Origin of the sequence: Pseudoalteromonas sp. SM9913, from assembly GCF_000184065.1 — a bacterium.
GTDB classification, from domain to species: Bacteria; Pseudomonadota; Gammaproteobacteria; order Enterobacterales; family Alteromonadaceae; genus Pseudoalteromonas; species Pseudoalteromonas tetraodonis.
In genome coordinates this window covers 1,903,259-2,018,601 of record NC_014803.1, presented here as the reverse complement: position 1 = coordinate 2,018,601, position 115,343 = coordinate 1,903,259, and the positions used below count along the sequence as shown (strand labels likewise).

96 protein-coding genes, 1 tRNA gene and 2 pseudogenes (1 of these 99 cut by a window edge) are annotated in these 115,343 nt (G+C 40.3%); 55 read left to right on the top strand and 44 right to left on the bottom strand.

Annotation, left to right across the window (positions count from 1 at the left end):
- The first annotated feature begins 218 nt into the window (after positions 1 to 218).
- From PSM_RS09170 to PSM_RS09150, 5 genes are all read left to right on the top strand, one after another.
- Entirely contained in the window at positions 219 to 923 is a 705-nt protein-coding gene (locus PSM_RS09170) for a SapC family protein (protein WP_013465241.1), read from the top strand.
- 124 nt (positions 924 to 1,047) lie between these two features.
- Positions 1,048 to 2,082 carry an isoaspartyl peptidase/L-asparaginase family protein gene (locus PSM_RS09165; RefSeq protein ID WP_013465240.1) on the top strand — a complete coding sequence of 345 codons (1,035 nt, stop codon included), beginning with the start codon at positions 1,048 to 1,050 and terminating at the stop codon, positions 2,080 to 2,082.
- Between the two features lie 128 nt (positions 2,083 to 2,210).
- Positions 2,211 to 6,098, top strand: a complete 3,888-nt coding sequence (hrpA, locus tag PSM_RS09160) for an ATP-dependent RNA helicase HrpA (RefSeq protein WP_029610014.1) — start codon at positions 2,211 to 2,213, stop codon at positions 6,096 to 6,098.
- A gap of 226 nt (positions 6,099 to 6,324) precedes the next feature.
- Positions 6,325 to 6,705, top strand: a complete 381-nt coding sequence (locus PSM_RS09155; protein WP_013465238.1) for a response regulator — start codon at positions 6,325 to 6,327, stop codon at positions 6,703 to 6,705.
- A gap of 8 nt (positions 6,706 to 6,713) precedes the next feature.
- Complete coding sequence (locus PSM_RS09150; protein WP_013465237.1) at positions 6,714 to 7,010, top strand: PilZ domain-containing protein; 297 nt, start codon at positions 6,714 to 6,716, stop codon at positions 7,008 to 7,010.
- 9 nt (positions 7,011 to 7,019) lie between these two features.
- Here PSM_RS09150 and PSM_RS09145 read toward each other — a convergent pair whose 3' ends face one another.
- Positions 7,020 to 8,210, bottom strand: a complete 1,191-nt coding sequence (locus PSM_RS09145) for a class I SAM-dependent methyltransferase (RefSeq protein ID WP_013465236.1) — start codon at positions 8,208 to 8,210, stop codon at positions 7,020 to 7,022.
- A gap of 139 nt (positions 8,211 to 8,349) precedes the next feature.
- On the opposite strand from PSM_RS09145, the gene PSM_RS09140 reads away from it, so the two are divergent.
- Together PSM_RS09140 and PSM_RS09135 are read left to right on the top strand one after the other, a co-directional pair.
- A complete protein-coding gene (locus tag PSM_RS09140) occupies positions 8,350 to 9,006 on the top strand; it encodes an HD domain-containing protein (RefSeq protein ID WP_013465235.1) in 657 nt (218 codons plus the stop codon).
- Between the two features lie 4 nt (positions 9,007 to 9,010).
- Positions 9,011 to 9,439 carry a VOC family protein gene (locus tag PSM_RS09135; protein ID WP_016900414.1) on the top strand — a complete coding sequence of 143 codons (429 nt, stop codon included), beginning with the start codon at positions 9,011 to 9,013 and terminating at the stop codon, positions 9,437 to 9,439.
- A gap of 47 nt (positions 9,440 to 9,486) precedes the next feature.
- Here PSM_RS09135 and PSM_RS09130 read toward each other — a convergent pair whose 3' ends face one another.
- Both PSM_RS09130 and PSM_RS09125 read right to left on the bottom strand, forming a co-directional pair.
- A complete protein-coding gene (locus PSM_RS09130) occupies positions 9,487 to 10,482 on the bottom strand; it encodes a response regulator (protein WP_013465233.1) in 996 nt (331 codons plus the stop codon).
- Between the two features lie 17 nt (positions 10,483 to 10,499).
- Positions 10,500 to 13,811, bottom strand: coding sequence for a PAS domain S-box protein (locus PSM_RS09125; protein WP_013465232.1), 3,312 nt, complete (start codon positions 13,809 to 13,811; stop codon positions 10,500 to 10,502).
- A gap of 245 nt (positions 13,812 to 14,056) precedes the next feature.
- On the opposite strand from PSM_RS09125, the gene PSM_RS09120 reads away from it, so the two are divergent.
- Positions 14,057 to 14,749 carry a M48 family metallopeptidase gene (locus PSM_RS09120; protein WP_013465231.1) on the top strand — a complete coding sequence of 231 codons (693 nt, stop codon included), beginning with the start codon at positions 14,057 to 14,059 and terminating at the stop codon, positions 14,747 to 14,749.
- A gap of 25 nt (positions 14,750 to 14,774) precedes the next feature.
- Here the strand turns inward: PSM_RS09120 and PSM_RS09115 are convergent.
- Positions 14,775 to 14,859 (bottom strand) — tRNA-Tyr (locus tag PSM_RS09115).
- A 112-nt stretch (positions 14,860 to 14,971) separates the two neighbouring features.
- On the opposite strand from PSM_RS09115, the gene PSM_RS09110 reads away from it, so the two are divergent.
- Both PSM_RS09110 and PSM_RS09105 read left to right on the top strand, forming a co-directional pair.
- The gene (locus tag PSM_RS09110) at positions 14,972 to 15,499 is read left to right on the top strand and encodes a VC2046/SO_2500 family protein (protein ID WP_013465230.1); all 528 of its coding nucleotides are present in this window, start codon (positions 14,972 to 14,974) and stop codon (positions 15,497 to 15,499) included.
- Positions 15,500 to 15,710: 211 nt separating this feature from the next.
- The gene (locus tag PSM_RS09105; RefSeq protein ID WP_008113037.1) at positions 15,711 to 16,013 is read left to right on the top strand and encodes a DUF6172 family protein; all 303 of its coding nucleotides are present in this window, start codon (positions 15,711 to 15,713) and stop codon (positions 16,011 to 16,013) included.
- A 67-nt stretch (positions 16,014 to 16,080) separates the two neighbouring features.
- On the opposite strand, the gene PSM_RS09100 is transcribed toward PSM_RS09105, so the two are convergent.
- The 3 genes from PSM_RS09100 to PSM_RS09090 all read right to left on the bottom strand — a co-directional run bounded on the left by PSM_RS09100 (position 16,081) and on the right by PSM_RS09090 (position 17,815).
- Positions 16,081 to 16,557, bottom strand: a complete 477-nt coding sequence (locus PSM_RS09100) for a YchJ family protein (protein ID WP_013465229.1) — start codon at positions 16,555 to 16,557, stop codon at positions 16,081 to 16,083.
- Between the two features lie 39 nt (positions 16,558 to 16,596).
- Positions 16,597 to 17,031 (bottom strand): SulA-like leucine-rich domain-containing protein, encoded by a 435-nt coding sequence (locus PSM_RS09095; protein ID WP_013465228.1) that lies wholly within the window; start codon positions 17,029 to 17,031, stop codon positions 16,597 to 16,599.
- A 322-nt stretch (positions 17,032 to 17,353) separates the two neighbouring features.
- Positions 17,354 to 17,815, bottom strand: coding sequence for a tetratricopeptide repeat protein (locus PSM_RS09090; protein ID WP_013465227.1), 462 nt, complete (start codon positions 17,813 to 17,815; stop codon positions 17,354 to 17,356).
- Between the two features lie 118 nt (positions 17,816 to 17,933).
- On the opposite strand from PSM_RS09090, the gene PSM_RS09085 reads away from it, so the two are divergent.
- On the top strand, positions 17,934 to 19,226 hold the full coding sequence (locus tag PSM_RS09085; RefSeq protein ID WP_008113045.1) for an NCS2 family permease: 1,293 nt from the start codon (positions 17,934 to 17,936) through the stop codon (positions 19,224 to 19,226).
- Between the two features lie 115 nt (positions 19,227 to 19,341).
- On the opposite strand, the gene PSM_RS09080 is transcribed toward PSM_RS09085, so the two are convergent.
- On the bottom strand, positions 19,342 to 20,097 hold the full coding sequence (locus PSM_RS09080) for a hypothetical protein (protein ID WP_013465225.1): 756 nt from the start codon (positions 20,095 to 20,097) through the stop codon (positions 19,342 to 19,344).
- A gap of 295 nt (positions 20,098 to 20,392) precedes the next feature.
- Here PSM_RS09080 and cysB point away from each other — a divergent pair, with 295 nt between their 5' ends.
- Positions 20,393 to 21,370 carry an HTH-type transcriptional regulator CysB gene (gene cysB / locus PSM_RS09075; protein ID WP_008466190.1) on the top strand — a complete coding sequence of 326 codons (978 nt, stop codon included), beginning with the start codon at positions 20,393 to 20,395 and terminating at the stop codon, positions 21,368 to 21,370.
- A 264-nt stretch (positions 21,371 to 21,634) separates the two neighbouring features.
- On the opposite strand, the gene PSM_RS09070 is transcribed toward cysB, so the two are convergent.
- The 3 genes from PSM_RS09070 to pabB all read right to left on the bottom strand — a co-directional run bounded on the left by PSM_RS09070 (position 21,635) and on the right by pabB (position 25,039).
- Positions 21,635 to 23,011 carry an L-serine ammonia-lyase gene (locus tag PSM_RS09070; protein ID WP_008112780.1) on the bottom strand — a complete coding sequence of 459 codons (1,377 nt, stop codon included), beginning with the start codon at positions 23,009 to 23,011 and terminating at the stop codon, positions 21,635 to 21,637.
- Between the two features lie 101 nt (positions 23,012 to 23,112).
- Positions 23,113 to 23,688, bottom strand: coding sequence for an NUDIX hydrolase (locus PSM_RS09065; RefSeq protein ID WP_013465224.1), 576 nt, complete (start codon positions 23,686 to 23,688; stop codon positions 23,113 to 23,115).
- Positions 23,681 to 25,039, bottom strand: a complete 1,359-nt coding sequence (gene pabB / locus PSM_RS09060; RefSeq protein ID WP_013465223.1) for an aminodeoxychorismate synthase component I — start codon at positions 25,037 to 25,039, stop codon at positions 23,681 to 23,683. Before pabB ends, PSM_RS09065 begins: the two co-directional genes overlap by 8 nt.
- Positions 25,040 to 25,205: 166 nt before the next feature.
- Here pabB and PSM_RS09055 point away from each other — a divergent pair, with 166 nt between their 5' ends.
- From PSM_RS09055 to PSM_RS09030, 6 genes are all read left to right on the top strand, one after another.
- The gene (locus PSM_RS09055; RefSeq protein WP_008112774.1) at positions 25,206 to 26,732 is read left to right on the top strand and encodes a fumarate hydratase; all 1,527 of its coding nucleotides are present in this window, start codon (positions 25,206 to 25,208) and stop codon (positions 26,730 to 26,732) included.
- 433 nt (positions 26,733 to 27,165) lie between these two features.
- A complete protein-coding gene (locus tag PSM_RS09050) occupies positions 27,166 to 28,206 on the top strand; it encodes a Leu/Phe/Val dehydrogenase (RefSeq protein WP_016900411.1) in 1,041 nt (346 codons plus the stop codon).
- A gap of 151 nt (positions 28,207 to 28,357) precedes the next feature.
- Positions 28,358 to 29,020, top strand: coding sequence for a CatA-like O-acetyltransferase (locus PSM_RS09045; protein WP_013465220.1), 663 nt, complete (start codon positions 28,358 to 28,360; stop codon positions 29,018 to 29,020).
- Positions 29,021 to 29,130: 110 nt separating this feature from the next.
- Positions 29,131 to 32,013: a ligand-binding sensor domain-containing diguanylate cyclase gene (locus PSM_RS09040; RefSeq protein WP_013465219.1), complete on the top strand. Its 2,883-nt coding sequence runs from the start codon at positions 29,131 to 29,133 to the stop codon at positions 32,011 to 32,013.
- A gap of 94 nt (positions 32,014 to 32,107) precedes the next feature.
- Positions 32,108 to 32,932 carry a M90 family metallopeptidase gene (locus tag PSM_RS09035; protein WP_013465218.1) on the top strand — a complete coding sequence of 275 codons (825 nt, stop codon included), beginning with the start codon at positions 32,108 to 32,110 and terminating at the stop codon, positions 32,930 to 32,932.
- A 99-nt stretch (positions 32,933 to 33,031) separates the two neighbouring features.
- A complete protein-coding gene (locus PSM_RS09030) occupies positions 33,032 to 36,205 on the top strand; it encodes an amidohydrolase family protein (protein WP_013465217.1) in 3,174 nt (1,057 codons plus the stop codon).
- Positions 36,206 to 36,268: 63 nt separating this feature from the next.
- Here the strand turns inward: PSM_RS09030 and PSM_RS09025 are convergent, their stop codons facing one another.
- Positions 36,269 to 36,844, bottom strand: coding sequence for a TetR/AcrR family transcriptional regulator (locus tag PSM_RS09025; protein WP_013465216.1), 576 nt, complete (start codon positions 36,842 to 36,844; stop codon positions 36,269 to 36,271).
- A 101-nt stretch (positions 36,845 to 36,945) separates the two neighbouring features.
- On the opposite strand from PSM_RS09025, the gene PSM_RS09020 reads away from it, so the two are divergent.
- Positions 36,946 to 37,422: an HPP family protein gene (locus tag PSM_RS09020; RefSeq protein WP_013465215.1), complete on the top strand. Its 477-nt coding sequence runs from the start codon at positions 36,946 to 36,948 to the stop codon at positions 37,420 to 37,422.
- A 32-nt stretch (positions 37,423 to 37,454) separates the two neighbouring features.
- Here PSM_RS09020 and PSM_RS09015 read toward each other — a convergent pair whose 3' ends face one another.
- Positions 37,455 to 37,817, bottom strand: coding sequence for a hypothetical protein (locus tag PSM_RS09015; protein WP_013465213.1), 363 nt, complete (start codon positions 37,815 to 37,817; stop codon positions 37,455 to 37,457).
- Positions 37,818 to 37,967: 150 nt separating this feature from the next.
- On the opposite strand from PSM_RS09015, the gene PSM_RS09010 reads away from it, so the two are divergent.
- Both PSM_RS09010 and PSM_RS09005 read left to right on the top strand, forming a co-directional pair.
- Entirely contained in the window at positions 37,968 to 38,720 is a 753-nt protein-coding gene (locus PSM_RS09010; RefSeq protein WP_013465212.1) for a Nif3-like dinuclear metal center hexameric protein, read from the top strand.
- Between the two features lie 336 nt (positions 38,721 to 39,056).
- The gene (locus PSM_RS09005; RefSeq protein WP_013465211.1) at positions 39,057 to 39,626 is read left to right on the top strand and encodes a DedA family protein; all 570 of its coding nucleotides are present in this window, start codon (positions 39,057 to 39,059) and stop codon (positions 39,624 to 39,626) included.
- Positions 39,627 to 39,756: 130 nt separating this feature from the next.
- On the opposite strand, the gene PSM_RS09000 is transcribed toward PSM_RS09005, so the two are convergent.
- The 3 genes from PSM_RS09000 to PSM_RS08990 all read right to left on the bottom strand — a co-directional run bounded on the left by PSM_RS09000 (position 39,757) and on the right by PSM_RS08990 (position 44,592).
- Positions 39,757 to 40,521 carry a YdcF family protein gene (locus PSM_RS09000; RefSeq protein ID WP_029610013.1) on the bottom strand — a complete coding sequence of 255 codons (765 nt, stop codon included), beginning with the start codon at positions 40,519 to 40,521 and terminating at the stop codon, positions 39,757 to 39,759.
- Positions 40,522 to 40,575: 54 nt separating this feature from the next.
- A complete protein-coding gene (locus PSM_RS08995; protein ID WP_008114241.1) occupies positions 40,576 to 41,463 on the bottom strand; it encodes a LysR family transcriptional regulator in 888 nt (295 codons plus the stop codon).
- A 759-nt stretch (positions 41,464 to 42,222) separates the two neighbouring features.
- On the bottom strand, positions 42,223 to 44,592 hold the full coding sequence (locus PSM_RS08990) for a bifunctional diguanylate cyclase/phosphodiesterase (protein WP_016900410.1): 2,370 nt from the start codon (positions 44,590 to 44,592) through the stop codon (positions 42,223 to 42,225).
- A gap of 207 nt (positions 44,593 to 44,799) precedes the next feature.
- Here PSM_RS08990 and pyrC point away from each other — a divergent pair, with 207 nt between their 5' ends.
- From pyrC to PSM_RS08945, 9 genes are all read left to right on the top strand, one after another.
- Positions 44,800 to 45,840, top strand: coding sequence for a dihydroorotase (pyrC, locus tag PSM_RS08985; RefSeq protein ID WP_013465206.1), 1,041 nt, complete (start codon positions 44,800 to 44,802; stop codon positions 45,838 to 45,840).
- 421 nt (positions 45,841 to 46,261) lie between these two features.
- Positions 46,262 to 46,465 carry a cold-shock protein gene (locus PSM_RS08980; RefSeq protein ID WP_004588138.1) on the top strand — a complete coding sequence of 68 codons (204 nt, stop codon included), beginning with the start codon at positions 46,262 to 46,264 and terminating at the stop codon, positions 46,463 to 46,465.
- An 855-nt stretch (positions 46,466 to 47,320) separates the two neighbouring features.
- Positions 47,321 to 48,091, top strand: a complete 771-nt coding sequence (locus tag PSM_RS08975; protein ID WP_013465204.1) for a DUF3450 domain-containing protein — start codon at positions 47,321 to 47,323, stop codon at positions 48,089 to 48,091.
- Between the two features lie 6 nt (positions 48,092 to 48,097).
- Positions 48,098 to 49,462, top strand: a complete 1,365-nt coding sequence (locus tag PSM_RS08970) for a MotA/TolQ/ExbB proton channel family protein (RefSeq protein ID WP_013465203.1) — start codon at positions 48,098 to 48,100, stop codon at positions 49,460 to 49,462.
- Positions 49,462 to 49,986, top strand: a complete 525-nt coding sequence (locus tag PSM_RS08965; protein ID WP_008109346.1) for a MotA/TolQ/ExbB proton channel family protein — start codon at positions 49,462 to 49,464, stop codon at positions 49,984 to 49,986. Before PSM_RS08970 ends, PSM_RS08965 begins: the two co-directional genes overlap by 1 nt.
- A 14-nt stretch (positions 49,987 to 50,000) precedes the next feature.
- Complete coding sequence (locus PSM_RS08960; RefSeq protein WP_006792384.1) at positions 50,001 to 50,405, top strand: ExbD/TolR family protein; 405 nt, start codon at positions 50,001 to 50,003, stop codon at positions 50,403 to 50,405.
- Positions 50,405 to 51,022: an energy transducer TonB gene (locus tag PSM_RS08955; RefSeq protein ID WP_013465201.1), complete on the top strand. Its 618-nt coding sequence runs from the start codon at positions 50,405 to 50,407 to the stop codon at positions 51,020 to 51,022. The genes PSM_RS08960 and PSM_RS08955 overlap by 1 nt, the downstream gene beginning before the upstream one ends.
- Positions 51,023 to 51,033: 11 nt before the next feature.
- Positions 51,034 to 52,293 carry a tetratricopeptide repeat protein gene (locus tag PSM_RS08950; RefSeq protein WP_013465200.1) on the top strand — a complete coding sequence of 420 codons (1,260 nt, stop codon included), beginning with the start codon at positions 51,034 to 51,036 and terminating at the stop codon, positions 52,291 to 52,293.
- 61 nt (positions 52,294 to 52,354) lie between these two features.
- On the top strand, positions 52,355 to 53,398 hold the full coding sequence (locus PSM_RS08945) for a hypothetical protein (RefSeq protein ID WP_013465199.1): 1,044 nt from the start codon (positions 52,355 to 52,357) through the stop codon (positions 53,396 to 53,398).
- A 14-nt stretch (positions 53,399 to 53,412) separates the two neighbouring features.
- On the opposite strand, the gene PSM_RS08940 is transcribed toward PSM_RS08945, so the two are convergent.
- Together PSM_RS08940 and PSM_RS08935 are read right to left on the bottom strand one after the other, a co-directional pair.
- The gene (locus PSM_RS08940; RefSeq protein ID WP_013465198.1) at positions 53,413 to 53,739 is read right to left on the bottom strand and encodes a TraR/DksA family transcriptional regulator; all 327 of its coding nucleotides are present in this window, start codon (positions 53,737 to 53,739) and stop codon (positions 53,413 to 53,415) included.
- A 59-nt stretch (positions 53,740 to 53,798) separates the two neighbouring features.
- On the bottom strand, positions 53,799 to 54,779 hold the full coding sequence (locus tag PSM_RS08935; protein ID WP_008466224.1) for a tRNA-dihydrouridine synthase: 981 nt from the start codon (positions 54,777 to 54,779) through the stop codon (positions 53,799 to 53,801).
- A gap of 188 nt (positions 54,780 to 54,967) precedes the next feature.
- On the opposite strand from PSM_RS08935, the pseudogene PSM_RS08930 reads away from it, so the two are divergent.
- From PSM_RS08930 to adk, 11 genes and pseudogenes are all read left to right on the top strand, one after another.
- Positions 54,968 to 55,237 (top strand): annotated as a pseudogene (locus PSM_RS08930) (HvfA family oxazolone/thioamide-modified RiPP metallophore); the annotation flags it as partial.
- Positions 55,238 to 55,311: 74 nt separating this feature from the next.
- Positions 55,312 to 56,169 (top strand): HvfB family MNIO-type RiPP peptide maturase, encoded by an 858-nt coding sequence (locus PSM_RS08925; RefSeq protein ID WP_013465196.1) that lies wholly within the window; start codon positions 55,312 to 55,314, stop codon positions 56,167 to 56,169.
- 54 nt (positions 56,170 to 56,223) lie between these two features.
- Positions 56,224 to 56,970: an HvfC family RiPP maturation protein gene (locus PSM_RS08920; RefSeq protein ID WP_013465195.1), complete on the top strand. Its 747-nt coding sequence runs from the start codon at positions 56,224 to 56,226 to the stop codon at positions 56,968 to 56,970.
- A gap of 78 nt (positions 56,971 to 57,048) precedes the next feature.
- Positions 57,049 to 57,171, top strand: a complete 123-nt coding sequence (locus PSM_RS18825; protein WP_013465194.1) for a hypothetical protein — start codon at positions 57,049 to 57,051, stop codon at positions 57,169 to 57,171.
- 161 nt (positions 57,172 to 57,332) lie between these two features.
- Positions 57,333 to 57,878 carry an adenine phosphoribosyltransferase gene (gene apt, locus PSM_RS08915; RefSeq protein WP_013465193.1) on the top strand — a complete coding sequence of 182 codons (546 nt, stop codon included), beginning with the start codon at positions 57,333 to 57,335 and terminating at the stop codon, positions 57,876 to 57,878.
- Between the two features lie 3 nt (positions 57,879 to 57,881).
- The gene (gene dnaX / locus PSM_RS08910) at positions 57,882 to 60,215 is read left to right on the top strand and encodes a DNA polymerase III subunit gamma/tau (protein WP_013465192.1); all 2,334 of its coding nucleotides are present in this window, start codon (positions 57,882 to 57,884) and stop codon (positions 60,213 to 60,215) included.
- A gap of 60 nt (positions 60,216 to 60,275) precedes the next feature.
- The gene (locus PSM_RS08905) at positions 60,276 to 60,602 is read left to right on the top strand and encodes a YbaB/EbfC family nucleoid-associated protein (protein WP_013465191.1); all 327 of its coding nucleotides are present in this window, start codon (positions 60,276 to 60,278) and stop codon (positions 60,600 to 60,602) included.
- Between the two features lie 6 nt (positions 60,603 to 60,608).
- Complete coding sequence (recR, locus tag PSM_RS08900; protein WP_013465190.1) at positions 60,609 to 61,217, top strand: recombination mediator RecR; 609 nt, start codon at positions 60,609 to 60,611, stop codon at positions 61,215 to 61,217.
- 105 nt (positions 61,218 to 61,322) lie between these two features.
- Positions 61,323 to 62,036, top strand: a complete 714-nt coding sequence (locus PSM_RS08895; RefSeq protein WP_013465189.1) for an RluA family pseudouridine synthase — start codon at positions 61,323 to 61,325, stop codon at positions 62,034 to 62,036.
- Between the two features lie 130 nt (positions 62,037 to 62,166).
- Entirely contained in the window at positions 62,167 to 64,080 is a 1,914-nt protein-coding gene (gene htpG, locus PSM_RS08890; protein ID WP_013465188.1) for a molecular chaperone HtpG, read from the top strand.
- Positions 64,081 to 64,441: 361 nt separating this feature from the next.
- Positions 64,442 to 65,086 carry an adenylate kinase gene (gene adk, locus PSM_RS08885; RefSeq protein WP_013465187.1) on the top strand — a complete coding sequence of 215 codons (645 nt, stop codon included), beginning with the start codon at positions 64,442 to 64,444 and terminating at the stop codon, positions 65,084 to 65,086.
- Positions 65,087 to 65,161: 75 nt separating this feature from the next.
- Here adk and tpx read toward each other — a convergent pair whose 3' ends face one another.
- A complete protein-coding gene (tpx, locus tag PSM_RS08880; protein WP_013465186.1) occupies positions 65,162 to 65,743 on the bottom strand; it encodes a thiol peroxidase in 582 nt (193 codons plus the stop codon).
- A gap of 221 nt (positions 65,744 to 65,964) precedes the next feature.
- Here tpx and PSM_RS08875 point away from each other — a divergent pair, with 221 nt between their 5' ends.
- Positions 65,965 to 66,969 carry a response regulator gene (locus PSM_RS08875; RefSeq protein ID WP_013465185.1) on the top strand — a complete coding sequence of 335 codons (1,005 nt, stop codon included), beginning with the start codon at positions 65,965 to 65,967 and terminating at the stop codon, positions 66,967 to 66,969.
- Positions 66,970 to 66,975: 6 nt separating this feature from the next.
- Complete coding sequence (locus PSM_RS08870) at positions 66,976 to 67,947, top strand: sensor domain-containing diguanylate cyclase (protein WP_013465184.1); 972 nt, start codon at positions 66,976 to 66,978, stop codon at positions 67,945 to 67,947.
- A gap of 10 nt (positions 67,948 to 67,957) precedes the next feature.
- Here the strand turns inward: PSM_RS08870 and PSM_RS08865 are convergent, their stop codons facing one another.
- From PSM_RS08865 to PSM_RS08845, 5 genes are all read right to left on the bottom strand, one after another.
- Positions 67,958 to 68,839, bottom strand: coding sequence for a universal stress protein (locus tag PSM_RS08865; RefSeq protein WP_013465183.1), 882 nt, complete (start codon positions 68,837 to 68,839; stop codon positions 67,958 to 67,960).
- Between the two features lie 5 nt (positions 68,840 to 68,844).
- Complete coding sequence (locus PSM_RS08860; protein WP_013465182.1) at positions 68,845 to 70,359, bottom strand: SpoVR family protein; 1,515 nt, start codon at positions 70,357 to 70,359, stop codon at positions 68,845 to 68,847.
- A gap of 18 nt (positions 70,360 to 70,377) precedes the next feature.
- Entirely contained in the window at positions 70,378 to 71,661 is a 1,284-nt protein-coding gene (locus PSM_RS08855) for a YeaH/YhbH family protein (protein WP_013465181.1), read from the bottom strand.
- A 31-nt stretch (positions 71,662 to 71,692) separates the two neighbouring features.
- Positions 71,693 to 73,615 carry a PrkA family serine protein kinase gene (locus tag PSM_RS08850; RefSeq protein WP_013465180.1) on the bottom strand — a complete coding sequence of 641 codons (1,923 nt, stop codon included), beginning with the start codon at positions 73,613 to 73,615 and terminating at the stop codon, positions 71,693 to 71,695.
- Positions 73,616 to 73,824: 209 nt separating this feature from the next.
- On the bottom strand, positions 73,825 to 74,406 hold the full coding sequence (locus tag PSM_RS08845) for a superoxide dismutase (RefSeq protein ID WP_010388603.1): 582 nt from the start codon (positions 74,404 to 74,406) through the stop codon (positions 73,825 to 73,827).
- Positions 74,407 to 74,670: 264 nt separating this feature from the next.
- Between PSM_RS08845 and PSM_RS08840 the strand changes: the two genes are divergently transcribed.
- Positions 74,671 to 75,009, top strand: coding sequence for a Grx4 family monothiol glutaredoxin (locus tag PSM_RS08840; protein WP_008113155.1), 339 nt, complete (start codon positions 74,671 to 74,673; stop codon positions 75,007 to 75,009).
- Positions 75,010 to 75,210: 201 nt separating this feature from the next.
- Here the strand turns inward: PSM_RS08840 and PSM_RS08835 are convergent, their stop codons facing one another.
- From PSM_RS08835 to PSM_RS08810, 6 genes and pseudogenes are all read right to left on the bottom strand, one after another.
- Positions 75,211 to 76,515, bottom strand: a complete 1,305-nt coding sequence (locus tag PSM_RS08835) for a sensor histidine kinase (RefSeq protein WP_013465179.1) — start codon at positions 76,513 to 76,515, stop codon at positions 75,211 to 75,213.
- Positions 76,515 to 77,843: a sigma-54-dependent transcriptional regulator gene (locus PSM_RS08830; protein ID WP_013465178.1), complete on the bottom strand. Its 1,329-nt coding sequence runs from the start codon at positions 77,841 to 77,843 to the stop codon at positions 76,515 to 76,517. Before PSM_RS08830 ends, PSM_RS08835 begins: the two co-directional genes overlap by 1 nt.
- A gap of 85 nt (positions 77,844 to 77,928) precedes the next feature.
- The gene (locus PSM_RS08825) at positions 77,929 to 79,134 is read right to left on the bottom strand and encodes an ABC transporter permease (RefSeq protein ID WP_013465177.1); all 1,206 of its coding nucleotides are present in this window, start codon (positions 79,132 to 79,134) and stop codon (positions 77,929 to 77,931) included.
- A 14-nt stretch (positions 79,135 to 79,148) separates the two neighbouring features.
- The gene (locus PSM_RS08820) at positions 79,149 to 80,462 is read right to left on the bottom strand and encodes an ABC transporter permease (RefSeq protein ID WP_013465176.1); all 1,314 of its coding nucleotides are present in this window, start codon (positions 80,460 to 80,462) and stop codon (positions 79,149 to 79,151) included.
- 3 nt (positions 80,463 to 80,465) lie between these two features.
- Positions 80,466 to 81,176, bottom strand: a complete 711-nt coding sequence (locus PSM_RS08815) for an ABC transporter ATP-binding protein (protein ID WP_013465175.1) — start codon at positions 81,174 to 81,176, stop codon at positions 80,466 to 80,468.
- A gap of 35 nt (positions 81,177 to 81,211) precedes the next feature.
- Positions 81,212 to 82,467 (bottom strand): annotated as a pseudogene (locus tag PSM_RS08810) (efflux RND transporter periplasmic adaptor subunit).
- Positions 82,468 to 83,193: 726 nt separating this feature from the next.
- On the opposite strand from PSM_RS08810, the gene gltB reads away from it, so the two are divergent.
- Positions 83,194 to 87,651, top strand: a complete 4,458-nt coding sequence (gltB, locus tag PSM_RS08805) for a glutamate synthase large subunit (protein WP_013465172.1) — start codon at positions 83,194 to 83,196, stop codon at positions 87,649 to 87,651.
- A gap of 9 nt (positions 87,652 to 87,660) precedes the next feature.
- On the top strand, positions 87,661 to 89,076 hold the full coding sequence (locus PSM_RS08800; RefSeq protein WP_013465171.1) for an FAD-dependent oxidoreductase: 1,416 nt from the start codon (positions 87,661 to 87,663) through the stop codon (positions 89,074 to 89,076).
- A 222-nt stretch (positions 89,077 to 89,298) separates the two neighbouring features.
- Here PSM_RS08800 and PSM_RS08795 read toward each other — a convergent pair whose 3' ends face one another.
- The 4 genes from PSM_RS08795 to nadK form a co-directional block, all read right to left on the bottom strand.
- Entirely contained in the window at positions 89,299 to 89,616 is a 318-nt protein-coding gene (locus tag PSM_RS08795) for a hypothetical protein (protein WP_013465170.1), read from the bottom strand.
- A 48-nt stretch (positions 89,617 to 89,664) separates the two neighbouring features.
- On the bottom strand, positions 89,665 to 91,338 hold the full coding sequence (recN, locus tag PSM_RS08790; protein WP_013465169.1) for a DNA repair protein RecN: 1,674 nt from the start codon (positions 91,336 to 91,338) through the stop codon (positions 89,665 to 89,667).
- A 75-nt stretch (positions 91,339 to 91,413) separates the two neighbouring features.
- A complete protein-coding gene (locus PSM_RS08785) occupies positions 91,414 to 91,971 on the bottom strand; it encodes a hypothetical protein (protein ID WP_013465168.1) in 558 nt (185 codons plus the stop codon).
- 275 nt (positions 91,972 to 92,246) lie between these two features.
- Positions 92,247 to 93,131 carry an NAD(+) kinase gene (gene nadK / locus PSM_RS08780; protein ID WP_013465167.1) on the bottom strand — a complete coding sequence of 295 codons (885 nt, stop codon included), beginning with the start codon at positions 93,129 to 93,131 and terminating at the stop codon, positions 92,247 to 92,249.
- Between the two features lie 338 nt (positions 93,132 to 93,469).
- Between nadK and PSM_RS08775 the strand changes: the two genes are divergently transcribed.
- On the top strand, positions 93,470 to 94,435 hold the full coding sequence (locus tag PSM_RS08775; RefSeq protein ID WP_016900402.1) for an HrcA family transcriptional regulator: 966 nt from the start codon (positions 93,470 to 93,472) through the stop codon (positions 94,433 to 94,435).
- Between the two features lie 58 nt (positions 94,436 to 94,493).
- Positions 94,494 to 95,105 (top strand): nucleotide exchange factor GrpE, encoded by a 612-nt coding sequence (gene grpE / locus PSM_RS08770; RefSeq protein ID WP_013465165.1) that lies wholly within the window; start codon positions 94,494 to 94,496, stop codon positions 95,103 to 95,105.
- A 27-nt stretch (positions 95,106 to 95,132) separates the two neighbouring features.
- Here grpE and PSM_RS08765 read toward each other — a convergent pair whose 3' ends face one another.
- Positions 95,133 to 96,332, bottom strand: a complete 1,200-nt coding sequence (locus tag PSM_RS08765; protein ID WP_013465163.1) for a Bcr/CflA family efflux MFS transporter — start codon at positions 96,330 to 96,332, stop codon at positions 95,133 to 95,135.
- Positions 96,333 to 96,502: 170 nt separating this feature from the next.
- On the opposite strand from PSM_RS08765, the gene PSM_RS08760 reads away from it, so the two are divergent.
- On the top strand, positions 96,503 to 97,300 hold the full coding sequence (locus PSM_RS08760) for a M48 family metallopeptidase (protein ID WP_013465162.1): 798 nt from the start codon (positions 96,503 to 96,505) through the stop codon (positions 97,298 to 97,300).
- A gap of 66 nt (positions 97,301 to 97,366) precedes the next feature.
- Here the strand turns inward: PSM_RS08760 and PSM_RS08755 are convergent, their stop codons facing one another.
- Positions 97,367 to 98,155 (bottom strand): nucleoside-binding outer membrane protein, encoded by a 789-nt coding sequence (locus PSM_RS08755; RefSeq protein ID WP_024602952.1) that lies wholly within the window; start codon positions 98,153 to 98,155, stop codon positions 97,367 to 97,369.
- Positions 98,156 to 98,273: 118 nt separating this feature from the next.
- Positions 98,274 to 99,587, bottom strand: a complete 1,314-nt coding sequence (locus PSM_RS08750; protein ID WP_013465160.1) for a Na+/H+ antiporter NhaC family protein — start codon at positions 99,585 to 99,587, stop codon at positions 98,274 to 98,276.
- 571 nt (positions 99,588 to 100,158) lie between these two features.
- On the opposite strand from PSM_RS08750, the gene dapB reads away from it, so the two are divergent.
- The 5 genes from dapB to PSM_RS08725 all read left to right on the top strand — a co-directional run bounded on the left by dapB (position 100,159) and on the right by PSM_RS08725 (position 107,447).
- Positions 100,159 to 100,956 carry a 4-hydroxy-tetrahydrodipicolinate reductase gene (dapB, locus tag PSM_RS08745; protein ID WP_008463955.1) on the top strand — a complete coding sequence of 266 codons (798 nt, stop codon included), beginning with the start codon at positions 100,159 to 100,161 and terminating at the stop codon, positions 100,954 to 100,956.
- Positions 100,957 to 101,319: 363 nt separating this feature from the next.
- Positions 101,320 to 102,456: a glutamine-hydrolyzing carbamoyl-phosphate synthase small subunit gene (gene carA / locus PSM_RS08740; protein ID WP_016900401.1), complete on the top strand. Its 1,137-nt coding sequence runs from the start codon at positions 101,320 to 101,322 to the stop codon at positions 102,454 to 102,456.
- Positions 102,457 to 102,472: 16 nt separating this feature from the next.
- A complete protein-coding gene (carB, locus tag PSM_RS08735) occupies positions 102,473 to 105,691 on the top strand; it encodes a carbamoyl-phosphate synthase large subunit (RefSeq protein ID WP_013465158.1) in 3,219 nt (1,072 codons plus the stop codon).
- Positions 105,692 to 105,741: 50 nt separating this feature from the next.
- Positions 105,742 to 106,218: a transcription elongation factor GreA gene (greA, locus tag PSM_RS08730; RefSeq protein ID WP_010388635.1), complete on the top strand. Its 477-nt coding sequence runs from the start codon at positions 105,742 to 105,744 to the stop codon at positions 106,216 to 106,218.
- Between the two features lie 170 nt (positions 106,219 to 106,388).
- Positions 106,389 to 107,447, top strand: a complete 1,059-nt coding sequence (locus PSM_RS08725) for a S66 family peptidase (RefSeq protein ID WP_013465157.1) — start codon at positions 106,389 to 106,391, stop codon at positions 107,445 to 107,447.
- A 44-nt stretch (positions 107,448 to 107,491) separates the two neighbouring features.
- On the opposite strand, the gene PSM_RS08720 is transcribed toward PSM_RS08725, so the two are convergent.
- Positions 107,492 to 108,148 carry a nitroreductase family protein gene (locus tag PSM_RS08720; protein ID WP_013465156.1) on the bottom strand — a complete coding sequence of 219 codons (657 nt, stop codon included), beginning with the start codon at positions 108,146 to 108,148 and terminating at the stop codon, positions 107,492 to 107,494.
- A gap of 127 nt (positions 108,149 to 108,275) precedes the next feature.
- Between PSM_RS08720 and PSM_RS08715 the strand changes: the two genes are divergently transcribed.
- Positions 108,276 to 109,217, top strand: a complete 942-nt coding sequence (locus PSM_RS08715; protein WP_029610011.1) for a LysR family transcriptional regulator — start codon at positions 108,276 to 108,278, stop codon at positions 109,215 to 109,217.
- Between the two features lie 20 nt (positions 109,218 to 109,237).
- Here PSM_RS08715 and PSM_RS08710 read toward each other — a convergent pair whose 3' ends face one another.
- The 6 genes from PSM_RS08710 to PSM_RS08690 form a co-directional block, all read right to left on the bottom strand.
- The gene (locus PSM_RS08710) at positions 109,238 to 110,128 is read right to left on the bottom strand and encodes a dienelactone hydrolase family protein (protein ID WP_013465154.1); all 891 of its coding nucleotides are present in this window, start codon (positions 110,126 to 110,128) and stop codon (positions 109,238 to 109,240) included.
- A 94-nt stretch (positions 110,129 to 110,222) separates the two neighbouring features.
- Positions 110,223 to 111,176: a hypothetical protein gene (locus PSM_RS08705; protein ID WP_013465153.1), complete on the bottom strand. Its 954-nt coding sequence runs from the start codon at positions 111,174 to 111,176 to the stop codon at positions 110,223 to 110,225.
- Positions 111,177 to 111,452: 276 nt separating this feature from the next.
- Complete coding sequence (locus PSM_RS08700; protein ID WP_013465152.1) at positions 111,453 to 111,740, bottom strand: hypothetical protein; 288 nt, start codon at positions 111,738 to 111,740, stop codon at positions 111,453 to 111,455.
- Entirely contained in the window at positions 111,733 to 111,909 is a 177-nt protein-coding gene (locus PSM_RS18610) for a hypothetical protein (protein WP_013465151.1), read from the bottom strand. The genes PSM_RS08700 and PSM_RS18610 overlap by 8 nt, the downstream gene beginning before the upstream one ends.
- Positions 111,910 to 112,051: 142 nt before the next feature.
- Positions 112,052 to 115,201 carry an efflux RND transporter permease subunit gene (locus tag PSM_RS08695; protein ID WP_013465150.1) on the bottom strand — a complete coding sequence of 1,050 codons (3,150 nt, stop codon included), beginning with the start codon at positions 115,199 to 115,201 and terminating at the stop codon, positions 112,052 to 112,054.
- A gap of 3 nt (positions 115,202 to 115,204) precedes the next feature.
- Positions 115,205 to 115,343, bottom strand: the end of a protein-coding gene (locus tag PSM_RS08690) for an efflux RND transporter periplasmic adaptor subunit (RefSeq protein WP_013465149.1). Its footprint extends 1,037 nt past the window's final position; the window shows 139 of its 1,176 coding nt (coding positions 1,038-1,176); its start codon lies beyond the right edge, outside the window — the gene reads right to left on this strand; its stop codon occupies positions 115,205 to 115,207.

Here is a 115,343-nt window from a genome sequence, read left to right as displayed (position 1 = left end):
CAGCGTTGTCAAAGAGCGCTTTTTGAGCTATTTAAGCGTGCGAATTTCACCTTTGGTTATGTTTACTCGTTATTTGTTGAAATAATCAGCGATAATGTTTTTGTTAATTAATAACGTACAAAATGACACAAAATTTTCACTTCCTTTTTGTCACCAAAACCATTAGCCTTAGGCCACTAATAGTAATAAATCAAATTAATAAATAACGGAGCAGTAACATGGCGGAGCAACAAGTACAGCCTTTACACAACGAAAAACATGCCAACACTAAAATTAAAAATGGCATCAATATCGAATTTATGAAAACTCAACACTTAGTGCCAGTTGTAGCACACGAGTTTGCGCGTATCGCCAATGAGTTTCCAATGTCTTTTGTTAAAAATAACGAAACAGGTACTTTTCAAGCGGTTGCTATGTTTGGCCTAGAGCCAGGTGAAAACTTATTTGTTGATGGCGACAAATGGACAGCAGCATTTGCACCTATGGCAACAACGCGTTACCCATTAGGTTTAGTAAAGCACCCTGAGCAAGATCAATTTGGTATTGTAATTGACGAAGCGAGCTCATTAGTTGGTGAAGAAGAGGGTAATGCATTATTCGAAAACGGTGAAGAAACTGATTACCTTAAGCGTCGTAAAGAAGCGTTAGTATCGTTCATTGAGTTTTCACAAGTCACTGATGCGTTCACTAAATTCCTTGCTGATAAAGAATTACTAGTAGCACAAACGCTAACGGTTGATATTAAAGGCGAGAAAAAAGACATCAACGGTATTTACCTTATCGATGAGAAAAAACTAAATGAGTTAAGCGATGCAGACTTTTTAGAGCTTCGTAAACGCGGTTATTTAGCACCTATCTATTCTTTCTTAACGTCTACTCACCAAGTAGCACGTTTAGCACGTTTAAAAGCGCAACAAGCGTAATTTTTAAACAGAATTTAAAAAGCGCCTCAGGGCGCTTTTTTTATGCCATTAAACTCAGTTCACTTGAAAAACCCCACGTAACCATTCACATTAGTTTTAATCTTAACTAACGAAAGAATGCACAATGAAAAAATCATTATTACTAGGACTGCTTTGCGGTAGTTTAATGAGTGTGAGCTCATCTGCATTGAGTGCGAGCACGCCGTTTGCCATTGCGATTCATGGCGGGGCAGGCACAATCGAAAAAAGTAAATTTACACCTGCTCAAGAGCAAGCTTACCGCGATAAATTAGCTCAAGCTGTTGAGACTGGGTATAAGGTACTTGAACAAGGCGGAGAAAGCCTTGATGCAGTCACAGCAGCCATTGAAGTGTTAGAGCAATCGCCTTATTTTAACGCTGGACGCGGCGCGGTATACACCTATGATGGTAGCCATGAGTTAGATGCTTCTATTATGGATGGTCGTAACCGCCAAGCTGGAGCGGTTTCGGGCATTAAGCACATAGAAAGTCCAATTAAACTTGCCCGTTTAGTGATGGAAAAATCGGTGCATGTGATGTTAAGTGGCCAAGGTGCAGAAGAGTTTGCTAAAGAGCAAGGCGTTAGCTTAGTAGAGAATAATATATTTGATACAAAGCATCGCTATGAAGCTTTATTAAAAGCAAAGGAAAAACTAGAGGCGAGCAAAAGCACCAATAAAGATTATCAAGCAGCGCACAAGGCGTTACCCGCTAATTATAAAATGGGGACTGTGGGTGCGGTGGCACTGGATAAACAAGGTAATTTAGCCGCGGGTACGTCAACTGGCGGAATGACCGCAAAACGTTTTGGCCGTATTGGTGATGCACCAGTTATTGGCGCGGGTACCTTTGCAGAAAACGCCTCGTGTGCAGTATCGGCAACCGGCCATGGCGAATATTTTATTCGTTATAATGTGGCAAGCGATATTTGCGCACGAGTAAAATACCAAGGTAAAACCATTGCCCAAGCCGGGGATGAAGTAATAAATGGGGTGCTTAAACCGATTGGCGGCACAGGCGGTGTTATTATTGTTGATACAAAAGGCAATATTAGCCTGCCGTTTAACACCACAGGCATGTACCGTGCGAGTAAATCGAATACGCAAGCGACTTATGTAGGTATTTTTAGCGACGAATAAGCGTTTTTCTTTAGTGGCTGGAGGTTTATATAATAATCTGCTGATTGTTATGTCCTTTACAGGATTAACCCCAGCCATTTAATTTGCTACAATCGGGGCTCTTTGACTAATTTTTATAAGGTATGCAGGTGGTAAACCTAGGTCAGTTGTTTGGCGAGCTAAAAACGTGCTTAAAAAAAGATCAATTCAGTTTTAAAAAGCGCCTTCATGGCGTAAAAAAAATTACCGACGAGGCAAAACTTACCAGTGCGCTTGAAAAAATTACGGCTGATATCAGTCGCAGTCAATCGCTTCGCGAGCAGCGTTTAGCTGGGCTACCTAACGTTACTTATCCTGAGCAATTACCGGTCAGTCAAAAAAAAGATACCATTAAAGAGGCGATTGCGAATAATCAAGTGGTGATCATTGCTGGTGAAACCGGCTCAGGTAAAACCACACAAATTCCTAAAATGTGTTTAGAGTTAGGCCGTGGGGTTGATGGGTATATAGGCCATACTCAACCTAGACGTTTAGCTGCACGTAGCGTTGCCAATCGTATAGCAGAAGAAATGCAATGCGAGCTTGGTCAGCAAGTGGGTTTTAAAATTCGCTTTAGCGATCAGGTTTCTAATAACAGTTATATAAAACTGATGACCGACGGTATTTTATTAGCTGAAATACAACAAGACCGTTTTTTGAATCAATACGACACCATTATTATTGATGAGGCGCATGAGCGCAGTTTAAACATTGATTTTATTTTAGGTTACCTTAAAAATTTACTTCCTAAACGTCCTGACTTAAAAGTTATTATTACCTCAGCGACCATTGATCCAGAACGTTTTTCTAAGCACTTTGATGATGCGCCAATTATTGAAGTATCAGGCCGGACATTCCCTGTGGATGTACGCTATAACCCCATCAGTGATATCCAAAAAGAAGACATGGAAGCCGAAGGCGACCAGTTACAGGGGATTTTTGATGCGGTCGATGAACTTTGCGCTGAAGGCCCCGGTGATATTCTGATCTTTTTAAACGGTGAGCGAGAAATACGCGATACCGCCGATGCGCTAAGTAAGCGTAATTTAAAACACACCGATATATTACCTTTGTATTCAAGGCTATCGAACGCTGAGCAAAATCGTATTTTTGCGCCGCATTCGCGCCGCCACATTATTCTCTCAACCAACGTGGCTGAAACATCGCTAACGGTGCCAGGTATTCGTTATGTTATTGACCCGGGTACGGCGCGTATTAGTCGTTACAGTTACCGTACAAAGGTTCAACGTTTACCCATAGAGCCTATTTCGCAAGCCAGTGCTAATCAGCGAATGGGGCGTTGTGGACGTGTTGAAGCGGGTATTTGTATTCGCTTGTATTCAGAGGACGATTTTTTATCACGTCCTGAATTTACCGATCCTGAAATATTGCGTACTAACTTAGCGTCAGTTATTTTACAAATGCTGGCATTAGGGTTGGGTGATATGGCGCAATTTCCTTTTGTGCAAGCCCCAGATAGCCGCAACATTAACGATGGTTTAACACTGCTTGAAGAGTTAGAAGCGGTAAAAGAAGCTAAACGTCATCAAAAAACCAGTTTAACGCAATCTGGTCGAGAGCTGAGTCGTTTGCCAGTGGATCCGCGTTTAGCAAAAATGGTGCTGACTGCGCATAAGCTGGGTGCATTGCGTGAGGTGATTATTATTGTTGCTGCGCTCTCAATTCAAGACCCACGAGAACGACCACAAGAAAAACGCCAGGCAGCGAATGAAAAACACGGTCGCTTTGACGATCCAGACTCTGACTTTATCGCCTTTTTAAACTTGTGGAATTACCTCGAAGAGCAGCAAAGTGAGCTGACCAATAGCCAGTTTAGAAAGCTATGTCAAAAAGACTTTTTAGCGTATATGCGTATTCGTGAATGGCAAGACATCGTTTATCAAATCAGCACTGTGTGCAATGAAATGAAAATGAAAGCCACCACGAATGTTGCAGACAGCGAGCTTATTCACAAAGCACTGTTAAGTGGCATGCTCAGTCATATCGGTTTTAAAGACGAAAAGCAGCTGTATAAAGGCGCACGTAATAGCCAATTTCATATTTTTCCAGGATCAGGCTTGTTTAAAAAGAGCCCCAAGTGGATGATGTCGGCTGAATTGGTAGAAACCAGTAAACTCTATGCCCGTATTAATGCCAAAATAGATGTGAACTGGGTAGAACCGTTTGCTCAACATTTGGTAAAACGAAGCTATACAGAGCCACACTGGGAGAAAAAGCCCGGTGCAGTCATTGCCTTTGAGCAACAAACACTTTACGGCCTGCTTATCGTTAATAAACGCCGGTGTGTGTATAGCAAGATTGATCCTAAAGTAAGCCGCGAATTATTTATCCGCTCGGCGCTGGTTGAACAAGAGCTTGGATTAAATGAAGCATTTTTAGCGTATAACCGCGAATTAATTGAAGATATTCAAGTGCTCGAGAACAAGTCTCGTAGACGCGATATTTTAGTTGATGAGCAAACCTTGTTTGAGTTTTACGAGAAGAAAATACCCAGCGATATTAACAATCGTGCTGCGTTTATTAAGTGGTATAAAACACAAAAACAACAAGACAAACACTACCTGCACATGACGCGCGAAGAGCTCATGCAACATGGCGCCAGCAGCATTACCGAATTTGACTACCCAGATACATGGCAGCAAGATAATTTGATGCTGCCGCTTACCTATCACTTTGATCCAGGCCAAGCGGTTGATGGCGTTGCCGTACAAATACCCGTTGCACTGTTAAACCAAGTGCAAGAAAGTGGCTTTGATTGGCATATACCGGCATTTCGTCATGAGTTAATTTGTGGGTTAATTAAATCATTACCAAAGTCATTGCGTCGTAACTTTGTTCCTGCGCCCAATTATGCCGATGCGGTGTTAGCGGCTATAGAGCCATTACAAGGCTCGTTAATCGACTCGCTAAGCAATCGATTACTACGTATGACCGGCGTCCGTGTAGAGCCTGAGGCGTGGGATTTAACTGCGCTTGCTCCGCATTTACGGCTACAATTTGAAGTGCGCGATGAACACGACAAGCTACTGGCACGTGGACTCGATTTAGCTAAACTTAAAGCGCAGCTACAAGGCAAGGTCACCGACACCTTATCTAAAGTCGCCGACAAAGGCATAGAAAAAACCGATTTAACACAGTGGGATTTTGGAGAGTTACCAACATCCTATGTGAAAAAGCAAGGTCAGTACGAAATTAAAGCGTACCCTGCGCTGGTGGATAAAAAATCAACGGCGGCAGTGGAGTTATTCGATAACGAAATTAAAGCGCAATTAGCGCACCAGCAGGGGTTGCGTCGTTTAGTGTTATTAAACGTGCCATCACCCATTAAATACCTGCAGCAAAATTTACCAAACAAGGCTAAGCTAGGGTTGTACTTTAATCCTTTTGGTAAAATTGCCGATTTAATAGATGATTGCATTGCATCGGGTGTTGATAGCCTATTAGTTAAATATGGTGATATTCGTACAAGTGATGCATTTGAAGCGGTTAAAGAGCATATTCGCGGCGAATTAGGCGACACCGTAGTAGCAATTGCAACCCAAGTAGAGCAAGTACTGAGTATTGCTCATGCGCTGCATAAAAAAATGAAAGGGCGAGTAGATTTAACCATGATCACTGCCCATGGCGATATTAAATCTCAGTTAGAATCGCTTATTTTTAAAGGTTTTGTGAGCCAGCATGGGGCGGATAAGCTCGGCGATTTAATTCGTTACTTAAAAGCGATTCAAAAACGACTAGAAAAGCTACCCGTTGACCCAAATCGTGATAGATTATGTGTGCTAGAGCTTGAAAAAGTGGCGCAAGAATATAAAAAACTGACGAATAAAACCCCTAAAGGAATGCCATTGCCTGACGATGTTGAGGCTATTTTTTGGATGCAGCAAGAATTACGCGTATCCTTATTTGCGCAAACCTTAGGTACACCTTATCCAATTTCAGCGAAACGTGTGTTAAATGCGATAAAAGAAATTGAATAATCCCTTTATTCGCTATTAAGCTAGGGTGTGTTGACCTTTGCGGATTAAAATTTGTTCAAACTAAGGGCGTTTTAATCACGGCGCGAGGTATGTAACCTAGTGTGCTAAGTAAAAACCACACCACATAGGCTCTGCCTTGCCTAAATACCAAACAGGCTACTGCAAATTCAACCTTGAACGGTCAACAGACCCTAAGGGACTAACTTGAGAAGGAAATGACATTGCTATGTCCTCATTACTAAAACACCAAGCGCGACAATTGTTAGTGGTTGATGATGAGTATTTCAATTTTGAAATACTCAAAGCAGGGTTAGCATCAACATTTGATTTAAGCTATGCTGATTCTGGTAAAAGTTGTTTAGCATCTGCCATTGCTAATCCGCCTGATATTATTTTGCTTGATGTATGTATGCCGGGGCTTGATGGTTATGATACCTGTCGCATACTTAAACATACGCCAGAGACAAAACACATTCCGGTGGTGATGATATCAGGACTTGAGTCAGAGCTTGAGCAACAAGCAGGCTTTGACTCAGGGTGTGATGCTTACGTTGTAAAACCTTTTTCTATCGCCGTACTACGAGAAAAAATTAATAATATTGTGTAGAGGGAATTATGTTTACTGAAGATAAGCGAAACTACAGACGTATGCAGGTTAACACACCCGCTAAGTTAACCTCGATTGAGCCCGTCGCAGGACTAAGTTACACAGGCACCTGCCTTGACTTAAGTGCAACAGGGCTCTCCTTGCAGCTCGATGATTTATTAGAGCTTAACTCAATTTTATCGGTTGATATTGCATCAACCCATCCAAGCATTGCACCGTTAAAAGCCACTGCAAAGGTGATACGTGCCAGTACAGAAGAGGATGGCACGATAACCGCAGGGCTAGAAATTATTGAGTTTAACTAAAATTAGTGTTTAGTAAACCTTACAAATAAGGCCTTTAAGATAAAAGCCTTCAGGGTAGCTGCCCGCAATAGGGTGGTCAGCTGCTTGATTTAATCGCTCCATGATCAGCAAATCTTTACCTGCATCAAGTGCTGCATCTGCAACCACTTTTTGAAACAAATTTTGTTCCATTAAACCAGAGCATGAGAAAGTAAGCAGTGTGCCGCCTGGTTTTAATATTTGCATCGCAATCATATTAATATCTTTGTAACCCCGACATGCCCCAGTTAACTGCGCTTTATTATCAGCAAATTTAGGCGGATCCATCACAATCGTATCAAACATCACGCCGTCTTCACGGTATTGGCGCAATAACTTAAATACATCTTGTTTTACAAAGTCGACTTTATTTAAATCAAGGTTGTTATGTTCAACATTGCGCTTTGCTGTATCCAGAGCTGGTTGTGAAACATCGACATTGGTTACATGCTTACAGCCACCACGCAGGGCATAAAGAGAAAACGTCCCCGTATAACTAAAGCAATTTAATACGGTTTTATCTTTTGAAAAACGCTCCAGCGCAGCACGGCTATCACGTTGATCTAAATAAAAGCCGGTTTTATGGCCTTCAAGAATATCAACTTCAATTTTTAAACCATTTTCTTCAATGATAACTGGCGCTGTGGGTTCATTACCCCAAAGCACTCCTTTAATTGGCTCCAAGCCTTCTTTAGTGCGCACATCTACATCTGAGCGCTCATAAATATTAGAGCCTGGGAAAATAGCCATTAATGCACCAACAATTTCACCTTTGTGGCGCTCAGCACCGGCACTGAGTAACTGACAAACCAAGGTGTTATCAAATTTATCTATGGTAACACCCGGTAAATAATCTGATTCAGCGGCGCAAAGCCTAAAACCGGTCAGTCCACCTTCTTCAATCGCATGGCTGCGAGCTTCTAAAGCACGACGTAGGCGACGCTCGAAAAAATGTTGATCTATGACTTCTTTTTCATCAAAGCTCCAAACACGCGCGCGAATTTGTGAATGCGGGCTGTAAGCCGCGGTGGCTAAAAACTTACCTTCACTGTCGTGTATGGTTACCGTGTCACCTAATCCAGGTTTACCTTTAATTTTTTTGATGGCTTTAGAAAATAACCAAGGGTGTTTTCTTTTTAATGATTTATCGCGACCAGCTTGCAGGTAAACGGCAGATGACATAGGGCTTCTCTGTAGTAATAAATAAGCGCTGTATTTTAGTCAAGCCACGCGCAACATACAATGAATGTTTTGCAAGGGCCTTATAAATCGCGTTAAAGTAGGGGATATTACCTCGTTTAAATAGATTTTTGGAAGCTCGGTGAACAATTTAGCCCTTAGCCCTTCATTAAAGCAACTTGATCAGCAATGCAGAGAATTTATAACATCCTTAGTACATGCCGATGTAGCCCATGATATTACCCATATTGAACGGGTAGTACGTGTTGCAGTTAAATTATGCACTGCTGAAAAAGCCAATATGAATGTTGTTTTACCTGCTGCGTGGTTACATGATTGTGTGGCCGTAGCAAAAAACCATCCCGATAGGGCAAAAGCTTCAACGATGGCTGCCGATAAAGCGATTAGTTTTTTAGCGTCTATTGGCTATGATGAAGCGCTATTTGATGATATTCACCACGCCATAGCCGCGCATAGTTTTAGCGCCAATATTGCTATTAAAACCGTTGAAGCACAGATTGTACAAGATGCTGACAGAATGGATGCCTTAGGGGCTATTGGTGTTAGTCGTTGTATGAAAGTGGGGGGCTCAATAAGCCGACTTTTGTACAATCCTAATGATCCATTTTGTTTAGAGCGTGAACCTGATGATAAACAGTACACCTTAGATCATTTTTTTATAAAGTTGCTGCATATTGCAAAAAGTATGAATACACCTTCAGCTAAAGCTGAAGCACTTAGAAGAACAGATTATATGTATGACTTTTTAGAGCAGTTAAAATCTGAAATTGGAGGGTAAGACAGTGAGGCCAAAATTGAGCGGTATTGATCATTGTCATTTAAATGTTCAAAGCCTCACCCAAGCCGTTGATTGGTATGAAAAGGTGCTTGGTTTTACTGTAGTAAAGGAATTAGCATTTTGGAATGAAGAAGGCAAAGGCCCTTTAACGCTTGAAGATGAAAACGGATCGACACGTTTAGCTTTATTTGAGGCGCCAGGGCGAAGTAAAGGAATCGCTTTTGCTGCAACCGGTGAGCAATTTATAGCGTGGTTAGCACATTTTGAGCAGCTTGAAATTAAAACGATACTGGCTGATCATGGCGTGACTTTTTCTATGTATTTTAAAGATAACAGTGGCAATAGCCATGAGATCACTTCCCATGACTACCGCATTATAAAACAGCATTTTCCAGCTGTAGCGTTAGGCTCTCACAATGCCAAAAGGGGCTAGGTCCTGTTGAACTTTGCGCAGTAATATTTGTTCAAAAAAGAGACGATTTAATCGCGTTCTTGATGAGCCTTTTTTATCGCTAAAACAGCGTCTATTTTGCTAATAAAAAGATCAACCAGCTGAGGGTCAAAGTGTTTTCCTGCTTGTTGTTGCATATGCTCTAGTGTTTGCTCAATGCTCCAAGGCTCTTTATAAGGACGTTTTGATGTAAGTGCATCAAATACATCAGCAATCGCTACAATCCGCCCCTCAATGGAGATTTCCTCGCCTTTTAACCCATTAGGATAACCTGTGCCATCCCATTTTTCATGATGTTCAATAGCCAACACATGGGCAAGTTGCAGTAAGGGGGAAGGTGAGTTAGCCAATATTTTAGCCCCTATAGCGGCATGCTCTTTCATGTGTGCAAATTCGTCAGGGGTTAATTTGCCAGGTTTTAACAGTATCGAATCAGGAATACCTATTTTTCCGACATCGTGCATTGGCGCAGCTTGGCGTAATAATTCTGCGTGTTGTTCGTTCATTCCCAACGCTAAAGCAAGTACTTTGCTGTATTGGCTCATTCGTGCAATATGCTCACCCGTATCGGTATCTTTATACTCTGCCGCGCGACCCAATCGCTCAACTAAATCTACATGTGCTTGTTTTAGTTGCTCGGCTTGTACTAAAGAAAGATGAGTTTTTACCCTTGCCTTTACAATCGCAGGGCTAATAGGTTTGGTTATATAGTCAACCGCACCTAGCGAAAACCCTTCCGATTCATCTTGTTCTTGCGTGAGGGCGGTGACAAAAATGACCGGAATGTGTGCGGTTTTAGGATTAGCTTTTAAAATTTTGCACACTTCAAAGCCATTCATATCTGGCATCATTACATCAAGTAAAATGAGTTTTGGCGGATCGTTTTCTATTAATTGCAGTGCCACAGCCCCCGATTTAGCAAACGATAAACGGTAGTTACTCGCTAAGACCTCGCGCATTACTTTTAAATTTGCAGGTTCATCATCGACGATTAATATTCGCGCCTGACTTATCGATTGATCCATCGTCATCCTCAGAAGAGCTAGTTATTGAGTGTTGTTAATAATGCGTTGAGCTGTGTTTGTGCATTATCAAATTCAAAGTCATTAAACTGCTCATAAATATTCAAAATAGCAGCTTTGTGTTGTTCGGGTGTTATTCTTTCAATATAACTTAATAACGTATCATCCAACTCTGCTCGTTTAGCTTGGCTGAGTAAAAGCGTTAATTGGTGAATAAATTCAGCATCTGACACGGTTTCTTTTTGTAATTCATTCTCTTTAAAAGCAATGTGTAAGTGTGATAATTCATCTGCTAGCTGCTGCCATTCTTGCTGACATTTTAATATGCACTGAGTATAACTGGCTATATCACGTTGTTTTTCAGCTTGCGCAATTAAGTAAGATAAATTATTGAGCGCTAAATTACCGGCAAGACCTTTTAAATTATGCAAAATATGAGCATTATGCTTATCGTTTAGCTTAGTGGTCGCCAAAGTTAGCATACTATTTTGATGCTGAGCTAAAAAGAGTACAACCTCTTTGAGATGTTTCTCTTTGCTGCCCCACATTTTTTCGCCTTTATTAAAATCTATACGAAGTTTTGAATCTATTGGATCGTTAGTTACTAACTGGCTGATAGTAAGCCCAAGCACCCGTGCTATTTCTTGGTTGAGTTGGTTTATGTCAACGGGTTTCGTTGTAAAACCATTCATACCCGCTTGTTTGGCTGTTAGCTTATCTTGCTGTAGCACACTGGCCGTTAAGGCAATTATTGGCGTGTGCTTTAGTTTTTTTTGCTGCTCTAAAGAGCGAATTGATGCTGTGGCACTGATCCCATCACATTTAGGCATATGAATATCCATTAGGATAATATCAAAGCGATGCTGATTAAACATGTCAATGGCCTCAAAACCATTATTTGCTTTACTTACCTGATGGCCTGCTTGGGAAAGCATAATAGTGAGTAGTTCGATATTTTGTTCAATATCATCCACCACTAAGATTTTTAATGGGGGTAAGCTAAATGCATTTTTACTAATGGCTTGCACCTGACTTTTTTCGCCTGGCTCAAGCCCAACAGTAAAGGAAAAACAGCTACCTTGACCAAGGGTACTTTGTGCATATATTTTGCCGCCCATTAATTCAACCAGCTGCTTACTAATTGTTGTGCCAAGCCCTGTGCCACCAAATCGGCGTGTTGTGGTGCCATCTGCTTGCTCAAAGGGTTTAAAAATAGCCTCAAGGCGACCTTTTTCGATACCTATACCACTATCTTGTACTTCAAATAAAATGGGTTGATTGGGTTTATGAGTAACCGAAACAGTAACATGGCCTTGCTCAGTAAACTTTATCGCATTGCCGATTAAATTGGTTAGCACTTGGCGTAAACGCGTATCATCACCAAAATAAAATGGATTTACATTGTCAGCTATTTTTAAAATAAGCTGTAAGTCTTTGCGTTTTGCATCAAGCCAAAATGTCGACACAATATTATCGAGCAATTCTTGCAAGTTAAAATGTACTTTTTGAATTTCGAGTTTACCTTTCTCTAGCTTTGCTGAGTCAAGGATATCGTTGAGTAAATGCAATAAAGAACGCGCAGCGTTATTAACGGTAATAATTTGTTTTTGTTGTTCTTTATTAAGCGGACTATCCATTAAAATATCACTAAAGCCAATAATTGCATTCATGGGGGTACGTATCTCATGGCTCATATTTGCCATAAAAGACTGTTTAGCTTGCGCGGCTGCTTCAGCCTCGTATTTAGCTTGCTTTAAGCTTTGCTCATATTCATGGCGCTTGGTTATATCAACTAAAACGCCATCAACCCAGCGTGTATCATCTTTAGAGTTAGTGATAATACTTGCTTGATCAAGTACCCAAATAATATTGCCGTTGCGATGGCGAATGCGATACTCAATTGAGTATTGACTGGTCGATGCAACTGCTTGATCAATCGCTAAAGAAATAGCCGCTTCATCTTCTTTAACAATAAGCTCGGCAAAGGTAATACGCTGCTCAGTAAATTCTTCAGCGCGATAACCCGTTAGTTCATAGACGCTAGGGCTGATAAACAACATACTCCAGTGTTCATCTAACAAGCAGCGAAATACCACACCGGGCATATTGTTCATCAAGGTACGGTATTGTCGCTCTTTTTCAATTAAGCTTTGTTGTAACGCTCTTTGCTCAGTTAAATCGGTAATAAAGCCCACAAACAATGTTTCAGTTTGTAATTGCTTTACTTCACCAATCCCTAAGCGAATTGGAAATTGATGACCATTTTTATGTTTTGCCCACACATCGCGATTAACACCAATAACACGTTTTACCTCATGGTTTGTTGTATTTTTTAAAAAAGCATCGTGTTGATTAGCAATATCATCAGCCATTAATATTTTTACATTCTGGCCAATGACCTCATTATCTTGCCAGCCAAAAATTGTTTCTGCGGCTTTATTAAAGCTCAAAATAGTGCCTTTAATATTGATAGTAACGATGCCGTCAATGGCAGTTGATAAAATAGCATCAAGGCGAGACTCTTCAGCTGATTTTTTCCCCAACAGCATTCTGTAACGGATCATGCCATTGATGATCACAACCACCGCTGTTAATAAAAGCGTGGCGAACGACACACTAATAGCAATAAAGGTTAGATGTGATTGGTTTGTTTGCTCGTTAATTATCGGGCTTGTTGCAATAAATCGCGTAGCAGCCATGCCCATATAATGCATACCAGCCACGGCAAGGCCAAGAATAAGGGCACAAATAATACGATTATGCACAGGCGTTAATTTTTTAAAGTGTGCTGGTAAATGAAAACGTGTATAGAGACTTATAAAAGACAGCAGCACTGCAACAACAATTGAAGCGCCAAACCATATTGGATCATAACGAAGTAAAGGACTTAATTGCATCGCGGCCATACCGCTGTAATGCATGGTGCCAACACCCGCGCCAAATAAAAGAGAGCTTAGAATTAAATTGATAATACGAGGCTTAGAGCTATATGTTTTCAAACAAGAAAAAGCAATGGTACATGCCAGTAAAGCCGGTATAAACGACACAAAAGTGAGTGTGGGATCGTATTCAATTGTAGTGCACAAAGAAAATGCCAGCATAGCAATAAAGTGCATGCTCCAGACCCCTCCGGCAAGGACTAAGGCTGCGGTTATATTGGCTAACTTTCGATAAGATTTAAAATGTGTATTATTTGCTAAATCGATAACGTGCAAAGAAAAATAAGCTGCAAAAATTGCGGTGAGTATAGATAGTGTCACTAAACTTGGGTCGTATACACCATTAATAATTAGGCTTGGATCTGGTTCGTTTATAAAAAAATTAGCTAACATCAATCATTCACATAATAACTCTTAAATTCAGTCTAATATAAAATACAATAATAATCACAAGGTATTGAGTTATAAATTACAAAAGTAACGTAAGTGTTTTAAGCTCTAAACCATACTATTTATTGAGTAGCACTAAATCCATTGTTATTAAAATGGCATTTAGTAGGGATTATTTATAGATTAGCCGTTATGGTACAAGGTAAAATAAAACCCAGTGGTTAATTATAAATAGGCAGCATTCATTGTTGGATTACACTTTAAAGCGAAGTAAGCGAAGAAAAACAGTGGCTATCAAAGTCGCACAACGTGAGCTTACGGTATATGCGCCCCATTTTGTAACGAAAACACAAATTAATGAATGGCTGTTAAGTAAACAGGACTGGATTGATGCTCAGTTACATAAGCAACAAATTCAAGCCGATACACGACAGTTTCCACTCAAAACCCAGAGTATTAAATTATTTAATGAAGCTGTAAATGTGCAATTTGAAAACGCAGCACGCACTCAATGGCAGCAGCACAATGAAAGCCAAACGCTGTTACTGAGTATTTCTTCACGTGTAAAGCATCAAACGCAAATGTATCAAAGTTTGCTAGAGCAGTTTTTGCATGAGAAATTAGAAAGTTATATTGAAATGCGAGTTAACGATTATTGTCAGCTGATGGGTGAAAAGCTACCGAGTAATATTCGTATTCAATTGTATAAACGTCGCTGGGGTAGTTGTAATCGCAGGCGTGAACTAACCTTCAACTTACACTTGGCAAGTGCACCGACATGGGTCATTGACTACGTGATTGTTCATGAATTAGCACATTTAAAATATTTAAATCACAGCGCTCAATTTTGGCAACGTGTGGGATTATTTTATTCAGATTATAAACAAGCAAGTAACTGGTTAAACAATCATGGTATGAGTTTACAGTGGGTATTTGAATAAAAAGAAATAAGGTAGAGAAGAGAAGTGGTGGAGGGAGCTGGATTCGAACCAGCGAAGGCTGAGCCGTCAGATTTACAGTCTGATCCCTTTGGCCGCTCGGGAACCCCTCCAATGCAACGCGGCAGATAATAGCAAACTTCTTATTTAAGTAAAGAAAAAAGCTAAAGAAAATTCAAATTTAGCCGATAAATACTTATTAATTAGTTAAATAGGCTAAAGTCTATGCAGATTGGTGATTTGTTAATCACGGAGAGCCAGTTAAAAACAAGGCTTAACGAAAGTGTGCACGAAAACCGCCGAGGCGAGTTTGCACTTTTATTAGCAATGCTCTCTCACGATGCACTCGATTTTAGTGAATTCCACCTACCCAAAAGTGACACTAAGCATTATCAAGCTAATGAAGATGCTCTGCGTAAACAATTTGGCGCAGGTCCAAAGCAGCCATTAGCGCCAGATACCTTTAATATGTTAATTGGTAAAAATAACACAGAGCTTTTAGCAAAAATGGGAAGCGCTGTAGGGATGAGTGATATAAAGTTAACTCAGTGCTTAAAGCCTGAGCCATTTAATATTCGTGATGATAAAAACCACATTCCACTGACTGTCATTGATAACTGTGAATTAGCGGTACGTCGACGAATCCAAAATACCAACATCGAGTTATCAAACCCTCAAATGGATGCGGTGACATTTTATGATGATTTACAAAATGAAGCTATCCACCAGCCATTACATTTGTTTAGTGCCTAATTATATGTGTTCAATTGCTGCTTTATACATGCCATTTGATTGTAATAAACTGTGTTTATAGTAGTAAGTAACTATTGGTTTTATAGGTGCTTTATTTTAATAACTGATTTAATATAAAAAAGCATCCAAAATTTAAATGCAATTGCTATAATGGCGCAAATGGTATGACATTAAATGCCATTATCATTAAACCAAGGTAATTAGGAACGTAATGAAGAAAACATTCACGCTGAATCATGAGAAAATCAAATACCCTCGTATGGTTGATGCTGCAAAGCATGAAGTGAAAAAATATTTGAAAAGAGAACGTAATAAAACTTTACCTGTTGATGCCGACTACTGGGCATTTGATTGTAAGTTTGGTAACACGGCTGAAGAAGCCCAAGTGGTTCACGTTGCTGAAATTAACAATCACATCAGTGAAATTGAAAAGCAAGGTTTAACTTCTTTTTACTTAGAGATTTTAGCAAGACCTGCACAGCGTCAAGATTTCGATGAAGATGATGGCGAGTAAAACGCTAATTTGCGTTTAGTGTAGTTTTTGAAAATGGGCCTTGTGGCCCATTTTTTGTAGATGAAGTTTATACACTATGACATTTTTTGTATTTTTTATTACTGCCACAAGGGCACGTATCATTACGTTTTACTTTAATATCGGCAACCGGTGTAATCTCACCATCAAGGTATCGCCATTGTCCATCTTCTTTAATAAACCTTGAATTTTCTGCCAACTCGCAATATAAATCTTGATAAAAGTAGTGAGCTTTAAATGTAACAAATCCTGTTTCATCATTATAACCAGAGTCTAATACGGCTAAGTTTATAAAACGGCAACTATTTGCAAAATCTTTAATTTCTGAAATTGAATTTTCAGTTTGTTTTTCTTTTGCATAACTTTCACGAACAAAAACCGCGTTTTTAACAGCATAAGCACTGTAGCGTGCACGCATAAGTTGCTCTGGTGTGTGTGGCTGTTTGGTTTTTAAATGAAAAGGCTCGCAGCAATCAGCATAAGGTTGCTGACTGCCACAAAAACATAATAGGGCGTTAGAAGTCATGATAAATGTACTGTGTATTAAAACGCTAGTTTATCAAGCTTATTGCGTAAGTGAAATCTCAGAATGAGCGCTTTTTTTGCTAAAGCAATACAACTTAGTGCGCGTATGGCTCAAGTTTAATGATAACTGCGACAGTTGTTGGTTATTTATTATGTCAGTCCAGGTGATCACCGCGGCAAAATTTCCATTGTGAAGTGCAGAACTTAAAACATACTCTAAATTAACTAAATGCTTTTGACGAATAACCAGTAATTTACTGGTATCAATTGAGCATGAATCAAGTAGCGCTTTGCTCGGTACGTTATCTGGTGCTATTAACAGTGTCCATGCGTTTAGGCTGTTGTATTGGTGTAATACTTTTAATAACTCAAACGTTGCTGAAATTTCATCTTCAATTTGTACAACGTTAACACAATCTGATTGGTCATCTTGCTGGTAGCTTTTAACTGTTCTTACGGTAATTGGCTGTAACATAATCTTCTCACTCACTGGGTTTTTATACAGTACATTCATACAGTAGTTTATACAGTTGTTTGGTGCAAGTGTTTTTTGCTATTTTTTTGTACAGTTATTCATCTTAAAACGCGACAGTTACTATAAATATATAAATAATCTATATATAACAATGGTTTAATTTTTATTGAAAGTTAATGCCCACAGAATTAATTTTAAGGCTGGGAGCAAATAAATACAGATGAACAGGGGGTATACAGTAGTTTAAATTAATTAAGCGTGCTTGTTTTGGCTATAAACGCTTAATTAATTTACAGATGAAATGAGTTTTAGGGCAGTGAAATTATTTTTCGCTACTAGAGGGGATCAAATGTGAAAATTGTAACTGGTGAATTTGTTCATACAGGCTGGCTGCGTAGCATTGAGCATCTTTAAGTCGTTTGGTACTAATATGTTTTCGTATATCGCTCATTGCTTCTATGGCGGGTTCATAGCCTTGACTACTGGCTAAGCTAAGCCACGCAGCACCATGAAATACACTTTGCGGCACACCTTGTCCTTTTATAAAAAACAGCCCTAAATAAAACTGCGCGCGATAATTTCCTGCCATTGCTGCCAAACGCATCCATTTTGCGGCTAAGGCGCCTTGTTCATTTTTAAGGTAATAAAGGGCTTTATTTAATGTGTCTTGATCGGTGTTTTTAGAGCTCGCAGGGAGATTTGCATCGCTTGGTTGCGTTACAAAAGAAAGAATGTTGTCTAATTGTTGCTCTAAGTCTTGGCCACTTGGTGTCGTTTTGATCATGCTACTTCGTTTGTTATTTTAATCACTTAGCTAGTTTAGTATATAGCAAGGTAAAATGTCCTGTAAAAAGTTATTTTTATGCTAAAATCTCGCCACTTTTTACAACCACAAGTTTATTATGCTCGAAGCCTTATTCAAAATCCGTGCAAATGATTCTTCGGTTCGCCGTGAATGTATTGCCGGTATGACTACATTTATTACGATGGTTTATATCGTATTCGTAAACCCAGCTATGCTTGCTGAAGCGGGTATGGACCAAGGTGCTGCCTTTGTTGCCACCTGTATTGCTGCTGCAATAGGGTGTTTTATTATGGGTTTGTGGGCCAATTATCCACTGGCATTGGCACCGGGTATGGGATTAAATGCATTTTTTACCTATGGTGTTGTATTAGGTATGGGTTATAGCTGGCAAGCTGCGTTGGGCGCGGTATTTATGTCAGGGTGTATATTTTTAATTCTAAGCTTATTTAAGGTGCGAGAGTGGATTATTAATGCAATCCCTCTGGTGCTCAAGCAAGCAATAGCAACGGGTATTGGCGCATTTTTAGCTCTCATCGCACTTAAAAGTGCCGGTATTATTGTATCAAGTCCTGCAACACTGGTGCAGTTGGGTGATATTACCTCGCCTGGTCCTTTATTGGCTATTTTCAGCTTTTTTGTTATTGCTGCACTGCTTTATCGCGATTTTAAAAGTGGCGTACTGATTAGTATTTTACTAGTCACCGCGATTGCTGTGTCTATGGGGTTAGTGGAGTATCATGGTGTTATTGCTATGCCACCTTCTATCATGCCGACCTTTATGCAACTGGACTTTAGTGCCGCGTTTGAACTGTCGATGTTGAGTGTTATTTTTGCGTTTTTATTCGTTGATTTGTTTGATACCTCAGGCACGTTAGTTGCGGTAACTCAGAAGGCTGGTTTAGCAGATAAAAACGGTAATATGCCGCGTTTAGGTCGTGCATTAAGCGCCGACAGCACAGCAACCATTGCAGGTGCAATGCTCGGTACTTCAACAACCACGTCATACATTGAGTCTGTTGCAGGTGTATCTGTTGGTGGTCGAACGGGTTTGACCGCTGTGGTTGTGGGTTGCTGCTTTTTACTGATGATGTTTTTTGCGCCTTTAGCTCAAATGGTGCCTGCATACGCAACCGCGGGAGCTATTTTATATGTATCTGTATTGATGCTACAAAACTTAAAGTTTGTAAATTGGGATGACATGACTGATGCAATTCCGGTGAGTGTTGTATTATTAATGACACCGCTGACGTTCTCAATTGCACACGGTATTGCACTTGGTTTTATTTCTTATACGGCGGTAAAAGTGCTGTGTGGCAAAAAAGATCAGGTAAGCATTAGTGTTTGGATTTTAACTGCCTTGTTTATTGTTAAGTTCGCATTTTTATCTTAATGCAGGCAGCTTGTTAGAATATGTATATGTCCTAGTATGTAAACACAAAGTGGGGCAAAATCCTATTCAAAAAAAAGCCCATGCAACTGCATGGGCTTTTTTATTTAGAAAGGAGTTACCATTTCTTTTTAGGTGCAAATAATACGTCTAAATCATCTTGCTCTTGTTCGTTCTTTTTCTTCAATGATGTAGCATTTGATGCCTTGAGTTCATTACTTATCGTTTCAAGGTAGCCTTCAACTTCAGCTCGTTTTGCCGTAATGTAATCGTCATTAAATGAAACACTGTTAAGTGTGGCAGCTGCTTTTTCAAAGTACTGCCTAGCAGAGCCTATCATTCCAGCTGTTTGCGCTGATAACCCTCGTTTTATTTGGCTTTCAATGTTGATTCTTAGTTGTAGCTTTTCAAGGCGTTTGTCTTCTGCAATAAATACCTGGCTGTCTACTTTGCCTTTATTATGCTCAGAACGAATAATAGTGCGTAACTTTTTAATGCCTTGTATCAGCGATATCAGTTGTTTGTCGTTGCCTGGTAATACAAAGCCATCTGAACCGTCTTGAATTGGGTTTTGTAGTCGCTCTTTTGCTTCTTTTAAGCGGTTTTTTAGTCCACTACCTCCGCTTGAAATAGACACCATTTGACTGAGTGCATCATGAATTCGTCGTTGTAATATTCGCTGAGTTGCCTCTGAAAGTGGAATGTTGGCGCTATTCATTAATGCTTCTTCGGTTTCTTCAATGATTGCTTTTTGTTTTGTTAACTCTTTGCGTCGTTCAGCTTCTTGTTTTTCTTTGTGTTGCTGAACAGCACTAACCCATAGTGCAATGACTATAAGTGCAACAATTAATACAATTATAATGGAAACTATCATGTTATAATTCTCAAATTCTTAACCTTATTATCTAATCTTACATTAAATATATAAAAGGTGGGAAACTTTGCTCAGATTAACTGAAAAAAGCGTCACCATAAAGCGTTTAAATCTTAATATGTTATGTTTCGATTGCTGATAATCATTGCTACCTCAAGTTTATTTATTGTGTTAACCTGAAATTTCAACAAATTAATTGTTATATTATGTAACATTAATCAGCCTTTTATATAGCTACCTATAGTTAGGGTGCGCTTTTATCTGTCAATGTGAATTATAACGAAACTACATAGCCATGAAATTACAACAACTTAGATATATCGTAGAAGTTCAAAATCATAAATTAAATGTTTCAGCTACGGCTGAGAGTTTATTTACCTCCCAGCCTGGTATTTCTAAGCAAGTACGTATGTTAGAAGATGAGCTCGGTGTACAAATTTTTGGCCGCAGTGGTAAGCATTTAACTCATGTTACAGGCGCTGGCGAGGAAATCATTAACATATCACGCGAAATACTCTCAAAAGTTGAGGGTATTAAAGCGGTTGCGAATGAACATACTTTACCGGATCAAGGCAAACTTAATATTGCTACCACGCATACACAAGCACGGTATGCGTTACCGAGTGTAATTAAAGGCTTTACTCAAAAATACCCTGCGGTATCACTGCATATGCATCAAGGTACACCACAGCAAATATCGGATGCAGCCGCTCGCGGTGATGCTGACTTTGCCATTGCCACAGAAGCGCTTCATTTATATTCAGATTTAGTAATGCTGCCTTGCTACCATTGGAATCGTAGTATTGTGGTTGCTAAAGATCATCCCCTTGCGAAAAAAGTGGATAATTTAACAGTGGCTGATATAGCCCAATACCCACTCATTACTTACGTATTTGGCTTTACAGGTCGTTCGGAGCTCGACAAAGCATTTAATGCTTACGGATTAGAGCCACATATTGTATTTACTGCCACCGATGCCGATGTCATTAAAACGTATGTGCGTTTAGGGCTAGGTGTGGGTGTGGTTGCATCTATGGCAATTGATCAGGTAAACGACAGCGACTTAGTGTGCATTGATGCTAGCCATTTATTTGAGGCGAGCACGACTAAAATTGGCTTTAGAAAGGGCAGTTTTTTACGCACCTACATGTATGACTTTATCGAACGTTTTGCACCGCATTTAACTAAAGAGCGAGTAGAGCGTGCGAGTTTACTGCGTAATCAAGAAGATGTTGATAAGTTATTTGCTGATATTGAATTGCCGGTTAAGTAACCGCCATAAACAGCAATGAAAAGCCGCTTAGTTTTGCAACTAAGCGGCTTTTTTGTGCTATGTAATTAACCTGAACTGTGGATAATAAATCCATCTCAAGCAGCTATTTTCAGCGCTAACTGCGTTGAATTTACTTGCAATAGGCTAGCTATTGACGCGTAATTTCGCCTTGTTTTCACTAAAAATCTCTAGCTAGAGAAAATAAACATAAATATCATTTTGATCCAATATGTTAGTAAATCTCTTAACCAGAGTTCAGGTTAATTAGCACTCGATAATATTAACGGCCAGTCCACCGCGAGCGGTTTCTTTGTATTTTGTTTTCATATCGTTACCCGTATCGAGCATGGTTTTTATTACTTTATCCAGCGATACTTTTTGCTCACCACTACCGCGTATAGCAAGGCGCGACGCATTAATTGCTTTAATAGCGCCCATTGCATTACGTTCAATACAGGGGACTTGCACTAAGCCGCCAACAGGGTCACAGGTTAACCCTAAGTTATGTTCCATACCAATTTCAGCGGCATTTTCTACGTGTACAACGTTACCACCAACAATTTCAGTAAGTGCGCCTGCGGCCATTGAACAAGCAACACCGACTTCGCCTTGGCAACCCACTTCAGCACCAGAAATAGAGGCATTCTTTTTATATAAAATGCCTATTGCAGCGGCAGTTAATAAGTAGCGGGTAGCAATATCACGGTCTACTTCTTTAATAAAAGTATGATAATACATTAATACTGCAGGTAAAATTCCGGCTGCGCCATTTGTGGGGGCAGTTACTACACGTCCTCCGGCTGCATTTTCTTCGTTTACAGCTAATGCGAATAAATCAACCCAATCCATGGCGCGCAGCGGATCGTTACTGACTTCTACATTTAGCTTTAAATATAAGCTTGGCGCACGGCGTTTTACTTTTAATCCGCCAGGTAAAATACCTTCGGTGCGCATACCTCGCTCAATACAGGCTTTCATTACTTGCCAAATATTAAATAGCTCATCTTTAATGGCTTCTTCACTGCGTAGCGTCTTTTCGTTTTTCATCATTAACGTTGATACGCTGTAACCCGACTCTTTACACATTTCGAGTAATTCTTTAGCCGAGCCAAACGGGAACGGGGCTGGGTTTTCTTCACGGATATCTAAAGCAGCTTGTTTTTCTTTTTCAAACTCTTCATCCGTAACAATAAATCCGCCACCAATAGAGTAGTAAACTTTGCTATATACTTTTTCGCCGTTGTTATAGGCAATAATTTCCATTGCGTTGGAATGTTTAGGGAGTGTCTTTCTGCGATGAAAAACAATCGCGCCCTGCTTAGGGAATTTAGCTTTGTGAGTTTGGTTTAGGTAAATAACCTGTTCTTTTTCAATTTTAGCGAGTATGTCATCCACTAAATCGGCATCAATGGTTTCAGGATCATACCCTGCTAAGCCAAGTATCACTGCTTTACCAGAGCCGTGGCCAACACCTGTTTGGCCAAGCGAGCCGTAAAGCTCTACTTTTACATCGGTCACATTTGCTAATAGTTGTTGTTCGTTTAGGTCATTAACAAATAAGCGTGATGCACGCATTGGGCCAACGGTATGTGACGATGAAGGGCCAATACCAATGCTAAACATATCAAATGCACTGATCATAATGTGTGTCTCTACTTAGTTTTCTCAGCATTAAGCTGTTCTTTGAACGGTCGACTATAATAACGTGGAAACGCAGGTGTGTAACCCTTATTAGTAAAGATTTAAACTGGTATGGCGAGTTGTTTTGTAAAGTTTTTAATAATGCTGGCTGTGGCTCCCCACAAAAGCCCATGTGGGGTGATAAAGCCATTTAAGGTAATGATTTTTCCACCTCGTTCAAAGGGCAAAGGTTGCCAGTTAGCCGCGTTATTCAGCGCTTTTATAGAGAGTAAAAAGCTGGCTTGTACTTCGTTATGATCGTTCTCCCATACCGTTTCTTTTTTAATTAAGCCCACAAAAGGACGTATAGTAAATCCAGTAAGGGTAGAGTATTCCGGCAGCTGGCCTAAAACTTGAACATTATGCGGGGGAATGTTTAGCTCCTCATGTAATTCACGCAGTGCCGTGGTGCGCAGGTTAACATCATTAATTTCAAATTTACCACCCGGTAAACAAATCTCCCCAGGGTGGTGATGTAAATAGGTTGGCCGCTTACACAATAAAACATGTGCTTCGTTATCTATATCAATCAAAGGTAGCATCACTGCACTGGCACGCTTTTTTTTATTATCTTTGAGCTGAACCACGGCTAAACTGCGGTTTAATTGAAAACGAGCCGAAATGGTTTCACTATTCAAAGCGACCTTCATTTAATATAGGGAGTATTTTATTTACTTTATCGTATGTTTCTTGATATTCCAATTCGACTTTTGAATCAGCAACAATGCCACCGCCAGCCCAACAATGTATTTGCTGATGATGAGTAACTAAAGTTCGAATGGTAATACTGGTATCCATATTACCGCAGGCGCTAATATAGCCAATAGAGCCACAATAAATACTGCGTCTGTGTGGCTCCAGCTCTTCTATTATTTCCATTGCGCGCACTTTTGGTGCCCCGGTAATAGACCCTCCAGGGAATGCAGCTTCAAGTTGATCGACTGCTGTTTTTCCTTCATCAAGGATGGATGTAACTGTACTTACCAAATGGTGTACTGCCGGAAAGCTTTCAATAGCAAATAAAGAAGGTACAACAACAGAGCCCGGTTTTGCGACTTTACCTAAATCATTTCGTAGCAGGTCTACTATCATGACATTTTCAGCGCGGTCTTTACTGGAGTTTGCCAGTAATGTGGCTTGTTTGGCATCTTCTAAAGCATCGGCTTTACGTGGTAGCGTGCCTTTAATAGGTTTTGTTTCTACCTTGTTGTCGTGCACTGCAATAAAACGCTCGGGTGATATTGATAAAATAGCGCCTTGCGGATGATTTATAAAACTAGAAAAAGGCGCTTTATTGGCCTGCGTTAATTTAACATAGGCCGCCCAAGGAGACCCTTGGTAATGTGCGCTAAAACGCTGCGCTAGGTTAATTTGATAACAATCACCACTTTTTAAGTATTCTTCAATCGCGGCAAACTTTTCGCTATAACTTGTCTGACTCATATTTGACTGCCACTGTGATGTAAGCGAAAAGCTTTCATGTTTAGGTGGTTGCGCTAAATGCTGCTGATACTGCGAGAGACGATTTACACTGGGTTGCGAAATATAAAACCACTTACGCAGTCGTTTATCGTAAATCAGTGCATCGAGGTAAAGTCCAACCGCCATTTGCGGTAAATTTATGTCGTGTAAAGCGCTGCTTTGTAGTTGCTCTATAGTACGGCCTAAGTCATAGCCAAAATAACCCAGCCAGCCACCATTAAAAGGTAAGTTGTTGGCAGCTTTATTGCTGTCTAACTTTGCCAGTTCATTATTCATTATTTCAAAGCAGCTTTTTATGTTTGGCTGGTTATTAAAAACGCTTTGATTATTTTCGACTTCAAGGGTGCTCTGGGGGTCAATCGCAATAATGTCAAAACGACTGTTTATGTGATCACTATCACCCGAATCTAATAAAATGGCGTAAGGCAAATGAGCAAAATGCGAAAATACCTCAATACAATTTTGTGATATGGCTAATTCAACACAATTTTTTTTATTGTTTAGCATTTACTACCCCTATAAGAACTGGCTCCAAACGGGCTGGGAGGGTATCATAAGTCAAATTTATTTGGCAGCGTTTAGTGAGCGCTGTAGTTGAAAACAGTTCGAACCACCGTCACGGGTTTGATATCGCTTACGTGCTGCGTGAGTAACAACAACTTAAGGAACCACTATGAGTACAATTCGTCAGCAAGACTTTATTGATAGCATTGAAGATGCTTTGCAATATATCTCGTTTTACCACCCTCTTGATTTTGTTCAAGCGCTAGAAAAAGCGTATAACAAAGAGCAAAGCAAAGCCGCTAAAGATGCGATTGCACAAATCTTAATTAACTCGCGTATGTCGGCAGAAGGTAAGCGTCCGCTGTGCCAGGATACTGGGATCATCACCTGTTTCGTAAAAGTAGGGATGGATGTTAATTGGGATAAAACCGACTTAACAGTACAACAAATGGTTGATGAGGGGACGCGTCGTGCGTACTTAAATCCAGATAACCCATTGCGTGCATCGATTGTTGCCGACCCTGCGGGAACTCGTAAAAATACTAAAGATAATACGCCATCAGTGGTACACATTGACTTAGTTGCAGGCGATAAAGTTGAAGTGATGGTGGCTGCTAAGGGTGGTGGCTCAGAGAACAAAAGTAAAATGGTGATGTTAAACCCATCTGACGATGTGGCCGAGTGGGTAGAAAAAACGTTACCAACAATGGGGGCGGGTTGGTGTCCACCAGGTATGCTAGGCATAGGTATTGGTGGCACTGCAGAAAAAGCAGCGGTAATGGCGAAAGAATCATTAATGGATCCGGTTGATATTCATGAACTCATTGAGCGCGGCGCAGAAACAACAGAAGAAAAGCTGCGTTTAGAAATTTTTGAACGTGCGAATAAATTAGGTATTGGTGCGCAAGGTCTTGGCGGTTTAACCACGGTTGTTGATATTAAAATTAAAACGGCGCCAACTCACGCGGCTTCAAAGCCAGTGGTTATGATCCCAAATTGTGCTGCTACGCGCCACGTTCACTTTACCCTTGATGGTTCAGGCCCTGCGAATTTAAAAGCACCTAAATTAGAAGACTGGCCAGAAGTGACTTTCGAAGTCGGTGAGGGCACACGCCGTGTTAATTTAGATACCCTAACTAAAGAAGACACTAAAGAATGGAAAATGGGTGAAACCGTTTTACTCTCAGGTACTATTTTAACGGGTCGAGATGCTGCTCATAAGCGTCTGCAAGATATGATCAACTCAGGGGAAGGTTTACCTGAAGGTGTTGATTTTGATAACAAGTTTATTTACTACGTTGGTCCTGTGGATGCAGTAGGCGATGAAGCAGTAGGTCCTGCAGGCCCGACAACGGCTACTCGTATGGACAAATTTACTGACATGATGTTAGAAAAAACAGGCATCGTGGGAATGATTGGTAAAGCTGAACGTGGCCCTGCAACGGTTGAGTCTATTAAAAAGCATCAGTCAGTGTATTTAATGGCTGTAGGCGGTGCGGCTTATCTAGTATCTAAAGCTATTAAAAAAGCACGTGTTGTTGCCTTTGAAGATTTAGGTATGGAAGCTATCTACGAATTTGAAGTAGAAGATATGCCAGTAACAGTTGCCGTAGACAGTGAAGGAGCAAATGCTCACACCCAAGGCCCTGCTATTTGGAAAGCAAAAATTGAAGAGCTAGACAGCAAAATGAAGTAAATTTTTACTTAAAAAGCAATCATATAAGCGAGCACTGTGTGCTCGCTTTTTTATTTACTTTTACATTTGCAAAGACTTATACACCTCAGACCAGTTTATGCTGCGTAGGCAATTAGTGTATAAGCCATTGTATTTTAAGCTGTAGTATACTTTTTTAGGGTGTATGGTTAAGTTTACAAATAACTGCAAGGTGACGTTCACGTAAGCGTAAGCTTTAATTGCGATGGTGTTTTTAGCTTTTATACTTAATCAAATGGTTATTTTTGGAATTTTTATGCTTACTTTTAACGATAAGTCATTTTATTTTTCACTTTGATGCGCTTTATTTGGTTTATCTACTCATAGTGTGGCGAACCATTAACTGAAGTGATAAAGTCTCGACAATTTGTAGCGTGCTTGCCCAAAAGGGCCCATTATTTTCGGAGTATTTAAAGTGGTTGTATTTAATCAAGTTGAATTTGATAACCATGAACAAGTGGTTTTTTGTTCAGACAAAGCGTCTGGTTTGAAGGCCATTATTGCGGTACATAACACAAACTTAGGCCCTGCGGTAGGCGGTTGTAGAATGTGGGATTATGCTAACGATAAAGACGCAGTATATGATGTGCTGCGTTTATCAAAAGGGATGACCTATAAAAATGCCGTAGCACGCTTGCCATTTGGTGGTGGTAAATCGGTTATTATTGGTAATGCCAAAGAAATCAAATCAGAGCAGTTATTTCGCGCATTTGGTCGCCAGTTAGAGCGACTAAATGGTAGCTACTACTCAGCAGAAGATGTAAACATTACCTGTGATGATGTGGCGTTAATGAACAAAGAAACAAATTACGTGTTAGGCCTTGAAGGAAAAAGTGGTAACCCTTCGCCGTTTACAGCCTATGGTACGTTTTTAGGTATGAAAGCAGCGCTTAACCATCAACGCGGTATTCAAGACTTTTCTGGTATTAAAGTTGCGGTGCAAGGTTTAGGTGCAGTAGCTTATGGATTATGTAAACATTTGTCTGAAGCTGGTGCTGAGTTATTTGTTACCGATATTAATCATGTTGCAGTAGAACGTGTAGTAAATGATTTTGGCGCAACCGCAGTTGGTATTGATGAAATATACGACCTAGATGTGGATGTTTATGCACCCTGTGCATTAGGTGCCACTATTAATGACACAACAATCCCACGCTTAAAAGCAACGATAGTAGCAGGTTGTGCAAACAATCAACTTGCTGAATCACGCCATGGTGAAATTTTACGTGAAAAAGGTATTTTATATGCGCCTGATTATGTAATAAATGCAGGTGGTATTATTAACGTTTATTACGAAACTGCACCAGAGGGTTACAGTAAAGAGGCTTCTAATAAACACGTAGAAAGAATTTACGATACACTTAGTGAAATTTTTACCCGTAGTGAAAAAGAGCAAAAATCAACGCATTTAATTGCCGATGAACTGGCACAAGAAATTATTGAAAACGGACTTTAAGTTTCCACTCGGTTTAAAATAGGAGCGAAATACGCTCCTTTTTTACACCTCATGTAAGACTTTGGTATAACTACACCCAAAGCGTCATTTTAGTTAATGCGAATATAGATAAAGCACGGTAAAATTTAGTTTTACACTTTATCTATATTTTATGTCCTCTACTGATTTTTCTATTACCCCTCTTGATTTTGAGCAATGGCCTCGAAAGCAACACTTTGAGTTATTTCAGCAGTTCACTCAGCCTTATTTTAATGTGTGCGTACAACTGAATGCGAAAAAGTTATATACCGCCTGTAAACAAGCTAATATTGCTTTTTTTCATGGTTATATTTATTGCTTATTAAAAGTCTGTCATCAGTATGAGCCGATGATGCTGCGCATTATTAACCAAAAACCTTGTTACTTAAGTGCTACGCGGGCAAGTGTAGTCGAGCTTGCCGATGATGAGTCGTTTCGCTTTAGTTATTTTAAATTACACGGGTCGTTAAATAAATTTTCCCGTGAGGCGAAAGCTATTAGCGATACCACAAAATTAAACCCGCTGTTTTCTGATGCTTTTGCGGCAACAGAAGGGCAAGCTGATTTAATTCACGTTTCTGTTTTACCTTGGTTAAACTTTAGTAGCTTTTCGCATGCGTTTACCCAGGGTCAAAGCTGTGGCATTCCTAAATTTGTGTTCGGCCAATACAACCCTAATACCGGAGAAATGCCACTCTCCATTGATGTTCATCATGCGTTACTAGATGGACTACATGTGGCTAAGTTCGTTCAACAATTACAACATACATTTGATAGTTTAAGTGATAATACTTAATGAAAAAGTTGTAAATCTTATGTTATTATTTGTTGGTGATGTTTTTTAATTAAATTTTCACCTTGAATTTACTCAAATATAAAAACTAATAATTATAAAGGCAGTGTCTGATGAATCGCTTGGTGATTTTATGCTTCTTGTTGGTGATTTTTACTGTTGATGCTCAGCAACAGACTCGCCTGCCGTTGCGCGATTATTTTTTTGAAACGTGGAATACCCGTTCGGGCCTTCCTCACAATAGCATTAATAGCCTTGCACAAACACAAGATGGCTATTTATGGGTAGGTACTTGGGAAGGGCTTGCCCGCTTTAACGGTCAAGAATTCAAACTATTTACCCGCTCAGAAATTACCGATTTGCCTGACTCAGGCGTACGTGCGCTTACCCCCACATCCGATGGCGGCTTACTCATAGCCGGAGCGCGCGGCGGTATTAGTTTATATCAGCACCGACAATGGGACACTCAACCACCTGCCCAAGCTATGGTTAATCATATATTTAAAAGTAAAAATGATAACTTGTGGCTAGCGCTTGAGAATGATGGTGTGTTTTATCGTTCAGCTAGTAGCACTCAAGACATCCCAATAATACAAAATGTCAGTGCGTATCGAATCATTGAAGACCCTAAGGGGGTTATATGGGCGGCGACCAGTGATGGCCTGTATAAAATAGTCAACTACAAACCCACTTTGATGACGCCACAACAAGGGTTACCAGATGCACCTGTATATACTCTATTGATTACCCGTGAAGGACGCCTTGTTATTGGTAGTGAAAGAGGTGCGCGAGTATTAAATGGCAATGTGTTCGAGTCACCCCATCCACAGCTTAGTGCTGAGTCGATTTCTAGTTTATTAGAAGATAACCATGGTGATTTATGGTTTGGCACCATTAATAAAGGTGTTTTTAGGCTTAGCGTCGATGGTTTAGAGCAATTAGATGCTAAAAATGGTTTACCCGCCAACCGTATTCTTTCTTTGTTACAAGACAGAGAAAATAGTATTTGGGTAGGCACCAATGCTGGTGTATTTAGGTTAAGAGAAGCGCCGTTTTCATCGTGGGGCAAAAAGCGAGGTTTGTCTAGCGATTATGTCCGCACGGTCCTGTCACATTCTGATGGCAGTTTATGGATAGGGGGAAGCACTGGCTTAGATCGGCTGCAAAACAATAAAATTACCCATATTAAAGGCACTAAGCAAGGCTCTCCTTATTCAGTATTGAGCTTACTTGAACAAAGCCAAGGTGATGTTTGGGTAGGTACATACACTTCAGGTGTGTTGAAGGTGGTTAATAACGAACTCATACCTTATTTAAACCGTGATAATGGCTTAGGTAGTAATGAAGTAAGATCTTTACTTTTTGATTCAAAAAATCGTTTATGGATTGGTTCGGCTATGGGGCTGACACGCGTTAATACCGACGGCAGTTTAGTGCAATTTACTAATGAGAGAGAGTTGCCGAGTGGTTTTATTCTGGCTTTGAGTGAGGATAAAGCCGCTAACATTTGGATAGGAACTGGTAATGGCGTGGTGGTTTACAATACCAATACGGAGGAATTTCAACCAATCCAGTTCCCTAAAGCGTTTTCGGCTCAATATGCGTTTGGCTTTTATATTGACGATAAATACACGTGGATGGCGACCGATAGAGGTTTATTGCGTTATCAGCATGCAAATGGGCATATGACTATTTTAGGACGAGAGCTAGGATTACCGGTCGATAAGCTTTTTCAAATTGTGCCGTTTAAAGACTCACTCTGGCTATCAAGTAACCGTGGCATTATTGAAGTTAATTATAAACAGGTTAATGAGCTACTAGATTCACCTACAAACAATAGTCAGTCGTTAGCTTTTCAATTATACGATGAGGGTGATGGCATGCTCAGTGCACAAGCAAATGGCGGTTCAACCCCCTCTGCAACCGCTCATTCAGATGGCACAATTTGGTTTGCTACCGCAAAAGGGGTGAGTACAGTAAAACCGGAACGCTTAAAAGAAGCCACTAAAATAGCGTTACCAACGATTGTTGAAAGCTTTTCTGTTGATGGTAAACCAACGTCGTTACCTATAGACGGTGAAACTATTATTTTACCACCAGGGGTGACGCGCTTGTCATTTCAATACGCGGGACTGAGCTTTATTATGCCGCAGCGATTAAACTTTCAAACAAAATTGGAAGGCTTTAATAACGAATGGATCAACCGTCAACACATAGCGACTGCTGAATACACTAACTTACCTGCGGGCAAGTATTCTTTTGCTGTACGTGCAGCCTATCCAAATACTGATTGGCAACAAAATCACAAAGTCGTTAACTTTGAAATTCAATCGCACTTTTGGCAAAAAACAAGCTTTAAGTTATTAGTATTTTTTATTTTTGTTGTTGTTATATACAGCGCATATCGTTATCGCTTGTACCACTACAAACAAGTAGAAAAAGAATTAACGAGTCGAGTGGTGAAGCAAACGCAAGCACTGCAAGAGCAAGCCAGTGCCTTTGCGTATCAAGCCACACACGATCAGCTTACCGATTTACCGAATCGCCGCGCATTTGATGGCTGGCTGGCGGATAACTTTTCAGACTTTAAAGCATGTAATAAATCATTTGCTATCGCTATTATGGATATTGATCACTTTAAACGGATTAACGATGGTTGGTCACACCTCATAGGTGATCAGGTTATATGTGAAGTAGCTAACATTCTTAAAGCGCACTGCGAAGGTGAGCAAGAGGTAGCTCGCTGGGGCGGCGAAGAGTTTACTTTTGTGTTTCCTGATATGAGTGCAGTGCAGGCACAAGAAATGTGCGAGAAGTTACGCAAATGTATTGAAAATAAAAACTTTTCAAATATCGCAGAAGGCCTCAGCGTAACCGTGAGTTTTGGTGTTTCCGACTCTGGTGATGTTGATGATTATGACCGATTATTATCACGGGCTGACCAAGCTTTGTATAAGGCAAAAAACAATGGCCGAAATCGAACTGAAGTGATGTGATTGAAAAACAGCCTCACTGCACCCATTACTATTTTAATAATACGGGCGCAGTATTTTGGCGTTAAAGCTAAATGGTTTGATTTAGGACGACCCAATGATAAATGGGCTATTAATTTTTGTTTTAATTGTATTTATTATAATGTTTTGGCGCTGGCCTGATATTCAAAATGCCGTGTGGCACCGTAAATACAGTGATTTATTGTTAAGTGAGCAACAACACACGTTGTTACTGCGTGCTATGCCCATATACAACAAAATGACCGATGCAGAGCGAGCCAAGTTAGCATCCCATATTGTGTGGTTTTTAAATGAAAAGCGTTTTGTTGGCTGCGATGGGTTGCAACTAACGGAGGCAATGAAACTCATTATTGCCGCCGATGCCTGCTTGCTTGTGCTTAACAAGCCTTGGCCTTTGTATAAAAACGTAAAAGAAATTTTACTCTACCCCAGTGCGTATTACGCGCCCCAATCAAGCCGCGATAACGCAGGCCTTGTCAGTTTTCATAATACAGTAAGGCAAGGTGAATCGTGGCCGGGGGGAACATTGGTGCTTAGCTGGCATGATGTGCTTGAGGGCAACCGCTTACCCAGTGATGGGCATAACTTAGTGTTTCATGAATTTGCACATCAACTTGATCAAGAAACCGGTAAAACCACCGGCACGCCACTACTTGCATCACAGGCAAAATACCAACAATGGGGGCGAGTATTTAGTCGAGCGTTTTCGCAGTTAAAAACCCATGTTGCTTATAGTATGCCGCATGTAATACATAGCTATGGAGCCACCAATGAGGCTGAGTTTTTTGCGGTGATCACCGAAACATTCTTAGAGAAACCCGCCGATTTACGCCGTGAAGACCCTGAAATTTACCATTTGCTAGTGGATTTTTATCAATTTGATCCTATTGTTTGGCACTGATTTTATGCACTTCATCCTATTACGCTGGTAACTTGCTGGCGTTTTTGTTGCAATGATGTAATAGATCAACACACAGCAACAATAATAAGTGAGATAAGCATGAAAAAAATGCTGCAAACAGCACTCGCGTTATCGGTTTCATTGGCATTAGGCCACGCACACGCAGAGCAAACGGATGAAAAAAAATGGCAAGTTGATTCACCTAAAGGGCAATTTGTTGATGCATCTATTAGTGTAGAGCAAGGCACATGGATGAATGTCGATATAAGTCCTGACGGAGAAACCTTAGTATTTGATTTACTGGGCGATATTTACACCATGCCAATGAGTGGTGGTAAAGCGACTAAAATAACCTCAGACATTGCATGGCAAATGCAGCCGCGCTTTAGCCCAGATGGCAAGCACATTGCTTTTACATCAGATCAAGGCGGTGGTGACAATATTTGGATAATGGATGTTAACGGCGAAAACCAAACCGCCGTCACTGACGAAACATTTAGATTACTCAATAGCCCTGCGTGGAGCCCTGATGGCGATTATTTAGTTGCACGTAAGCATTTTACCGCCAGTCGCTCGCTAGGTGCGGGTGAAGTTTGGCTTTATCACAAAGCCGGCGGTAAAGGGGTGCAACTGACTAAACGTGAAAACGATCAAAAAGATTTAGGTGAACCCATGTTTTCACCGGATGGTCGGTATGTTTATTTTTCGCATGATGCAACCCCGGGTAAAACTTTTCATTATTCAAAAGACTCTGTTGCCGGTATTTATAAAATTAAGCGTTATGACCGTGAAACAGGCGACATAGAAACCATTATAAGTGGCATGGGCGGGGCAATAAGACCGACGCCGTCGCCAGATGGTAAAAAACTAGCGTACATAAAGCGTGATGACTTTCAAACCAGCCTGTACTTATATGATTTAACCAGTGGTGAGCATACTAAGCTATACGACAAACTAGAGCGCGATATGCAAGAAACGTGGGCGATTCATGGCGTATATCCGACTATTGCGTGGACCCCAGATAACGAAGAGCTGGTATTTTGGGCTGGTGGCACCCTTCATAAACTCAATGTCGATGATAAATCAGTTAGCGATATTGCATTTAAAGTAGACACCACGAAAAAAATTCAAAAAGCAGTGCGTTTTACTCAAAATATCGACACTGATGAGTTTGATGTAAAAATGCTGCGTAATGTGCAAATTAGCCCTGATGGTGAAACCGCACTTTTTGAAGCGCTTGGTTATATTTACAAGCGCGATTTAGAATCAGGAAAAATAAAGCGCTTAACTAAGCAAACCGATCATTATGAGTTATTCCCGCAGTATTCTCGTGATGGCAAAAACATTGTCTACACAACGTGGGATGATAACGAACAAGGCACCGTGCGTGTCGTCTCTGCACGTAGTGGTCGTGGCGACACTATTACACAAGAGCCGGGAAAATACGTAGAGCCAACATTTAGTCCAGATGGCAAAACCGTGGTGTATCGTAAAGCCAGCGGCGGCAGCATTTTAAACCCTAAGTGGTCACTGCATCCTGGGGTATACAGTGTTAGTGCTAAAGGCGGAAAAAGTGAGCTCATTTCTAAAAGTGGCTATCAACCTCAGTTTGGCAGTGCCAACGATCGTGTTTATATTATGAGCCCATGGCCTAAACCAACGTTGAGTGTGGTAGCGCTTGAAAGTAAAAAAGTACGTAAACTGTATGAGTCAGAGCACGCCACTGAATTTAGAGTCTCTCCAGATGGTGAGTATTTAGCTTTTGCTGAGCGCTTTAAAGTATTTGTTACTCCATTTGTAGAGCGCGGTAAAACGATAAATATTGGGCCCAAAGACAGTCAATTTCCAATTGAGCAGCTATCTGTACGCGCCGGTGAAAACATTAGCTGGAGTGCCAATAGCAATAAACTGTATTGGACACTGGGGCCTGAGCTTTACCATGCCAGTTTAGAGGGTATGTTTGCGATTAATAAAGCGGATGATAAAGACGTTAAAGTAAAAAGCGGTACTAACATCGGCTTTAGTAAAAAAATGGCTGAACCGCAGGGCATGATTGCATTAACTGGCGCTAAAATTATTACCATGGAGGGTGAAAAGGTCATTGAAAATGGCGTTATTGTTACCGATGGCAAACATATCAAAGCTATTGGTACTGCTGCCGGTGTGAGCATTCCTAAGGGGGCAAAGGTCATTGATGTAACAGGTAAAACAATTATGCCTGGCATTGTAGATGCCCATGCTCATGGCTCACAAGCCAGTGATGAAATTATCCCGCAGCAGAACTGGAAAAACTTAGCAGGTCTTGCGCTGGGTGTTACTACTATTCACGACCCATCAAACGATACCACTGAAATATTTACCGCGAGTGAAATGCAAAAAGCGGGGATGATCGTTGGTCCGCGTATTTTCTCTACCGGTACTATTTTATACGGCGCGAATATGCCTGGGTATACCTCGCATATTGACTCATTAGATGATGCTAAATTTCATTTAGAGCGTCTTAAAAAAGTGGGTGCGTTTAGTGTTAAATCTTATAACCAACCGCGCAGAGAGCAGCGTCAGCAAGTTATAGAAGCAGGGCGAATGCTTGAAATGATGGTAGTCCCTGAAGGGGGGTCATTATTACAACATAACTTGAGCATGGTAGTCGATGGTCATACAGGTATTGAACATTCAATTCCTGTTGAACATATTTATGACGATATTAAGCAGCTATGGTCACAAAGTGATGTAGGTTACACACCTACATTGGTGGTTGCCTATGGCGGTATTTGGGGTGAAAACTACTGGTATGATAAAACGGACGTATGGAATCATCCACGTTTAAGTAAATTTGTGCCTAAAAACCAATTATTACCGCGCTCAATGCGCCGAGTTAAAGCACCCGATCATCACTATAATCACTTTAACAATGCTCGCGTAGCGGCTGAGTTACAAGATTTAGGTGTACTTGTTAATTTGGGGGCGCATGGTCAACGTGAGGGGTTAGGTGCGCATTGGGAAATGTGGATGTTTGCCCAAGGCGGCATGACGCCACTGGAAGCAATTAGAGCATCGACACTCGATCCGGCAAAATATTTAGGCCTAGATAAAAATGTGGGTTCATTAGAGGTCGGTAAACTGGCAGATTTAATGGTTATTGATGGCGACCCACTGAAAAACATTCGTGATTCAGACAAAATTGATTACACCATGATCAACGGCCGTTTGTTCGACGCAGGCACCATGAACGAAGTAGGCAAAAAACAGCGTGAACCATTATTTTTTGAATAATGCAGCCATTTTTTAGTTAATAAGCGGCTATTTAGCCGCTTTTTTTATACTGTATTTACCTATTTAACTAACCGCTACTATCGCTTTTAAAATATTATCACTAGGTGGAGTCACTGTTACATCATGCATCACCCTCGCTCTACATATATAACCTTCCTTTAAAATAAGTAAGTGTTGCGTGGCTTCAATTGCTTTTTCTCTATTGTGAGCAAATTCAGGTGTTTCTAAAAGAGCTGATAGTATGATCTCAAAGTTCGCTTGCTTGTGCTGTTTGCAAAGTTTGGCAATAGGGTCGTTCTCTACAGGGTACTCAGCTGCAGTATTAATAAAAAAACAGCCATTAAAACACCCTAACTCTGAAACCTCATTATTAATCCACTTTTTCAGTCCGGCAAAAATTGCCTGTGCGACTAACATAGCACTTGGTTGTATACATATTTTTTTAAGCCAAGCGTTAAAGCAGATGTCACGTGAGACTAAACAAGCACAAATAAGCGCGTCTTTGCTTTCAAAGTGCTTATATAAGGTTTTTTTTGCAATGCCCGATACAGCTAAAATTTCATTAATACCAACAGCGTGTATACCCTTTTTATAAAAAAGACTCAGTGCCGTACTGATTATTTGTTGTTGTTTATCCATGATATTCCAAATTTGAGCAGTAAAAACACAGCTTGACATAGGTAGACCGACTTGTCTATATTGCAGGTGTAGACAAGTCGGTCTACTTTTGAGGAGGTAATATGCATAGTGAGCAAATAAAGTCGGCATTAATCGCAGGCGTTTTTTCTACTTTTGTTTTGGGGTTTTTGGCGTGGCTAAATTATATGGGTGATTACGGTATTTGGTTAATGGCGCCATTCGGCGCAACAGCTGTACTTGTTTTTGGCGTACCGCAGAGCCCGTTAGCTATGCCAAAAAACGTAATAGGGGGGCATATACTGACCGCAATGATTGGGGTTGTTTTTAGCTACTATAGTGCTGATAGTGCGATTATGATTGGGCTGGCTGTGGGTATTGCTATAACATTAATGATAATCACAAAAACTATTCACCCTGCTGCCGGCGCAAACCCTATCTTAATTATTGAGTCTGGCCAAAGTTGGGATTTTTTAATAATGCCAGTACTGGCAGGAACTGTATTTATAGTTTTGTCTGGCTTTGTTGCGAGGTGGTTTATTCAATACTTGATGGATAATAAATATAAAAAAACCGCTTAACGCGGTTTCTTTTATACAAAGCACTCAGCTGATCAAACAACACCGCGAGGTAGGCGGCAATCGTGATCTTTGCGAGCAAGCTCAACTATCCAAAGCTCTTCTGCTGTGTAGCCTTCTTCGTTTTGTTTGATCACGGTGAAAGGCGCTTTTTTCTGTGCTTTTACAGGAGCAGCTTTTTTAGTTTTTTTAGCAGGTGCTTTTACTGCAGCTTTTTTTGTAGACTTACCAGAGCTTAATTCTTTAGTCAGCTCTGCTACATCAGCTAGGCGCATGTTCTTGCCGCCATCAATGCTATACCAGCCAGGTTTAGTTGTTATTTCAGGTTTTTTACCGTTGGCAGCTTCATATGCAGCTTCAAAGGCAGATAACACTTCTGTTTTGTCTAGTTTGCTCATCAGAGACCCTATACGTTGTTTACACAGATAAAGAAGAGGTATTTATACCTATTTTAGAACTGTTTTTCAATTTTTTGCGATTTTCCTTTCATTTTTAGCGCATAACCGCCAAAATTTGTACAAAATTCAGTGCAAAGTAAGGTAAGTAGTATGCAACGTAGAGAATTTAATCAATTATTAAACACCCTGTTAAAGCCAGAAACCATTAACGATTTTTGTCCAAACGGGCTTCAGGTAGAAGGTAAAGATGAGATACGCACCATAGTAACGGGTGTAACGGCAAGCCAAGCACTTATTGATGCCGCGATTGAAAATAATGCCGATGCCATTTTGGTACACCATGGCTATTTTTGGAAAGGCGAGTCACAACCTATCACTGGCATGAAAAAACGTCGTGTGGCTGCGCTTTTAGCTAAAGACATCAATTTATTTGCCTATCATTTGCCATTAGATATTCACCCTGAAATGGGTAATAACGCACAGCTGGCGCAATTGCTCGATATTGAAATTGAAGCAGGCCTTGAGCCAACTAACAACAGTGTAGCGATGAAAGGACGTTTAAAAACACCGTTAACGGGCAGTGAATTTGCTAAAAAAATAAGCCAAGTGCTTAAGCGCGAGCCACTAACGAGTTTAGTACGTACTGATAAAATTGAAACCATCGCTTTGTGTACAGGTGGCGGGCAAGGCTATATCGACTTAGCAGCCGATCAAGGTATTGATGCTTACTTAACCGGTGAGGCATCAGAGCAAACCATTCACAGCTCACGCGAGCAAAATATCGACTTTTTTGCCGCTGGTCATCACGCCACCGAGCGCTACGGTATTAAAGCGTTGGGTGAATACCTTGCCGATAAACATGGCTTTGATGTGACATTTATTGACATAGACAATCCTGTGTAAACACATGACTTAAAAGTAATTTTATAAATAACCTACTTGTAACGTATTTCGGGTGGGTTATTTAAAATATAGCGTTCTAAATAGCTAATTTAGCAAACTATAGTAAGCCAGTATGTTGGTTTTTTATATACCCTTTTATCCTTTTTGTGAGTTAATTATTTTTGGCTTTATACATCCAAAAAATTGAATAAACGTAATAGGTATCAACTTACGCTCAGAGCCACGATTACATCCATTCTTATATTGCAAAAAACACAGATCTTTCACTGTACTTACCTCGTTTAAATTACAATGTTACTTTGCTTGCTACTAAGGTAGTTACTTTAAAGGAATGAAATGGAAGGGGTATTAGCTTTAATTGAGCAGTACGGGTTGTTGGTTTATCTGTTACTTTTTGGTTATTGTGCGTTAAAAAGTGGTTGGCTACCTTTGTTCGCAGGCTATGCTGCACATACTGGCGCACTAGATGTTGGTTTTGTTGCTTTGGCTACTTTTATGGGGGGATACTTGGGCGATGAATTACGTTTTGCTATAGCAAGAGCGTATGGCGCGGCATGGCTTGAAAAACCAGGCCGCCTTGGTCGATTATTTAAAACAGCCAGTGAGCTTGCTGAACGCCATGGCACAGCCTACATTTTTTTATATCGTTATCCTAAAGGATTACGCACGATTGGTGCCATTCCCGTAGGTCTTACAGCAATTAGTTGGCGCCGCTTTAGTGTGTTAAATGGATGCTCTGCACTGCTATGGGTTATTGTTTTAGTCGGTGGAGGCTACATTTTCGGTGCTACTTTTGATGCTTTAGGTGTTGAGAATTTAACAGCACTAAGTCTGCTATTTCTTTGCGTATTTTTAGTGACACTGTACCGGCTTTGGAATAAAACAGCTGAGGTTAAAACCCTCTAAGAATAACAAAACACCCAACGCTACTATCAAACGAATATTCAGTTTGATTTTTTCATAACCCCCTGTGTAAAACGCAAATAATCGCGGTTTTTTAGGGGGAATTTACGCAGCGTAATAAGCGTTAACTTAATTAAAGTGCTTCAGGGTTAATTGTACGGCGTACATTTATCCACGCATTGCCAATAACTTCATGAGCATACTGGGTGACTACTAGTAGTGCTTTTGCATTGGGTATGAGTTGTTTATACCAAGGGAAAGCGGCAAAGTTGTGGTAGTCGGTTGAGGCGGGGATAACGTTAATGCCTTGCGCATTAAATAAATTTTTTGCTCTGGGCATATGGCTTACTGAGGTGACTAAAGCGACCTTGTAATCAACGAGTTTTGAGGCTAAAAGTTTTGCCTCTTGGGCGGTATCCATTGCGTTTGGATTTTGCACAATACGATTTTTATTAATACCTAAGCTAATCGCGGTTTTATACATTAACGCGCTGTTGGTGACTTTCTCATACCCCCCACCTGAAACAATCAGCTGCGCATGAGGATAAATGTTAGCAAGTCTCATTCCTTCCACCAAACGGGTTAACGCACAATTACCTAACTGACTGTTAGCACTCAATGCAGGGTTGGGGTTTATGTCACAGCCAAGCACCACAATTTTATCTATATTGGGGTGTTTAAGATAATTAAATGCTAATGAGGTTGGTTGGCTATTTTTAATCAGTAAGTTGGCCACCAAAGGGGTGCTGGCAATAAGCAGGGTTGCTAGGCTCATTAAAGATATAGCGATTGCGACTTTTCGTTGTTTGAGCGCAAAAATAAGTAATATTAGGCTTACTAAGCCCAACAAAGGTAACGGCATGAGCAAGCCGCCCAGTATTTTTTTTAGTTCAAACATAGTGAGCAACATGATTAAGTATATTTATTAGCATGTTACTCATAAGTTTAAGATTTATCGACCGTTATTTAATTTACAGGTGTTTAAAAAGTGACGATAAACTGGATTGTCTTTCATGTCTTTTTTCATCGCTAAGTACATTGGACGCGTTAAACCAAGCGCGCCCAGTGGAATTGACTTAATTAACCCTTGGCTTTCGTAAGGGGTTACTAACCAATCGGGTAAGGCGGCCACACCCATACCTGCACTGACTAATTGAAATATAAGTAAACCTTGATCAACCGTTTTTAGCGTGCCGTCAAAACGCGCATTTTGGATGAAATGCTTAAATATATCTTGGCGCTCACGCGGAATAGGGTAAGAAATAATAGTTTCGCTTTTCAAATCAAGCGCAGTTACATAGGCTTTTTTCGCTAAGTCGTGATCTGGTGCCACAATCAGTTTCAGCTTAAAGTCAAACAAATGGGCATATTCAAGTTTGTCAGGGTCGCGAATATCTGATGTAAGCACGAGATCTAATTCATCATTTAATAAGTCTGGGATAGCGTCGTAACTAAAGCCACGCTCGTAATCAATTTTTATATCAGGCCAAAAGTTATTAAATTCTTTAATAGTAGGCAATAACCAATGAAAACAGGCATGACATTCAACGCTTAAACGCAGCTGCGAAATAGGCTGGTTTAGACTTTCTTTGAGTCGGCACTTGGTGGCTTCTAATTTAGGTAATATTTCGTGTGCTAATTCAAGTAATAACATACCTTGAGGTGTAAATCGGACTGGTTGAGTTTTACGCTCAAACAACTGGCAGTCTAATTTGTTTTCTAAATCTTTGATTTGATGTGATAAAGCTGACTGAGTTAAAAATAGTTCGCGGGCTGTATTGACGAGAGAACCCGTTTCTTTAAGGGTAGCAATTGTTTTTAAGTGTTTAATGTCAATCATCTTTAATAAATCTCATGGATATGGTGAGTATAGCTCAGATTCATTACATACTACGCCTTTACAAAAACCGTTTCAACGTCTGGATGGCTATAAAATTGCACTTTAGTGTGTTTTTTACTGCGAACATTAAGTTTTTTAACTTTATTGAGTCAAACAGTGTTTGGTTTTTTATTTATTGTTGAATTTGTCTCATGTTTGTTTGAGTTTTTTATTAATGATTATTGTTCTGGTAACAGATAACTTTATTGTCATGTAACTCTCTAAAATAAGTAGGTTATAGCGCGACATTAATATTTAGATGTTTCATAGCGAGGTTAAAATGCGAATTAAAATTTACGGCGAAGGGTTTGGCAGGCAAAAGCTCAGTAAACGCAACTGAGGTGTAAAGGATACACGATTGAAAAAAGCAGCGAATGCAAGGATTGAATGATTAGGGGCTACTCATTGGCATACATTAATACCAATTCGTATACGCCTTTAAATAATGTAATGTATTAAAGCATTCGCTAACGGGGTTAAAGATTTTTATTAAGAACAATGTGGCACAAACTAATTATAAGGTTTTCTACTGGTTAAATAGACCCTTACTTAAGTAAGCAGTTATAAGGCAGGTTGCAAAAAGCTGTAAAGTGACGTTGCATGAGTTAGTGTTGGCAAAATAAGTCATATAGCATTCAATAGAACAGCCAGCTAATGGGCTGGCAAAAGCGTGTAAGAAATTACTGTGATTTTTAAAAGCCAGCAAACCTGGCTTATTAATTAAAGAGGGCTATGTATTAGTAAAATAGCTTCTTTTGCTGTAACAGGTTTAGACTTTAAAAAGCCTTGGCCATAATCACATTGGGTTTTTTGCAAAATAGCGAGTTGTTCAGGGCTTTCTATCCCTTCTGCTATAACAATAAGATCTAATGAAATGGCTAAGGTTAAAATAGCATCAATCAATGGATTGGCCGTGGTTTTTAAATTATCGATAAAGCTTTTATCAATTTTAAGGACATGAATAGGCAGTTGATGCAAGTAACCAAGGGCAGAGTAACCGGTGCCAAAGTCATCTAAACAGAGCAATACTTTTAAAGGCGATAATCCTTGAATAATTTGTGTTGCTAACTCTAAATTTTCAATCAATCCCGATTCGGTTATTTCTAGACATAATGAGCCTAAAGGTAGTTGATGTTTTTTGTAGATTGCATGAAGCTGATCCACAAACTCTAAACTTGCGAAGTGGCGAGATGAAACATTAACCGTAACGCGTAAAAAACGATGCCCTTGTTGTTGCCATAAAGCGATATGCTGTGCTGCAAGGTCGAGCAAATGCAAATCTAAATTGATAATCTGCCCCGTTTTTTCTGCAATAGGGATAAAGTCACCTGGCGATACAAACCCTTTTCGTGGGTGATGCCAACGTACTAAAGCTTCAAACCCCATAACGTCACTGCTAGTAATGTTAAAAATAGGCTGAAAATACAGTTCAAACTCATCATGCTCAATACCGTGTTGTAAATCATTTTCAAGGTCGGCATGTGTTTTTAACTTGTTACGCATGACATTATTAAAAAACTTAACTTGGCCACGCCCTGATGATTTTGCTTCGTACATAGCCGCGTCTGATTGCTGTAATAAAACAAATGCTTCATCGTTTACATTATCGCTAAATGCAACGCCAATACTGGTAGAGGGTTGCAGTAAATGACCATCAATATCAATGGGATCTGACAGGGCGGTTTTTATTCGAGCGAGGGCATCGTTTACTTGGTCACGATGACTGAGATTTTCCATAAAAATAGCAAACTCATCGCCACCTAAGCGAGAAAAGGTATCAGTATTGCGAACGGTTTGAGTAATCAATTTACAAATAGCAATTAAAAAATGGTCACCTACTTCATGGCCTAACGAATCATTAATACTTTTGAAGCGATCAAAATCAAGGTAGAGCAGAGCATGAAAAGTCCCTTTTTTAGCGCGATTCAAGCGTAAAATTGCATGCTTCATTCTTTCTATTAGTAACGAACGATTGGCAAGCCCTGTTAGTTCATCATGCAGTGCTTTGTGCTCGAGTTCTTGGCGAGCTAAATGCCTGTCTATAACCATACTTATTTGTCGGCTCACATACGTCAACAGCGAGCTATCATGTTCGTTGTAGTAATGTTGCTTGTCATAGCTTTGTACGACAATAACGCCACTCATGCGCTCATTAACTTTATATGGCACACCAAGCCAAGAGTCTGCTAGTTCACCGACCAATTTAAAGTGGCCTTGCTCTATATAGTGTCGGTATTGCTCTTTATTAAGCAGTAAAGGGCGCTCGTTAATTAATAAATAGTAAGAGGCTGTTTCTTTTAACTGATCTTTTGAAATAATTTTATGCGTGTTTGTTTGTACACCGCCTTCAACGGTATAGACAAAATCTAGAACATCTTCTTTTTTATCATACAAAGCAATAAAAAAGTTACTTGCATTAAGAAGGCTATCAATAATCACATGCAGCGATTTAAAAAAGGTATCTAAATTTTGTGCTTTATAGGTTAAGTTAGCTATTTGCAGTAGGCTACTTTCTAATTTTTGCGCATTATTAAGTTGCCGAACGGTATCTTGCAAGCTGTTGACGGTATTCACTTGATTTATTTTTGCGCTTAGTAAGTGGGCAACGGTAGTTAAAATTTCTAAATGTGAACTGGTAAAGTAATTTTTTATTGGGTGTTCACAGTCAATTACGCCGAGTACTTTATCTTTATATATTAAAGGCACACACAGCTCTGATTGCGCAGGGCGCTCATCAGCAATGTAGCGGCTGTCTTTAGTTACATCGCCTATTATTAAAGCTTGCCCAGTTGATGCAGCATAGCCCGTTATCCCCTCATTAAAGCGGATTAACTTTCGTTCTGACTGATAACTAGTGTGTTCGCTTTCAATACCCATAGACGCTACTTGATTTAGCGTAGATTGGCTGTCATCGGCTAAATAAATCACGCAGTCGACAAATCCAAGTCGATTAACAACTTGTGTGGTGACATAACTAAAGAGCGCTTCTAACGTATTCAGTTGCAATAAACTTGAGGAGAACTGATTGATTATACTCAATTGATCCGTTTTAGTTTCGAGCGCTTTAGTAGTATCGATAGTGTTCGACATAGGCAACGAAGGTAGGCCTTATAATTATTATTAAAGGTACATACGTTAACCTAATATTAACCTTTCTACAAAATAAAACGATAAATGAGAAGCGTGAAGTGTAAAGTTTACTTTATATATAGTATCTAAGGATTATTTTTTAATAAGGTCTTTACTCGAAAACCCCATATGCCTATGATCAGTTAACTTAAGCATTAGGATTTTACGATGACGAGCAAAATGACAACTCTAACGATTACTAGGCCCGATGATTGGCATGTACATTTACGCGACGGGGATCAGCTAAAAGATACAGTACGTGATATCAGTCGTTATATGGGCCGAGCGATCATTATGCCAAACCTAGTACCGCCAGCCACGTGTACTGAAACCGCATTATCGTACCGAGAGCGCATTATGGCAGCGAAACCTCAAGGGCAGTTTGAGCCACTAATGGTACTTTATCTTACTGATAAAACGACACCAGAAGAGATAAAAAAGGCAAAAGCAACGGGTAAAATATTTGCAGCTAAATTGTACCCAGCGGGTGCAACCACAAATTCAGATTCTGGCGTAACATCGGTTAAAAATATTTATCCGGTGTTAAAAGCAATGCAAGAAGTTGGCATGCTGTTACTCGTCCACGGTGAAGTAACCGACTCGTCTATTGATATATTTGATCGTGAAAAAGTGTTTTTAGAGACTATTTTAGGCGATGTTGTCGCTGACTTCCCTGAGCTTAAAATTGTTCTTGAACACATAACAACGAAAGATGCGGTAGAATTTGTAGAAAGTGCCTCTGATAACGTAGCAGCTACAATTACTGCGCATCATTTACTATACAACCGTAACCATATGTTAGCAGGGGGCATTCGCCCACATTATTATTGCTTACCTATATTAAAGCGAAACATTCATCAGCAAGCACTTATGGCGGCGGCAACGAGTGGCAATAAAAAATTCTTTTTAGGCACTGATTCAGCGCCACATTATAAAGATAAAAAAGAAGCTGCATGCGGTTGTGCAGGTGCATACACTGCACATGCTGCTATTGAACTTTATGCTGAAGCTTTTGAAGAGGCTGGTGCGCTTGACAAGTTAGAGGGCTTTGCAAGCCATTTTGGTCCAGATTTTTATGGCTTAGCGCGTAACACCGACACTATTACCTTAGAAAAATCGCCTTGGACAGTGCCGGCAAGCTACTCGCTAGGTGACTCTGAAGTAGTACCAATCAAAGCTGAGAGCGTTATCGACTGGCAAGTTAAATAGTTAATATTTAAACACTAAACTTTAAACCACCTTAAATTCAAGGTGGTTTTTTTATTTTAAGTGGCTAAAAAATATACTGATAAAAACTATTTTAAAGCAATTGTAATCTGTTTATAAAAAATACAATATTTTGTTTGTTATTTTCTATAAAAATTAAAAGGTTACACCGTAGTTAGTAAAACAATGAAACTTCAAAAATAAATCCTAATTAATAGAGCTAAAAAAATTTTAATGTGTTAATCTTAATTGGCTTTGAGTTTTTGCGTATTGAATTACGGTATTGTGCTGCGTTTAAGGTTACCGGTTTGGTTATTACTTCTTCCTGTACTATCACCTCCAGTTTTTTGGGCATTGACTCAGGGAGGATATTGCCATAATTATATGGCTGAATTTTAATTATTGACTTACAGGAAAATTTAGTATGTCGGTTACTGGTAAAGTAAAATTTTTCAACGAAGCTAAAGGCTTTGGTTTCATTGAACAAGAAAATGGTCCTGACGTGTTTGTACATTTCAGCGCAATCACTGGTTCTGGTTTTCGCACTCTTAGCGAAGGTCAAGCAGTGACTTTCAGCATCAAGCAAGGTCAAAAAGGCCCTGAAGCTGAGAACGTAGAAGTAGCATAATTTATTATGTGAACCTAAGTTCATCGTGGTGAAACACTAACCTGTTTCACCATAATTCTTAAATAATTATCAACTCTATTTTTAATCTCTCTGTATTGCCTTTCATTTCTGATATCCGTTATTCATATTTTTAACCCCGATATACCAAATTAAACGTAAACCTTTATGCACTAGTCCGTTGTTGGCCAATGATCACCTAGCGATTTAAATTTAGTCTACTGCTTGATGTGAGTTTAATTATATTGAGTTCATAAAAGTGCGTAAGATTGATATTTCTCCATGGAAAAATATAAAAAATCGGCAGGATATTAATGATCAGTAGAAACAAAAAACACAGGTGTTAATAAAAATGATTCTTTGTAATCTATTTCCCCTCCTTTGTATTGCTTTTTAGATAATCGGCACGTCCTTATTACTATGCGACGAATGCGCGAATAATAACGATTAGCTGTATTTTTAGCTTAAAAAGTCTCAAAAACCACTAAAAAAGAATATTCGGGACAGAAAATAAGCTTATTTTTAATTTTTTTTCAGCCACGATTAAGTTAATTTTAAATGTTATATTTTTGTTTACTTTAACTAGGTGGTTTATCAGTATTCTTACTATATCTGGCTTTGCTGAAATTGCATTTGTCACGTTAGTTACGATAATGTTAATTTTTTTGTGTGAGCCCTTTAAATATCTTACAAACAAGCTGATTTATTTATAGGTTATGCGAAACATGAAGTTGACATGACTTAATGCATTTAGCATTATTGGTAAGTTGATATCTATTAAAAGATATCAGGGTTGTCTTCCCCTTGCGGGTTGATAATTAAATTATAAAAGTAACATTACTTAATTGGTTGGGAACTATGTCTGTTAAAATCAGAAAGAGTCTTGTAGCAACTGCGTTGGTTGGCGCTTTTGCATTTGCAAGCAGCAATGTGATTGCAGATCCTTTGAATGACGTGCAAAAAGCAGGTCAAACAATTCAAAAGGCTGCGGTTAAGTCTCAAACTAAAATTGACAATGTATATGGTCAAACTCAGGAGCTAATCGCTGAGTACCGTAGCATCGTTGATGAGACTGAACTTATGAAAGTGTACAACGATCACGTAGCACGTTTGGTCGCTGACCAAAATGCGTCTATCGCATCGTTCGATCGTCAAATCGCGACTATCGATAACACTAAACAAAACGTTGTGCCTTTGATGTATCGCATGATCGATACGCTTGAGCAATTCATCAAAGCGGACGTTCCATTTAACCTTGAAACACGTCTTGGACGTGTTGAAAGGTTACGTGAGATCATGGCATCTGCATCTGTAACAACGTCTGAGAAGTTCCGTCAGGTACTTGAAGCGTACACTGTTGAAACAGCATACAGTTCAGCTGTAACTGCTTCTCAAGGTACTTTAGATGTTGATGGTCGTAGCATTAACGTTGATATCGGTCGTTTAGGTCGTATCACTTATGTAGCGCAATCATTCGATCTAAAACACGCTTGGGTGTGGGATAACAACACTAAACAGTGGAAAGAATTAGGTGAAGAATACCTAAAGCCTGTTAAAGAAGTGATCCGTATGGCGCGTAAGCAAGCGACACTAGAACTTGTTAAACTACCAATTTTTGGCGCGGAGTAATCAATAATGAAGAAACTATTTAAAGGTTTTGCTGTTGCAGCAGTACTGTCTGTTTCTGCCGGTACCGCGCTTAATGCACATGCAAATACTGATGCTTTAGATAAAATTCTTGAGCAAGTAAAGCAAGAGCGTATTTCTGAAGGGAAAATCAATAAGCAACGTGAACAAGAGTTCTTATCAGATCGTGCTGATAAGCAAGCGTTACTTAACAAAGCGAAAAGCCAATTAGCTGCTGAAAAAGCACGTGGTGATCGTCTTAGCAAAGAATATGCACAAAACGAAAATACTTTAGCGGAAAAAGAGCAAGCTCTTCAAAACGCGCAAGGTACGTTAGGTGAAATGTTTGGTGTTGTTCGTCGTGCAGCAGCTGACGCGATTGGTTCAATTGAAGCATCTTTAGTAAGTGCTGAAAAACCAGGTCGTGCTGAAGTACTTCGTTCATTAGCTGCGGCTAAAGAACTTCCAACAGTTCGTGAACTAGAAGAACTTTGGATTTCACTTCAAACAGAAATGACTGAGTCAGCTAAAGTTTCAACGTTTGAAACTGAAGTTGCAGGTCTTGACGGTAACCCGTCAATGAAAAAAGTAACACGTATCGGTAACTTCAACTTAGTTACAGACGATGGCTACTTAATCTACTCACCAGAGACTAAGTCTATACAGCCTCTAGGTAAGCAACCTGACAGCTATATCTTAAAAGGTATTTCTGATCTAGAAGGTACTTCAGCTGATAACTACGCTGGCGTATACGTGGATCCTACACGTGGTGCAATCTTACGTATCAACACGCAGAAGAAGTCTCTTATGGAGTACTACGAGCAAGGTGCTGAAGTTGGTTACATCATCACCGTATTGCTTGCTGTAGGTCTTTTAATCTTCTTAGTACGTTTCGTTGATTTAGCGCTTACTACTTCTAAGATCAAAGCTCAGCTTAAGAACTTGTCTACACCGAATACAAACAACCCATTGGGTCGTATTCTTAAAGTGTACTCTGACAACAAAAATCAAGATGTTGAAAACCTTGAGCTTAAACTTGATGAAGCGATTCTACGTGAAACGCCACGCATCGAAGCGGGTATTAACATCATCAAGATCCTTGCTGCTATCGCACCATTACTGGGTCTACTAGGTACGGTAATCGGTATGATCCTAACGTTCCAAACAATCACATTGTTCGGTACGGGCGATCCGAAGATCATGGCTGGTAACATCTCTCTAGCACTTGTAACTACAGCGCTAGGTCTAATTGCAGCACTACCACTTATCCTACTTCATTCAATTGTTGCAGGTCGTAGTAAGTCGGTACTACATATCCTTGATGAGCAAAGCGCGGGTATCATCGCGACTCACGCGGAGAAGGAGAAAGCCTAATGCTAGTCCTGATGGAGATCTGGGAATCTATCAGGGATTTTGTTGGCACAGGCGGCCAGGTTTTATACGTGGTCGCGATAGCACTCTTTCTTATGTGGGTTTTAATGATTGAGCGCTATTGGTTCTTACTTGCTGAGTTTCCTCGTTTAACGAAGGAAATTGTAGCTAAGTGGGATGCCCGCCAAGACACTACGTCTTGGTACGCACACAGAATCCGTGAAGCATGGATTTCTGAAGCGTCTGAAAAATTAGATCAGCGTATGTTGTTGATTAAAACATTAGTAGCTATATGTCCTTTAATAGGCTTACTTGGTACTGTTACGGGTATGATCGCGGTTTTTGAAACCATGGCAACCCAAGGTACAGGTAATGCACGTTTAATGGCATCAGGCATATCAATGGCAACAATCCCAACAATGGCTGGAATGGTTGCGGCACTATCTGGGGTATTCTTTAGCTCACGCCTTGAGGCAAGAGCGAGAATGGTGAAAGCCAAGCTTGTAGATAGTATGCCTCATCACTAGAGAGAGAATTAAATATGGCACGTAAACAACGTTTTCGTGAAGAAGAAGAAGCAGCGGTAGATATGACGCCAATGCTTGACATCGTATTTATCATGCTTATTTTCTTTATCGTAACTACATCGTTCGTTAAAGAGGCTGGTATCGAGGTCAATAAACCAAAAGCTGCCCAAGCTACGAAGCAAAAAAATGCTAACATTTTTATTGCAATTCGCAGTGACGGTGCAATCTGGATTGATAAACAGCAAGTTGATGTTGAACGTGTTTCAGCAAAAATCGAAAGTTTATTAGCAGAACAACCTACTGATGTTGTAATTTTGCAAGCTGATAAAGAAGCAAAACACGGCACAGTGGTTAAAGTGATGGACCAGATTAAAGCGACGGGTGATAACCTGAGAATTTCAATAGCTGGAGATCAGTAATGATTCGTTTTCTGTTTTCACTGATTGCAGGTGGGGCAGTTACTTTCGGCTTGTTCTACTTCATGGCATACCTCATCTCTGGTGGGGCTGACCGTAATACGGAACAAAAAGAGCAGATCATAGTCGAAATTATGACGAATCCGCCTGAATCTAAGGTGCAGGAGAGGAAGCGTGTACCGCCTCCGCCTCCGCCACCGCCAAAGCAGCCGCCTAAACCGCAGCCGCCACAGCCGGAAAATAGCAACCCAAATACTGGTGGCTTGTCATTTAATATGCCAAGTATCGATGTGGGAAGCACGGCCGGTGGACTAAGTGGTCCAGGTGCATTTGGACGAGATGGTGATGCGACACCTATCGTTCGTATTGAACCAAAATATCCAACACAAGCAGCACGTGATGGTAAAGAAGGTTGGGTTCAACTTTCATTCACAATTGATGAGTTAGGTGGCGTGATTGACGTTGATGTTATCGACGCAGAACCAAAACGTATCTTTGACCGTGAAGCTAAACGTGCATTGCGTAAGTGGAAATACCGTCCTAAGATCATTGACGGGAAACCACAAAAGCAAGTTGGTTTACAAGTTCAACTAGACTTTAAACTTAACCAAGGCAACTAAGGAGGCGAGTAATGAGAAATTTTTCCAAAGTAACTGCACTTGCAATTCTTATGTCTGTGTCAGGTGCATCATTAACTGCACCTGTTTTAGCGGCGCCAGATTACGCAAAGATTGAAGAGCGTAAGAAAGCAAAAACTAAAATCATGGGCGAACGTACTGGTAAAAAAGTAATTAAAGCGTTTGATTTGTATAACGAAGATGATGTTGATGGTGCAATAGCGTTATTGAAAGAGTTAGAACCGTCTAATGACTTTGATAAAGCAACTGTTAATCGTTACTTAGGCAGCATGTACGCTCAAAAAGAGCAATACAAAGTTGCAATTAAGTATATGAAAGCAGCGATTGCACCTGATGTATTGAACTTTGCTGATCAGGCTCAAGGTTTAAAAACCTTGGGTGATATGTACGCGGGTACTGAACAATACAGTGCTGCCAAGCAAGCATATTCTGATTGGATGGACTTCACAGGTGAAGAGGACCCGAAAGTTTACACTCGTATTGCGCAAGCAAGCTATGAGCTTAAACAATTTGATCAGGTTCTTGAGCCGGCAAACAAAGCAATTAAGTTAGCTGAAGAGCCAAATAAAGCTCCTTATCAACTTAAATTAGCTGCCTATTTTGAGAAAAAGCAATATCAAGATATGGTTAAAGTTGCAGAAGAAATCGTTCGTGTATGGCCTGAAGACAAAAAATCTTGGGTAGGTTTAGGTAAGTATTATTTACAAACCGAAGACTACCAAAAAGGTCTAGCAACTATGGAAGTTGCATACAAGAATGGTTACTTCGAAAACGAAGTTGAATACAAAGTACTGGCTAACTTTTATTCTTTAAACGAAATTCCTTACAAAGCAGCAGTAACGCTTGAAAAGGCTGTTAAAGAAGAGAAAGTAAAACGCACTAAGCAAAATATTAGCGCGATTGCTAGTAACTACCATCGTTCGAAAGATATAGAGAAAGCTGCTAAGTATTACGAAGAAGCTGCTAAATTTGATGACGACGCTGAGCTCTACCGCAAAGCAGGTTCATTACTTTTACAATCTGAAAAATTCAGCGCTGCTGTTGTTCGTTTGAACAAAGCATTAGAGCTTGGCTCTGATAAAAAAGGCACTATTTATTCAGATTTAGCTGAAGCGTTTTACTACCAAGGTAAGTATAAGCAAGCTTATGCTGCTATTACTAAAGCCATGGACGACCCAAGCACACGTAGGTTTGCTAAAGGTTGGGCTACATATATTAAAGATAAAGCCGCTCGCAACGGTGTTAAAATTTAGTATTTAATGTACTCTAGTATTTTTAAAAAGCCCCATTGGGGCTTTTTTTATTGGAATTGACATGAAAAAAACGCCTATTATTTCACTGCTATTTTGTTTGCTGTTAACGTCTTGCTCTAAGCCTACAGATATATTTTCATCTTATGAAGAAGCGCAAAGCGCGTTAATATCACTTAATACTGCTTTAAGTGCGCAACCGAATTCACAGGTTACACAGCTCAGTAATGAGCAGCTCCCTTTTACAGATGCTTATTTAGAGCGTCGCCACGCTATTTATCAGCAGCTAATGCAAATGCAGTTATCAGCAGAGCAAACCAATCAGGTTAATTATTTAGTTATTGCTGAGCGATTCCCAGAGCGCTATTTTGCATGGCCTGCACAAACAAATGTTTTGGCTAATATGCTCACTATGGCGAAAAATGATGCCCAGTATAAAAATATTGAGCAATGGTTAAGGTTTGTAAAATCTCAGCTAGAAGCTGCCGAGCAAAGTAATTTAAAGCTAAATAAAGTTGAACATAGTTATTTAAAAAAGTACGTGCAACAAGCCATAAATCGCACTAACACACCGGTTGAACTTAATGCAGCGTTGAGTGAGTTAAACAATTATTTGGCGGACTATAAGCCAAGAGGCAGCATTGGTTTATCAGGCCTTGCTAATGGCAGTCAGTGGTATCAAAGTAAATTAAATTATTTTGCAAATGCTGTGCTCTCACCGCTTGAGTGGCTAAGTCGTATTGATAGCAAATTCAAATCAATGCAGAGTCAAAAACAGCAAACAACGGTAGAAGCCTCAAATGCCTCACAGCTTACCACATTACTTTTAACTGATTCGAAAATAGCGGGTTTAGACTGGTTAACGGGTTATACGCTATTACCTCTGAGGGCTAACGCTTCACAATTAGAACCAGCCGATGAATTGCTCTATATGGCTATGATGGAAACTGATCTAGGGGTGCATTATCACGCTTGGACATTGTCACAAGCACGCTTAAATTTACTTAAACGATTAAACATAAGTGAAGAGGAAGCGACTTTATTAGTTGAAGATATTCTTTTTTATCCAGGGCAAGCGTTTAGTTTTGCTCCACAACTACTTAATTAAACTTTAGTGCGCTATTAACTAGCGCACTGATCACATCGCTGCGCTGCAGGGTCTTGCTCCAAGCGCTGCGCTGATATTTTTTCCTCACAGTCACAACAGTAACCATACTGGCCAATGTCAATTTGGCTTATTGCCGCTTCAAGCTTATTCATACGCTCAATCAAGGGATTATACTCGGTGCCTAATTGCTGAGCTGCTATATCAAGCCACTCTTCATTTGAGGTACGGGTTAGTATACAAAGCAAATTTTGATGTGTAGGGTGTGTAGATTGTGATAGCAAGCCTAATATAGTCGCTTTAACACTTTCAATTTCATCGTTTAGTCGTTGCTGATGATGCATTAGCAGTATAACCCTTAAATTAGTCCTCAGTGATACTGCTATTATCTAGTTAGATTATCTTAGATGTTATGATTTGTATCAAATTGTGGCGCTTTCGCATACTTCTTTAACACTTCGGCTACTTCATCCTTGGCTTTTAAACGACGAATTTCATCAAATAATAGTCCTGCTTGTGGATATTGGCGTTTTAAATAACCAAGCCATTGTTTTGTGCGTGAGGCAAAGTATTTAGTATCTTTGCTTGCTGTTTGGTGCATAGATGAATGAATAATATGGTGTAAAATATTTTCCCATGTCAGTTCACTGTAGCTTTCTTTATTAACCTGCGCTTTAATTTTTCTTGCTAGATCAGGATGTGAAAGCGCGCCACGACCAATCATTAAGTCAGTGCAACCGCTGCGCTTTTGGCATAAAAGGGCATCTTCTACCTGCCAAATCTCCCCATTGGCGACCACTGCAATTTTTTTATCTTTGACCAAAGGAGGGATTTTTTCCCAATAGGCGGGTGGATTGTAGCCATCGCGTTTAGTACGTGCATGTATAGCAATGCTGTTAGCACCAGCGCTAACAACGGCATCGACAATTTCTTGGCTATTACTATCATCATCAAAACCTAAGCGAATTTTAGCACTTACTTCATGCTCATCATCAACGGCATCCCTTACCGTTTTTATAATCGAGTACATATGATCTGGATCTTTGAGTAATACAGCACCGCCTTTGCTTTTATTGACAGTTTTTGCTGGGCAACCAAAGTTTAAATCAACACCATGAGAGCCTAAGCCAATTGCTTTTACAGCATTTTCTGCTAACACGTCGGCTACTTGGCCTAATAACTGAATGCGAACTGGCGTGCCACTACGAGTGAGCCCCGCATTTTTAAGTTCAGGGCAATAACGGTGAAATACTTTATCTGGAAGGCAAGTATCTACAACACGGATAAATTCGGTCACACAAAGATCGAAGCCACCTATGTCGGTGAGTAGTTGGCGCATTTTAAAGTCAACGACACCTTCCATCGGTGCTAAAACAAGTTTCATAGTGTGATTAATTTATTACTGAAAAAGAGCGCCAGTTTACCTGTAAATCATAAATTGATAAAACGCTTATTAGGGTTTATAGTTAGTTTACTAAGTTATTTTTGAAAAAATAGATAATGTGAAAGTTTTTAGTTTTATGCAGGTCTACTTGTATAATGATGTTCAACAAGTTTAGAAGGTAATAAAAAATGAATACAATAAAGAAAAATTCAATTGCATTAACACTCGGCGCAGTGGTTGTTGGCAGTGCAAGTATGGCCAGTGCAGATGTACAAGCTAACCCATTTGAATTTCAGCAAATGGTTGCTGGTTACCAGTTAGACGCAGGTGAAGGCAAGTGCGGCGAAGGTAAATGCGGTGAAGCTAAAACCAAAAAAGAAGGCAAGTGTGGCGAAGGTAAATGCGGTGAAGCTAAAACCAAAAAAGAAGGTAAATGTGGCGAAGGTAAATGCGGTGGTCACTAAACTTTTCTTTTAAATACGTTAAGCTATGGGGCCTATTAGGCCCTTTTTATTTAATATGAGGTTTTATTATGGCTCACATTCAAACGCCTAACTTTGGCATGGTCGGTTTAGGTTTGCGAAGAGAAATGCTAGATGAGCTAGACGGTGCTGTACCAAAACAAATTGAGTTTATGGAAGTGGCCCCAGAAAACTGGTTAAAGTTAGGTGGACGCTTTGAAAAGCAGTTCAAACAGTTAACCAATACTAATTATTTTGTTTGCCATGGTTTGTCACTTTCCATTGGCTCGCCTGAGCCACTAGACCTTGAATTTGTAAAGTCGTTAAAACCGTTTTTTGATACTCATAATATTAAAGTATACAGCGAGCATTTAAGTTATTGTTCAGGAAAAGGACACATGTATGACTTAATGCCGATCCCTTTCACTGAGGAGGCGGTTAACCATGTTGTTTCTCGGGTTAAACAGGTACAAGATATTTTAGAACGCCCACTTGCGCTGGAAAATGTGTCTTATTATGGCGCGCCTGGACAACAGTTAACTGAGCTTGAATTTACAAACGCTATTTTAGAACAGGCTGATTGCCAGTTACTACTAGATGTAAATAATATTTATGTTAATTCAGTTAATCATGGCTACGATGCACATGCCTTTTTAGCTGCATTGCCAACTAACCGAATTGCTTATGCCCATGTTGCAGGGCATTACAACGAAGCCGAGGACTTGATTATAGATACTCATGGCACCGATGTTATTGATCCCGTATGGCAGTTGCTTGATAGCGCTTATGAAACACATGGTGTATTTCCGACGCTGTTAGAGCGGGACTTTAATATTCCACCTATTAACGTGTTAACCAAAGAGCTGGATATAATTCATCAATTACAAGCAAAGCACCTGCAGCGGTTATCCACTGAGCAAAGTGCTTAAACAGTCCTATGCAGCTAGTAATAACAACAGCATGGTTTTAAAAGAGTATTAACTATGAGTTTTATCGATATTCAAAATGAGTTTATGGCTCATATTCGCCAGCCCAACACGAACCCTTGCCCAGCAGATGTTGAAGACAGACGTATGGCTATTTATCGGGAGCTTTTTTTTAATAATATTAATGGGTTTGTTTCATCAGCATTTCCAGTTTTAAAAACACTCTATAGTGAGCAACAGTGGCTATTACTGGTTCGTCAATTTTTTAGTGAACATGATTGCCAGTCTCCTTACTTTTTAGATATTGCTGAAGAGTTTATAACGTATTTAATGACAAGTTATGTGCCCAAAGAGTGCGACCCTGTGTTTATGCTAGCGCTGGCGCATTATGAATGGATTGAGCTTGATGTATCGGTAACTCAGGCTGACTTGGATGAGAGCGAACTGGAAACGAATCAATTAACCCAAAGCCCTTTATATTTATCTAAAACGGCACGTAACTTAAGCTATGAATTCCCCGTACAACATATTAGCGAAGCGTTTCAACCGCAACAGCCCTCTGAGCAGCCACATTATTTTGTGGTGTACAGAGATAAAGACGATGAAGTACAATTTTTAGCAACTAATGCGATGACCGCCATGCTGTTGTCTATTATTGACAATAACGCAGGAAGCACATTTGCGCATGTTTGCCAGCAAGTCAGTGAAAATGCACCTCAATTTAGCCTTGAGCAAATAACTCAAGGCGCATTAAGTACCCTAACGGCTATGGCACAGCGTCAAATTATAGTGACAAAAAATTAAGATTAAGCTCTTTATAGATTATTTCACATCGTCTATTATAACGCCTTTATTTGTTGTGCTTAATAAAAGGTTGTACCGATGTCAGATGATAAAGAGTTTAAAGACCCGTTTAATGCGACTTACTTTTTTGCATTTTTAGCCGTGTTTGCTGGAATAGGGTGTTTAAATGCTATTTTAGGTTGGATCACCAGCTTGACGTAATTTTTGCTTTATTTCATAAGGCTGTTGTTTTCATCAGCCTTATATTTTTTTATCTTGTTTACCCTTCCTGAATTTTTATAACTACCGCAAACTCGCAATTTACGCTCACTTAAGGTTATAATCACCTGCTTTGTAATATGAACCATTGAGCAGTTAAAATTATGACTCAAGTAACACCAGCAATTATCAAAAACAGCATTACTACAATTGCTGATTACCCTAAAGCGGGCATTATGTTTCGCGATGTAACAACCCTAATGGCAAACCCTGAAGCGTTTAAAGCAACCATAGATGCATTTATTAACGCCTATAAAGATCAAGGTTTTACTAAAATTATTGGCACAGAATCGCGTGGCTTTATTTTTGGTGCACCGCTATCTTATGCCTTGGGAATTCCTTTTATCCCTGTTCGCAAACCTGGTAAATTACCGCGCGAAGTTATTCGCCAAGATTACCAACTCGAATATGGTGAAGATACATTAGAGCTTCATACTGATGCGATTGTAGCCGGTGACAAAGTATTGCTAGTTGACGACTTGTTGGCGACCGGTGGTACAATTGAAGCAACAGCCAAGTTGGTTGCAAAATTAGGCGGCAACGCCACAGATGCAGCATTCGTCGTATCGTTACCTGAACTAGGTGGGGAGCAGCGTGTTGAAAAAATGGGTATTAAAATCCTAAAATTGGTTGAATTCGAAGGCGAATAATCGATGAGTTATCAGGTTCTAGCGAGAAAATGGCGTCCTCAAACCTTTCATGAATTGGTTGGGCAGTCTCATGTTAAACAAGCGCTGGTTAATGCGCTGAATCAAAATAGACTGCATCACGCTTATTTATTCACTGGAACCCGTGGTGTTGGTAAAACGACCATTGCGCGTATTTTTGCTAAAAGCTTAAATTGTGATGAGGGCATTTCTGCCACACCATGTGGTCAATGTAGTAGCTGTGTTGATATAGAAGCAGGGCGCTACATTGATTTACTCGAAATAGATGCGGCCTCACGCACAAAAGTTGAAGATACTCGCGAAATACTCGATAACGTTCAATATGCGCCAACCCGCGGACGCTACAAAGTGTACTTAATTGATGAAGTACACATGTTGTCAAAGCACAGCTTTAATGCCTTATTAAAAACGCTCGAAGAACCACCTGAGCATGTAAAGTTTTTACTGGCGACCACCGATCCACAAAAATTACCGGTAACTATTTTATCGCGCTGTTTACAGTTTAATTTAAATGCCTTGTCGCAAGCTGAAATTAAGCAACAGCTTGAGCATGTTCTTACACAAGAACAGCTCAATTTTGATAATGATGCCCTAAGTATTATTGCTAAAGCAGCCGATGGCAGTATGCGAGATGCGCTGAGCCTGACCGATCAGGCTATTGCTCAAACAAATGGCGATATTAATAATCAAGCTGTTCAAGCCATGCTTGGTTTAATGGATACCCATTATAGTCAGAGTTTACTCGCTGCATTACTCGCGCAGGATGGCGCAGCCTTAATGGCTGAAGTTGCCCAAGTCGCGAGCAGAAATCCTAATTACATTGCACTACTTGATGACTTAATTGCACTTACGCATATTATTCAATTAAGCCAATTAGTGCCTGAAGCGGCAGCACTTGATAGCAATAATGCTGACTACATTAAGCATGTTGCAGCGCACACTCATGCTCAGCAAATTCAAGTGTATTATCAGTTATTACTGAATGGCAAAAAAGATTTACAGTGGGCGCCTGAGCCACGCTTAGGGTTTGAGATGATTATGCTACGATTGTTAGCATTTCAACCTGAGCACTCACAAACGACGCATTCAGCACCTAGCTCGCAACCCGCGCCAGAGCAAAATGCCACAGGGCGTACCAATGCATTGCGTGATATTTTAAATAAAAATAAACCAGCGCATAGCAATAGCACTGAAAGTCAGCCATCAATACATAATCCACAGCCAATAGAGGCTGCTGAGCCTGAGGTTTCGCGCTCTGATAATAGCCGGACTCACATTGAGCAAGAGTCAACGCAAAGTCAGCCAAACGTGTCTGATACAACGCCAATGAGCGATGAACAAGCGCAGCGTCAAAGCGAAGATGATGCCTACATGCAGCACAGCGATGTAGAACAAACCATTGCAGCGCAATACGATGATGTAATGAGTAGCGCGGTTGACCAAGGATTTAATCCTGAGCTATCAAACGTACCTAGTAGCACTGAGCATTCAGCGCCAACAATGGGCGAGCAAGAAGCACGTGCACAGTATGCAATAGCGCGTATTTTACGTGACAGAAATATTTCCGGTGCGGGTAAACTGTCAAGCGCAGCAACCGAAAAACCTGTTGTGCCAAAATCGACCCCTACTAGGCCCGTCGATAAACCTATTAGCAATACACCTCAAGCTGTAGCGCAGGAGCCGCCTCCATGGGATAGTGAGGCGGGTGATGAGTTACCAAAAAAGCCAGCGCTCCCCATGTCAGGGAGCAAGCCACAGGTAAGCACTAAACCTGCAAATAAAGTTGACTTTAAAGCAAAGCATCAAACAATTACCGAAAATCTTGCACCTGAGCTATTAGAGCAAATTAATCCGCAAAAACCGGCTCCTGTTGTTGAACAAGCACCAAGTATTCCGGTGCCGGATGATTTTCAAAGCCCCATCAGTGAAATTAGATTTGCCCATCAACAAGATGAATGGGCTTATTTAATTAAGCGAATGGGGCTTGGCGGGCGCATGCGCCAGTTTGCCTTGCATTCAATTTTTACCAAGCAAGACAATCATTTTCATATTGAAGTGGATGAATCGCAAAAGCATTTAGATACGCCTATGCTGCGCCAAAAGTTAAATGTGGCGTTATCGACTATTTATGGGCATAACGTTGAGCTAAATATCGACTTTGCCAGTGGGGTGATTGACTCGCCTTATTTAATTCAACAAAAAATTGATGCAGGTCGTCATCAGCAAGCGATTGATGTGATCACAAGTGATGAAAATATAGTACAATTTCAACAGCTATTTAGCGCTGAAATTGACGAAAACAGTATTCAGGCATTGTAATTAACTATCAGTGCCCTTATTTATACTTCAGTTAATGTATTAAAAGAAAGAGAGACGATTATGTTTAAAGGTGGAATGGGTAACATGATGAAGCAAGCGCAGCAAATGCAAGAGCGCATGCAAAAAGCCCAAGAAGAAATCGCAACAATGGAAGTCGTTGGTGAAGCTGGTGCCGGTTTAGTTAAAGTAACCATGCTTGGTAACCACAACGTGCGCCGTGTTGAGCTTGATGAAAGCTTAATGGAAGACGACAAAGACATGATTGAAGATTTATTAGCTGCAGCATGTAACGATGCTGTTCGCCGTGTTGCCGATGAAACGCAAGAACGCATGGGTAAAGTGACAGGCGGTATGCAATTACCACCTGGTATGAAAATGCCGTTCTAAGCAACTATGCAACTTTCAGATAGTTTAACATCGCTTATTGAAGCACTTCGTTGTCAGCCCGGCATCGGTCCGAAGTCTGCCCAGCGTATTGCATTTCATTTATTAGAGCGCGACCGTAAAGGCGGCACTCAGCTTGGCAATGCGCTAACAAAAGCGATGACGGCTGTAGGGCATTGTCAGTCGTGCCGCACGTTTACCGAGCAAGCACAATGTGATATTTGCTTAAGCACTAAGCGCCAAGACAGTGGTATTTTATGTGTTGTTGAATCGCCAACGGATGTACTCGCCATTGAGCAAACAGGTCAATACAAAGGGCTTTACTTTGTATTAATGGGGCATTTATCACCGATTGATGGCATAGGGCCTAAAGAAATTGGCCTTGATGTACTCGAGCAAAAGCTTGCGCAAGGCGGTATTAATGAAGTCATTTTAGCCACAAATCCTTCGGTTGAAGGCGAAACAACGGCGCATTATATTGCTCAGCTTTGCCACAAAAACAATGTGGGTGCATCGCGTATTGCTCATGGTATTCCTGTTGGTGGTGAGCTTGATTTAGTCGATGGAATGACGCTTATGCATGCATTTAGCGGTAGGCGCTTAGTCAGCCATGAATAGTTTATTTTAAGCTTAACTATTTGAACTTACTTTAAAAGCCTACATACATGCTGTAGGCTTTTTTGTTGGCTTTAATTGCAATATAAACAAAAGTTTAAGGATGGTATGGCTGCAATAACCCAAAGTGCTAGTGTGATTGTTGATGACTTTATCGCACCTGTTTGCCATGAACACATAAAAATTATTTATCAAGATGAGGCGCTTTTAGTGATCAATAAACCTAGCGGTTTATTGAGTTTGTCGGGTAAAAACCCACTAAATTGGGATTCCGTTCATTATCGCTTAGTCAATGGTCAACAGGGTAAAACAGCCGCCTTTGCAGAAGCAAAGTTACCTCATCGATTAGATTTTGGAACCTCAGGGATCATGCTGGTGGCACTCAATAGTGAGTCGGCAAAAAACCTCAATCAACAATTTCAAAGTCACACCATAAGCAAACGCTATGTCGCTATGTTGCAAGGAAAAGTGTGCGATAACCACGGACAAATAAATTACCCGATTGCTAAAGACAAACTCCATTTTCCTCGTGTTAAGTTATGTAACACCACAGGCAAAGCGGCCTTAACACACTACACAGTACTTAAGCGTTTTATTCAACCAATCAAGACGTTAGTGCAATTTACCCCCGTTACTGGTCGAACGCATCAATTACGTATTCATAGTCATGCAATTGGGCATCCTATTTTAGGTTGCGATTTGTATAAAAGTGAACAGAGTGAGCAGATGGCGTCGCGTTTGCAGCTACATGCCAGCGATATATATTTTCATCACCCAAGCACTCAAAAGCCGATGCATTTACACTGTGCTAGCCCATTTTGAACAGATATTGTTTTTTATAATATTGTTGTTTTTTGCTGGCAGCTTTTTTTACTTTTTTCCCTTGAAGTTCTCACACCTCCCCCCATATTAAGTGCATAACGCAGACACTTTGCAAATTGGAGATACATAAATGACTGCAGCACAAAAAGAAACATTAGGCTTTCAAACAGAAGTAAAACAATTACTAAACTTAATGATTCACTCGCTTTATTCTAATAAAGAAATATTTTTACGTGAGCTTGTATCAAACGCATCTGATGCAGCCGATAAATTACGCTTTTTAGCGTTATCAAACGGCGACCTATATAAAGGTGATGCTGATTTACGTGTACGTATTAGTGCTGATAAAGAAGCCAATACGGTAACCATTTCTGATAATGGTATTGGTATGACACGTGATGAAGTGATCAGCTCTTTAGGTACAATTGCAAAGTCGGGTACCGCAGAGTTTTTCAAAAACTTAACGGGCGACCAAAGCAAAGATTCACAACTTATTGGTCAATTTGGTGTGGGCTTTTACTCAGCGTTTATTGTTGCTGATGAAGTGACAGTGCGTACCCGTAAAGCAGGCGAGACAACAGCTGTAGAGTGGCAATCAAAAGGTGAAGGTGAATACACGCTGCAAGAAATTGAAAAAGAAGGCCGCGGTACAGACATTATTCTACACCTACGTGAAGAAGAAAAAGAGTACGCAGACGAATGGCGCCTTCGTAGTATCGTGACTAAATACTCTGATCATATTTCTACACCAGTACAAATGTACAAAGCAGAAGTACCAGAGTCTGAAGGCGAAGACGGCGAGAAAATTCCAGCAGTTCCTGGTGAGTGGGAAAGCATTAACCGTGCTACGGCATTGTGGACGCGTGATAAGTCTGAAATCTCTGAAGATGAATACAAAGAATTTTACAAGCATGTAAGCCATGACTGGGAAGATCCACTTAGTTGGGGACATAACAAAGTTGAAGGTAAAACTGAATACACCAGCTTGTTATACATTCCGAAAAAAGCGCCGTTTGATTTATGGAACCGCGAGCGCCAAAGTGGCTTAAAATTATACGTGCAACGTGTATTCATTATGGATGATGCTGAGCAGTTTATGCCAAGCTACCTGCGTTTCGTTAAAGGTCTATTAGATTCAAATGATTTACCACTGAACGTATCGCGTGAAATACTTCAAGATAACAAAGTGACCCAAGCTATCCGTAAGGGGTGTACGTCGCGTATTATTAAAATGCTTGAGCGTATGGCGAAAAACAAAGCCGATGATTACCAAACGTTTTGGAATGAATTTGGTCAAGTAATGAAAGAAGGCCCAGCAGAAGATGCGGCTAACAAAGAGAGCATTGCTAAGCTATTACGTTTTGCTTCAACGCATACCGATTCAGACACTCAAGATGTATCGCTTGAACAATACATTGAGCGTATGAAAGACAGCCAAGATAAAATTTACTATGTTGTTGCTGACTCATTTATTGCAGCTAAAAACTCACCGCATTTAGAGATCTTCCGTAAAAAAGGCATTGAAGTTTTACTACTAAGTGACCGTGTTGATGAGTGGATGATGAGCCACTTAACTGAATTTGCAGACAAGCAATTTCAATCAATTACTCGCGGTGATTTAGATTTAGGCGATTTAGACGACGAAGAAACTAAAAAAGCACAAGAAGAGTCTGAAAAAGAAGTTGCAGGCCTTATTGAGCGTATTAAGACCGCATTAGGTGATGATGTTAAAGAAGTACGCTTTACACATCGTTTAACCGATTCGCCAGCCTGTGTGGTGAGCGACGACAACGACATGAGCTCGCAAATGCAAAAGCTGATGGAGTCAGTAGGTCAAGCAGTGCCAGAAGCTAAACCTGTGTTTGAGCTAAACCCTGAGCATCAGATTGTTAAGCATTTAAATGATGAGCAAGACGAAGATAAATTTGCGCAGTGGTCACATGTATTGCTAGATCAAGCATTACTAGCTGAGCGCGGTACGCTTAAAGATCCAACTGGATTTGTCACTCGCTTAAATAAACTTATGCTTGATTTAAGCAAATAAGTATTAAAAATCAATGATTGAGTAAAAAGGGAACGTTTGTTCCCTTTTTTATGCGCTGGAGCATAGAGTTTATTGATTTTTAAAGGTTAAATTTGCTGCATAGGCGCTGCCCGAATGGGTCTGTCTGCCTATATGGATGGTGGCAAATGGCGTGAGCAGGACGCAGAAGCTTTGCTCGATTTTTACTCAGCCTACTAAGTTGCAAACATTGCGCCGCGATTAAAGTGCCCCTAGTTTGCACAAATATTATTCCGCAAAGGCCAACAGACTCTAGACAATTAGTATAAGTTACTTGAGTATCTGCGGCGCTTGTGGAAGAATTCAGACTTTAAAATAAACTCTCATATTAGGGGACAATGATATGCGCATTATTCTTTTGGGCGCGCCGGGTGCAGGTAAAGGTACTCAAGCTCAGTTTTTAATGGATAGATACGGTATTCCACAAATTTCTACCGGTGATATGCTACGAGCTGCAATTAAAGAGGGCACACCACTTGGCCTTGAAGCAAAAAAAGTAATGGACGCAGGTCAGTTAATTTCTGATGACATCATCATTGGCCTTGTTAAAGAGCGCATTGCAAAACCTGATTGTGAGAAAGGCTTTTTACTTGATGGCTTCCCACGTACCATTCCACAAGCTGATGCAATGAAAGATAATGGCGTTGTCGTTGATCACGTTATTGAATTTGATGTTGCTGATGAAGTGATTGTTGAGCGTATGGGTGGCCGTCGTGTTCATCCTGGTTCTGGTCGTGTTTACCATGTTGTTTACAATCCACCAAAAGAGGAAGGTAAAGACAACGAAACAGGCGAAGAGCTTATTATCCGTGCGGATGACACAGAAGAGACAGTTCGTAAACGCTTAGGCATTTACCATGAGCAAACAATGCCATTGGTTGACTACTATCAAGCAGAAGCGCAAGCTGGTAATACGCAGTACCATAAATTAGACGGTACTCAAGCGGTTGAAGCAGTAAGCAAGCAACTAGCTGAGCTTTTAGGTTAATTTTTATCTAAAATTAAAAGCATAATTAAAAAAAAACCGCTTCATAGCGGTTTTTTATTATCTGAAATTCGACCTTTAAAGCGTTTTAAGCTTTTCAATAACGCTATCGTATTCAGGCTCGGTTGATAAGCTACTAACTAATTGTTTATATATAACTTTATGGCTTTTATCGAGAATAAAAACAGCGCGAGTAAGTAACCCCATATCTTTAATTATTAACCCATACTTTTGGCCAAAATCACGCCATACAGAATCAGAAAGTGTCGTAACTTTATCGATATTTTCTGCTTTGCAAAAACGTTTTTGTGCAAAAGGTAGGTCAGCACTAATCGTCAACATGGCCACGCCAGGAAACTGTTGCGCTACTTTTTCATTAAAATGCTTTGTTTGTAGGCTACAAATGCCAGTATCTAAGCTTGGTACTACACTTATCAATACAGCCTGCCCTTGGTAATTTTCTAATGTAATGGCAGTAAAGCTGTCGTCGACCACTTTAAAATTTGGCGCATCAGCACCGACTTTAAGGCCTTGACCTAGTAACGTAACAGGTTTACCTTGCGCTGTTACTTTTCCTGCATCTAAGGTGTTTTCAGGTAACTCTGATGCAAAACTAGTGCAACAAAACAGGCTCAATGCAAAGGCTAATGAACGACGCATGGATTTTTTCCTTTTAAGAATTAACGTAATAGTGGTGAGTGTATTATACTGTGATGGAGTTACCAAGCAGAATAATTGACGCGTTTATTTTTCCCTAAAATTGTAAATAAGCAATACTTTGATTACTATGTATATATAAGAAATAGGTATTAATTAATAATATCCGTGCCTTTATTTTTTGCGGTGTCAGCGTACAACAAGTTTTAAAATAGAGAGATAATATGTCAACATCGGTTTTAATTTGTGATGATTCAAAACTAGCTAGACGTCAATTAGCTCGCTCTTTACCCGATGATTGGGATATTAAAGTTGAATTTGCATGTGACGGTGTAGACTGCATAAAACAAATAACTAAAGCCCAGCCTGAAATTCTTTTCCTTGATTTAAATATGCCAGAAATGGACGGTTATGGCGTGCTTGCTGCAATGAAAGAGCAAGGACTCGACGTTCTCACTGTTGTGGTATCAGGCGATATTCAACCGAGTGCGCATCAACGTGTGCTTGAGCTTGGCGCCATAGATTTTATTCAAAAACCGTGTTCCCCCGAAAAGCTTGCTGCCATTATTGAACATCATGGTATTAGAGATAGAGCACTGCGTGAACGCATGTCTCACTCGTTAGGTGAACAAGTTGACCCTGATGTTCGTGATATATATCAAGAGCTGACTAATGTTGCCATGGGTCAGGCGGGAGATTTACTGGCAAGACTGCTTAATGTATTTGTTAAGTTACCCATTCCTAATGTTAATGTTTTAGAAGTCAGTGAGCTCAACATGGCGTTAAGCTCTGTTGATACCAATGATACTACATCGGGTATTTGCCAAGGCTTTATAGGTGGTGGGGTATCTGGCGAGGCATTATTACTTTTAAATGACTCTAGCTTTAAAGAAATAGCCTCACTCATGAATTACGAAGGTGAACTAAACGACAAGGTTGAGTTAGAGTTGCTAATGGATGTAAGTAACATTTTAATTGGCGCTATTTTAACCGGCTTGTCAAAACAGCTCGACATGACCTTTAGCCAAGGGCATCCAATAGTTTTGGGGCAGCATCGGGACGTTTCTGAGCTTGTTCAGTCGAATAAGTCGCGCTGGCAACGGACTCTAGCCATAGAAATAAGTTACGGTATTGAAAATCATGATATTAGTTGTGATTTAATGTTGCTCTTTACTGAAGATTCACTGAAAACTTTGAAATACAAAGTTGCTTATCTACTAGAAGATTAAATATTTATGCCAGCTGATTTAGATTTGAATGAAATCCATTGGTTAATGGATATGTTTAATACGGTTGATGTCGGTCTTGTTGTACTCGATCGAGAATACAAAGTGCATGTATGGAATGGTTTTATGGAAAATCATTCTGGTTTGTTACCGAGCGCTGTAAAAGACAAAGACTTATTTGATTTATTTCCGGCCATTGATGAAAAATGGTTTAGAAGTAAATCTGAGTCAGTGTTTGTATTAAAGAATCGTTCATTTACTATTTGGGAGCAGCAGCCGTATATTTTTCGTTTTAAAAACTACCGACCAATTACCGGTAAAGCGGACTATATGTATCAAAATGCCACGTTTATTCCACTTACCAATGTGCGAGGCGAAGTCGAGCATATTTGTATTATTATTTACGATGTGACAGATATTGCGGTTAACAAAAAAGAACTAGAAGAGTTAAATAAAAAACTAGAACAAGTAAGCCAAACAGATAGTTTAACCCAGCTTGCCAATAGAGGGCATTGGGAGCATTTACTGCACCAAGAATTTTTACGAACGAAGCGAAACGAAGGTTGTTGCTCGTTATTAATTTTTGATATTGACCACTTTAAAAAGGTAAATGATGATTTTGGACACAGTGCTGGAGATGAAGCACTTCGTCATATAGCGAGTTTACTGAAAACTGCATTGCGTGAAACAGACATTGCTGGGCGATACGGCGGTGAAGAGTTTGTTGTTACTTTATTAGATACCGATAAACAAGGGGCGATTGTATTTGCTGAACGTTTACGCCAATTAATTGAAACCTCTCCGGCGAAATACAATGAGCACACGGTGCATATGGCCATTAGTGTGGGTATTGCGTGTTTTGATGATCAGTTTAAAGATCACGAACGCTGGATTGAAGCTGCCGATAAAGCGCTTTATCATTCAAAAGAAACAGGTCGAAATAAAGTGTCGGTATACGCTGATATAAAAAATGATGCTTAGGCATCATTTTTTAATTGGGGGGTAAAATAAGCAAGTCAGTTTTAAGTAAGCGCATTATTTTTTCTGCAGTATTACCAATGAGTTTTGCTTTAATTCCTACATTCCCAACAGATCCTATAATCACTAAATCAGCATTGAGCTTGGCCGCTAAGCTTGGGATCACCTGCTCAGGTAAACCCGCTTTAATATAAAGTTTGTCGCGTAAGTTATTATCAATAATGAGTTGTTGCTGTGATTGAGGTAATTTCTCAAAGGCATTGACTAGTTGCTCTTCTGAAAATACTAAGCCTAAATCTCTTAATATTGGAGAAATATACACTGTGTAGCCGGCATAAAATTCACAGTCTGTTCGCTGTGCGTATGCTAGGCCATATTTAATAATTGACTGATTAAGTTTATGTTTTGCGGTTTTTTCGCTGGCTAAATCAAGTGCGGCGAGTATGTTGGTATGCTTGCGCCATTTGTTATCTGCCGCTAAATACAAAGCGATGGGCGTAAAGCGGATAAGTTGCCAATCAAGTTCACTAAATTGGCTGTCGCTGTCGATATGGCGTGTTTTTATCACCATTTCGTAATCATCAGTATTAATATCTTCGTTAAGCCACTGCTCGGGGGCTTCATGCCATGCGGTTTGAAAGGTATAACTGCAACCCTCCAGTTCTGCGCTAATCAGTGGCTCCAACTGTGCCCTTAATGATGAAAGGCATTTATCTTGGAGTGAAAGCAATTGTTCTGGCGACAGAGAAAATAAAATATTGCCGGTTTCTTCAAAGCTAAATGCAACAATATCAATATGTTTATTCCCTTGCAGCGCTTTTTGTTTAGCATGCTGCAATGACGTTTTTGCAAATTCAACCGAATCAATCAGTACAAGAAGCTTTTTTTTGTCCATTATTTTTACTCTGTTGTATGGCGTGAATCATCAATTGGACATTGACCAATGGTTGAAATCTCACCAGAATTTGACTCCTGTTCCAGTTTTACCTTAAAGCCCCATAGTCTGTAAAGGTGTTTTAATACCTCCCCATGGGAGTTAGCCAGTGGAACGGCATTATGAGGTACATATCGTAGGGTTAAAGAGCGGTCACCGCGTAAGTCAACATCGTAAACTTGTATGTTAGGCTCATGATTACTAAGGTTATATTGTGCAGAAAGTGCTTCTCTAACCGCTTTGTAGCCATTATCGTCGTGAATAGCGCCTATTTCTAAATGTGGGTTACTAGCATGGTCGACTATGGTGAATAATTTAAAATCCCGAATCAGCTTAGGGGATAAAAATTGGCTAATAAAACTCTCATCTTTGAAATTTTGCATTGCAAAGTGCAGTGTCTCGAGCCAGTCACTGCCCGCATGCTCAGGGAACCAGCGTTTATCTTCTTCTGTTGGGTTTTCACAAATACGACGTATATCAACCATCATATTAAAGCCCAGTGCATAGGGGTTAATACCTGAGTAATAATCGCTATTGTATGGAGGTTGGTACACAACATTAGTATGGCTTTGTAAAAACTCCAACATAAATGAGTCGGTTAGTTTTCCCTCATCATATAAATGGTTCAAAATAGTGTAGTGCCAAAAAGTGGCCCAACCTTCATTCATTACTTGGGTTTGTTTTTGCGGGTAAAAGTATTGTGATATTTTTCGCACTATCCTGACGATTTCTCGCTGCCATGACTCGAGTAAAGGGGCATTTTTTTCAATAAAGTACAGAATATTTTCCTGTGGCTCTTGCGGGAAGTGGCGTTCGTGTTTTTTTGACTCTTGCTGTTGAGAAGGAATGGTACGCCATAATTCGTTAACTTGTGATTGCAAATACTCAGCCCGTTCTTGCTGACGCTTTTGCTCTTCAAATAACGAAATTCGTTGTGGACGTTTGTACCTATCAACACCGTAACTCATTAATGCATGACATGAGTCGAGTATGCTTTCTACTTCGGAAATACCGTACTTTTCTTCACAGCGGCTAATATAGTTTTTAGCAAACAATAAATAATCAATAATTGAGCCTGCATCAGTCCATGTTTTAAATAAATAATTCCCTTTAAAAAATGAGTTATGCCCATAGCAAGCATGTGCCATAACCAGTGCCTGCATCGGAAGGGTGTTTTCTTCCATTAGGTAAGCAATACAGGGGTTCGAATTAATCACAATTTCATACGCAAGTCCCATTTGACCGCGTTTATAATTTTGCTCCGTTTGAATAAATTTTTTACCATACGACCAGTGAGTGTAGCCAATGGGCATGCCTACACTTGAGTAGGCATCCATCATTTGTTCTGCGGTGATCACTTCAATTTGGTTAGGGTAGGTGTCTAACTTGTAGTGCTCAGCCACACGCGCTATTTCGTCTTGGTATTGTTGCAATAGTTCAAAGGTCCAATCTGGCCCATCACTTATTCGATTATCGTTCATAATGCTACCTCGCTTTGGCTATGCAGCCCCTTGCTGTTGACGACCTTTTTTAAATAGCTCCCTAAATATAGGGTAAATATCTTCAACACATTGGATATGCTGGATGGCAAAATTACTGTTCGTTTGACTAATGTTTTGATACTCGCGCCATAAACTTTGATGAGCACGTGTGGTAATTTCTATATAGGCAAAATAGCGAACAGCTTTAAGTATTTTATTACGTAAAATGTGTCCACATTGGGGCGTGTCATCGGCCCAATTATCACCATCAGAAGCTTGTGCTGCGTATATATTCCATTCATCAGCATTATAGCGCTCAGCTATTATTTCATTCATCAGTTTTAGTGCACTTGAAACAATGGTACCGCCTGTTTCTTGTGAATAAAAAAACTCTTGCTCATCAACTTCTTTGGCTTGGGTATGATGGCGAATATACACAACGTCGATGTCTTTGTAGCTGCGAGTTAAAAACTGATAAAGCAAAATGTAAAAGCGTTTTGCCATGTCTTTTGTTGCTTGATCCATTGAACCTGACACATCCATAATACAAAACATCACCGCTTTACTAGTTGGGTGTGGTTGTTTGTCGTAGTTACGAAAACGTAAGTCGTAATTATCGATAAAGGGCACGGTTTTTATTTGCTGTTTAAGTGTGTCGATTTCTTTTTGTAATAAGGCCACAGCGGCTTTATCACAGTGTGGTTGTTCAAGCAGCAGTGCTAGTTGCCCCTCAAGCTCGCTAAGGCGGCGTTTTTTACCTGCGGTCATTGCAATACGACGAGCTAGAGAGCCTTGTAATGAGCGCACTACATCAATATTACTGGGCATACCATCACTGCAAAACCCAGCGCGATGGGTTTTCATTTGCACTAGCTTATCAAGCTGATTTTCTTGCAAATTAGGGAGTTCTAAATCCTCAAATAACAAATCAAGGTATTCATCTTTAGAGATAGAAAAAACAAATTCATCTTGGCCTTCGCCAGAGTCACTTGCTTCACCTTCGCCTGCGCCACCGCCTTTGCCTCCTTTAGGGCGTTCTATTTTGTCGCCAGTAGAGAACTGATCGTTCCCAGGGTGTATTTGCTCTCTATTACCGCCTCTACCTTGATGAAAAGTAGGTTCGCTAATATCACGCTGCGGAATAGAGATACTCTCTCCAGAGCTTGAATCAGTGACACTGCGTTTATTGATCGCATCAGACACCGCTTCTTTGATCTGCTTTTTATAACGCCTAATAAAACGCTGGCGGTTAACTGTGCTTTTGTTTTTGCCATTTAAACGCCTGTCGATAAAATGCGCCATAATGACCTCCTAAAAACTGCAATTATGAAGGTTATTGCGATTTTCTAACCCGTAAATACCACTCAGATAGCAAGCGCACTTGTTTTTGCGTGTAGCCTTTTTCAACCATACGATTAACAAAGTCCTCATGCTTTTGCTGATCTTCAGCTGATGTTTTTGCATTAAATGAAATAACAGGGAGTAAGTCTTCCGTGTTTGAGAACATTTTTTTCTCAATAACCGTGCGTAGTTTTTCATAACTTGTCCACAGCGGATTTTTGCCATTGTTATGAGCGCGAGCACGCAGTACAAAGTTAACAATTTCATTTCTAAAATCTTTAGGGTTTGAAATACCTGCAGGCTTTTCTATTTTTTCAAGCTCAGCGTTGAGTGCATCACGGTCAAATAATTGCCCTGTATCAGGGTCGCGGTATTCTTGATCTTGAATCCAAAAATCAGCATAAATAACGTAGCGGTCAAAAATATTTTGGCCATATTCTGAATATGACTCTAAGTACGCGGTTTGTAGCTCTTTACCTATAAACTCAACATATTGTGGAATTAAATAGCCTTTTAAAAAGCTTAAATAACGTTCTTCAACCTCGGCACTAAATTGTTCACGCTCAATTTGTTGCTCAAGCACATAAAACAAATGCACAGGGTTGGCGGCCACTTCGGTAGTGTCAAAGTTGAATACTCGCGATAAAATCTTAAACGCAAAACGGGTTGAAAGCCCGGTCATGCCCTCATCAACACCAGCATAATCACGATACTCTTGATACGACTTCGCTTTTGGATCGGTGTCTTTAAGGGTTTCACCATCGTAAACTCGCATCTTAGAGTAAATGCTTGAGTTTTCCGGCTCTTTTAAGCGCGAAAGAGTGGTAAATTGGGCTAAAATTTTAAGTGTACCTGGCGCACAGGGGGCGTTGTAAAGCTCACTGTGTTCAATAAGCTTATCGTAAATTTTAATTTCTTCGGTCACTCGTAAGCAATAAGGAACCTTAACAATATAAACACGGTCTAAAAAGGCTTCGTTGTTTTTATTGTTTTTAAAGGTTTGCCATTCTGATTCATTAGAGTGGGCGAGTATCATGCCGTTAAATGGCAGGGCGCTTATGCCTTCTGTGCCGTTATAGTTACCTTCTTGGGTAGCTGTTAAAAGCGGATGTAACACTTTTATGGGGGCTTTAAACATTTCCACAAATTCCATTAAGCCTTGGTTGGCTAAACATAATGCGCCTGAATAGGCATAAGCATCAGGATCATTTTGTGCAAAGTGTTCAAGTTGGCGAATATCGACCTTACCGACAAGAGCAGAAATATCTTGATTGTTTTCATCTCCGGGCTCTGTTTTAGCAATCGCAACTTGATTTAAAATTGATGGGAAACGTTTAACCACTCTAAATTGACTAATATCACCATTAAATTCTTGTAAACGTTTTGCGGCCCATGGCGACATTACCGTTTTGAGGTAACGAGACTTAATTCCATATTCTTTTTCGAGTAGGCTGGCATCTTCAACGGGATCAAATAATGACAGCGGATGGTCATTAACCGGGGAGCCCTTAATTGCATAAATAGGCACTTGTTGCATTAAATACTTTAGCTTTTCAGCAATCGATGACTTACCGCCACCCACCGGGCCAAGCAAGTAAAGCACTTGTTTACACTCTTCTAAGCCTTGTGCCGCGTGTTTTAGATAAGAAACAATTTGCTCAATGGCGTCTTCCATACCATAAAAATCGGCAAATGCAGGGTAACGTGCAACAACACGGTTCGAAAATAAGCGACTTAAACGGGTATCGGTAGCGGTATCTACCATTTTAGGCTCGCCAATGGCCATCAGTAATCTTTCAGGTGCACTGGCATAAGCAGACTTATCGGTTTTACAAATTTCTAGAAACTCAGCAACACTGTACTCTTCTTCTTGTGTTGATTCATAACGTGCTTGGTAGTGATCAAAAATAGTCATAATGACCTCCGAAACCTACTTGGAAAATGTATTCACTATTAAAAGTCTAGTCACGAATTTAAATTTTTGTGCAATAAAATTAAAAATTTATATGAAAAATGATCATGATGCACTTTTAGAAAACAACCTACGTATAAACGGAATCAAATAAAGTAGCGGGCATAAAAAAAGACGCCTAAGCGTCTTTTTAAAGATTAGTTTAAAACTAATTATGCGAAGTTAGCGTTCGCGAATTCCCAGTTAACTAGTGACCAGAAACCTTTAAGGTAATCTGGACGCACGTTACGGTAATCAATGTAGTATGCGTGTTCCCATAAATCCACTGTTAGGATTGGTGTAACACCTGCATCTGTTAATGGTGTTGCAGCGTTAGATGTATTAACGATGTCTAGTGAACCATCAGCTAGTTTAACTAACCAAGTCCAGCTTGAACCAAAGTTATTTACTGCTTTGTCGTTTAACGCGTCTTTAAATGCGTCAAATGAGCCCCATTTAGCGTTAATTGCATCAGCAATTGCACCTGTTGGAGCGCCACCGCCATTTGGAGATAGGCTGTTCCAGTAGAAAGTGTGGTTCCAGATCTGAGCAGCGTTGTTAAATACACCGCCTTCTGAAGAACATACGATCTCTTCAAGTGATTTACCTTCAAACTCAGTGCCTGGGATTAAACCGTTAAGTTTAGTCACATAAGTGTTGTGGTGTTTACCATGGTGAAACTCTAACGTTTCTTGTGAAATATGTGGCTCAAGTGCATCAATTGCATACGGTAGTGACGGTAGTTCAAATGCCATTTTTTATCTCCATCTTCTTTTGGTTGATAGTCTATTTAGTAATACGTAATGCCTGCGCAAACAGGGCACTTATCTATACCAAACAGGAATATAGTGTTACTATAATTGTTGAGTATTTTACTCAAGTTTTAGCAAACAGCAATGCTCTTGCTAAAGCTATTTAAGATTGAGGCTTTAATTGCCTATGTTAATCTATATATCTGAGGCCACAGTGAAACTTTTTCAAGGCCTAATGTGTTCGCTATCGTCATTTTGAGGTTGTAAATGGAAACCATCGATAAAATTAAACAGCAAATTGCTGAAAACCCAATCATCTTATACATGAAAGGATCACCAAAACTGCCTAATTGTGGTTTTTCTTCACAAGCATCACAAGCATTAATGTCGTGCGGTGAACCGTTTGCATATGTGGATATTTTACTTAATCCAGACATTCGTGCAGAGCTTCCTGCTTACGCTAATTGGCCTACCTTCCCGCAACTTTGGGTTGAAGGCGAGTTAATTGGTGGCTGTGACATTATCATTGAAATGTTTCAACGTGGTGAATTACAACCACTGATCACTGAAACAGCTGCAAAGCATAAACCTGCAGACGCTGAATAAGCGTTTAGGTAAAAAAAGCTGCAATTTGCAGCTTTTTTTATGTCTATAAAGTATTTACTCATAGTTGCTTATACGATGACAGTACCGAATGAATAGGCAGCTTTTCGCGGTTTTTACTTAGCTCACTAGGTCATAAACTTCAGAACGCGATTGTATCATTTCTAAATTAGATGAGTTTTCAGCCTTAAAGCTAAACAACTCTCAAGGTAAACTTACAAAAACACTGATCCCGCCGACGTCCCGATTGTGTAGGCTAATTTGCCCATGATGGGCTTCAACAATTTCTCGACACAGTGCCAAACCTAATCCACTTCCTGCCACCTTGGTAGAATAAAAAGGGATAAGCGCACTGACCATAACTGTTTCACTCATACCTTTTCCTTTGTCGCTCACATTAATATGAGTGCCAAGGCTATCTTGTGTTACTTTTAAACTAATATGCTCTGCTAGCGACTCTGATTCATGTGCATTTTTCAACAGGTTAATCAGCAATTGTTCTATTTGGGTTTGATCGGCTTTTGTAGTGATGTCTTTTTGAAGGTCGAAATTAAATTGCCATTGGCTTTGTAATTGATCGAGTAATGAATGCCAGTCAACCGTTGTTATTTTAGGTGGTGGAAGTTTAGCAAACCTACCATAGCCTTGAACGAACTCGTTTAAATGCTTTATTCGCTCTTCAATGGTAGTGAAAACGCGCTTTAAACGAGGTTCATCCACTTTTTGCGTTAACAGTTGTGCACTATGTAACATGGATGACATAGGCCCTAGTGAGTTATTGAGTTCATGGCTAATGATCCTAATAACCTTTTTCCAAACTTCAACTTCTTGGCGGCTCAATTCGCGGGTCAACTGTTTAAAAACAAACAACCTATGGTGTTGGTTGTTAAGCAATAAGCGACCCATTGAAAGATGCCATGTTTGCGGTTCTTGTTCTGTTTTATCAAGAATAAATAAACCATCTACGCCTTTATTAACGGCATTAATTATTTGCTGTGGGGCTTTAGACAATAATGCTGAGATTTTTTCGCCTTCAAGGGCTGTACTTGCATTAAAAAAATCTCTCGCACTGTGGTTACTATAAACAATAAAATCATTATCATTAACCAATAATACAGCTTGAGGGGCGTTTTGTAATACCTTATCAAGCATTAACTCTCGTTGGTAAACCCATTGTTTTTCTTGTCTTAATTGCTTTGCAGTTTGGTTATAAAGCTGGCACAAATGACCTAATTCATCATTATGGTTATAGGCCAGTAAAGTCGATAGTTCCCCATCCTTAAAATTTAATAAGCCAGTTTCTAATGAAGTAATACCTTGAACCAGTTTACCACTGAGTCGATGAGCCAATAAACTACTTAGAATGGCTGTAAAAATGACACTTAGTGCTGTTTTTATAGCGTCAACACCCAGCAGCCAACAACAGATAAAAACAGGGATCACAGAGGAAAATACGCATACTAAAATCACTTTAGACGTTAAAGAGAAGCGGTATCCTGATTTAACCATTAGTAGGCAATCTCAAACTTATCAAGACGACGGTACAGTGCTTGTCTGCTAAGGCCAAACTCACGTGCTACTTTGGCAATCACCCCTTTATGTAAACGCATAGCATCCTCAATTTGTTGTTTGTTAGGCTCTACTTTTTGAGTGTGTGTTTGAGACGTAACAGGAGTTAAACCAAAGTCGTCGATGCTTATCTCACCGCTGGGTTTGAGCACACTGACACGTTTACATGCATTTTCAAGCTCACGAACATTACCGGGCCATGAATGGGCTAAAAGTAGGTTTTCGCATTGTAAATCCAGCTCACGTTCTACTAAAAAATGACGAATAAGAGGAAGTATGTCATCCGGTCGTTGGCTAAGACTTGGTAGGTTAAGTTCAATCACATTTAAGCGGTAGTATAAGTCTTCTCTAAACAGCCCTTTACTGATTGCATCTGTTAGGTTTTCATTGGTCGCTGATATTACACGGACATTAACTTTTCGAGTTTGGGTTGAACCTAAGCGCTCGAATTCTCCAGTTTGTAAAATCCGTAGGAGCTTCATTTGCCCTGATAAAGGGAGATTACCTATTTCATCTAAAAATAATGTGCCACCGTCAGCTGCTTCAAATCGACCAATCCTTTGTTTTGTGATCCCAGTAAAAGCGCCTGCTTCTGCACCAAATAATTCTGCTTCTATTAGTTGATGGGGAAGGGCACCTGCATTGACCGTAATAAACGCAGCATTTTGGCGAGGTGAGTTTGCTTGAATAATTTGTGCTATGCGCTCTTTACCACTGCCATTTGGGCCTGTTATTAATACTGAGACATCAGATTTGGCGACTTGTAATGCCATTTTAACTAATTGCTCCATGGCCGTACTGCGATAAATTAAACCTACTAAATTAGCATTTTCTAAAGATGCATCCCGCTCTTGCTGGTGGCGCAATAAGGTTTGATTTTGTTTTTTTGTCTTTCCTAGTTCAATTAGGTTTTTAACACAGGTAAGAAGCTTGGCATCATCCCATGGTTTTGGTAAATAATCAGCCGCACCGGCTTTGACAAGTTCAACGGCTGTTTCAAGCTCGGTCCATGCAGTGATCAGAATAATGGGCAGATGGGGATTTAGCTCTCTGAGTTGATAAAAGAGTAACTTTCCCTCTTCTCCTGAAGTTGTGTCGTTACTAAAGTTCATATCTTGAAGTACAAGTGCAATACGCTGGTATTGCACAATTTGAATAGCTTCAAATGGGCTATTTGCAGTAACCACTTTATAGTCGTGAATCTCTAGCAATAATGACAGAGCATCTAAAATTGCAGGATTGTCATCAACGATAAGTATTTTTTCCATGTTAATTTAATCGCTGTTTATTATTATTTAAATATTGAAAATGCTACACCGCGTTTAGCCAGTGTAGCATAGGTTGGGAGCTGTGCTATATGGTTCGGGTTGCGATACTCGGCGAAATATTTGCTGCGCGTTTAGCTGGGCCAAATACAGCCAAAAGACTCATTGTAAACACCATGATTGCCGTGACAGCAATATAACTTGATGGTAATGCCGCTATTGAAAAATGTTGCATTAATAACTGACCGAGTAAAAGTGCTGAAATAGCACCTAAAAATAAGCCAGCAATGCAAATCAGCGCATTTTCAACTAAAAAATAATTAACAATTGCAGATTTACGAGCGCCTAAAGCACGACGGGTTCCAATTTGCTTGGTACGTTTATTTATATTAAATAGCGTCAAACCAAAAATGCCCAGTGCGGTTACCAATACCAGTATGGTTATGAGCACAATTAACATACGCATCATCAATGTGTCTTCAGCCATGTATTGGGCTTTATCTTGGTCAAGGCCCCGAATTCGAATAATTACACGTTTGTTGTAATTTTCTAGCATCTCGTCTTCAATTCGTTTAGCAATATTTGCCCGCTCATTGGCTGCTGTGCGAACTAAAAAACTCCCCGAGATATTAGGATTTATATAAGGAATTAATGCGACATTATTTGGGCGGCTGCCTTTGAGCCATGGGCCTTTTGCATGCTTAATTACACCAATGACTTTCATTGGAATATCACCAAGGAATATTGTTTTTCCTAATCCATCTTCATCAGGAAATAGCTCATTTAATAATGCCTGTGTCACAATGGTAACATTGGCTCGCTGATCATTATCGTTAGTTACAACAACTTCGTCTTCTCTAAAATTGCGTCCAGCAATAAGTTCAACCCCAAGCGTGTTAATTGCATGATCATCTGTAAAAAAGTAAGCAGTTCTTGCAGAAAGCCCAGGCTCAGGGGCTGAATTTATACTGAAGTCAGAAGAGCTACCACTTCCCGATAAGGGGATGTTGTTTATATAGGCGGCGTCTTTCACTGCGGGTAAAGCTCTTAACATCGCTTCATCAAGTTCAAATTGTTGGTGGCTTTTGACATCTTTGCCAAAGTGCATGACATGAAAAGCAAGTATTTCATCTTCGGGGTATCCTGTATCCTGATTAAGATAAGTCATTCTATCTTGAATAATAAACGCTGCGTTACTGACAATAGCAGTAGTAATAGCTATTTGGATAAGTAACAGCAGCGCACCAACTTTAGATCGACACAGTGCATGGAAAATAGGTTTAATTTCTAACATCATAGTGTTCGTCCTTATTGGCTTTTTAGGTAAATTGCAGGATTGGTTTTACATACCAGCCAAGCAGGGTAAAGCCCAGCTATTATGCAGGTGCTAATTGCAATGAGTGGGGCGCTCAATAACATGGTTAAATCCATGGTCGCTAAGCTTTCGTAGTAGCTATAGCTTTGGCGAACACCCAATAAGCCAAACTGGGCAAGGACAATACCAAGTAGCCCACCTAATAGTCCTAGCATGGCGACTTCGATAATATGTTGCATAAAAATCTGTCGCTTACTGGCTCCAAGTGCACGGCGTACACCGACTTCTGGAGCTCGACGTAAAAATTTTGCAAGTAATAAGCCGAGAATATTCGCCAAACATACAGCCAAAAACATAAAACTAAGTGCGACTAAAATTTTGTTATCTTCACTGACCACGTTGTTATAGGCCATCCACTGGTTAACATCTCGAATACTGTAAGCTAACTCTTTGCGATTAAAACGACCAAGCTTTTGTTGCTCTTGCATGTAGGCTAATAAATAATTTTCATAATCATTTTTTTGTTGTTCGTTAGTTAATTCAACCCAGAATTGAATCCACACCATTTCTGACTGTAACTTGGCACTAAAGCTTCTAACATCCTCATGTTTCCAACCATTGGTATTCCCCCAATTACCAAGCTGTTTTGCTTCAAGAAGACTAAATGGCATAAAAAGTTGTTCAGGGTCATTAAATGAACCATTATTTAAATCGTAGTATTTGATGGTTAATGGCCAGTTTCTAGTAACCCCAACCACTTCATAACTCGCATCATCAAGGTAAATAATTTTACCCACTGAATTTTCGCCAGCAAAAAGCTTATTATTTAACTCTTCACTGATCACAACAACGGGGGTCGCGTTTTCTTCTTGCTGCTGAGACCATTTTTCACCATAGAGAAACTCAAGATCAAACATATTAAAAAATTCTGGGGTTGTTAGTCTCGCACTTTGGCTAAAAGGTTTTACTGTGTCAGAGTCTATGTAAACAGAGAATCCACTGCGCACCATTTTTAAACGCTGGCCACCTATCTCTGATTTATATAGGTTTGCAGCATCTTGATAAGTTAGTTGTAGCGGGAGGTTATCAGACGTCCACCAAGTGTGGCCATCATCCATTACTTGCAACTGCACAGCATAGAGCTGGCTACTTTTATGCGCAATGGGATCCGCTGACATCATGTGATAAACGCTTAAACTCGTCATAGTGATGCCAATACCAATGGCAATCGCCAGTACCATTAAAAAGCTTACTAACGGTGTGCGCTTGAAGCTGCGCCAACTTAAATCGAGGTAATGTAGAAGCATGGCTTAGGCTCCAGCAACATTTTTAAGGTTTTGTGCACCTTGGTACAAGGTGAAATCAGCAAGTTGACCGTCTACAACTTGAATATTTCGAGGGGCACGCCGAGCAAGTTCTGCATCATGGGTGACCATGACAATGGTTGCGCCATCGCGATTGATTTGTTCAAGCAGCTCCATTACTTGACGAGCCATAAGGCTGTCGAGATTACCGGTAGGTTCATCGGCTAATAAAAATCGTGGCTCGCCAGCAAGCGCCCGTGCTATGGCCACTCGTTGTTGCTGTCCGCCAGAGAGTTGCTGTGGCAAATGTTTTGCCCGAGAGGCAAGGCCAACTTGTTCTAAGCATTTTTCAATGCGACGTTTACGCTCTGCGGCTTTAATACCCCTATAACGTAGCGGTACTTCAATATTTTCATATAAGTTTAAGTCAGGTATTAAATTAAACCCTTGGAAGATAAAGCCTATTTTTTGATTTCGACAATCTGCACGTTGATTATCGTTTAACTTACCGACATCAATTCCATCAAGTAAGTATTCACCTGCGGAGAAGGGCTCTAACATTCCAGCGATATTTAAAAAGGTCGTTTTTCCTGACCCGCTAGGGCCTGTTACAGCAATAAATTCGCCTTCATCAACGTGCAGATTAAAGTCACGTAATGCATGGGTTTGCACCATTTCAGTTTGATATACTTTACTTATATTATTCATCTTTAACATGCTTTTTCCTTTTATTATTTGGTTCTACGCGATTGTTAGCGAAGTAATAACGTGTGTGTGTGTTTGAAACTGTTATAGCTTGAGATAATCAATTCATCGCCAGCTTGAACCCCTGAAATTAACTCAACCGCATTAATGCTGGTTGCACCAATTGAAATATCAATGAGCTGAGCTGTATCACCGGTAATTTTATAAACCTGTGTGCCGCCTTGTTGTAAAAATGCCCCACGCTTAACCTGTAAAACATCGTCACGATTTTCTAATAAAATACGTGCGGTTAATCGTTGGTTTTGTCTGATGCCCGTCATGTCTTTGTTAAAACGTACACGTGTTGTGACTTCTCTATTATTGACTTCTGGTGAAATGGCAGAAAGGGTACCCATCACTTTGCTAGCGCCCATTGTTATCTCTACGTCCATACCTAAACCAAGGTCATTTGCATAACTTTCAGGGACTTGTAGTTCTGCTTCAAAATTGCTCAAATCAACTAAAGTCATTAGTGGTTGGCTTTGTGTTACCGCTTCTCTTTGTTGAACTAGTAAGTTACCTACAATCCCTGACACAGTGGCTTTAATTGTTAAGTTATTAACTTTGCGAAGTAGATCATCGACAATCAGTTGTTGACGAGTGACATCTCGTTTAGCGGCCTGTAGTTCAAAAGCAAGTGTATCTTTGGACAATTCAACTTCTTGCTCTGCATGTTTATAAGAAAGTTTTGCACGGGTAAGCTCATCAATGGCTTTTTCATGATCAATTTGACTGATCACATTTTTTTGCATTGACAAAGTCGCTCTGCGATTTTCTCTATCGGCAGCGTTTAATTCTACTTGTGCTAGATCAAGCGCTTTATTTAAGCTTAATGATTGGCGGCGTGCCTCAAGGTGTTTACGTTGTAGCTCGCCCTCAAGACGAGCTAAAACAGACTGTTGCTGCTTTAATTCGTTTGTGAGCTCGGGGCTCTCAACCATGGCTATTACATCATTCAGTTTGACTGAGTCACCAGCATTTACCTTCAATGAAACAAAGCCTCGTTCAGGGCTGTAAACTTTTGGTGCTCTGGCGGCTACAATTTTACCGCTGGCTGCAACATCACGTATTAGTGATTGGCGCACCACTGTGGCTATTTGTAGGCTTACTCTATCAACCGAGATAGTACCTTCTTGATCAGTATTTAATAATGCATATACACATAGAGCAACTAAGCCCACAGTAAATATAAACAGCCATATGTTTTTTTAAAATTTATAGGTCGTGAGATTTGCGTGTCTTGCCCGCTAGTGTCTTTAATCATTATTTGTTCTCTTTGCTTAGTGTTTTTCAAACACAGTAATCATTAGCGAGGCAATAAACAGAATAATTGGTGAAATTAAAAATAAGCCAATAGTAAACATTCAAATGCCCTCAAAATTTATATAGTTATGGAATATTCGAATAGCGTGCCATTTTTTATCTTGTTGAATTTAATTACTTTTTATTTTTAAACTTTCTTTTTATGTGTCCGCGGACATAAAAAGTGTCCGCTGCGGGCACTTTTTTGATTTGGCTGTGGGGTGAGATTACCTCAACGTAAAGCAAAGAAAGTTGTTAATTAATGCATAGCATAAGACTAACGTGCAAATTCATTGAATAAACTATGTGCTAATAGAAGTCGATGTAATTAAATGTCATGTTTAGATGTATTACGAATAAAGCAAAAATGATGGAATGATATCTGGTGAATAGTTATTCATTTTAAGCCTACTTTACGTTTACGTAAACTGCCTGTTGTGAGGAGGTTTTATTTACAAGTTCTTAAAAATAACACCGGTGTCATTAAAGTTTTCGATCCAATATCTACTCAAATGTTAATATTTAGCATTATTTTATGATTTTTAATGAAGTTGAAATATATTCAATATAATGAATATGTATTCAGAAAGATATTGACTCAGGTTAGGAATAACGCTAATTTTGATCGTCTGTTAGCAAATCGTCGAGCCGTTCATCCACGTTAACAGTGCAGCAAGGGGAGGGGTCCATGTTATATGACTCAAAACTAGAAAAAGATAATTGTGGCTTTGGCTTAATAGCCCAAGTTAATAACCAAGCGAGTCACCGACTCATCCGTACGGCGATCACCGGTTTAGATCGCATGCAGCACCGCGGCGGTATATCTGCTGATGGTAAAACGGGTGATGGTTGTGGCTTGTTACTTCAAAAACCAGACAGCTTCTTTCGTGCTATTGCTGCTGAAAATAATTGGCATTTAGGTAAAAATTACGCCGTTGGGATGATTTTCCTCAATGCTGATCCGGTATTAGCACAAGCAGCTAAAGATGTTTTAAGCGAAGAACTAGAAAAAGAAACGCTTAATATTTTAGGTTGGCGTGTTGTCCCTACCGATCCATCAATGTTAGGACCTATAGCACTAAAGCAATTGCCTGGGTTTGAACAAATTTTTATTAGTGCGCCAGAAGGTTGGCGTTCTAAAGATTTAGAGCGACGTTTATATGTTGCACGTCGTCGTGCAGAAAAGCGCTTGATGGATGATGAATCATTTTATATTGCGAGCTTATCTGGGCTAGTCACCATCTATAAAGGCTTAATGATGCCTGCTGACTTGCCAAATTTTTATCTCGATCTTGCTGATATTCGCATGACCAGTGCTATTTGTGTTTTTCATCAACGCTTCTCTACAAACACACAGCCTCGCTGGCCTTTAGCGCAACCATTTCGTTATTTAGCGCACAATGGTGAAATTAATACTATTGAAGGTAACCGTCAGTGGGCCCGTGCACGCTCTTATAAATTTGCTTCGCCGCTTATTCCTGATTTACAAAGCGCAGCGCCGTTTGTTAATGAAACAGGGTCTGACTCATCTAGCCTCGATAATATGCTAGAGCTGTTTTTAGCTGGTGGTATGGATTTATTCCGTGCGATGCGCATGCTAGTGCCGCCAGCATGGCAAAAAAACCGTGCTATGGATGACGACTTACGTGCATTCTATGATTTTAATTCGATGCATATGGAACCGTGGGATGGCCCTGCAGGGATTGTTATGTCGGATGGGCGTTTTGCAGCCTGTAACCTAGACCGTAATGGCCTGCGCCCTGCGCGTTATATTATTACTCAAGATGGCTTTATTACTTTAGCCTCTGAAGTGGGTATATGGGATTACACCGCTGACGAGGTGGTAGAAAAAGGACGTGTAGGCCCGGGCGAACTCCTCGTTATTGATACTAAATTGGGTAAAATTTGGCATTCAGATGAAATTGACCAAGATTTAAAATCACGCCACCCTTATAAGTCGTGGTTAGAAGAAAACGTTAAACGATTAACGCCTTTTGAAGCACTTACCGAGCAAGATGCGGGCAATCGCTCATTTGATGATGAAACCCTTGTCAAATACCAAAAGATGTTTGGCTATACTAACGAAGAGCTAGACAGCGTCATTCGTGTCATGGGTGAAAATGGGCAAGAAGCCACTGGCTCAATGGGTGACGATACGCCGTTTGCCGTACTGAGCGAAGGGCACCGTTCACTTTATGATTATTTCCGTCAAAAGTTTGCTCAGGTTACTAATCCGCCAATTGATCCGTTACGTGAAAACCATGTAATGTCGCTTGCAACGTGTATTGGCAGTGAGCAAAACGTATTTAATGAAACAACAGGGCACGCTAAACGCCTGCAATTTGATACGCCTATTTTAATGTATGCTGATATGCAGCAGCTACTTAACGCCGATGAAGCGCATTACAGCTATTGTAAGATTGATATTACTTACACCGTAGAAGAAGGCCTTGAGAATGCGGTTAAGCGCATCTGTGATGAAGCACAAGCAAAAGCCGCATCTGGCTGTATTATGCTGGTATTAACGGATCGTAACTTTGATGACAATCAATTACCTATTCCTGCTGCTATGGCGGTGGGTGCGGTACAAAAACGCTTGGTAGATAATAACTTACGCTGTGAGTCAAATATTATTATTGAAACTGGCAGCGTTCGCGATGCGCATCAATTTGCGGTACTACTTGGATTTGGTGCAACCGCAATTTACCCGTATTTAGCGTACGAGTCACTTGTGGCTATGAGCGATACCAAGGTAATTAATAAGTCATACTGTGAAGTTACACTGGCTTATCGTCAAGCAATTAATAAAGGCTTGTACAAAATCATGTCTAAAATGGGCATTAGTACCGTGGCTTCATATCGTTGTTCAATGCTGTTTGAAGCAGTTGGTCTATCGGACGCTATTGTTGAGATGTGTTTTAAAGGCGTGGCGAGTCGTATTAAAGGGGCGTGTTTTAGCGACTTTGATGACGATCAGCAAAGCTTGCATAAACTGGCGCTTAGTAAACGTAAATTATTAAGCCATGGTGGTTTATTTAAGTACGTACACGGCGGCGAGTACCATGCTTACAACCCTGATGTGATTCAAACGTTACAAAAAGCAGTACGTAGCGGCGAGTACAGTGATTACAGCGAATACGCAAAGCTAGTAAATCAACGTCCAGTCGCGACTCTGCGTGATATGTTGGCTTTAAAACTGCCAGAAAAGGGTATAAGTATTGATGAGGTAGAGCCTGCCACTGAGCTTTATAAACGGTTTGACTCAGCCGCCATGAGTATTGGTGCATTATCGCCAGAAGCGCATGAAGCACTCGCAATTGCCATGAATCGTTTAGGTGGCTGCTCAAATTCTGGTGAAGGTGGCGAAGATAAGCTGCGTTACGGTACAGAAAAAAATTCACGTATTAAACAAGTAGCTTCGGGTCGATTTGGTGTCACCCCACATTACTTACGTAGCGCTGATGTTATTCAAATAAAAGTGGCACAAGGCGCTAAACCTGGGGAAGGCGGACAATTACCGGGTGAAAAAGTCACTCCCTATATTGCCAAGCTTCGTTACTCAGTACCGGGTGTGACACTTATTTCACCTCCGCCGCATCACGATATTTATTCTATCGAAGATTTAGCCCAGCTTATTTTTGACTTAAAACAAGTAAACCCGAATGCATTGATTTCAGTAAAACTGGTATCTGAACCGGGTGTTGGCACAATTGCAACCGGTGTAGCAAAAGCGTATGCCGACTTAATTACCATTTCAGGCTATGATGGTGGCACAGGTGCAAGTCCATTAACCTCGGTTAAATACGCTGGCAGCCCATGGGAGTTGGGACTTGCTGAAACACAGCAAGCATTGGTAGAAAATGGCCTTCGCCATCGTATTCGCCTGCAAACAGATGGTGGTTTAAAAACCGGCCTTGATATCATCAAAGCGGCCATTTTAGGCGCCGAAAGTTTTGGCTTTGGCACAGGGCCTATGGTTGCATTAGGCTGTAAATACTTACGAATCTGTCACTTAAATAACTGTGCGACAGGTGTGGCAACACAAGACGAAACATTACGTCAAAAGCATTATCATGGTCTGCCAGAAATGGCGATGAATTACTTTAAGTTCATTGCTCAAGAAGCGCGTGAAATTATGGCAAGTTTAGGGGTTGCAAACCTAATCGATTTAATTGGTCGCTTAGACTTACTCGAAGCCATTGAAGGCAAAACAGCGAAGCAGCAAAAAATAGATTTATCAGCGGTTATCGCTCAGCCAAATAACCCAACAGGTGAAACTCTGTTTTGCAGTGCACCAAATAGCTCGCATTATTTAGGTGAGTTAAATGAGAGCTTACTAGGCAAGGCACAAGAGGCAATAGATAACTCAAGCGGCATTTCATTAGTAAGTCGTATTTGTAATACCGACAGATCAGTAGGTGCCATGCTTTCTGGGTATATTGCTGATAAATACGGTAATCAAGGCATGGCCGCAGATCCGGTAGTTATTGAATTACATGGTACAGCTGGTCAGTCATTCGGTGTATGGAATGCCGGTGGCCTTGAAATGACTTTGGTTGGCGATGCTAACGATTACGTTGGTAAAGGCATGGCTGGCGGTAAGCTAGTTATTCGCCCACCATTGGGTTCGTCATTTGAAAGTCATAAAGCAACAATTATTGGCAATACCTGTTTATATGGTGCAACCGGCGGTAAATTGTTTGCAGCAGGATGTGCAGGCGAGCGTTTTGCTGTACGTAACTCAGGCGTGCAAGCTGTTGTTGAGGGCGTAGGTGATAACGGTTGTGAATACATGACCGGTGGCGTTGTGTGTGTACTTGGTAATGTAGGAGTGAACTTTGGTGCAGGTATGACCGGTGGTTTCGCTTACATTTTAGATGAACGAGGTGATTTTGAGAAACGCATTAACCCAGAGTTGGTTGAAGTGGTTACTTTAGATGACTTAAGTTCACATCAAGAGCATTTACGCGGCTTAATTGCTGATCATTTAGAGCTAACAGGCTCATGCAGAGCAGAAACTATTTTAGCTAACTTTGAACTTTATTTACCGATGTTCAAATTAGTAAAACCTAAATCAAGTGACGTAAAAAGTTTACTCGGGCACCGCGCTCGCAGTAGCGCCGAACTACGTGTTCAGGCGCAATAAGGGGGCAGTATGAGCGAAAATGTATATCAATTTATAGACGTGCAGCGTGTAGACCCACGCAAAAAACCAATCTCGTCGCGTAAAAAATCGTTCGTAGAAATTTATGAACCCTTTTCAGAAAATCAGGTTAATTCACAAGCGGATCGTTGCCTTGATTGTGGTAACCCTTATTGTGAGTGGAAATGTCCAGTACATAACTATATTCCACAATGGTTAAAACTGATCCGTACAGGGCGCATTTTAGAGGCCGCTGAGCTATCGCACCGTACTAACAGTTTGCCAGAAGTGTGTGGACGAGTATGCCCGCAAGACCGCTTATGCGAAGGCTCATGTACATTAGATGAAGAGTTTGGTGCAGTAACAATCGGTAATATTGAAAAATACATCACCGACACCGCGTTTAAAATGGGCTGGAAACCAGACATGTCCTATGTAACATGGACTGATAAAAAAGTTGCCATTATTGGCGCAGGGCCTGCGGGCCTGGGCTGTGCAGATATCTTAGTGCGTAATGGCGTAAAGCCTGTGGTATTTGACCGTCACCCTGAAATTGGTGGGCTGTTAACCTTTGGTATTCCTTCTTTTAAATTAGAAAAAGAAGTCATGCAAAAACGTCGCGAAATATTTACCGAAATGGGTGTTGAATTCAAGCTTAATGTCGAAGTAGGTAAAGACATTAGCATGGATGAAATACTTAATGAGTATGACGCTGTATTTTTGGGCGTGGGGACTTATCAGAGTATGCGAGCGGGGCTTGAGAACGAAGATGCGCCGGGGGTGCATGATGCCCTGCCATTTTTAATTGGTAACACTAACCGTGTTATGGGTTACGATGAGTCTAAACAAGCTTGCATTGATATGGCAAACCAAAAAGTAGTGGTACTAGGTGGTGGTGATACAGCAATGGACTGTGTGCGTACCTCTATTCGTCATAACGCGTTAAAAGTAACGTGTGCTTATCGTCGTGATGAAGAGAACATGCCTGGTTCAAAACGCGAAGTAAAAAATGCCAAAGAAGAGGGCGTCATTTTTACTTATAACGTTCAGCCTAAAGGGATTGTGCTTGATGACAAAGGTGCTGTAGCCGGTGTTAAAATGGTAAAAACTCAGCTTGGCGAGGCAGATGAAAACGGCCGCCGTCGCGCTGAGGAAGTACCGGGTTCAGAGCATATTATTGAAGCCACACAAGTGATTATGGCATTTGGTTTTAAGCCACATAAAATGGATTGGCTAGAGCAGTACGACGTTGAAATTAACCACTGGGGTGGTATTAATGCACCCGAGCAAGGTGAATTTACACATCAAACCACTAATCCTAAAATATTTGCTGGTGGCGATATTGTTCGTGGTTCAGACTTAGTGGTCACCGCTATATTTGAGGGGCGTAACGCTGCAGAAGGCATTATGGATTATTTAAAAGTGTAAATAATGCTTTTGTTAGAATGGAGTCAAAAGCAAACCTTCGGGTTTGCTTTTTTTATTTCCTCAGTTTTACAAACAAAGGTAAATATTTATGGTTCCATAGTCGGTGTTTAAGGTCTACAAAAAGGGACGTAGGTTTTGACCTAGCTATTTACAATTATAAGATTTTACAAATAAAAAAGCCCGCAATACATAGATTGTGGGCTTTTTTAAACGCGCTGTTAGTTAATCCATCGAGAAGTGATCTAGGCTCGGTTTCACTCTGGCTTGTCGGCGTTTCACACTTTTATAGCAAATAACGTTACAAACAAGCTGTAGGCCAATAACTAACCAACTTAGTGTTATTAAGCCACTAATAGCTGTGCTGCTAAAAACTAACATAACAGCAATAACAATATGTACAATTAATGCCACATTTAAAAAGCGATATAAGCTCTGCTTAAATTGTGTATGTTTAAACTTACTAAAAACAGCCAAAAGTATACTGACAATCAGTAGCAGCCAGTTAATTGCTAAGCCAAAATAAATGACCGTCGTTTGCATTAATGTATCCTCACCGTATCAAGGTAACGCACTATAAAGCGATTCACTTTATCCGTGCGCTTTTATAAGCTCTTTTGCATTTGCTTTAGCTGTTTTGCTAATGTTATCACCACCCAGTAATCGAGCAATCTCATTTACTCGACCATCTTTATTCAATGCCAGCATATGCGTAAATGTTTCACCGTCTGCAATTTCTTTGGCAACAAAAAACTGCTGATGAGCGCTACTGGCCACTTGCGGTAAATGGGTTACACAAATTACTTGCGTAGACTTACCTAGTTGGCGCAGTAGTTTACCAACAGCAGCAGCTGTTGGGCCAGAAATACCAACATCCACTTCATCAAATATAAGCGTAGGGGTCGTGACTTTTTGCGCAATAATAACCTGAATAGCCAAACTAATGCGTGATAGCTCACCACCCGAGGCTACTTTTGCTAAAGGTTGCAATGGTTGCCCTGGGTTTGTTGATACTAAAAACGAAACATTATCAAAGCCTAAGCTATTTGGAGCGCGATCGTTTTGTGCAGTCAATGCTATTTCAAATACGCCATTTTCCATAGATAGATTAGCCATGCTTTCGCTGATCAATCCATTTAATGTATTCGCATACTGGTGGCGACTTGCACTTAATTGTTCACTGGCGTTTTGATAATCCTCAAGGGCATGTTCAATTTCACCTTCAAGTTGCTCAAGACGTGAGCTGTTATTACTTATCGACTCAAGCTCTTGTGCAATAGTTTGATGAAATCCAACGAGCTCTTGGGGTTTTATATGGTGTTTTCTGGCTAAGTCCATTGCACCACTGAGTCTATTTTCTACTTCAGTTAATCGCTGAGGATCCAAGTCGGCTTGTTCAGTGTAATTACGAACTTCTCGGCTTGCTTCTTCAACTTGAACAGCGGCTTCTGATAATAATGTTGCCACACTGGCTAAGCTTTCATCATACTGTGCAAGTTCAGTAAATTGTTGGGCGCTGTGCTGTATAATGGAACACGCATTTTGTTCATCATTTTCATATAAATGCTGCAACTCGCGCTGGCAGACTTGCAATATAGTTTGGCTATTGCTGAGTTTATAATGTTCGGCTTCTATTTGCTCAAATTCATCTGCCTGCAATGCAAATTCATCAAGCTCTGCGACTTGATACTCCAATAGTTGCTTTTGTGCGGCTTGTTGCTGCTGCTGTTGTTCTAGCTGTTTAAATTCTTTTTGTAAGTCAGCAAATTGTTTATAACGCTGGCTTACAGCATTAACAAGATTATGATGGCCTGCATATGCATCGAGTAATTGTAGCTGATGCTCTGCCTTTAATAGGTGCTGGTGCGCATGTTGACCATGAATAGAAATTAAATATTGGCCTAGCTCTTTTAGTTGTGCAGCGGTAACTGGGCTGCCATTAATGTAGCTTTTACTGCGACCATTTTTACAAACAACTCGACGAAGTAAACATTCGTTGTCGTCGTTATTAAGCATGTTCTCTTCTAAAAAAGCATGAGCGAGTGGTAAATTGCTTAAATCAAATTGTGCACTTACCTCTGCTTTATCAGTACCTGGGCGCACAGCAGACGCTTCTGCTCGCTCTCCAAGACACAATGATAATGCATCAATGGCGATTGATTTACCTGCTCCCGTTTCACCGGTGATAGCGGTCATACCCGAATGCCATTCTGTGCTTAAATTACTTACGATTGCAAAATTTTTAATTTCTAAACCAATTAACATACTGTTCATCCATCCAGTGAATTAACTGTTAATTTATACAGTGTTTTGGTTTTTTGCAAATTAAATTTCTATATTTTAAGCAAGGCTGGACTCAATTAATGTTTTTTTTTCTTCATCAATAGGGAGGTTTTCATCGTTAAGGTCAATACTATCAACTGGTTGCGCTATGTCTTCAGTTTTTAACTTTAAAATTAGCGTAGGAAGGACTTCTTGATAAAAGTTTTTATTATATAAAATACCTTGAGCTGGTAACTCTGCTATGAAATATTGAGTGGTATCGGAAAAAGCTTGGCTGTTATTATTTTTATAGGTTTTTATTAGTTCTTCGTTAAGTATATTAATAAGTAAATCGCATAGCGATTCTAGCTTATTTAAATTTTCATCAGTGTGTGGCTGTACCACAAAAAAATTACTGACAACGGCTTGAATTCGAGGAAGGTGTTTAGCACTAATGACTTTTGCATCAAGTAACTCGTTAAGTTTTATTTTTAAACGTGATTGAGTACTTGCAACGCGCTCGTTAAACAGCTTTTTCTTTGCTTCAATAGTCTTTTTACGATTACTTTCAATGAGTAAGTAACTGCCAAGTAAAGTAATTAACAATAATAAAGCAAGAAATACTACATAAGTCATTGCTACAATTTCCTGATGGTGATGATTAATAATCTAGCCCGATATTTTGCTCTAAAGTTGCATGTTTGGCAATAACTGAGAGATTGTTTATCTTTTGGGGTGAAACATGCACACTCAAAGAGACTCAGCCTTGCCTACCTGTTTAGAGGCAAGGGATATGAGCATGCGCAGTAGTTTTAATCGCTTTTTACTTTGTCCACTCGATTAACTATCTCTTGCTGCGATTACATCGCCTCTCAATTAAACAACTCTCAGTCCTAAAAGCTCAACCGTTTTTAGTATAAACGGCTACCCCAGTTTAACTTCTTACGAAGCACATTATAATAAGAGTAATTTTTTGGGTGAATTAACCGTAATTTTCTATCTGCTTTGCGAATAACGACCTCATCACCGGGTAATACGGCAAGTACAACATGGCTGTCGCAACTTACCTGTAAGCTATCGGTATTTTCTAAACTAAGCTTTAAACGTACTTCGTTATCGGCATCTACCACTAAAGGGCGGCTTGATAAAGTATGCGGGAACATAGGAACCAATGACATGGCGTTGAGTTCTGGGGTTAAAATAGGGCCGCCGCCCGATAAAGAGTAGGCTGTTGAACCTGTTGGAGTCGATACAATTAATCCATCAGAGCGTTGTGAGAATACAAAATCATCGTTAATAAATGCTTCAAACTCAATCATGTGTGCTACTTTATCAGCATGAAGCACCGCTTCGTTTACTGCCGAATTAGCGCTTTTAAGTTCGTTATGACGGTACACTTCTACTTCTAATAAAAAACGTTTTTCTTCAATGTAATCGCCACTGAGTACTTGTTCTAAACTGCCTTCAAATCCTTCTGGATTTAAATCGGTTAAAAAGCCTAAATTGCCTCTGTTTACACCGATTACCGCAATATCAAAACGAGCGAGTACTCTTGCAGCGCCAAGCATATTGCCATCACCACCAACCACAATGGCTAAATCGGCGCGCGCTCCCAAATCAACGAGTTTTACGAGCTTCTCCTCAGGTACATCACTAAGTTGACCTCCCGTGCGTTTTTCAACAATCACCTCAAAGCCTAAAGCTAATAAAAACGTATGTAATCGTTGTAACGTAGCGGCTGCATTAGGATGATTTGGCTTACCAATCAAGCCAATAGTGTTAAAGGGAGAGTCCATAATAAATACACTGAAAGTTTCGGTATTGGTAGAGTAACCTAAAACAGAAGTGTTTGAAAACACAGATCTTAGGGTCTGTTGTCCTTTCAATGCGAAACAGACACTGACTGAAGGGTTTTGACTAGAGGCGATTAACTTTTTGTTTTCGGTTTTCACTTCGGCCACTAGGTTACAAAGCTCGTATCGCGATTAAATCGCCCCTAGTTTGAACAAATTTTAATCCGCAAAAATAACAGAGCTTAATAGTGACTAATTGATTTAATTAATTCACTGTAAAATTTAGATTTATTAAATTTCTTATACTTGAAATAATAATACCTAGCCCCGATATAACAGTCATGCGTAAAGATGTAGATAACATGAAATTAAATCCTCGAGACCAGCAAATTTTTGCCGCTGTTATGAGCCTGTACTGTAATGGTGATGGCTTACCTGTGCCTTCAACAAAAATTGCAAAACAAAAAGGTATGGCGGTGTGTTCTGCCACTGTTCGCAACGCGATGGCACGCCTTGAAAAAATAGGCTTATTGTATTCACCACATACATCTGCAGGACGAGTCCCCACCAATGATGGCTTTGACTATTGGTTTGATGAGTTTTTTACTTTGGGTGCTATTGCTAATTATTGGCAGCCTGAGCAGGCTGAGCTAGTCGAATTGGCACATGGCTTGAGTCAACGTTATCAAGTATGCTGTTGTGTGGGGCTACCACAAGTTAGAACTCAGCAGGTATTTAGAGTAGAAGTACTCGACTTTGACGCTAATAACTGGCTTATCTTACTTTTAGACAGAGCAGGGCAAAGCCATAATATTTGCATTAACAAGCCTGATGATCCCAGTGACGGCCAACGCTACGAGTTTGCTACTTGGCTTAACACTGTATTTAGCCAGCAAACGCTCATTGAAGGGCTATACAGAATGCAGGCCATGGCAAATACGGCACCGCGTAATTGTCATGACTCTTTAACTCAATGGACGCGTGAGTTAAGCCAAAAATTAGGCTCAGATAACAGTATTGTGGTGGGCGAAAACTACCTTTATAAAAAAATAGATTGTGAGCAAAGTCTTAATATTGGTGTTTCATTTTTAAATTTTGTGGAAGATAAGCTCGCATTTAAAAACGGGGTCTCTATACTCAGTGCTGAAAATTTACCTTTTAGTACTTGTGATGATCTCATTGTGATCACTGTGCCGTACTTTCAAAATCAGGAATATCAAAGTCGTTTTTGTGTTATTTGTCCGAAATCAGCGCAATTAGAGAAAATAATCCAAGAATTTAAATTATTAGAGCCATCGGGCTCTTGAATCTTTTTATTCAATCCCCATAATTACCGCAGTTGTAAAGAATTGGAGCGTATATTTTATGTCTGAGCAGACACAAAACCCAGAGCAAGAAGTAGAATTGAACGAAGAAGTGGCGCAAATGGAAGCCGACGTTGAGGCTGCAGTAGAAGCAGCAGAACAACACGCCGAGCAAGAGCAAAGCCCTGAAGCAGAAATTGCAATGTTATATGCTGAGTTAGAAGCGGCAAAACAAACTATTGCAGATCAGAAAGATAGCGTCGTTCGCGCTGCTGCTGACGTTGACAATATGCGTCGTCGTGCTGCACAAGATGTTGAGAAAGCGCACAAATTTGCACTTGAAAAATTTGCTAACGAATTACTTCCTGTTATAGATAACTTAGAGCGTGCTATTGAGTTCTCTGATAAAGAAAATGAAACGCTTAAGCCTTTGTTAGAAGGTATTGATATGACAGTAAAAAGCTTTAACGATGCAGTGGCTAAATTTGGCGTTGAAATTGTAAACCCACAAGGTGAGCAGTTTAACCCAGATTTTCATCAAGCAATGTCGATTCAGCCAAGTAATGATGTGACGCCGAATACTGTGTTAGCAGTAATGCAAAAAGGTTACACATTAAACGGTCGTTTATTACGTCCTGCAATGGTTATGGTATCTAAAGCAGCTGATGCTTAATTAAGTATACAATTAAAAAATGCCTCATTATGAGGCATTTTTTTTGTCTTTAAAATAATGAACTAACTGCACTAGGATAGTGAGTACAACTGCGCTGAACATTAAACTTGAAAATGGAACTGCACTTTGTGCATGCATTACCGCTAATATAGGGCCTACTAATGCGCCACTACCAAAACGTAAGGTGCCAATAACCGCCGTTGCAGTCCCTGTATTTTGCTCAAATTTCATCAAAATCAATGAATCTGCGTTACTTGCTATTATACCTAGGCTCATCATCAACGGAGCAATAGCCGCAACAATAAAGTAAAGTGACAAGTTTAATACGCTAAAGCTAAGTAATGCTGCGCCAGAGATAAAGCCACACATTAAGCCATAATAAAGCATTTTGCGTGAGCCAATACGTGGCACTACGCGAGTATTTAAAAAATTACCAAACATCAACGCCATTACATTAAAAGCGAATAACAGGCCAAACAATTGTTCTGATACTTTAAATAGGTCGAGGTAAATATAAGGGACGGACGTTAAAAAGCAAAAAAAGCCAAACGACACAAACATCGAGCTTAAAATATCGGCGCGGGCGTGCGTATTACTTAATACCACTTTATAACTTGAGAAGAATAATGCTAATCCTTTTCGCTCATTTTTAAATATTGGAATATCGATTAAGTAACGTTGCACAAAAAGTAAAATAACAAAGCTATAGGTCGCTAAAACAATAAAAATAGTCGACCATACCGAAAAGCCTAAAATGACCGAGCCGATAGAGGGGGCAAGTAACGGTGCTATCATCATAATCATAGACACGTAAGACATACCTTTAGCAGTATTTTTTTGATATATATGCCTAATGATCCCAGGGACGACAACCGTAGCGGCCGCGCCTGTAAATGCCTGTACAGCTCTTAACAGCCAAAAAGTATGCACTTCAGTGGTAAATGCTAACGCCAGTGAACTTAAGCCAAATAAACTGAGACCTATCCGTGCCAGTTTACGCCTGCCAATTTGATCGGCTATGGGGCCAAAAAATAACATGCCCAATGCATAACCCGCTAAGTATATACTCAACGATATTTGAACATTTGGCATGCTGGTATTGAGATCATTGGCAATCACCAGCATCGCCGGTAAATACATATCAATGGCTAAAGGCGTGATCGCGACAATACTGGCTAATAAAGGCAATAAAATACGGGTATTAAAAGAAGAAGCCGAAGCGCTCATTTAAAAACTCAAAACAACGAATATAGGCCCAGCATTATAGCAGGGCAATAGCCTTGGATAAACTTAGTTTGCCTGCTAACTTAATTGTTTAATTGCAAAAAGCAAAGATTTTAAACTAACACCGCGTTTGCTATTCTATACTTAGTAACAAACTTTTTTAGGGTAACACAATGAAAAAATTGGTTTTGGTAGTTCTAGCCAGTGCAGTATTAGCAGGTTGTAAAACATCACCAACTGGGCGAACGCAAATTGCGCTTTACTCAGATCAACAAATGACTCAAATGGGTACTGCCAGTTTTGCAGAGATGAAAAAAACGCAGCCGATAAATAAAGATCCAAAAGTAAACAGTTACGTCAATTGCATTGCTGAAAAAGTAGTGGCCGTGCTTCCTACAGAATATGCATCTCAAAATTGGGAAGTGGTGGTATTTGAAGATGAATCTGCAAACGCCTTTGCATTGCCTGGCGGTTATATTGGTGTACATACGGGGCTCTTAAAAATAGCCACAAATCAAGATCAGGTTGCCACTGTTTTAGGTCATGAAGTTGGACACGTGATTGCTGAGCATTCAAATGAACGGGTCTCACAAAGTTCTATTTTACAAACGGGTATGCAGCTGGGCAATGCGGCGCTTGAAATGGGTAACGTGCAATACCGTAATGAAATTATGCAAGGCCTTGGTTTAGGCGCTCAATATGGTGTGGTTTTACCCTTTAGTCGCTCACATGAGTCAGAGGCAGATACAATTGGTTTAGATCTTATGGCGCAAGCAGGGTTTAATCCCAAAGAGTCTGTAACACTTTGGCAAAATATGAGCCAAGCGGGCAGTGGGGCTACGCCAGAGTTTTTATCAACTCACCCAGCACCAACGAGCCGTATTGCAAATTTACAATCGCAAATGAGTAAAGCGCTTAGCGAGCAAAAAACAGCTAAAGCACAAGGTAAAAATCCGCAGTGTAAGTTGTGATCAGCCATAAAAAAACCTGTCTAATGACAGGTTTTATTTTTTATAATTAAAACATTCAATTATATATTAGAAAGTCCACTCTAAATGAACTTGCGGTACTGATTCACTAACATCAGTACCAAATTTATTGTGCCAGTATTGCCATTCCATACCTAACAGTAAGGTATTTTCTTTCATTTCTAGCGCATGTCCCATATCCCATACAATAATAGGTTGGGCTAAAAACCAAGCACGCACATCGTTACCAAACTCATCTTTTCGTTCAGCAATGTACTCTGCATGTCCTTTTACGTTAAACTTTTGCGAGCCAATCATGAACGGGTAATCAAAGGCTACATCAAACATCCAGCTGTTAGTTTCAATGGGTGCACCGCCTTTTGCAACGCCTTCGCTATCATCAATGTATGCACTGATAAGGGTTGAAAAGAAATTAAAACCAGGCACATCCCAGCTTAATTTTACGCCTGGTAAATATTTAACTACTTTGGCATCGCCTGCAGCATTAATACCCATGGTTAGGCCAACATCAACAAGCGCCCCTGACGCTACTTTTTCGTCCATTACCGCAGATAAACTAAGGGTAGAGTAACCTTCAAAGTAAAAGTCTTGATCTTGAAAGCCATCATCGTTGCTGTCGGTACTGTAATCAATAAAGAAAAAGTTATCGCCATAATCATGCCCAGAAGCATGCTCAATTGAGTACACCGTGGTATTAGATTTTTGTTCAGTAAATGGGTTTTTGTGGTTGCCGTTATTAATATGAAGCGCCGTATTGCTCCAATTAGCAGCGGTAGCTGTTGAACTTAATGCACACGCACTTAGTGCAACGAGAGGAAGTAAGTTTTTAATTTTCATAACCATATTTTATGTGACACGCTGAATATCACATTATAGCAAACACGGTTAATTTGTTAATTATTTATTGTGATAAACAGTGCATTAGCACGCAGCTAATACACTGTAAAAAGGGAGATTATGCTTTATTGCGGCGCAAACAAATAACAGCAATAGCAGTAAAGGCTAAAATAAAGCAGTAGTAAGATGAGGTTGAAACATCCCACGGGCTAATTTTAAATGTAGCACCGAGTAATAATGCTTGCGCGCCATAAGGTAAAGACCCTTGGGTAACACAGGCAAAAATATCTAATAAACTGGCAGAACGTTTACCACTAATTTCGCCATCATCAGCCAGTTTTTTAGCAATAGGGCCTGTCACAATAATAGACACGGTATTATTGGCAATACACATATTACTGGTGACAACTAATGCCGCGATCCCTAACTGATCGGCTACTTTACGGTGCCATTTGGCAATAACTTTAGTAATAGCTTGAATTTTTTGAGCGATATAGTCGAGGCCGCCATTAATACGAATAAACTCAGAGAGGCCACCAATAAACATAGACAGTAAAAATATTTCCTGCATTTCACTAAAGCCTTTGTAAATATCTTTTACAAAGCTTGCACCTTCATAGCTGCCGGTAAAGCCCATTAATGCGGCAAACACAATACCGCTTAACAGCACTACAAACACATTAAAGCCCATTACCGCCAGGACTAAAATAAAGGCATAAGGAAGTACTAATAAAATATCGTAGTCTTTGGTATCAACTACTTGTGCTGCAGGCGTTAAAAATAATAGCAATGCAATAGTGAGTATGGCGGCCGGAACAGCAATTTTAAGGTTTTCTTTAAACTTATCTTTCATTTCACAGCCTTGCGTACGCGTAGCAGCAATCGTGGTGTCAGAAATTATTGATAAGTTATCACCAAACATAGCACCAGATACAATGGTACCGGCCATTAAAGCAGGATCAATTCCTGTTTTAATAGATACTGCATAGGCAATTGGGCCAATAGCACCAATAGTTCCCATTGATGTGCCCATAGCAGTAGAAATAACCGCCGCTATTAAAAACAAACCAGGTAGTAGTAACGAAGGGGGAATAAGTGAAAGTCCGGCATTAACAACCGCATCTACACCGCCGGTAGCACCAGCAACCGCCGAAAAAGCACCCGCTAGTAAGTAAATAAGACACATGGTAATAATATTGTTATTACCTACGCCCTTTATAAAGGTTTCTACGCTTTGGTTGATGCTGGTTTTATTTAAAATAAAGGCTAAAACAATCGCGGGTAAAATAGCGACTGGTGCTGGGAGTTGATAAAACGCGTAATCAACCCCTTGAGATTGTAAATATAAGCCTGAGCCTAAAAAAATAGCAACAAAGGTGAGTAGGGGAAGCAAAGAAAATCTTGCTTTATTTTTATCAAATGATGGCTGCATCATAATCCTCGTTAATTATTCATAGCAATCGAAGTCGATTGATATATTAAACAGCCAAAGCATCCCTCTTTTAGCTGAATTTAGTTGTTTGTTTTACTATCTAACCAGATAAGTAATCCAACAGCGCCCGCAAGCCAAAGACCAAATCGGCGCAAAAAAAGAAGTTTAAATGTATAGATGGCTAAATGCAAAGACTATCTGTTATTATTATGAGGGTCTGTTGATCTTTCAAGGTTAAATTTGCAGCAGTCTGTTTGGTATTTAGGCAAGGCAGAGCCTATGTGGTGTGGTTGTTCCCCATAAATAGGCGATAACGCATCATCAATGCCAAACAGGCGCTGCCCGAAGGGTTCTGCCTAGGGGCGATTTACTCTTTGTTGCTCGGTTTTTACTTAGCCCACTAGGTTACAAACCTCGCGCCACGATTAAACCGCTCCTAGTTTGAACAAATTTTAATCCGCAAAGGTCAACAGACCCTAAAATAATCGAAGCTTTTTTATAAGCTTTCCTGACTATTACATGAGTTTTAGATAAAATCTAGCTAACTAAAAAATACATAGGTTGTAAAAAGATGAATCGAGTAGGTGTGTTTGGTGCGAATGGCCGTATGGGACTGGCACTTGTAGAAGCAGCAACAATCAATAAAAATTCACAATTAGCGGCGGCCTATGTGCGCAGTCAGTCACCGTTATTAGACCTGCCCGTTAATCAGCTTAATAGCGCAGCGGCAAAAGAGATTAAGTTTAGCAGTGAACAGCAGGTTGAAAATGTAGATGTGCTTATAGACTTTACTTTGCCTGAAGGCATGAGAAATCATTTAAAAACAGCCGTTGAGCAAAAAACACCTATGGTAATTGGCACCACCGGCTTAACTCATGACGATATGGCGCTATTAACGGATGCCGCTAAACATATTCCGATTGTATTTGCGCGTAATTATAGCGTGGGCGTAAATTTACTGCTTAACTTAGTGCAAACGGCAGCGACAAAACTAGGCGATGATTTAGATATAGAAATTTTTGAAGCACATCATCGTCATAAAATTGATGCGCCATCGGGCACTGCACTTGCCATTGGCGAGTCGATTGCTCAGGCAAAAGGATGGGATCATGATGAGGTTGCCGTTTATGATCGCAACAACATAGAGCAGGCCAAATCACAAAATGAAATTGGTTATTCGGTGCTAAGAGGCGGTGATATAGTAGGTGAACACACGGCCTACTTCGCTACAATGGGCGAAAGACTTGAATTAACCCATAAAGCAAGTTCGCGAATGACCTTCGCGCTAGGTGCTATAAGAGCTGCGCAGTGGTTGAAAAATAAACCTGCAGGACTTTATGATATGCAAGATGTGCTAGATTTAAAGTAGTTAAGTTCCTTTTTTAACGCTTTGGAGTGGTTTTTTTGCTATAACCACTTATTTATTACAATTTACTAATTAGCGTTAGACCTAAAAGCCAACTTCATGTAGAATGCAGCCAATTTGCCAAAAATTACTAAATGCGTGTTTCCAATTATACTCATATGGTTAGCAAAACCGGGGTTTGTGTGGGAATGAAAAGAGTTTTAGGCAAGAAAAATGAATGAAGGTTTAGTGGTTTACATCGGCATCATTTAAGACTGCGTAAAACAATTTAAGCTCACAGAAATCAGGTTTTGACCAATTATCTGAGTATTGGCGGGGTGTTAAGCAATTTGCTTACTCCCGTTTTTTACTGTTAGGAGGTTTAACTTGACTAAATCCGCTCTGTTAGTCCTAGAAGACGGCACAGTGTTTCGCGGTACTGCAATCGGCGCTGACGGCATGTCAGTCGGTGAAGTAGTATTCAATACGTCTATGACTGGTTATCAAGAAATTTTGACTGATCCATCGTACGCGGAACAAATCGTAACTTTGACGTACCCACATATCGGTAATACGGGTACCAACAGCGAAGACGAAGAAGCGAGTCATATTTGGGCTAAAGGCCTAGTGATCCGTGATTTGCCACTGCTAGCGAGTAATTTTCGTAACGAGCAATCGTTAGATGATTACTTAAAAGAACGTAATATTTTAGGTATTGCGGACATCGACACCAGAAAACTAACCCGTATTTTGCGTGATAAAGGCGCACAAAATGGCTGTATCGTTGCCGGTGACGAACTAGACGAGAAAAAAGCGCTTGAAGCTGCGCAAGCCTTCCCAGGCTTAAAAGGCATGGATTTAGCAAAAGTTGTCTCAACCAAGGAAAATTTTGAGTGGCGCGAATCAAGCTGGACATTAGGCGAAGGGTTTAAAACCTTACACGCTGATGATGAAAAGTTTCATGTTGTTGCCTACGACTTCGGTGTTAAACGTAATATTTTACGTATGCTTGTAGATCGTGGTTGTAAACTAACGGTTGTACCCGCTCAAACCTCTGCCGCTGACGTACTAGCATTAAACCCTGATGGTATTTTCTTATCAAATGGCCCTGGCGATCCTGAGCCATGTACTTATGCCATTGATGCAATTAAAACCTTTTTAGAAACCGATACGCCAATTTTTGGTATTTGTTTAGGGCATCAACTATTAGCGCTTGCCTCAGGTGCTAAAACAGTAAAAATGAAGTTTGGCCACCATGGTGGTAACCACCCAGTTAAAGATCTTGAGCGCGATGTCGTAATGATCACCGCACAAAACCATGGTTTTGCTGCAGATGAAGCCACATTACCAGATAACCTACGTGCAACGCATAAATCGTTATTTGACGGCACATTGCAAGGTATTCACCGTACAGATAAACCAGCATTTAGCTTCCAAGGTCACCCAGAAGCGAGTCCTGGTCCGCACGATGCAGCCCCATTATTTGACCACTTCATCGATTTGATGCAAGCGCGTAACCACTAATTTAACCGGAGTAATAATGCCAAAACGTACCGACATAAAAAGCATTCTTATCTTAGGCGCAGGCCCAATTGTAATTGGTCAAGCTTGTGAATTTGACTACTCTGGTGCTCAAGCGTGTAAAGCACTAAGAGAAGAAGGCTATCGAGTTATATTAGTTAACTCAAACCCAGCAACTATCATGACTGACCCAGAAATGGCCGATGCAACATACATCGAACCAATTCACTGGGAAGTGGTAGAAAAAATCATTGAAAAAGAAAAGCCAGATGCTGTCCTGCCTACAATGGGTGGCCAAACAGCATTAAACTGTGCGCTTGATTTAGACAAGCATGGTGTATTGGCTAAGCATGGCGTTGAGCTTATTGGCGCAACAGCCGATGCAATCGATAAAGCAGAAAACCGTGAGCGCTTTGATGTTGCTATGCGTAACATCGGCCTAGAATGTCCACGTGCTGAAATTGCCCATTCAATGGATGAAGCGCGCGATACCATGACCCGTATCGGCTTACCGTGTATTATTCGTCCTTCTTTCACAATGGGCGGCACCGGCGGCGGTGTGGCTTACAACATGGAAGAGTTTGAAGAAATCTGTGAGCGCGGTTTAGACCTTTCACCAACCAGCGAGTTATTAATAGATGAGTCGTTAATTGGTTGGAAAGAATACGAAATGGAAGTTGTTCGTGACAAAAAAGACAACTGTATTATCGTCTGTTCTATTGAAAACTTTGACCCAATGGGTGTGCACACAGGTGACTCAATCACTGTGGCTCCAGCACAAACATTAACCGACAAAGAATACCAAATCATGCGTAATGCCTCTATGGCCGTATTGCGTGAAATTGGTGTTGAAACCGGCGGTTCAAACGTACAATTTGGTGTAAATCCCGTTGATGGCCGTATGGTTATCATTGAAATGAACCCACGTGTATCACGTTCATCGGCACTGGCCTCTAAAGCAACCGGTTTCCCTATTGCTAAAATCGCCGCTAAGTTAGCGGTAGGCTACACGTTAGATGAGCTTCAAAACGATATCACTGGCGGTAAAACCCCAGCGTCGTTTGAACCGTCAATCGATTACGTTGTAACAAAAATTCCTCGCTTTAACTTTGAAAAATTTGCCGGTGCAAACGACCGTTTAACGACGCAAATGAAATCAGTGGGCGAAGTAATGGCGATTGGTCGTAACCAACAAGAGTCATTACAAAAAGCATTACGTGGTTTAGAAGTAGGCGCAACAGGCTTTAACCCAATTGTGGCATTTGATGACCCTAAAGCAAAAGAAAAAATCATTCGTGAATTACGTGAGCCAGGTGCAGAGCGTATTTGGTACATTGCCGATGCAATGCGCCATGGTATGAGCGTTGAAGATGTATTTGAATTAACTAAGATTGACCCTTGGTACTTAGTACAAATTGAAGATATCTTAAAAGACGAAGCTAAAATTTCAGAAGTCGGTATGGCCGGCTTAAATGCAGACTTCTTGCGTAAACTTAAACGCAAAGGGTTTGCAGATCCGCGTATTGCAGAAATTGCCGGTGTGTCAGAAGCTGAAATCCGTAAAAAGCGTCATCAACTCAATATTGTGCCTGTGTACAAACGCGTTGATACGTGCGCTGCCGAATTTAGCTCAGATACAGCTTACATGTACTCATCTTACGATGAAGAGTGTGAAGCGAACGCATCTGACCGTGATAAAATCATGGTGATTGGTGGTGGTCCTAACCGTATCGGCCAAGGTATTGAATTTGATTACTGTTGTGTACACGCAGCGCTTGCGCTTCGTGAAGACGGTTACGAAACTATTATGGTTAACTGTAACCCTGAAACGGTATCTACCGATTACGATACGTCTGATCGTTTATACTTTGAGCCAATTACGCTTGAAGACGTACTAGAAATTGTACGTGTTGAAAAGCCAAAAGGCGTTATCGTGCAGTACGGTGGTCAAACACCACTTAAACTAGCGCGTGAGCTTGAAGCGAACGGTGTGCCAGTAATTGGTACTTCGCCAGATGCGATTGACCGTGCAGAAGATCGTGAACGCTTCCAACAACTTGTTGAGCGTTTGGATTTACTGCAGCCAGAAAATGCCACCGTAACCTCAACTGAAGAAGCTATTTTAAAATCAGTTGAAATTGGTTTCCCACTGGTAGTACGTCCTTCGTACGTATTAGGTGGTCGTGCGATGGAAATTGTATACGATGAGCAAGACTTACGTCGTTACATGACCGAGGCCGTATCTGCATCAAACGAAGCACCCGTGTTACTTGACCGTTTCTTAGATAACGCAATCGAAGTTGACGTTGATGCTATCTGTGATGGCGAGCAAGTGATTATTGGCGGCATCATGGAGCATATTGAACAAGCGGGCGTTCACTCTGGTGACTCAGCGTGTTCATTACCAGCTCACTCGCTAACGCAAGAAGTACAAGATGTAATGCGTAAGCAAGTAACTGATATGGCCCTTGAGCTTGGCGTAGTTGGTTTGATGAATACACAGTTTGCGGTTAAAGATGGCAAAGTGTATTTAATCGAAGTAAACCCACGTGCAGCACGTACAGTTCCATTTGTATCTAAAGCAACGGGTGTAGCACTTGCAAAAGTTGCGGCACGTTGTATGGCAGGTCAATCTTTAGCAAGCCAAGGCATTACTAAAGAAGTGATTCCACCGTACTACAGCGTAAAAGAAGTGGTATTGCCATTTGCTAAGTTCCAAGGTGTGGATCCTATCCGTGGCCCAGAAATGCGCTCTACGGGTGAAGTAATGGGTGTTGGTGATACTTTCGCCGAAGCGTTCGCAAAAGCACAATTAGGTGCAAGCAACACTTTACCACGTGGTGGTCGCGCGTTACTATCTGTACGTAATAGCGATAAGCCACGTATTGTAGAACTAGCTAAAACCATGACAGACCTTGGTTTTGAGCTAGATGCAACAGGTGGAACAGCTGCTGCACTTGAAGATGCTGGAATTACGGTTCGCCGTGTAAATAAAGTATATGAAGGTCGTCCGCACATTCTTGATAGAATCAAAAATGGCGAGTATAGCTATATCGTTAATACCACCGAAGGTCGCCAAGCGATTGAAGATTCGAAGGTGTTACGTCGTGGTGCATTGCAGCACAAAACCAATTATACTACGACATTGAATGCGGCATTTGCTAACTGTACTGCTAACCAAGCAGATGACCGCAGTAAAGTGACGTCTGTTCAAGAACTACACCTGCGATTGAACTAAGGAAATGTGCCAAGGCCGTAACCACGGCCTTGGGATTAAGTGAGAAAAGTATGCAATCAATTCCAATGACAGTTCGTGGCGCAAAATTATTGCGCGATGAACTTAACGAATTAAAAACTGTTACCCGTCCAAAAATTGTATCTGATATTGCTGATGCACGTGAACACGGTGACTTAAAAGAAAATGCTGAGTATCACGCTGCGCGTGAGCAACAGGGTTTTTGTGAAGGCCGTATTCAAGAAATTGAAGCAAAACTTTCAAACATGCAGATGATTGACGTAACAAAGATGCCTAATACAGGTAAAGTGATTTTTGGTACTACAGTAACCATCGTTAATGTTGAAACCGACGCTGAAGTTAAATATCAGATTGTTGGCGATGATGAAGCAGATATTAAAAGTAATTTAATCTCTGTCAATTCACCAATTGCTCGCGGCTTAATTGGTAAACAAGCGGATGACGCTGTGATTATCAAAACGCCAAAAGGTGATGTAGAGTACGAAATCATTGAGGTTGAGTATATTTAATTAGTTAACTCACTTTAACGTTTTATAAAAACCAGTGCTTAGCAATAAGCACTGGTTTTTTTATGCTTGGTTTTTATATTTGGTTTAGATACCGGTCAATTATTATTCATTGTTTGTAAATGTAGACTATGTTGTTATGGTAGTAACCTATTCTTCAATAAGGAAATAATATGGCAAATATACTGTATCCAGCACCTTTAAAAGTGGGATCTAAAATCGCCGTGTGTTCTTTATCAGCGGGGATCAAATCAAAATATCACCCACGGTTAGACATCGTCATTAATGGCTTAAAACATCGAGGTTATGAGGTTGTTGAAGGGGAGTTTTTACGTCAAAACGAGCCGCGAACTCAACTTACTGCTAAGCAGCATGCCAAGCAATTAATGGACTTTTTATTGGATGATAAAATAGATGCGATTATGCCGCCAATGGGCGGAGAGCTGGCAATGGAAATATTGCCGTTACTTGATTTTGGCGCAATTAAAAATGCCAAACCTAAATGGTTGGTGGGTTATTCAGATGTCAGCACGATTGCTTGTGCACTGACAGCAAAATGTAATTGGGCAACACTGCATAGCGCCAATTTAATTCAGTTACACCCCGATGAAAAAGATCCGTATTGTTTACAAATTTTTGAAAGTCTAAGCTATGAGGCTAATAGTGAGTTTGAGCAAGCCCCCTCGACTTACCATCAACATAGCAAGCCTGATTATGCACAAAACCCAAACGTATTATTTGATCACAGCGCGCCAACCCAGTGGCAATGTTTAAATTACACCGATAAACGCAGTATCGAAATGTCAGGGCGATTGTTTGGTGGGTGTCTTGATACGGTTGGGCTGTTGCTTGATTCGCCTTTTTTAGCACTGCATGAGTTTAAAAAGCATAATGCCTCGCAAGGTATTGTGCTTTATTTAGAAAGCGCAGAGCTCACGCCTGCGACGGTTGCACGGTTTTTATTGTCACTCAAATTAGCCGGTATGTTTGATGATATAAACGGGGTGATTATTGGCCGCCATGTAACCTTACAGGGGCAAGATCCGGGGTTTGATTATCGCCAAGGCTTAAATGCCGCTTTTGGCGGGTGTTTATTTCCGGTGATCATTGATGCCGATATTGGTCACATCCCTCCTAATTTAAATTTAATCAATGGAGCTTTATGCACTGTTACCGCAGATGTTGATCAAGGCAAAGTTATTAGTGCGTCTGTGGTCACAAAACTAGCCTAATAAAGTGAGCTGCTCACTAACAATTTAAAGTGAGCAGCTTTGACTTATAAAACCTGAATTACTTGGTCTTTGCTTAAACGTGATTTTGGCAGCTTAGCATTGTAGTCTTCTTCTGCATCATGGTAACCCAGCGCAAGTGCCACATCACAGATGTAGCCGTCTAATTCGCTTGCAAACTCTTCACCAATCAGCTGTGCATCAACGCCTTCCATCGGCGTGGTATCAATCCCTAAGCGTGCTGCTGCATGCATAGTATTGCCTAAAGCAATGTAGGTTTGTGCTTTGGTCCACGCGGCATTATTACCTTGCTCATCGGTATTTAAATCAACAAACGCAAAGGCGCCAAAAGCTTGCTCGCGGTTTTCTTTTTGAGTTCTGCCATTCTTTATATCGGCATCAATTACGTGTCCGTAATCTTCACGAGTATATTGCGGATTATGAGCAAATAAAATAATGTGCGACGCCGCTTTAATGTGTGGCTGATTAAATTGAAACTTGTTAGCAAAGGTAGTGTGCATACGCTCTTTTGCAGCGTCTGATTCAATCACTACAAATTTCCAAGGCTGCGAATTAATTGACGAAGGAGAAAGACGCATAGCATCATACAATACCGTTAAATCGTCTTGAGAAATGCGCTTTGTCGCGTCGTAACGTTTAGCAGTATGGCGGCTTTCAAGGTCGCGAATAATAGGGTGAGTCATAGTCTCTCCATAATAAAAAAGGGCTAATAAACAGTGTTCACTGAGTGTATGAGCAACATAATACAATTTGCTTTATTTAAAATAAACAGCATAATTATTGAATCATTATCAAATAAAAATAGATAATATGCAGATTGATGACTTAAAACTGATTTTAAAAGTAGCAGAGTGTCGAAGTATTACTTTAGCTGCTGCTAAGTTAGATATGCGCACAGCAACCGCCAGTGCGGCTATTAAGCGCGTAGAATCAGCCCTTGGCTGCGAATTATTTATTAGAACAACTCGCCATTTGCGTTTATCCAGTGCAGGGGAGCGATACATACCCCAATGCGAACAAGCGCTGGCTGTACTTGAAACGGCAAGGCAAAACCTCAAAGGAGAACATGATGCTATTGAGGGAGAATTGCGGGTGGCTACTTCATCTGATTTAGGGCGCAACCTAGTGATCCCCTGGATTGATGACATTATGGATAGGTACCCAAGTGTGAGCTTGCGTACGCACATTAGCGATAGCAATATCGATTTTTTTCGTGATTCGGTTGATATTGCACTGCGTTATGGCTCCCCAAGTGATAGCAGTGTATATGGGTTTAAAATTTGCAACGTACCGCGACTACTCTGTGCTACACCTACCTATTTAGCTAAATATGGTGAGCCAGAGCACCCTGATGATTTAGCGCAGCATCACGGGTTATTTTATCAGCTGCAAGATATTATCAATAATGTATGGGAGTTTACCGATGGCCAAAAAAAATACAAAGTAAAAATGCAGGGCAGACGTGCCTCAAACGATGGCGATTTAGTAAGGCGCTGGTGTGTGGCAGATAAAGGTTTAGCGGTTAAATCGGCGTTAGATATTGCTGATGACTTATTAAATAAACGCGTTGTTACTGTGATGCCAAACTATCAGCACACCCAAGGGGAGCTGTGGCTTATTTGCCCAAGCAGACAATCGATTACTCCCGCTGTACGACTACTACGCGATGTGTGCAGAGAAAAAACCGCTCACTTATTGAATCAGCTAGTAAAAGAGGGAATTGTTGATAAACGTGTATTAATTAACGAGTAACAAATACACGCTTAGTAATGTTAACTTAAGTGGTTATTAAAAAATGCTAATGTACGCTGCCATGCAAGTTCGGCATTTTTTTCATCGTAGCGGCCAGTTGAATCGTTATGAAAACCATGATTTGCGCCTTCGTACATGTGCATAGTGTAATCAACATTGTTTGATTTTAAGCTCTGCTCATACTCAGGCCATGTGGCGTTAACGCGTTTATCAAGCTCAGCTAACTGAATCATTAACGGCGCTTTTATATTTTTGTGTAAGCTTTCACTTGCAGGTGTGCCATAAAAGGGCACGCCCGCAGTCAATAAATTACTGTCTACGGCAGCTAAATAGTTAACAATATAGCCACCAAAACAAAAACCAACGGCACCTAATTTACCATTACTACTTGGATGCGCCTTCAAAAAATGCGCGGCGGCAACAAAATCATTTTGTATTTTAACGCGATCCATCGTGCGCTGCATGGCTCGACCTTCATCGTCGTTGCCTGGGTAGCCACCCAGTGGGTGCAACGCATCAGGGGCAAAGGCAATAAAGCCGGCTTTAGCCAGTCGCCTTGCAACATCTTTTACATACGGATTTAAGCCGCGATTCTCGTGTACTACTAATACAACAGGTAGCTTGCCTTGTGTATTTTTTGGAACCACTAAATAGCCTTTGCCCGAACCATGGCCATCAGGCGAATCAAATTCTTGGTAAGTGGCTTTTATGTCATCGTCGTTAAATGAGACTTGCTCGGCTTGTGCGTAATTAGGTAATAATGCACCTGTAAGCACCGTCATTGAAAAGCCCAATGCGGCTAAGCCACCAAGCTTTTTCATGAACGTGCGTCTATCAATTAAACCATGAGCGTATTCGTCATACCAATCAAATGCTTCTTGAGGAATGTGTTCAGACTGAGGGGAGGTCATAGTTGTGCCTTATTTATTATGATTATTAAATACCATAACGTAAAAGGCATAAAAAACGAGCAGTTTTCCTTTAATTATTGTAATTGTTATAAAACTACTCGTTAAGTAATAAAAGAATAGCCTCTCTTTGTTGCTTTGATATTAAAGCAACCATTTCAGGATGATTTAAACTTTTTACCTCGTTAATAGTTATATTTTTTTTATTAAGAGTGTATAAATCACTATATGGACTTACTTTGTCAGCGTTACTTGCAAAGATGTAAGTTTTTTTAGTGTAACTAGGTGCACTAAGTATATTGAATAGATTAAGCTTGTAAGACGGAACTCCACTTTCTTCAATTATTTTATTAGCCACTTCGTTCAAATAATCATCACCTAAAAACGTGCTATAAATAGGGTGGGTTAACCTAGCAATAGTATTTAATGCAGTTTTAAAATTAATCATAGGAGCAATAAGTATGTGTTTATTAATATTCAGCTTGCCTATTATGTGATTGCTCGCAACTGCACCCATTGAATAACTAACAAGAGATATATTTTCATATTTTTGCGTCTTTATATATTCACTCACAATATTTGCATTTACTAAACCAAAGTCAAATGGTTCATTTTGGTTAGGCGAAGGGGCAACAACAACGTCGGCTCCCGTAAAATGAGCAAGCCAGCGTGATTGCACTCCATAGATTGTATAATCAATACCATAACCTGGAAGTAAAATGATTAAATGATTTTTTTTAACAGGGTGTTTATTTGTATGATTTAAGGTTTCCTCAAACGTTTTAATTGTTGTGCCATTTTTTAATTTAAAATTGAGTGTAACCGTTGAAATTATTTTGCCTTTATAAAGTATTGTTGGTGAGGTGTATAAAAAGTTTACACACTGTTTTTTACTTATACAGTATTGGGTTTTCTGGCCCGTTACATTGCTATTCAATACCGATTTATCAAAAATTACTGGTCTAACAGGCTTCGTTATTTGTTTGGCAATAAAGTTCTGGCATCCACTCAAAAGAACTATAAAAGACAGGATTAGTGTTATAAAGCGCATTAAAACTCCTTTTTCTATATATACAATTTTTGTAAAAAGCTAAAACCTTAATTGCCTAATATTTAAGAACCCATAGAATCTGAGTCAAAGTGAATTTGAATAATGTGAACTTATATAGCTTTGTAAGTTTTATTCATAATTAGTCCCTGATAATCCTTCATCAAACCCGAGTAAAATCCCAATCCGGCAAATGAAAAAGAAATAGTTATTGCACCCAGCAGCGTAAAAAAACGAGCAGTTTACTATGCTCATCATAGGATCTTTTTAATCACGCAATTAAACGTTGAACAACATAGATAAAGCTAACCCAGTAATGAGTAATAAAAATCCGATAATTTGTGTTGCTATATCTCTTTTGCGAACGAGAGTTTCCGCTACAGGGCTAGTTAGTTTACGAGTAAGAAAGTTTGCTGGGATTAAGCGAATGCTTGCAAAGCCCATAAAACTAAAGCCAAAGCCAATGAGGAAGCTCGAATAGGTGGAGTCAATAATGCCACCGATAAACGTGAATAAGGCGATTAAATAAAGTGACATACTTGGCCAATGTATTACTTTTTTATTCATAGTTAGTCCTTGATAATCCTTCATCAAACCCAAGTAAAAATTCTAATCCTACAAATGCAAAAGAAATAGTTATTGCACCCAATAGCATTAAATTGCGGTTGTTCTTTTTGTAACCCAGAGTAGTCAATACGGCAAAGACGATAAATAAGATAAGCTGAAATGTGCCCATGGTTAATCCTTTAAGAGCAAAGTTTAGAGTTAAATTACCAGTAGGGAGACAAACTGGCAAATAGTTGAATGCTATTTTTTAACTATAAATAAAAAGCTCGGCATAATAATACCGAGCTTTTTTGGTTGGGATTTTACTTAATTTAGTGATTCGTCGTTGCTGGTTGGCCATCGACTAGGGCATCTTTACCGCGCCATTTGCGGATCAGGCGTTTTGCATCTTCAAGCGCAACATACTGACACGGTATAAGAATAAGCGTTATTACCGTTGCAAACAGCACACCAAAAGCGAGCGATACCGCCATAGGTATTACAATTTTTGCCTGTAAGCTGGTTTCCATAATAATCGGCATGACCCCAATAAATGTGGTAATTGAAGTCAGTAATATGGCTCTAAAGCGACGCGCACCGGCTTGCATTACCGCTTGTTTTATTGCCACGCCTTCAGCACGCGCTTTGTTTACAAAATCTACCATCACGAGTGAGTCATTAACCACCACACCGGCTACCGCAATAATGCCAAACATCGATAAGCTGCTCATGGTCATACCTAGTACCATGTGGCCAAACATTGCGCCAACCACACCAAATGGAATGACCGACATAATAATTAATGGTTGCGAGTAAGAGCGCAGAGGAATAGCCAATAATGCAAAAATTATGATCATCGATAGCGCAAAGTCACGTAATTGCTCATCAGCGCTATCCATTTCCTCTTGAATACGACCAGCCACATTACTTTGCACCCCTGGGTAGTTTTTAAGTAATGAAGGTAAGTACTCATCACGAATTTGTTGTGCAATGGCAAAGGGCTCTACTTGGTCAGTATTTACCGCAGCCCACACGTTTACTGTACGTTTTGAATTTTCACGGCGAATACGATTAACCCCATCAACTAATGAAATATTAGCAACTTCACTTAATGGTACTTCAGCGCCTGTTGGGGTGATAATACGTACGCTGTCGATATCGCTGATTGAGTTACGCTCATCTTCTGGGTAGCGGATCATCACTTTAATTTCTTCACCTTCTCGAAGAATACGTTGTGCTTCTAAACCGTAATAACTAAAGCTTACTTGTGACGCCACATCGGCAAGGGTTAGCCCCATGCTGTAAGCAAGTGGTTTTAAATCTAGCTGTACTTCATCGGTAGCGCTTTGCATTGAGTCATTAACATCGCCTACGCCTTCCATACTTTGTAACTTGGTTTTAAGCTTACCAGCGACTTCTTTAAGTACTTGTGCATTTTTACCTTCGAGTTTAAAGCTTACATCGCCATCGTCTCGACCCCCGTTCATAATACTGTCTTGAATGGTTAGGGTTTTAACACCCGGTAAGTTAGGCATTTGCTCGCGCCATAAGGCACTCAGTGCAAAGGTATCAATAGGGCGCAGGTCGGGTTCAACTAAAATAGCCATAATGTTTGCTTGCGTTCGCCCACGTAAGCTAACTGATAAATCGCGGATCATCGGTTTACCGTATTGCTCTTTGAGCTGGCTATCAACGCTCAGTATTAGCTGCTCTACTTTTTTAGCTGTCTCAAGCGTTGCTTGCTCAGAAGACGCTAAGTTCATTTCTATATCAATGCGTGGAAAATCGTGCGGTATTTTAGGATTAGGCACAAATTTAACTAAACCACCGGCAAACATTCCCGCACTGACAATCAGTAAACACATAAAACCGACAATTACGGTATAGCGATAATGAATGCAGCGACCAACAAACGGGGTGTAGTAGTTATCAACAAAACTTTTTAGGCCGTTATCCATTACTTTACGTGCACGGTGAAGCGGGTTTTTTGGATTTGGTTTACGGTCTTTCATTGCCGCAATATGTGCTGGTAAAATAAGTTTTGATTCAATCAGTGAGAAAATTAAACATAAAATAATCACCCCACCAATGGCTTTAGAAAAAGCCGCACCAGGGCCTGTGGCAAGAGTTTGCGGTAAAAATGCCGCAATAGTGGTAAGTACGCCAAATGTGGCTGGCATTGCCACGCGCTTTACGCCGCGTACTACGTTATCGAGTGTATGGCCGTGTTTTTCTATTTCAGCACTAGCAGATTCGCCCACAACAATGGCGTCATCAACCACTATCCCAAGCACCAGTATAAAGGCAAATAACGAGGCTAAATTAATGGTGACATCTAAAAAGCCAATTGGCATAAACAAAAAGGCACCTAAAAATGACACAGGTAAACCCATCATTACCCAAAAAGCTAAACGTAATGGTAAAAACAGCGCTAATACCAACATAACTAATAAGCCACCCCAAATCATATTGTCGACCATCATATCGAGGCGACCTTCGAGGTAGTAAGTTAAATCAACAATAGGAGAGAGCTTAACACCTGCAGGCAGTTGCGATTCTTTTTCAGCCATATAGGTTTTAAGTACTTTAGCAACATCGGTAATATCTTGATCTTTAGAGGCGTTTACTTCAAACGACAATGAGTTTTTACCATTGTATTTTGAGTATTGCAGGCCTTCTTCAAAGCCATCATTTATAGTGGCAACATCACCTAAATATACTTGCGCGCCATCGGCAAGGGTGATCAGTGGTAGTTTCGCAAACTCGCTACCACGGTAGGCTTGTTTCTCAACGCGCATTGAAATATAGCCATTTTCAGAGCGAATTTGCCCAGCTGACATATTGGCAGAAAAGCTTTGCACTGCACTGGCAATATCTCTAAACGTTAATCCATAAGCACGCAGTTTGTCTGGGCTTACTTCAATACCAATTTCGTAATTAAGGCCACCATTAAAGTTAACTAAATTAATATTAGGCAGTGCCTGAAGCTCGTCTTTTATATCGTTTCCGAGCTCTTTAAGTTGGTAGTTACTCATGTCACCGTAAAGGGCAAGTATCATTACTTCTTGTTCGTATTTATCGCGACGAACAATAGGGCGCTCCATACCCGCAGGAAACGTATTAATTGAATCTACTTGTACTTTAATTTCATCGAGTACTTCTTGCGGATCAAACTGCTCTTCTATTTCAATCCATGCTTGTGAAGAGCCTCTATTGGAGTAGGTGATAAGGCGCTTTATTCCCTCTATACCCTCAAGGTTCTCCTCAACTTTTATAGTAATGCCTTCCTCAACCTCTTGCGGGGCTGCGCCAGGATATACCGCGGAGACACTGATCCAGTTACTTTCAAATTGTGGAAACATTTGTTTGCGAATAGTAAACGCCGTTAAAATGCCACCAATAAGTATAAATATCATCAATAGATTTGCTGCAACAGGGTTGCGCGCAAACCATGCAATTAGGCCTTTTTCACGTGTAGACATAAGTTACTCCTGTTTCAATGCAAGTTGAGTAACGTCTGGGGTTGTTACAACGTCTTCAATTTTTACCGCCATTCCCTCGGTAGGGTATTCAAGGGCAGAAGTAATTAGCTGTTCACCTTCATTAAGCCCTTGGTCTGCGATC

Excerpts from the sequence above, each read along its gene's own strand:
- PSM_RS09170 (WP_013465241.1), top strand. The coding sequence starts at position 219 with ATGGCGGAGCAACAAGTACAGCCTTTACACAACGAAAAACATGCCAAC.
- PSM_RS09165 (WP_013465240.1), top strand. The coding sequence starts at position 1,048 with ATGAAAAAATCATTATTACTAGGACTGCTTTGCGGTAGTTTAATGAGT.
- PSM_RS09155 (WP_013465238.1), top strand. The coding sequence starts at position 6,325 with ATGTCCTCATTACTAAAACACCAAGCGCGACAATTGTTAGTGGTTGAT.
- PSM_RS09150 (WP_013465237.1), top strand. The coding sequence starts at position 6,714 with ATGTTTACTGAAGATAAGCGAAACTACAGACGTATGCAGGTTAACACA.
- PSM_RS09145 (WP_013465236.1), bottom strand. The coding sequence starts at position 8,210 with ATGTCATCTGCCGTTTACCTGCAAGCTGGTCGCGATAAATCATTAAAA.
- PSM_RS09130 (WP_013465233.1), bottom strand. The coding sequence starts at position 10,482 with ATGGATCAATCGATAAGTCAGGCGCGAATATTAATCGTCGATGATGAA.
- PSM_RS09125 (WP_013465232.1), bottom strand. The coding sequence starts at position 13,811 with ATGTTAGCTAATTTTTTTATAAACGAACCAGATCCAAGCCTAATTATT.
- PSM_RS09110 (WP_013465230.1), top strand. The coding sequence starts at position 14,972 with ATGCAGATTGGTGATTTGTTAATCACGGAGAGCCAGTTAAAAACAAGG.
- PSM_RS09105 (WP_008113037.1), top strand. The coding sequence starts at position 15,711 with ATGAAGAAAACATTCACGCTGAATCATGAGAAAATCAAATACCCTCGT.
- PSM_RS09100 (WP_013465229.1), bottom strand. The coding sequence starts at position 16,557 with ATGACTTCTAACGCCCTATTATGTTTTTGTGGCAGTCAGCAACCTTAT.
- PSM_RS09095 (WP_013465228.1), bottom strand. The coding sequence starts at position 17,031 with ATGTTACAGCCAATTACCGTAAGAACAGTTAAAAGCTACCAGCAAGAT.
- PSM_RS09090 (WP_013465227.1), bottom strand. The coding sequence starts at position 17,815 with ATGATCAAAACGACACCAAGTGGCCAAGACTTAGAGCAACAATTAGAC.
- PSM_RS09085 (WP_008113045.1), top strand. The coding sequence starts at position 17,934 with ATGCTCGAAGCCTTATTCAAAATCCGTGCAAATGATTCTTCGGTTCGC.
- PSM_RS09080 (WP_013465225.1), bottom strand. The coding sequence starts at position 20,097 with ATGATAGTTTCCATTATAATTGTATTAATTGTTGCACTTATAGTCATT.
- cysB (WP_008466190.1), top strand. The coding sequence starts at position 20,393 with ATGAAATTACAACAACTTAGATATATCGTAGAAGTTCAAAATCATAAA.
- PSM_RS09070 (WP_008112780.1), bottom strand. The coding sequence starts at position 23,011 with ATGATCAGTGCATTTGATATGTTTAGCATTGGTATTGGCCCTTCATCG.
- pabB (WP_013465223.1), bottom strand. The coding sequence starts at position 25,039 with ATGCTAAACAATAAAAAAAATTGTGTTGAATTAGCCATATCACAAAAT.
- PSM_RS09055 (WP_008112774.1), top strand. The coding sequence starts at position 25,206 with ATGAGTACAATTCGTCAGCAAGACTTTATTGATAGCATTGAAGATGCT.
- PSM_RS09045 (WP_013465220.1), top strand. The coding sequence starts at position 28,358 with ATGTCCTCTACTGATTTTTCTATTACCCCTCTTGATTTTGAGCAATGG.
- PSM_RS09040 (WP_013465219.1), top strand. The coding sequence starts at position 29,131 with ATGAATCGCTTGGTGATTTTATGCTTCTTGTTGGTGATTTTTACTGTT.
- PSM_RS09035 (WP_013465218.1), top strand. The coding sequence starts at position 32,108 with ATGATAAATGGGCTATTAATTTTTGTTTTAATTGTATTTATTATAATG.
- PSM_RS09030 (WP_013465217.1), top strand. The coding sequence starts at position 33,032 with ATGAAAAAAATGCTGCAAACAGCACTCGCGTTATCGGTTTCATTGGCA.
- PSM_RS09025 (WP_013465216.1), bottom strand. The coding sequence starts at position 36,844 with ATGGATAAACAACAACAAATAATCAGTACGGCACTGAGTCTTTTTTAT.
- PSM_RS09020 (WP_013465215.1), top strand. The coding sequence starts at position 36,946 with ATGCATAGTGAGCAAATAAAGTCGGCATTAATCGCAGGCGTTTTTTCT.
- PSM_RS09015 (WP_013465213.1), bottom strand. The coding sequence starts at position 37,817 with ATGAGCAAACTAGACAAAACAGAAGTGTTATCTGCCTTTGAAGCTGCA.
- PSM_RS09010 (WP_013465212.1), top strand. The coding sequence starts at position 37,968 with ATGCAACGTAGAGAATTTAATCAATTATTAAACACCCTGTTAAAGCCA.
- PSM_RS09005 (WP_013465211.1), top strand. The coding sequence starts at position 39,057 with ATGGAAGGGGTATTAGCTTTAATTGAGCAGTACGGGTTGTTGGTTTAT.
- PSM_RS09000 (WP_029610013.1), bottom strand. The coding sequence starts at position 40,521 with ATGTTTGAACTAAAAAAAATACTGGGCGGCTTGCTCATGCCGTTACCT.
- PSM_RS08995 (WP_008114241.1), bottom strand. The coding sequence starts at position 41,463 with ATGATTGACATTAAACACTTAAAAACAATTGCTACCCTTAAAGAAACG.
- PSM_RS08990 (WP_016900410.1), bottom strand. The coding sequence starts at position 44,592 with ATGTCGAACACTATCGATACTACTAAAGCGCTCGAAACTAAAACGGAT.
- pyrC (WP_013465206.1), top strand. The coding sequence starts at position 44,800 with ATGACGAGCAAAATGACAACTCTAACGATTACTAGGCCCGATGATTGG.
- PSM_RS08980 (WP_004588138.1), top strand. The coding sequence starts at position 46,262 with ATGTCGGTTACTGGTAAAGTAAAATTTTTCAACGAAGCTAAAGGCTTT.
- PSM_RS08975 (WP_013465204.1), top strand. The coding sequence starts at position 47,321 with ATGTCTGTTAAAATCAGAAAGAGTCTTGTAGCAACTGCGTTGGTTGGC.
- PSM_RS08970 (WP_013465203.1), top strand. The coding sequence starts at position 48,098 with ATGAAGAAACTATTTAAAGGTTTTGCTGTTGCAGCAGTACTGTCTGTT.
- PSM_RS08965 (WP_008109346.1), top strand. The coding sequence starts at position 49,462 with ATGCTAGTCCTGATGGAGATCTGGGAATCTATCAGGGATTTTGTTGGC.
- PSM_RS08960 (WP_006792384.1), top strand. The coding sequence starts at position 50,001 with ATGGCACGTAAACAACGTTTTCGTGAAGAAGAAGAAGCAGCGGTAGAT.
- PSM_RS08955 (WP_013465201.1), top strand. The coding sequence starts at position 50,405 with ATGATTCGTTTTCTGTTTTCACTGATTGCAGGTGGGGCAGTTACTTTC.
- PSM_RS08950 (WP_013465200.1), top strand. The coding sequence starts at position 51,034 with ATGAGAAATTTTTCCAAAGTAACTGCACTTGCAATTCTTATGTCTGTG.
- PSM_RS08945 (WP_013465199.1), top strand. The coding sequence starts at position 52,355 with ATGAAAAAAACGCCTATTATTTCACTGCTATTTTGTTTGCTGTTAACG.
- PSM_RS08940 (WP_013465198.1), bottom strand. The coding sequence starts at position 53,739 with ATGCATCATCAGCAACGACTAAACGATGAAATTGAAAGTGTTAAAGCG.
- PSM_RS08935 (WP_008466224.1), bottom strand. The coding sequence starts at position 54,779 with ATGAAACTTGTTTTAGCACCGATGGAAGGTGTCGTTGACTTTAAAATG.
- PSM_RS08925 (WP_013465196.1), top strand. The coding sequence starts at position 55,312 with ATGGCTCACATTCAAACGCCTAACTTTGGCATGGTCGGTTTAGGTTTG.
- PSM_RS08920 (WP_013465195.1), top strand. The coding sequence starts at position 56,224 with ATGAGTTTTATCGATATTCAAAATGAGTTTATGGCTCATATTCGCCAG.
- PSM_RS18825 (WP_013465194.1), top strand. The coding sequence starts at position 57,049 with ATGTCAGATGATAAAGAGTTTAAAGACCCGTTTAATGCGACTTACTTT.
- apt (WP_013465193.1), top strand. The coding sequence starts at position 57,333 with ATGACTCAAGTAACACCAGCAATTATCAAAAACAGCATTACTACAATT.
- dnaX (WP_013465192.1), top strand. The coding sequence starts at position 57,882 with ATGAGTTATCAGGTTCTAGCGAGAAAATGGCGTCCTCAAACCTTTCAT.
- PSM_RS08905 (WP_013465191.1), top strand. The coding sequence starts at position 60,276 with ATGTTTAAAGGTGGAATGGGTAACATGATGAAGCAAGCGCAGCAAATG.
- recR (WP_013465190.1), top strand. The coding sequence starts at position 60,609 with ATGCAACTTTCAGATAGTTTAACATCGCTTATTGAAGCACTTCGTTGT.
- PSM_RS08895 (WP_013465189.1), top strand. The coding sequence starts at position 61,323 with ATGGCTGCAATAACCCAAAGTGCTAGTGTGATTGTTGATGACTTTATC.
- htpG (WP_013465188.1), top strand. The coding sequence starts at position 62,167 with ATGACTGCAGCACAAAAAGAAACATTAGGCTTTCAAACAGAAGTAAAA.
- adk (WP_013465187.1), top strand. The coding sequence starts at position 64,442 with ATGCGCATTATTCTTTTGGGCGCGCCGGGTGCAGGTAAAGGTACTCAA.
- tpx (WP_013465186.1), bottom strand. The coding sequence starts at position 65,743 with ATGCGTCGTTCATTAGCCTTTGCATTGAGCCTGTTTTGTTGCACTAGT.
- PSM_RS08875 (WP_013465185.1), top strand. The coding sequence starts at position 65,965 with ATGTCAACATCGGTTTTAATTTGTGATGATTCAAAACTAGCTAGACGT.
- PSM_RS08870 (WP_013465184.1), top strand. The coding sequence starts at position 66,976 with ATGCCAGCTGATTTAGATTTGAATGAAATCCATTGGTTAATGGATATG.
- PSM_RS08865 (WP_013465183.1), bottom strand. The coding sequence starts at position 68,839 with ATGGACAAAAAAAAGCTTCTTGTACTGATTGATTCGGTTGAATTTGCA.
- PSM_RS08860 (WP_013465182.1), bottom strand. The coding sequence starts at position 70,359 with ATGAACGATAATCGAATAAGTGATGGGCCAGATTGGACCTTTGAACTA.
- PSM_RS08855 (WP_013465181.1), bottom strand. The coding sequence starts at position 71,661 with ATGGCGCATTTTATCGACAGGCGTTTAAATGGCAAAAACAAAAGCACA.
- PSM_RS08850 (WP_013465180.1), bottom strand. The coding sequence starts at position 73,615 with ATGACTATTTTTGATCACTACCAAGCACGTTATGAATCAACACAAGAA.
- PSM_RS08845 (WP_010388603.1), bottom strand. The coding sequence starts at position 74,406 with ATGGCATTTGAACTACCGTCACTACCGTATGCAATTGATGCACTTGAG.
- PSM_RS08840 (WP_008113155.1), top strand. The coding sequence starts at position 74,671 with ATGGAAACCATCGATAAAATTAAACAGCAAATTGCTGAAAACCCAATC.
- PSM_RS08835 (WP_013465179.1), bottom strand. The coding sequence starts at position 76,515 with ATGGTTAAATCAGGATACCGCTTCTCTTTAACGTCTAAAGTGATTTTA.
- PSM_RS08830 (WP_013465178.1), bottom strand. The coding sequence starts at position 77,843 with ATGGAAAAAATACTTATCGTTGATGACAATCCTGCAATTTTAGATGCT.
- PSM_RS08825 (WP_013465177.1), bottom strand. The coding sequence starts at position 79,134 with ATGTTAGAAATTAAACCTATTTTCCATGCACTGTGTCGATCTAAAGTT.
- PSM_RS08820 (WP_013465176.1), bottom strand. The coding sequence starts at position 80,462 with ATGCTTCTACATTACCTCGATTTAAGTTGGCGCAGCTTCAAGCGCACA.
- PSM_RS08815 (WP_013465175.1), bottom strand. The coding sequence starts at position 81,176 with ATGTTAAAGATGAATAATATAAGTAAAGTATATCAAACTGAAATGGTG.
- gltB (WP_013465172.1), top strand. The coding sequence starts at position 83,194 with ATGTTATATGACTCAAAACTAGAAAAAGATAATTGTGGCTTTGGCTTA.
- PSM_RS08800 (WP_013465171.1), top strand. The coding sequence starts at position 87,661 with ATGAGCGAAAATGTATATCAATTTATAGACGTGCAGCGTGTAGACCCA.
- PSM_RS08795 (WP_013465170.1), bottom strand. The coding sequence starts at position 89,616 with ATGCAAACGACGGTCATTTATTTTGGCTTAGCAATTAACTGGCTGCTA.
- recN (WP_013465169.1), bottom strand. The coding sequence starts at position 91,338 with ATGTTAATTGGTTTAGAAATTAAAAATTTTGCAATCGTAAGTAATTTA.
- PSM_RS08785 (WP_013465168.1), bottom strand. The coding sequence starts at position 91,971 with ATGACTTATGTAGTATTTCTTGCTTTATTATTGTTAATTACTTTACTT.
- nadK (WP_013465167.1), bottom strand. The coding sequence starts at position 93,131 with ATGGACTCTCCCTTTAACACTATTGGCTTGATTGGTAAGCCAAATCAT.
- PSM_RS08775 (WP_016900402.1), top strand. The coding sequence starts at position 93,470 with ATGCGTAAAGATGTAGATAACATGAAATTAAATCCTCGAGACCAGCAA.
- grpE (WP_013465165.1), top strand. The coding sequence starts at position 94,494 with ATGTCTGAGCAGACACAAAACCCAGAGCAAGAAGTAGAATTGAACGAA.
- PSM_RS08765 (WP_013465163.1), bottom strand. The coding sequence starts at position 96,332 with ATGAGCGCTTCGGCTTCTTCTTTTAATACCCGTATTTTATTGCCTTTA.
- PSM_RS08760 (WP_013465162.1), top strand. The coding sequence starts at position 96,503 with ATGAAAAAATTGGTTTTGGTAGTTCTAGCCAGTGCAGTATTAGCAGGT.
- PSM_RS08755 (WP_024602952.1), bottom strand. The coding sequence starts at position 98,155 with ATGAAAATTAAAAACTTACTTCCTCTCGTTGCACTAAGTGCGTGTGCA.
- PSM_RS08750 (WP_013465160.1), bottom strand. The coding sequence starts at position 99,587 with ATGCAGCCATCATTTGATAAAAATAAAGCAAGATTTTCTTTGCTTCCC.
- dapB (WP_008463955.1), top strand. The coding sequence starts at position 100,159 with ATGAATCGAGTAGGTGTGTTTGGTGCGAATGGCCGTATGGGACTGGCA.
- carB (WP_013465158.1), top strand. The coding sequence starts at position 102,473 with ATGCCAAAACGTACCGACATAAAAAGCATTCTTATCTTAGGCGCAGGC.
- greA (WP_010388635.1), top strand. The coding sequence starts at position 105,742 with ATGCAATCAATTCCAATGACAGTTCGTGGCGCAAAATTATTGCGCGAT.
- PSM_RS08725 (WP_013465157.1), top strand. The coding sequence starts at position 106,389 with ATGGCAAATATACTGTATCCAGCACCTTTAAAAGTGGGATCTAAAATC.
- PSM_RS08720 (WP_013465156.1), bottom strand. The coding sequence starts at position 108,148 with ATGACTCACCCTATTATTCGCGACCTTGAAAGCCGCCATACTGCTAAA.
- PSM_RS08715 (WP_029610011.1), top strand. The coding sequence starts at position 108,276 with ATGCAGATTGATGACTTAAAACTGATTTTAAAAGTAGCAGAGTGTCGA.
- PSM_RS08710 (WP_013465154.1), bottom strand. The coding sequence starts at position 110,128 with ATGACCTCCCCTCAGTCTGAACACATTCCTCAAGAAGCATTTGATTGG.
- PSM_RS08705 (WP_013465153.1), bottom strand. The coding sequence starts at position 111,176 with ATGCGCTTTATAACACTAATCCTGTCTTTTATAGTTCTTTTGAGTGGA.
- PSM_RS08700 (WP_013465152.1), bottom strand. The coding sequence starts at position 111,740 with ATGAATAAAAAAGTAATACATTGGCCAAGTATGTCACTTTATTTAATC.
- PSM_RS18610 (WP_013465151.1), bottom strand. The coding sequence starts at position 111,909 with ATGGGCACATTTCAGCTTATCTTATTTATCGTCTTTGCCGTATTGACT.
- PSM_RS08695 (WP_013465150.1), bottom strand. The coding sequence starts at position 115,201 with ATGTCTACACGTGAAAAAGGCCTAATTGCATGGTTTGCGCGCAACCCT.